The organism is Actinomadura oligospora ATCC 43269 (assembly GCF_000518265.1).
Taxonomy (GTDB): domain Bacteria; phylum Actinomycetota; class Actinomycetes; order Streptosporangiales; family Streptosporangiaceae; genus Spirillospora; species Spirillospora oligospora.
In genome coordinates this window covers 1-112552 of the sequence record NZ_JADG01000007.1, presented here as the reverse complement: position 1 = coordinate 112552, position 112552 = coordinate 1, and the positions used below count along the sequence as shown (strand labels likewise).

Annotated in this window: 107 protein-coding genes, 1 pseudogene and 1 riboswitch (1 of these 109 cut by a window edge); of the genes and pseudogenes, 60 read left to right on the top strand and 48 right to left on the bottom strand. The window is 72.1% G+C overall.

The window, feature by feature from the left end; all coding sequences use genetic code 11:
• The 4 genes from P696_RS0109860 to P696_RS0109845 form a co-directional block, all read left to right on the top strand.
• Nucleotides 1-503, top strand: the 3' portion of a protein-coding gene (locus tag P696_RS0109860) for a helix-turn-helix domain-containing protein (RefSeq protein ID WP_026412224.1). The gene continues 343 nt to the left of window position 1, outside the view; only the last 503 of its 846 coding nucleotides appear in the window; the start codon falls outside the window, past its left edge; the stop codon is at nucleotides 501-503.
• A 106-nt stretch (nucleotides 504-609) separates the two neighbouring features.
• Nucleotides 610-822, top strand: coding sequence for a DUF397 domain-containing protein (locus tag P696_RS0109855; RefSeq protein ID WP_026412223.1), 213 nt, complete (start codon nucleotides 610-612; stop codon nucleotides 820-822).
• On the top strand, nucleotides 819-1079 hold the full coding sequence (locus tag P696_RS0109850) for a hypothetical protein (RefSeq protein ID WP_026412222.1): 261 nt from the start codon (nucleotides 819-821) through the stop codon (nucleotides 1077-1079). Before P696_RS0109855 ends, P696_RS0109850 begins: the two co-directional genes overlap by 4 nt.
• A gap of 132 nt (nucleotides 1080-1211) precedes the next feature.
• Nucleotides 1212-1808 carry a cadmium resistance transporter gene (locus P696_RS0109845; RefSeq protein WP_211245684.1) on the top strand — a complete coding sequence of 199 codons (597 nt, stop codon included), beginning with the start codon at nucleotides 1212-1214 and terminating at the stop codon, nucleotides 1806-1808.
• 4 nt (nucleotides 1809-1812) lie between these two features.
• On the opposite strand, the gene P696_RS0109840 is transcribed toward P696_RS0109845, so the two are convergent.
• Nucleotides 1813-2190, bottom strand: coding sequence for an ArsR/SmtB family transcription factor (locus P696_RS0109840; protein ID WP_026412220.1), 378 nt, complete (start codon nucleotides 2188-2190; stop codon nucleotides 1813-1815).
• Between the two features lie 94 nt (nucleotides 2191-2284).
• On the opposite strand from P696_RS0109840, the gene P696_RS0109835 reads away from it, so the two are divergent.
• A complete protein-coding gene (locus P696_RS0109835; RefSeq protein WP_026412219.1) occupies nucleotides 2285-4267 on the top strand; it encodes a heavy metal translocating P-type ATPase in 1983 nt (660 codons plus the stop codon).
• Here P696_RS0109835 and P696_RS0109830 read toward each other — a convergent pair.
• Together P696_RS0109830 and P696_RS44385 are read right to left on the bottom strand one after the other, a co-directional pair.
• Entirely contained in the window at nucleotides 4253-5476 is a 1224-nt protein-coding gene (locus tag P696_RS0109830) for a glycosyltransferase (RefSeq protein ID WP_026412218.1), read from the bottom strand. The genes P696_RS0109835 and P696_RS0109830 overlap by 15 nt on opposite strands.
• A gap of 15 nt (nucleotides 5477-5491) precedes the next feature.
• On the bottom strand, nucleotides 5492-7180 hold the full coding sequence (locus tag P696_RS44385) for an MFS transporter (protein ID WP_051467223.1): 1689 nt from the start codon (nucleotides 7178-7180) through the stop codon (nucleotides 5492-5494).
• Nucleotides 7181-7397: 217 nt separating this feature from the next.
• On the opposite strand from P696_RS44385, the gene P696_RS44380 reads away from it, so the two are divergent.
• The 9 genes from P696_RS44380 (at nucleotide 7398) to P696_RS0109785 (ending at nucleotide 22287) form a co-directional block, all read left to right on the top strand.
• Nucleotides 7398-13823 carry a type I polyketide synthase gene (locus P696_RS44380; protein ID WP_084337169.1) on the top strand — a complete coding sequence of 2142 codons (6426 nt, stop codon included), beginning with the start codon at nucleotides 7398-7400 and terminating at the stop codon, nucleotides 13821-13823.
• 22 nt (nucleotides 13824-13845) lie between these two features.
• Complete coding sequence (gene ccrA / locus P696_RS0109815) at nucleotides 13846-15162, top strand: crotonyl-CoA carboxylase/reductase (RefSeq protein WP_026412217.1); 1317 nt, start codon at nucleotides 13846-13848, stop codon at nucleotides 15160-15162.
• 102 nt (nucleotides 15163-15264) lie between these two features.
• The gene (locus P696_RS0109810; RefSeq protein ID WP_026412216.1) at nucleotides 15265-15771 is read left to right on the top strand and encodes a nuclear transport factor 2 family protein; all 507 of its coding nucleotides are present in this window, start codon (nucleotides 15265-15267) and stop codon (nucleotides 15769-15771) included.
• A gap of 127 nt (nucleotides 15772-15898) precedes the next feature.
• On the top strand, nucleotides 15899-16756 hold the full coding sequence (locus P696_RS0109805; protein WP_026412215.1) for an alpha/beta fold hydrolase: 858 nt from the start codon (nucleotides 15899-15901) through the stop codon (nucleotides 16754-16756).
• A 145-nt stretch (nucleotides 16757-16901) separates the two neighbouring features.
• Nucleotides 16902-17756, top strand: a complete 855-nt coding sequence (locus tag P696_RS0109800) for an alpha/beta fold hydrolase (RefSeq protein ID WP_245627590.1) — start codon at nucleotides 16902-16904, stop codon at nucleotides 17754-17756.
• Between the two features lie 207 nt (nucleotides 17757-17963).
• On the top strand, nucleotides 17964-18932 hold the full coding sequence (locus P696_RS0109795; protein ID WP_026412213.1) for a zinc-binding dehydrogenase: 969 nt from the start codon (nucleotides 17964-17966) through the stop codon (nucleotides 18930-18932).
• Between the two features lie 302 nt (nucleotides 18933-19234).
• Nucleotides 19235-20491, top strand: a complete 1257-nt coding sequence (locus P696_RS0109790; protein ID WP_026412212.1) for a thioester domain-containing protein — start codon at nucleotides 19235-19237, stop codon at nucleotides 20489-20491.
• A 226-nt stretch (nucleotides 20492-20717) separates the two neighbouring features.
• Nucleotides 20718-21014, top strand: a complete 297-nt coding sequence (locus P696_RS59235; protein ID WP_425394137.1) for a DUF7507 domain-containing protein — start codon at nucleotides 20718-20720, stop codon at nucleotides 21012-21014.
• 232 nt (nucleotides 21015-21246) lie between these two features.
• Nucleotides 21247-22287 carry a dipeptidase gene (locus P696_RS0109785; RefSeq protein WP_026412211.1) on the top strand — a complete coding sequence of 347 codons (1041 nt, stop codon included), beginning with the start codon at nucleotides 21247-21249 and terminating at the stop codon, nucleotides 22285-22287.
• Between the two features lie 20 nt (nucleotides 22288-22307).
• Here the strand turns inward: P696_RS0109785 and P696_RS0109780 are convergent, their stop codons facing one another.
• On the bottom strand, nucleotides 22308-23171 hold the full coding sequence (locus P696_RS0109780; protein ID WP_064743984.1) for an SDR family oxidoreductase: 864 nt from the start codon (nucleotides 23169-23171) through the stop codon (nucleotides 22308-22310).
• Here P696_RS0109780 and P696_RS44375 point away from each other — a divergent pair.
• Nucleotides 23113-24195 (top strand): AraC family transcriptional regulator, encoded by a 1083-nt coding sequence (locus P696_RS44375; protein WP_064743982.1) that lies wholly within the window; start codon nucleotides 23113-23115, stop codon nucleotides 24193-24195. The two genes, P696_RS0109780 and P696_RS44375, sit on opposite strands and share 59 nt — an antisense overlap.
• Here P696_RS44375 and P696_RS54140 read toward each other — a convergent pair.
• Genes P696_RS54140 through P696_RS0109765 form a run of 4 tightly spaced genes read right to left on the bottom strand, consistent with a single transcriptional unit; the run spans nucleotide 24141 to nucleotide 25544 of the window.
• Complete coding sequence (locus tag P696_RS54140) at nucleotides 24141-24323, bottom strand: DUF397 domain-containing protein (RefSeq protein WP_026412209.1); 183 nt, start codon at nucleotides 24321-24323, stop codon at nucleotides 24141-24143. The two genes, P696_RS44375 and P696_RS54140, sit on opposite strands and share 55 nt — an antisense overlap.
• A 25-nt stretch (nucleotides 24324-24348) precedes the next feature.
• A complete protein-coding gene (locus P696_RS54135; RefSeq protein WP_211245682.1) occupies nucleotides 24349-24531 on the bottom strand; it encodes a DUF397 domain-containing protein in 183 nt (60 codons plus the stop codon).
• A gap of 24 nt (nucleotides 24532-24555) precedes the next feature.
• Nucleotides 24556-24738, bottom strand: coding sequence for a DUF397 domain-containing protein (locus tag P696_RS54130; RefSeq protein WP_084337161.1), 183 nt, complete (start codon nucleotides 24736-24738; stop codon nucleotides 24556-24558).
• On the bottom strand, nucleotides 24735-25544 hold the full coding sequence (locus P696_RS0109765; protein WP_026412208.1) for a helix-turn-helix domain-containing protein: 810 nt from the start codon (nucleotides 25542-25544) through the stop codon (nucleotides 24735-24737). The genes P696_RS54130 and P696_RS0109765 overlap by 4 nt, the downstream gene beginning before the upstream one ends.
• A 124-nt stretch (nucleotides 25545-25668) precedes the next feature.
• Between P696_RS0109765 and P696_RS44370 the strand changes: the two genes are divergently transcribed.
• Complete coding sequence (locus P696_RS44370) at nucleotides 25669-26091, top strand: ATP-binding protein (protein WP_170026386.1); 423 nt, start codon at nucleotides 25669-25671, stop codon at nucleotides 26089-26091.
• Between the two features lie 184 nt (nucleotides 26092-26275).
• Nucleotides 26276-27217, top strand: a complete 942-nt coding sequence (locus P696_RS0109750) for an SDR family NAD(P)-dependent oxidoreductase (RefSeq protein WP_026412207.1) — start codon at nucleotides 26276-26278, stop codon at nucleotides 27215-27217.
• Nucleotides 27218-27233: 16 nt separating this feature from the next.
• On the opposite strand, the gene P696_RS0109745 is transcribed toward P696_RS0109750, so the two are convergent.
• A complete protein-coding gene (locus P696_RS0109745; protein WP_026412206.1) occupies nucleotides 27234-27776 on the bottom strand; it encodes a TetR family transcriptional regulator in 543 nt (180 codons plus the stop codon).
• Between the two features lie 82 nt (nucleotides 27777-27858).
• Between P696_RS0109745 and P696_RS44365 the strand changes: the two genes are divergently transcribed.
• From P696_RS44365 to P696_RS0109725, 4 genes are all read left to right on the top strand, one after another.
• Complete coding sequence (locus P696_RS44365) at nucleotides 27859-28185, top strand: hypothetical protein (RefSeq protein ID WP_026412205.1); 327 nt, start codon at nucleotides 27859-27861, stop codon at nucleotides 28183-28185.
• 45 nt (nucleotides 28186-28230) lie between these two features.
• The gene (locus tag P696_RS0109735) at nucleotides 28231-28842 is read left to right on the top strand and encodes a hypothetical protein (RefSeq protein WP_026412204.1); all 612 of its coding nucleotides are present in this window, start codon (nucleotides 28231-28233) and stop codon (nucleotides 28840-28842) included.
• A 153-nt stretch (nucleotides 28843-28995) separates the two neighbouring features.
• The gene (locus P696_RS44360; protein WP_051467218.1) at nucleotides 28996-29604 is read left to right on the top strand and encodes an SGNH/GDSL hydrolase family protein; all 609 of its coding nucleotides are present in this window, start codon (nucleotides 28996-28998) and stop codon (nucleotides 29602-29604) included.
• Between the two features lie 306 nt (nucleotides 29605-29910).
• Entirely contained in the window at nucleotides 29911-30990 is a 1080-nt protein-coding gene (locus P696_RS0109725) for a glycoside hydrolase family 113 protein (RefSeq protein ID WP_084337155.1), read from the top strand.
• Here the strand turns inward: P696_RS0109725 and P696_RS0109720 are convergent.
• A complete protein-coding gene (locus P696_RS0109720) occupies nucleotides 30974-31393 on the bottom strand; it encodes a MarR family winged helix-turn-helix transcriptional regulator (protein ID WP_026412202.1) in 420 nt (139 codons plus the stop codon). The genes P696_RS0109725 and P696_RS0109720 overlap by 17 nt on opposite strands.
• 71 nt (nucleotides 31394-31464) lie before the next feature.
• On the opposite strand from P696_RS0109720, the gene P696_RS44355 reads away from it, so the two are divergent.
• Nucleotides 31465-32838: a DHA2 family efflux MFS transporter permease subunit gene (locus tag P696_RS44355; protein ID WP_211245681.1), complete on the top strand. Its 1374-nt coding sequence runs from the start codon at nucleotides 31465-31467 to the stop codon at nucleotides 32836-32838.
• 185 nt (nucleotides 32839-33023) lie between these two features.
• Nucleotides 33024-33494: a GNAT family N-acetyltransferase gene (locus tag P696_RS0109710; protein WP_026412201.1), complete on the top strand. Its 471-nt coding sequence runs from the start codon at nucleotides 33024-33026 to the stop codon at nucleotides 33492-33494.
• A 70-nt stretch (nucleotides 33495-33564) separates the two neighbouring features.
• Here P696_RS0109710 and P696_RS0109705 read toward each other — a convergent pair whose 3' ends face one another.
• Nucleotides 33565-34209, bottom strand: coding sequence for a hypothetical protein (locus tag P696_RS0109705; protein WP_026412200.1), 645 nt, complete (start codon nucleotides 34207-34209; stop codon nucleotides 33565-33567).
• Between the two features lie 595 nt (nucleotides 34210-34804).
• Here P696_RS0109705 and P696_RS54120 point away from each other — a divergent pair.
• Complete coding sequence (locus tag P696_RS54120; protein WP_084337153.1) at nucleotides 34805-35464, top strand: helix-turn-helix domain-containing protein; 660 nt, start codon at nucleotides 34805-34807, stop codon at nucleotides 35462-35464.
• 31 nt (nucleotides 35465-35495) lie between these two features.
• On the opposite strand, the gene qcrB is transcribed toward P696_RS54120, so the two are convergent.
• Nucleotides 35496-37208: a cytochrome bc1 complex cytochrome b subunit gene (gene qcrB, locus P696_RS44350; RefSeq protein ID WP_245627589.1), complete on the bottom strand. Its 1713-nt coding sequence runs from the start codon at nucleotides 37206-37208 to the stop codon at nucleotides 35496-35498.
• A gap of 283 nt (nucleotides 37209-37491) precedes the next feature.
• Between qcrB and P696_RS0109690 the strand changes: the two genes are divergently transcribed.
• Nucleotides 37492-38778: a PucR-like N-terminal domain-containing protein gene (locus tag P696_RS0109690; protein WP_026412198.1), complete on the top strand. Its 1287-nt coding sequence runs from the start codon at nucleotides 37492-37494 to the stop codon at nucleotides 38776-38778.
• Nucleotides 38779-38877: 99 nt separating this feature from the next.
• On the opposite strand, the gene P696_RS44345 is transcribed toward P696_RS0109690, so the two are convergent.
• The 3 genes from P696_RS44345 to P696_RS0109675 all read right to left on the bottom strand — a co-directional run bounded on the left by P696_RS44345 (nucleotide 38878) and on the right by P696_RS0109675 (nucleotide 42564).
• Entirely contained in the window at nucleotides 38878-40050 is a 1173-nt protein-coding gene (locus P696_RS44345) for a sensor histidine kinase (RefSeq protein ID WP_211245680.1), read from the bottom strand.
• Between the two features lie 22 nt (nucleotides 40051-40072).
• Nucleotides 40073-40753, bottom strand: coding sequence for a response regulator transcription factor (locus P696_RS44340; RefSeq protein WP_051467213.1), 681 nt, complete (start codon nucleotides 40751-40753; stop codon nucleotides 40073-40075).
• A 329-nt stretch (nucleotides 40754-41082) separates the two neighbouring features.
• A complete protein-coding gene (locus tag P696_RS0109675; protein WP_026412197.1) occupies nucleotides 41083-42564 on the bottom strand; it encodes a glutamate-cysteine ligase family protein in 1482 nt (493 codons plus the stop codon).
• A gap of 283 nt (nucleotides 42565-42847) precedes the next feature.
• Here P696_RS0109675 and P696_RS0109670 point away from each other — a divergent pair, with 283 nt between their 5' ends.
• Entirely contained in the window at nucleotides 42848-44218 is a 1371-nt protein-coding gene (locus P696_RS0109670) for a sensor histidine kinase (RefSeq protein ID WP_026412196.1), read from the top strand.
• Between the two features lie 214 nt (nucleotides 44219-44432).
• Here the strand turns inward: P696_RS0109670 and P696_RS0109665 are convergent, their stop codons facing one another.
• Entirely contained in the window at nucleotides 44433-44981 is a 549-nt protein-coding gene (locus P696_RS0109665; RefSeq protein ID WP_026412195.1) for a YceI family protein, read from the bottom strand.
• A 254-nt stretch (nucleotides 44982-45235) separates the two neighbouring features.
• On the opposite strand from P696_RS0109665, the gene P696_RS0109660 reads away from it, so the two are divergent.
• From P696_RS0109660 to P696_RS52210, 3 genes are all read left to right on the top strand, one after another.
• Nucleotides 45236-45856: a TetR/AcrR family transcriptional regulator gene (locus tag P696_RS0109660; RefSeq protein WP_026412194.1), complete on the top strand. Its 621-nt coding sequence runs from the start codon at nucleotides 45236-45238 to the stop codon at nucleotides 45854-45856.
• A 161-nt stretch (nucleotides 45857-46017) separates the two neighbouring features.
• A complete protein-coding gene (locus tag P696_RS52215; RefSeq protein WP_084337149.1) occupies nucleotides 46018-48153 on the top strand; it encodes a WD40 repeat domain-containing serine/threonine protein kinase in 2136 nt (711 codons plus the stop codon).
• A 31-nt stretch (nucleotides 48154-48184) separates the two neighbouring features.
• A complete protein-coding gene (locus tag P696_RS52210; protein ID WP_051467209.1) occupies nucleotides 48185-50317 on the top strand; it encodes a WD40 repeat domain-containing serine/threonine protein kinase in 2133 nt (710 codons plus the stop codon).
• On the opposite strand, the gene P696_RS0109645 is transcribed toward P696_RS52210, so the two are convergent.
• The 4 genes from P696_RS0109645 to P696_RS0109630 all read right to left on the bottom strand — a co-directional run bounded on the left by P696_RS0109645 (nucleotide 50318) and on the right by P696_RS0109630 (nucleotide 51920).
• Nucleotides 50318-50860, bottom strand: a complete 543-nt coding sequence (locus P696_RS0109645; RefSeq protein ID WP_026412193.1) for a dihydrofolate reductase family protein — start codon at nucleotides 50858-50860, stop codon at nucleotides 50318-50320. It lies immediately after the preceding gene.
• A gap of 95 nt (nucleotides 50861-50955) precedes the next feature.
• Nucleotides 50956-51189: a hypothetical protein gene (locus P696_RS0109640; RefSeq protein WP_157429603.1), complete on the bottom strand. Its 234-nt coding sequence runs from the start codon at nucleotides 51187-51189 to the stop codon at nucleotides 50956-50958.
• Nucleotides 51190-51342: 153 nt separating this feature from the next.
• A complete protein-coding gene (locus P696_RS0109635) occupies nucleotides 51343-51594 on the bottom strand; it encodes a hypothetical protein (protein WP_157429602.1) in 252 nt (83 codons plus the stop codon).
• Nucleotides 51595-51740: 146 nt separating this feature from the next.
• Complete coding sequence (locus P696_RS0109630) at nucleotides 51741-51920, bottom strand: hypothetical protein (protein WP_157429601.1); 180 nt, start codon at nucleotides 51918-51920, stop codon at nucleotides 51741-51743.
• 282 nt (nucleotides 51921-52202) lie between these two features.
• Here P696_RS0109630 and P696_RS52205 point away from each other — a divergent pair, with 282 nt between their 5' ends.
• The 5 genes from P696_RS52205 to P696_RS0109605 all read left to right on the top strand — a co-directional run bounded on the left by P696_RS52205 (nucleotide 52203) and on the right by P696_RS0109605 (nucleotide 55547).
• Nucleotides 52203-53081: a DUF5753 domain-containing protein gene (locus tag P696_RS52205; protein WP_157429600.1), complete on the top strand. Its 879-nt coding sequence runs from the start codon at nucleotides 52203-52205 to the stop codon at nucleotides 53079-53081.
• Entirely contained in the window at nucleotides 53078-53257 is a 180-nt protein-coding gene (locus tag P696_RS54115; protein WP_026412189.1) for a DUF397 domain-containing protein, read from the top strand. Before P696_RS52205 ends, P696_RS54115 begins: the two co-directional genes overlap by 4 nt.
• On the top strand, nucleotides 53223-53462 hold the full coding sequence (locus P696_RS0109615; RefSeq protein ID WP_342669008.1) for a DUF397 domain-containing protein: 240 nt from the start codon (nucleotides 53223-53225) through the stop codon (nucleotides 53460-53462). Before P696_RS54115 ends, P696_RS0109615 begins: the two co-directional genes overlap by 35 nt.
• Before the next feature lie 96 nt (nucleotides 53463-53558).
• Nucleotides 53559-54809 carry an NsdA family TPR-like regulatory protein gene (locus P696_RS44320; protein ID WP_211245678.1) on the top strand — a complete coding sequence of 417 codons (1251 nt, stop codon included), beginning with the start codon at nucleotides 53559-53561 and terminating at the stop codon, nucleotides 54807-54809.
• Between the two features lie 78 nt (nucleotides 54810-54887).
• Entirely contained in the window at nucleotides 54888-55547 is a 660-nt protein-coding gene (locus P696_RS0109605) for a YdcF family protein (protein WP_026412187.1), read from the top strand.
• 37 nt (nucleotides 55548-55584) lie between these two features.
• On the opposite strand, the gene P696_RS0109600 is transcribed toward P696_RS0109605, so the two are convergent.
• Complete coding sequence (locus P696_RS0109600; RefSeq protein ID WP_026412186.1) at nucleotides 55585-56775, bottom strand: lipid-transfer protein; 1191 nt, start codon at nucleotides 56773-56775, stop codon at nucleotides 55585-55587.
• A 114-nt stretch (nucleotides 56776-56889) separates the two neighbouring features.
• Between P696_RS0109600 and P696_RS0109595 the strand changes: the two genes are divergently transcribed.
• Genes P696_RS0109595 through P696_RS0109580 form a run of 4 tightly spaced genes read left to right on the top strand, consistent with a single transcriptional unit; the run spans nucleotide 56890 to nucleotide 61178 of the window.
• Nucleotides 56890-58485 (top strand): acyl-CoA synthetase, encoded by a 1596-nt coding sequence (locus P696_RS0109595; RefSeq protein WP_026412185.1) that lies wholly within the window; start codon nucleotides 56890-56892, stop codon nucleotides 58483-58485.
• An 11-nt stretch (nucleotides 58486-58496) separates the two neighbouring features.
• Complete coding sequence (locus P696_RS0109590; protein ID WP_026412184.1) at nucleotides 58497-59336, top strand: MaoC/PaaZ C-terminal domain-containing protein; 840 nt, start codon at nucleotides 58497-58499, stop codon at nucleotides 59334-59336.
• A gap of 49 nt (nucleotides 59337-59385) precedes the next feature.
• On the top strand, nucleotides 59386-60252 hold the full coding sequence (locus tag P696_RS0109585; RefSeq protein WP_026412183.1) for a hypothetical protein: 867 nt from the start codon (nucleotides 59386-59388) through the stop codon (nucleotides 60250-60252).
• A gap of 56 nt (nucleotides 60253-60308) precedes the next feature.
• A complete protein-coding gene (locus P696_RS0109580) occupies nucleotides 60309-61178 on the top strand; it encodes a hypothetical protein (protein ID WP_026412182.1) in 870 nt (289 codons plus the stop codon).
• Nucleotides 61179-61379: 201 nt separating this feature from the next.
• On the opposite strand, the gene sigE is transcribed toward P696_RS0109580, so the two are convergent.
• The gene (sigE, locus tag P696_RS44315; RefSeq protein WP_245627588.1) at nucleotides 61380-61955 is read right to left on the bottom strand and encodes an RNA polymerase sigma factor SigE; all 576 of its coding nucleotides are present in this window, start codon (nucleotides 61953-61955) and stop codon (nucleotides 61380-61382) included.
• A 309-nt stretch (nucleotides 61956-62264) separates the two neighbouring features.
• Between sigE and P696_RS0109570 the strand changes: the two genes are divergently transcribed.
• Entirely contained in the window at nucleotides 62265-63851 is a 1587-nt protein-coding gene (locus tag P696_RS0109570; protein ID WP_026412181.1) for an acyl-CoA synthetase, read from the top strand.
• Here P696_RS0109570 and P696_RS0109565 read toward each other — a convergent pair.
• Nucleotides 63809-64948 carry a glycosyltransferase gene (locus P696_RS0109565; protein ID WP_026412180.1) on the bottom strand — a complete coding sequence of 380 codons (1140 nt, stop codon included), beginning with the start codon at nucleotides 64946-64948 and terminating at the stop codon, nucleotides 63809-63811. The genes P696_RS0109570 and P696_RS0109565 overlap by 43 nt on opposite strands.
• Before the next feature lie 123 nt (nucleotides 64949-65071).
• Here P696_RS0109565 and P696_RS44310 point away from each other — a divergent pair, with 123 nt between their 5' ends.
• The 3 genes from P696_RS44310 to P696_RS52200 are packed head-to-tail and all read left to right on the top strand — an operon-like array spanning nucleotide 65072 to nucleotide 68695.
• Nucleotides 65072-65953 carry a PIG-L deacetylase family protein gene (locus P696_RS44310; RefSeq protein WP_084337143.1) on the top strand — a complete coding sequence of 294 codons (882 nt, stop codon included), beginning with the start codon at nucleotides 65072-65074 and terminating at the stop codon, nucleotides 65951-65953.
• Nucleotides 65950-66993: a lysylphosphatidylglycerol synthase domain-containing protein gene (locus P696_RS0109555; protein WP_026412179.1), complete on the top strand. Its 1044-nt coding sequence runs from the start codon at nucleotides 65950-65952 to the stop codon at nucleotides 66991-66993. Before P696_RS44310 ends, P696_RS0109555 begins: the two co-directional genes overlap by 4 nt.
• 25 nt (nucleotides 66994-67018) lie before the next feature.
• The gene (locus P696_RS52200; protein WP_084337141.1) at nucleotides 67019-68695 is read left to right on the top strand and encodes a protein kinase domain-containing protein; all 1677 of its coding nucleotides are present in this window, start codon (nucleotides 67019-67021) and stop codon (nucleotides 68693-68695) included.
• 57 nt (nucleotides 68696-68752) lie between these two features.
• Here the strand turns inward: P696_RS52200 and rho are convergent, their stop codons facing one another.
• Both rho and P696_RS0109540 read right to left on the bottom strand, forming a co-directional pair.
• Complete coding sequence (gene rho, locus P696_RS44300; protein ID WP_157429599.1) at nucleotides 68753-70036, bottom strand: transcription termination factor Rho; 1284 nt, start codon at nucleotides 70034-70036, stop codon at nucleotides 68753-68755.
• 279 nt (nucleotides 70037-70315) lie between these two features.
• Entirely contained in the window at nucleotides 70316-71146 is an 831-nt protein-coding gene (locus P696_RS0109540; RefSeq protein WP_026412178.1) for a hypothetical protein, read from the bottom strand.
• Nucleotides 71147-71297: 151 nt separating this feature from the next.
• On the opposite strand from P696_RS0109540, the gene P696_RS0109535 reads away from it, so the two are divergent.
• On the top strand, nucleotides 71298-72068 hold the full coding sequence (locus P696_RS0109535; RefSeq protein ID WP_026412177.1) for an enoyl-CoA hydratase/isomerase family protein: 771 nt from the start codon (nucleotides 71298-71300) through the stop codon (nucleotides 72066-72068).
• Between the two features lie 173 nt (nucleotides 72069-72241).
• On the opposite strand, the gene P696_RS0109530 is transcribed toward P696_RS0109535, so the two are convergent.
• Entirely contained in the window at nucleotides 72242-73102 is an 861-nt protein-coding gene (locus P696_RS0109530) for a hypothetical protein (protein WP_026412176.1), read from the bottom strand.
• A gap of 200 nt (nucleotides 73103-73302) precedes the next feature.
• Between P696_RS0109530 and P696_RS0109520 the strand changes: the two genes are divergently transcribed.
• Complete coding sequence (locus tag P696_RS0109520) at nucleotides 73303-73905, top strand: DUF4232 domain-containing protein (RefSeq protein ID WP_170026384.1); 603 nt, start codon at nucleotides 73303-73305, stop codon at nucleotides 73903-73905.
• A 27-nt stretch (nucleotides 73906-73932) separates the two neighbouring features.
• Here P696_RS0109520 and P696_RS0109515 read toward each other — a convergent pair whose 3' ends face one another.
• Both P696_RS0109515 and P696_RS0109510 read right to left on the bottom strand, forming a co-directional pair.
• Complete coding sequence (locus P696_RS0109515) at nucleotides 73933-74577, bottom strand: LuxR C-terminal-related transcriptional regulator (protein ID WP_026412174.1); 645 nt, start codon at nucleotides 74575-74577, stop codon at nucleotides 73933-73935.
• Nucleotides 74578-74588: 11 nt separating this feature from the next.
• The gene (locus P696_RS0109510) at nucleotides 74589-75872 is read right to left on the bottom strand and encodes a sensor histidine kinase (protein ID WP_245627587.1); all 1284 of its coding nucleotides are present in this window, start codon (nucleotides 75870-75872) and stop codon (nucleotides 74589-74591) included.
• Between the two features lie 191 nt (nucleotides 75873-76063).
• Here P696_RS0109510 and P696_RS0109505 point away from each other — a divergent pair, with 191 nt between their 5' ends.
• Nucleotides 76064-78274, top strand: a complete 2211-nt coding sequence (locus tag P696_RS0109505; RefSeq protein ID WP_026412172.1) for an MMPL family transporter — start codon at nucleotides 76064-76066, stop codon at nucleotides 78272-78274.
• Between the two features lie 80 nt (nucleotides 78275-78354).
• On the opposite strand, the gene P696_RS0109500 is transcribed toward P696_RS0109505, so the two are convergent.
• Complete coding sequence (locus tag P696_RS0109500; protein WP_026412171.1) at nucleotides 78355-79200, bottom strand: polysaccharide deacetylase family protein; 846 nt, start codon at nucleotides 79198-79200, stop codon at nucleotides 78355-78357.
• 109 nt (nucleotides 79201-79309) lie between these two features.
• Here P696_RS0109500 and P696_RS0109495 point away from each other — a divergent pair, with 109 nt between their 5' ends.
• A complete protein-coding gene (locus P696_RS0109495; protein ID WP_245627586.1) occupies nucleotides 79310-80062 on the top strand; it encodes an ABC transporter permease in 753 nt (250 codons plus the stop codon).
• Between the two features lie 33 nt (nucleotides 80063-80095).
• On the opposite strand, the gene P696_RS0109490 is transcribed toward P696_RS0109495, so the two are convergent.
• From P696_RS0109490 to P696_RS0109480, 3 genes are read right to left on the bottom strand one after another with little or no spacing between them, the layout of a single operon-like run.
• The gene (locus P696_RS0109490) at nucleotides 80096-80500 is read right to left on the bottom strand and encodes a RidA family protein (protein WP_026412169.1); all 405 of its coding nucleotides are present in this window, start codon (nucleotides 80498-80500) and stop codon (nucleotides 80096-80098) included.
• Entirely contained in the window at nucleotides 80497-81297 is an 801-nt protein-coding gene (locus tag P696_RS44295) for an IclR family transcriptional regulator (RefSeq protein ID WP_064743980.1), read from the bottom strand. Before P696_RS44295 ends, P696_RS0109490 begins: the two co-directional genes overlap by 4 nt.
• Nucleotides 81294-82268 (bottom strand): sugar kinase, encoded by a 975-nt coding sequence (locus tag P696_RS0109480; RefSeq protein ID WP_064743978.1) that lies wholly within the window; start codon nucleotides 82266-82268, stop codon nucleotides 81294-81296. The genes P696_RS44295 and P696_RS0109480 overlap by 4 nt, the downstream gene beginning before the upstream one ends.
• A 132-nt stretch (nucleotides 82269-82400) precedes the next feature.
• On the opposite strand from P696_RS0109480, the gene P696_RS0109475 reads away from it, so the two are divergent.
• From P696_RS0109475 to P696_RS0109465, 3 genes are read left to right on the top strand one after another with little or no spacing between them, the layout of a single operon-like run.
• Nucleotides 82401-83681: an alanine racemase gene (locus P696_RS0109475; protein ID WP_211245677.1), complete on the top strand. Its 1281-nt coding sequence runs from the start codon at nucleotides 82401-82403 to the stop codon at nucleotides 83679-83681.
• Nucleotide 83682: 1 nt separating this feature from the next.
• Nucleotides 83683-85287 carry an N-acyl-D-amino-acid deacylase family protein gene (locus P696_RS0109470; protein ID WP_026412166.1) on the top strand — a complete coding sequence of 535 codons (1605 nt, stop codon included), beginning with the start codon at nucleotides 83683-83685 and terminating at the stop codon, nucleotides 85285-85287.
• Between the two features lie 14 nt (nucleotides 85288-85301).
• Entirely contained in the window at nucleotides 85302-86714 is a 1413-nt protein-coding gene (locus P696_RS0109465; protein ID WP_026412165.1) for a GntP family permease, read from the top strand.
• A gap of 68 nt (nucleotides 86715-86782) precedes the next feature.
• On the opposite strand, the pseudogene P696_RS58700 reads toward P696_RS0109465, so the two are convergent.
• Both P696_RS58700 and P696_RS0109455 read right to left on the bottom strand, forming a co-directional pair.
• A pseudogene (locus tag P696_RS58700) lies at nucleotides 86783-87298 on the bottom strand (serine hydrolase domain-containing protein); the annotation flags it as partial.
• 91 nt (nucleotides 87299-87389) lie between these two features.
• Entirely contained in the window at nucleotides 87390-88190 is an 801-nt protein-coding gene (locus tag P696_RS0109455; protein WP_026412163.1) for a VOC family protein, read from the bottom strand.
• Nucleotides 88191-88542: 352 nt separating this feature from the next.
• Between P696_RS0109455 and P696_RS0109450 the strand changes: the two genes are divergently transcribed.
• Nucleotides 88543-89568: a hypothetical protein gene (locus P696_RS0109450; protein ID WP_026412162.1), complete on the top strand. Its 1026-nt coding sequence runs from the start codon at nucleotides 88543-88545 to the stop codon at nucleotides 89566-89568.
• Nucleotides 89569-89616: 48 nt separating this feature from the next.
• On the opposite strand, the gene P696_RS44290 is transcribed toward P696_RS0109450, so the two are convergent.
• The 4 genes from P696_RS44290 to P696_RS0109430 form a co-directional block, all read right to left on the bottom strand.
• Nucleotides 89617-90000 carry a LuxR C-terminal-related transcriptional regulator gene (locus P696_RS44290; protein ID WP_342669007.1) on the bottom strand — a complete coding sequence of 128 codons (384 nt, stop codon included), beginning with the start codon at nucleotides 89998-90000 and terminating at the stop codon, nucleotides 89617-89619.
• A 46-nt stretch (nucleotides 90001-90046) separates the two neighbouring features.
• Nucleotides 90047-91651, bottom strand: coding sequence for an AMP-binding protein (locus P696_RS0109440; protein ID WP_026412161.1), 1605 nt, complete (start codon nucleotides 91649-91651; stop codon nucleotides 90047-90049).
• 2 nt (nucleotides 91652-91653) lie between these two features.
• Nucleotides 91654-93336, bottom strand: a complete 1683-nt coding sequence (locus P696_RS0109435; protein ID WP_051467204.1) for an AMP-binding protein — start codon at nucleotides 93334-93336, stop codon at nucleotides 91654-91656.
• A 150-nt stretch (nucleotides 93337-93486) separates the two neighbouring features.
• Nucleotides 93487-94368, bottom strand: coding sequence for a LysR family transcriptional regulator (locus tag P696_RS0109430; RefSeq protein ID WP_034484054.1), 882 nt, complete (start codon nucleotides 94366-94368; stop codon nucleotides 93487-93489).
• An 89-nt stretch (nucleotides 94369-94457) separates the two neighbouring features.
• Here P696_RS0109430 and P696_RS44285 point away from each other — a divergent pair, with 89 nt between their 5' ends.
• Nucleotides 94458-95636, top strand: a complete 1179-nt coding sequence (locus P696_RS44285) for an MFS transporter (RefSeq protein WP_084337129.1) — start codon at nucleotides 94458-94460, stop codon at nucleotides 95634-95636.
• 130 nt (nucleotides 95637-95766) lie between these two features.
• Here P696_RS44285 and P696_RS0109420 read toward each other — a convergent pair whose 3' ends face one another.
• From P696_RS0109420 to P696_RS0109395, 6 genes are all read right to left on the bottom strand, one after another.
• Nucleotides 95767-96978 (bottom strand): RNA polymerase sigma factor, encoded by a 1212-nt coding sequence (locus tag P696_RS0109420; protein WP_026412158.1) that lies wholly within the window; start codon nucleotides 96976-96978, stop codon nucleotides 95767-95769.
• On the bottom strand, nucleotides 96975-97337 hold the full coding sequence (locus P696_RS0109415) for a YciI family protein (RefSeq protein WP_026412157.1): 363 nt from the start codon (nucleotides 97335-97337) through the stop codon (nucleotides 96975-96977). The genes P696_RS0109420 and P696_RS0109415 overlap by 4 nt, the downstream gene beginning before the upstream one ends.
• Nucleotides 97338-97385: 48 nt before the next feature.
• Complete coding sequence (locus P696_RS0109410; protein WP_026412156.1) at nucleotides 97386-98129, bottom strand: SDR family NAD(P)-dependent oxidoreductase; 744 nt, start codon at nucleotides 98127-98129, stop codon at nucleotides 97386-97388.
• Between the two features lie 131 nt (nucleotides 98130-98260).
• Nucleotides 98261-98752, bottom strand: a complete 492-nt coding sequence (locus tag P696_RS0109405; RefSeq protein WP_026412155.1) for a group II truncated hemoglobin — start codon at nucleotides 98750-98752, stop codon at nucleotides 98261-98263.
• An 88-nt stretch (nucleotides 98753-98840) separates the two neighbouring features.
• On the bottom strand, nucleotides 98841-99416 hold the full coding sequence (locus P696_RS0109400) for a copper resistance CopC family protein (protein WP_064743976.1): 576 nt from the start codon (nucleotides 99414-99416) through the stop codon (nucleotides 98841-98843).
• Nucleotides 99417-99534: 118 nt separating this feature from the next.
• Complete coding sequence (locus P696_RS0109395; RefSeq protein ID WP_051467199.1) at nucleotides 99535-100251, bottom strand: hypothetical protein; 717 nt, start codon at nucleotides 100249-100251, stop codon at nucleotides 99535-99537.
• 160 nt (nucleotides 100252-100411) lie between these two features.
• Nucleotides 100412-100615: riboswitch (cobalamin riboswitch) on the top strand.
• A 168-nt stretch (nucleotides 100616-100783) separates the two neighbouring features.
• On the opposite strand from P696_RS0109395, the gene P696_RS0109390 reads away from it, so the two are divergent.
• The 5 genes from P696_RS0109390 (at nucleotide 100784) to P696_RS55740 (ending at nucleotide 106095) form a co-directional block, all read left to right on the top strand.
• The gene (locus tag P696_RS0109390; protein ID WP_026412152.1) at nucleotides 100784-103078 is read left to right on the top strand and encodes a ribonucleoside-diphosphate reductase subunit alpha; all 2295 of its coding nucleotides are present in this window, start codon (nucleotides 100784-100786) and stop codon (nucleotides 103076-103078) included.
• A 5-nt stretch (nucleotides 103079-103083) separates the two neighbouring features.
• Complete coding sequence (locus tag P696_RS0109385) at nucleotides 103084-104103, top strand: ribonucleotide-diphosphate reductase subunit beta (RefSeq protein WP_245627585.1); 1020 nt, start codon at nucleotides 103084-103086, stop codon at nucleotides 104101-104103.
• 116 nt (nucleotides 104104-104219) lie between these two features.
• Nucleotides 104220-105380: a mannose-6-phosphate isomerase, class I gene (manA, locus tag P696_RS0109380; protein ID WP_026412150.1), complete on the top strand. Its 1161-nt coding sequence runs from the start codon at nucleotides 104220-104222 to the stop codon at nucleotides 105378-105380.
• 39 nt (nucleotides 105381-105419) lie between these two features.
• Nucleotides 105420-105833, top strand: a complete 414-nt coding sequence (locus tag P696_RS0109375) for an acyl-CoA thioesterase (protein ID WP_026412149.1) — start codon at nucleotides 105420-105422, stop codon at nucleotides 105831-105833.
• Between the two features lie 85 nt (nucleotides 105834-105918).
• Entirely contained in the window at nucleotides 105919-106095 is a 177-nt protein-coding gene (locus P696_RS55740) for a hypothetical protein (protein ID WP_157429597.1), read from the top strand.
• 35 nt (nucleotides 106096-106130) lie between these two features.
• Here the strand turns inward: P696_RS55740 and P696_RS0109365 are convergent, their stop codons facing one another.
• Together P696_RS0109365 and P696_RS0109360 are read right to left on the bottom strand one after the other, a co-directional pair.
• Nucleotides 106131-107561, bottom strand: coding sequence for an amino acid permease (locus P696_RS0109365; protein WP_026412148.1), 1431 nt, complete (start codon nucleotides 107559-107561; stop codon nucleotides 106131-106133).
• 150 nt (nucleotides 107562-107711) lie between these two features.
• A complete protein-coding gene (locus tag P696_RS0109360) occupies nucleotides 107712-108299 on the bottom strand; it encodes a hypothetical protein (protein ID WP_157429596.1) in 588 nt (195 codons plus the stop codon).
• 468 nt (nucleotides 108300-108767) lie between these two features.
• On the opposite strand from P696_RS0109360, the gene P696_RS44280 reads away from it, so the two are divergent.
• Complete coding sequence (locus P696_RS44280) at nucleotides 108768-109787, top strand: hypothetical protein (RefSeq protein WP_051467197.1); 1020 nt, start codon at nucleotides 108768-108770, stop codon at nucleotides 109785-109787.
• A 15-nt stretch (nucleotides 109788-109802) separates the two neighbouring features.
• On the opposite strand, the gene P696_RS0109350 is transcribed toward P696_RS44280, so the two are convergent.
• Nucleotides 109803-110429: an NAD(P)-dependent oxidoreductase gene (locus P696_RS0109350; protein ID WP_026412146.1), complete on the bottom strand. Its 627-nt coding sequence runs from the start codon at nucleotides 110427-110429 to the stop codon at nucleotides 109803-109805.
• Between the two features lie 34 nt (nucleotides 110430-110463).
• Complete coding sequence (locus P696_RS44275; RefSeq protein WP_034484048.1) at nucleotides 110464-110949, bottom strand: SgcJ/EcaC family oxidoreductase; 486 nt, start codon at nucleotides 110947-110949, stop codon at nucleotides 110464-110466.
• 164 nt (nucleotides 110950-111113) lie between these two features.
• Here P696_RS44275 and P696_RS0109340 point away from each other — a divergent pair, with 164 nt between their 5' ends.
• The 3 genes from P696_RS0109340 to P696_RS54105 all read left to right on the top strand — a co-directional run.
• A complete protein-coding gene (locus P696_RS0109340; protein ID WP_034484045.1) occupies nucleotides 111114-111560 on the top strand; it encodes a hypothetical protein in 447 nt (148 codons plus the stop codon).
• Entirely contained in the window at nucleotides 111550-112086 is a 537-nt protein-coding gene (locus tag P696_RS44270; RefSeq protein ID WP_245627584.1) for a DUF3995 domain-containing protein, read from the top strand. The genes P696_RS0109340 and P696_RS44270 overlap by 11 nt, the downstream gene beginning before the upstream one ends.
• Nucleotides 112087-112265: 179 nt before the next feature.
• Nucleotides 112266-112552, top strand: a 287-nt coding sequence (locus P696_RS54105; protein WP_157429595.1) for an IS5 family transposase, incomplete at its 3' end; no start/stop codon positions are given.

Sequence of the window (112552 nt, the reverse complement as noted above, 5' to 3'; positions counted from 1 at the left end):
TTCACATCTACGAGCCGGGGGTGGTTCCTGGCCTGTTCCAGACCAGGGACTATGCGACGGCTCGCATGGGGCGGTTCAACGAGTTCCACGGGTTCCCCGGTGACCTCGCGGACGCGGTCGAGGCCCGCATGGAGAGGCAACGCGTCGTCCGGTCAGGGAAGCGGAGGTTCGCCGTCGTCCTGGAGGAATCGGCGTTGTGGTCCCGGATCGGTTCGCGCGAGATGCTGCGGGAGCAGCTTGATCACTTGCGCCTCGTTGCCACGTGGCCGCAGGTCTCGCTGGGAATCATCCCCCGGGACCGGGAACGCCGCATCTGGTCGGTGCCCGACTTCTGGATCTTCGACGGGCGGCGCGTGATCACCGAGACGCCCACCGCCGAACTGAACATCACCGCGCCCGGGGAGGTCGAGGTCTATCGACGCGTCTTCGCCGAACTCTCCACCATGGCCCTCGTCGGGGCGGGCGCTGAGCGGCTGATCTCGGAGACGTACGCGCAGCTCTGAACCCGGTCGAGCATCATCGAGCATCTTTGTGGAGCCTCCTTGAGGCGGCGACCTAGCGTCCTTGGCGTGAGCCACCACAGTCCGAGGTGACGCTCTGGGAGGAACCATGGGTGAAATGTGGGGCGGCGTGTCCTGGCGCAAGTCCAGCCACAGTCCCGACTGGGACGACTGTGTGGAGATGGCCGCCACGGCGGGCGTGGTCGGGGTCCGTGACTCCAAGGACCCCGGCGGCCCGGTCCTGGCGTTCTCGCGGCGCGAGACGGCCGAACTGCTGAACCGCGTTCGTGCCGAGACGGACACGTCCGGGGGTGTGGCATGACCAACCTGTGGCGCTGCCACTCCTGGCGGGGACCGGCGGATTCGGTCCCGGGTGACATCGAACCGGTGGAGGACTGGAACAGCCCTGAGGGAGCGGTGGAGTTCCTGCGCCGACACCTGTCGGCGCAGGGCCACTACTCCAAGGACGCGCTCGTCAACGCCCTGACCGAGCTTCGCCTGGGCAGACCGGTGAGGCTGTGGCGTGACCTCGGCAACGGGGACGCCCTTCATCTGGAAGTGGTGCCGGATACCGCCTGACCACTCGTCACTGGGCCCCGTCGTGTCCGCGCGACGGGGCCCGGTTGTCCTCGTGGGGGCGGCTGGGGCTCTGTGTGCGCGGAGCCTTTTTGGGGGCTTGGCGGCGGGGTGGGGCCGGTAGGTTCGCGGGTTGTGGGTGGGATTGCGGGGAGTGTGGCGTCGGCGGTTGGGTTGTTCGCTGGGACGAACGTCGACGACATCATCGTTTTGACGGTGTTGTTCTTGTCGGCGCGGGCGAGCGGGAGTCCTCGGGTCTGGGAGATCTGGGGTGGGCAGTATGCGGGGTTCGTCCTGCTGGTGTTGGGTTCGGTGGTTGCCGCGTTGGGGTTGGCGGTCGTGCCGGACGCTTGGGTGGGGCTGCTTGGCGTCGTGCCCCTGGGGTTGGGCGTTAAGGGGCTGGTGGCGGCCGTTCGGGCCCGTGGGGACGGGTCGCCTGTCGTGGCGTCCGGGCTGGTGGCGGTTGCGGGGGTGACCGTTGCTAATGGGGCCGACAACGTTTCCGTTTACACGCCGGTTTTTCGGGCGGTGGGGACGGCGTCCACGGTCGTGATGGTCTGCGTGTTCCTTGTCGGCGTGGCCGTGTGGTGCCTGGCCGGGTCGCTTCTCGGGGCGCACAAGAAGGTGATCGAGGTCGTCGGACGGCATGGGCACTGGCTGGTGCCGACGGTGTTCGTCGTCATCGGCGGGCTGATCGTGGCCGAGTCGGGAGTGCTCGGACGGATCGTCTGAGGGGTCAGCCCGCTGGCTCGGGCTCGGCGGGTGGGGTGTCGGTGATGCCCAGGCGGAGGTGTTCCACGTGGTAGAGGGCCTGGTCCAGGAGGGTGGCCACGTGGTCGTCGTACAGGGCGTACATGATGTGGCGGCCCTGGCGGGTGCCGGTAACCAGGCCGAGGTTGCGCAGTAGGCGGAGCTGGTGGGAGCAGGCGGACTGCTCCATGCCGACCTCGGCGGCCAGCTCGGTCGCGGGGAGCGGGCCCTCGCGGAGGCGGGCCAGGATCAGCAGGCGGGACGGGGTGGCCAGCGCCTGAAGGGTGCCCGCCACGTGCGCGGCGCTCGCCGGGGTGAGCGGGGTGCGCGGCACCTCCTCCGGGCTTTCGGCTCCGTGACCCATGGCGCCATCCTATGCGCGGGACAACACATGAATTCATGTTCAAGTGTTCATGGTAAGGTGACCGGAGTTCCGCTTGTGCAAGGAGTTTTCGCCGATGTCCTCCACGCTCACCCGTACGGCGCCGCCCGGCGTCGCCCGTGAGGCCGCTCCCCGGCGGCGCACGCGGATTCTGGCGTTGCCCGAGGCGCGGTGGGCCGGGCTGGCGCTGGTGCTGTTCGCGGCGGCCCTGCCGCTGTACCTGGTCGGAGCGCCTGCCTGGGTCTGGGGGCCGCTGTTCGCGGGGGTCTATGTCACCGGCGGGTGGGAGCCCGGGTGGGAGGGCCTCAAGGCGCTTCGTGAGCGGAGCCTGGACGTCGATCTGCTGATGGTCGTCGCGGCCCTCGGGGCGGCGGCGATTGGGCAGGTGCTGGACGGGGCGCTGCTGATCGTCATTTTTGCCACGTCCGGGGCATTGGAGGCCGTGGCCACGGCGCGGACCGCCGACTCGGTGCGGGGGTTGCTGGATCTGGCGCCCGCCACGGCGACCCGGCTCGGCGACGACGGCGGCGAGGAGGTCGTGGCCACCGAGCGGCTGCGGGTCGGGGACGTCCTGCTGGTGCGGCCCGGCGAGCGCTTCGGCGCGGACGGGCGGGTGACCGAGGGCGCCAGCGACGTCGACCAGGCCACGATCACCGGGGAGCCGCTGCCGGTCGCGAAGGCCACTGGGGACGAGGTGTTCGCCGGGACGCTCAACGGCACGGGCGCGCTGCGCGTCGTGGTCGAGCGCGATCCGTCCGACTCGGTGATCGCGCGGATCGTCGCGATGGTCGAGGAGGCGTCCGAGACCAAGGCCCCGACGCAGCTGTTCGTGGAGAGGATCGAGCAGCGGTACAGCCTGGGGATGGTCGCCGCGACGCTCGCCCTGTTCGTGGTGCCGCCGGCCTTCGGGGACGACCTGCGGTCCGCGCTGCTGCGCGCGATGACGTTCATGATCGTCGCGTCGCCGTGCGCGGTGGTGCTGGCGACGATGCCGCCGCTGCTGTCGGCGATCGCGAACGCCGGACGGCATGGTGTCCTGGTGAAGTCGGCCGTGGTGATGGAGCGGCTCGGGCAGGTCGACCGGGTCGCGCTGGACAAGACCGGCACGCTGACCGAGGGCGTTCCGCACGTGACCGATGTGCGGCCGTTGGCGGGGCTGAGCGAGGACGAGCTGCTGGCGCTGGCGGCGGCGGCCGAGTATTCGAGCGAGCACCCGATCGCGCGGGCGGTCGTCGGCGCGGCAAGGGCCCGTGACCTGGTACTTCCGCCGGTTTCCGACTTCGTCTCGACGCCGGGCGTCGGTGTCGCGGCCGTGGTGGACGGACGTCCCGTGGCGGTCGGGAGCCCCGCGCGGCTCGCGGACGCCGATCAGGTCGGGAGCCCCGCGCGGCTCGCGCACGCCGATCACGTCGCCGAGCTGGAGGAAAAGGGACGGACGGCCGTGGTCGTCGAGGTGGACGGCGTGCCCGCAGGGGTGCTCGGCATCGCCGATCGGCTGCGTCCCGAGGCGTCCGGGGCGGTCGCGGCGCTGGGCGAGCTGACCGGTGCCGCGCCGGTTCTGCTCACCGGGGACAACCCGCGCGCCGCCGCCCATCTGGCGCGCGAGGCGGGCATCACCGACGTGCGAGCCGGGCTGCTGCCGCAGGACAAGGCGGACGCGGTCACCGACCTCCAGAGTGCCGGGCACAAGGTGCTGCTGGTCGGCGACGGCGTCAACGACGCTCCGGCCCTGGCCACCGCGCACACCGGCATCGCCATGGGACGTGCCGGGTCCGACCTCGCCCTGGACACCGCCGACGCCGTCATCGTCCGCGACGAGCTCGACACCGTCCCGGCCGTCGTGGCGCTGTCGCGGCGGGCCCGGAGGCTGGTCGTCCAGAACCTGGTCATCGCGACCGTCTTCATCACCGGCCTGGTCATCTGGGACCTGGCCGGGAACCTGCCGCTGCCCCTCGGCGTCGCCGGGCACGAGGGCTCGACCGTGATCGTCGGGCTCAACGGCCTGCGCCTGCTCACCGGGGCAGCGTGGCGTCGCGCGATGCGGCTACAGGCGGTCTAGGAGTTCGACGGCCCGGTCGACGCCGTTCTCGGCGCGGAGGCGTGCGCCCAGGTCGGCGGCGCGGGCGCGGATCGCCTCGCCGGACGTCGCCGTGCGGATCGCGGCGGCCAGTTTCGGGGCGGTCAGAGTGCGGAAGGGAACGGCGGCGGGCCCCGCGCCCAGGGCGGTCACGCGGTCGGCCCAGTAAGGCTGGTCGCCGAAGAACGGGGTGATCACGGACGGGACGCCGGCGCGCAGCCCGGCGGCCGTCGTGCCCGCTCCGCCGTGGTGGACGACCGCCGCCATCCGGGGGAAGAGCCACGTGTGCGGGACGTCCCGGACGGCCAGGACGTCGTCGTCCGAGGTCGCCGGGTCACCTTGGACGACGCCGCGCACGCCCGCCAGCCGGAGAGCCGTCCGGACGGTCAGGTCGGTCAGCGTCGCGTCCTTCGGGACCATGCTGCCGAAGCCGACGTAGACGGGCGGCGGGCCGCCCGCGAGGAAGGACGCCAGCTCGTCCGGCGGGGTGAAGGACGGCTCGTCCAGCGTCCAGTAGCCCGTGAGGTGGACGTGTCCCGGCCAGTCGGCGGGACGCCGCACCACGTGTTCGCTGAAGCAGGCCAGGACGAGCGGCTCGTCGCGGGGCGCGCCACGGAGGGGGAGCGGCGGGAGGCCGAGGGACTCGCGCCGCCACGGGTTGAGGAACGGGCGGGAGAGCTGCCAGGCGATCTGGTCGACGGCGGCGAAGCTCGCGCGATTGCCGGGGCCGCCGAGCGAGCGCGGGACGAACGGGTGCGGGAACGCGCGGGTCGGATGGCTCGGCTGGAAGTGGATCAGGGCCCACGGGACGTCCAGGTGCTCGCCGATGTGGCGGGGGAGCAGGCCGAGCGTGGGGCCGAGGAGGAGGTCCGCGTCCTTGGATCCGGCGAGGCACTCGTCCAGGAGACGGCGCGCGGCGGGGCCGAGGATGCGCCGGAATCCGGTCAGGAAGCGGACGGGGTTCCGGCCGCCCGCGAGGAGTTCCTGGCCCGCGTCCGAGGTGAGGATCTCGGCCGGGTCGACCGTCAGGGGCGCGAGGTCGAGCCCGGCGGACTGCGCGAGGGGCGCGTAGCGGGCGCTGGCCACGAGGCGGACGCGGTCGCCGCGCGCGGCCAGGGCGCGGCCGAGCGCGACGCACGGCTGGACGTCCCCGCGCGACCCGGCCGCGAAGATCACGACGGTCCGGCTCATCGGCACCCCTCCGGTCTACCAGGCGTCGTCGCGCAGGATGCGGTGCGGCCCGGTCGCTTCGCTGTCCTCGGGATCGTACGGGCGGTACCAGCCCTCGGGGGGAGGGGGGAAGCCGCGGCGGACGTTCTCGTCCAGGTAGGAGGCCAGTCCGTAGCGTCCGCGCCGGTCACCGTGGGGGACACCGATCTCGTAGCCGTTGTAGGACGGCGAGCGGCGCGTCTCCGGGACCGCCCTGCGCCGCCGTTCGCGCCGGCCGCCACCGGACGCGACCAGCACGTCCTCCTGGACGGGCGCGGACGCGCGCGAGGGTGAGGCGGACGCCGTCTCCTTCAGCTCGTGTTTGCGCGGCAGCGTCGTCGCGCTGATCAGGCCGCCGACCGCGACGAGCGCCGCGCCCAGCAGCAGCCCGGACGAGATGCCGTGGCGGAAGCGCTCCATCGCCGCCGCCGACGCCTGCCCGGGGAGGTCGTGCACGAGGACGCCGACGACCGCGATGCCGAACGCGCCGGACGCCTCGCGGATCACGTTGAGGATGCCGCTGGCGACGCCGGTCCGGGTGTCCGGGATGGCCTTGAGGACGTACATCGCGAGCGGCATGACCAGCGCGGATCCGGCCCCGACGGTCAGGACGCCCGGCAGCAGGTCGGTGTAGCCGTCACCCCGGCGGATGAGCGAGAACCAGGACATCCCGAGCGCCATCAGGCCCATGCCGGTGCCGATCGCGATGCGCGGTCCGACGCGTCCGGCGAGCCAGAACGCGACCGGGGTCAGCGCCATGATCACGAACGCGGCGGGCAGCAGGACCAGCGACGACCGGACGGCGGAGAAGCCGAGGTAGTCCTGCATGAAGGTGGCCGAGTAGAACAGCACGGCCGTGAAGCCCATGCCCTGCAGCATCTGGGACAGCAGCCCGCCGACGAACACCCGGTTCCGGAAGAAGCCGAGGTGGATCATCGGGTCGGGGGCCCACCGCTCGACCGTGACGAAGCAGGTGAGGGCGATGAGCGCGAGCGCGAACACGCCCAGTACGGGACGGGCCGTCCAGCCGTCCCGCTGGACGGCCTCCAGCCCGTAGACCAGCGCGAACAGCATCGTCGCGGAGATCAGCACGCCCGGCATGTCCACCCGGGCGTCGGCGTTCTCGGCCTTGGACGTCAGCACCACCGCGCCGAGCGCGATCACCAGCACGCCCGGGACGATGTTGACGAGGAAGATCCAGCTCCATGACCAGTAGGTGACGATGGACGCGCCGATCGGACCGCCGAGGGCGGTCGCCGCGCCGCCCGCCGCGACCCAGACGATCGTGCCGAGGGACCGCTGCTTGTCGGTGCGCCCGACCGTGACCATGACGAGCGTCGCGGGGAGCGCGAGCGCGGCGCCCGCGCCCTGGAGCACGCGCGCGAGGATGAGGATCCCCGCGTCGGGGGCGAACCCGCAGGCCGCGGACGCCACGGTGAAGATCGTCATGCCGGTGGTGAAGCCGACGCGGCAGCCGTAGATGTCGGTGATCCGGCCCCCGGCGACCATCAGGCACGAGAACATCAGCATGTAGCCGGTGGTGACCCACTCCCCGGCGGAACCGGACATCCCGAGGTCCCGGCGGATCGTCGGGATCGCCTGGATGACCACCGTGTTGTCCATGGTGGTCATGAAGGCGCTGACGGCGACGACCAGCAGTGCCCACCGGTATCGTCCTCGGGTCACGTCCCTCGCCGCTTCCCCCTGTTGAGCGTGAGTGGTGATGCCGCCCAACTATCCCATCAGGCCACATCCCTTGCCAGTGGGGGTCTTGTCATCGGCGTGACAAGTGGCCCATGAGAAAAGTGGCCTGTGTGCGCATCGTGAGACGGTCAAAGTAGGACATCGTGGACCTCCTTCCGTGCCGCACGAACGATCCCGCGTTATTGGGGGAACCCCGCAGATGCACTCCCGTGAGGGGATCGGTGAGGACGCGATCCGCCGGTACCTGGTCGAGCAGATCGCGCGCCGGTCCCGCGTCGAGCCCTCCGAGGTGGATCCGGACCGTCCGCTGGAGGAGTTCGGGCTCGCCTCCCGCGACGCGGTCGCGGTCGCGGGGGAACTGGAGCAACTTCTCGGCCGCGCGCTGCCCGCGACGCTCGTCTGGGAGCACCCCACGATCAACCGGCTGTCCGCCGCGCTCGCCGGACGCGACGAGACGCCCGCTCCCGCCCCGGTCGCGGAGGTCCGCGCGGACGAGCCGATCGCGGTGGTCGGCGTCGGGCTGCGGATGCCGGGCGGCGACCGGGACCTGACCGGCGCGGACGACTTCTGGCGGTTCCTCCTCGGGCGCGGGGACGCCGTCCGCGAGGTCCCGGACGGCCGCTGGGACGCGTTCGACGACGGATCGCCCGAGGTCGGCGACCTGCTCGCGCGGACGACCCGGCTCGGCGGCTTCCTCTCCGACATCGCCGGGTTCGACGCGGAGTTCTTCGGGATCTCGCCGCGCGAGGCCGCCGTCATGGACCCGCAGCAGCGGCTCGTCCTGGAGGTCGCCTGGGAGGCGTTCGAGCACGCGGGCCTCGCGCCCGCCGCGCTGCGCGGCACCCGGACGGGCGTGTTCGTCGGCGTCTCCGCGCCCGAGTACGCGGCGTTCACGGCGTCCGACCTGGCCGCGCTGGAGCCGTTCACGGCGACCGGCGCGGCGCTCAGCGTGATCGCCGGACGCCTGTCGTACCTGCTGGACCTGCGCGGGCCGTCCATGATCGTGGACACGGCGTGCTCGTCCTCGCTGGTCAGCGCGCACCTGGCCGTCCAGGCGCTGCGCAGCGGCGAGGCGGACGTGGCGCTCGCGTCCGGCGTGAACGTGCTGCTGTCGCCGACCGTGACGATGACGTTCGACCTCGCGGGCGGGACGGCGTCCGACGGGCACTGCAAGGCGTTCGACGCGAGCGCGGACGGCATGGTCCGGGCGGAGGGCTGCGGCGCGGTCGTCCTGAAGCGGCTCTCCGACGCCGAGCGGGACGGCGACCGGGTGCTCGCGGTCATCCGCGGCTCGGGCGTGAACTCCGACGGACGCTCGAACGGCCTGGTCGCGCCGAACTCCGAGGCGCAGAAGGCGCTGCTCCGGGACGTGTACGCCGCCGCCGGGATCGACACGCGCGAGGTCGACTACGTCGAGGCGCACGGCACGGGGACCTTCCTCGGCGACCCGATCGAGGCGAAGGCGCTCGGCGAGGTGCTGGGCGCGGGACGCGACGCGGACGCGCCGCTGCTGCTCGGCTCGGTCAAGTCCAACCTCGGGCACATGGAGGCGGCGGCGGGCGCCGCGGGGCTGGTCAAGGCCGTCCTCGCGCTGCACCACGGCGTGATCCCGCCGTCCAACCACTACAAGGAGCCGAACCCGCACATCCCGTTCGACGACCTGCGGCTCGCGGTCGTGGGCGAGGAGACGCCGTGGCCGAGGCGCGGCCACGCGCGCCGGGCGGGTGTCTCGGGGTTCGGGTTCGGCGGGACGAACGCGCACGTCGTCCTGGAGGAGGCCCCGGCCGCCGAGGTCGTGCGCGAGGACGTTCCGGTTCGCCTATATCCGCTTTCCGACACGTCCGAGGACCGGATCCGCGCGTACGCGTCCGAGCTCCTCACGTGGCTGGACGGACGCGAGGTCCCCGACGCCGACCTCGCGCGGACGCTGCGTCGGCGCGACGGCCGTGGCCGAGTTCGCGCCGTCGTCGCCGCACGCGACCGCGCCGGGCTGGTCGACGGCCTGAAAGCGCTGGTCGAAGGGCGTCCGCATCCCGGGTTGGTCAGCGGGACGGCGGTCGGCGTTCCGGGACGTCCGGTCTGGGTGTTCTCCGGGTACGGCGCGCAGCGGACGGGCATGGCGCAGCGGCTCCTGGAGGAGGAGCCCGCGTTCGCCGAGGCCATCGACGACCTGGACGCGCTGTTCGCCGACGAGGGCGGCCCCGAGCTGTGGGCCGTCCTGGAGGAGGGCGAGCCCATCGAGGGCGGCCCGGCCGTCACGATGCCGCTGCTGTTCGCGATCCAGATCGGGCTCGCGCGCATGTGGACGGCGTACGGCGTCACGCCCGGCGCGGTCGTCGGGCACTCGATGGGCGAGGTCGCCGCGGCCGTCGTCGCCGGGAAGCTGTCCCTCGCGGACGGCGTCAAGGTCATCTGCCGCCGCTCGCGGCTGCTGGACCGGCTGGTCGGCGGCGGTGCGATGGCGGTGCTCGGCGCTTCCGCCGCCGAGGTCGCCCGCCTCGCGGACGGCTTGGACGAGGTGTACGCGGCCGTCCACTCCTCGCCGACGCAGACGGTCGTCACCGGCGACGCCGAGCAGGTCGCGACGGTCGTCGCGCGCGCCGAGGCCGAGGGCCGCCTCGCACGGATGATCAAGGCCGAGGGCGCGGGCCACTCACCGCAGGTCGACCCGCTCCTGCCCGACCTGCGCGAGGCCCTCGCCGAGGTCGGCGCGAAGCCCGGGACCCCGTTCGCCGACGACGTCCGCCTCTACACGACCGCGCTGGACGACCCGCGCGCCGACGTCCCGATGGACGCCGGGTACTGGGCGCAGAACCTTCGCAATCCGGTCCGTCTCACCGACGCGATCGCGGCTGCCGCCGACGACGGATTCCGGACGTTCATCGAGGTCAACGCGCACCCGATCCTCGCGCACCCCGTCGGCGAGACCCTCGACGGAGTCGGCGCGTTCGTCACCCACACGCTGAAGCGCGCGCCCAAGGGCCAGGAGACCGACGACACCCTGACCTTCCACGCGCAGCTCGCCGGGCTCGCCGCGCGCGGGCACCGGATCGCCGCGCCCGCCGACGGCACGGTCACCGACGTGCCGTCCGCGCCCTGGCGGCACGAGCGGCACTGGATCGACACGTCCCGGACGCGCCGCCGTGGCGCGGGCCGCGACGAGCATCCGCTGCTCGGCGCGCACGTCGAACTCCCCGGCGAGGACCGGCACGCCTGGCGCGCCGACGTCGGCACCGCCGCCCAGCCGTGGATCACTCCGACGCGCGGCCTGGACGTCCTGCCGCCCGCCGCGTTCGCGGAGATGGCGCTCGCCGCGGGCGCCGAGGCGCTCGGCGTCGAGTCCGTGCGTGTCAACAGCCTGTGGATAGAGAAGCCGCTCGCGCTGGACGCGTCCACGACGGTCACGACCACCTTCAGCGAGGACGACCAGCGCGTCGAGATCCACGCGCTGACTCCGGCGGGCACCTGGACCCGCCTGGCCGGCGCCGACGTCGGCGAGGACCACCGGGCGCCCGCGTCCCCGCCGGGCGGCCCGGCGACCGAGATCGCGGCGGCCGAACGCGGCAGCCGCCACTACCGCCTGCACCCCGAGGTCTTCGAACGCGCTCTCGGCGTCCTCTACGCCGAGGCCGACGGTGACGCGCTGGTCGAGACGATCGGCAGCCTGCGCGTCTACGGGCCGACGCACCGCGGCGGACACGTCCGCGCCACGTTCGACGGCACCCACGGTGACCTGCGGATTCTCGGTCCGGACGGTCAGGTGCTCGTCGAGGCCACAGGCATCACCCTGCGCCGCGCCGAGCGCGCCGACCTACCCGTGCCGCTCTCCGCCAAGCTCGCCGAGGTCGTCTGGGACGCGTCCGAAACCCCCGAAGCGACCCTGCCCGAAGCGACGTGGCTCCTGCTCGCCGACGACACCGACCCCTTCGCCACCTCCGTCACAGACGAACTACACCGCCGCGGCCACACCGTCACCCGCAGCCCGATCGGTTCGACGCCGTCCGCTGACGTGCAGGGTGTTGTGTTGGTGGCGGGTGAACTGGCGGACGAGGAGCTCGCGCTGGCCGTCGCGCGGACGTCCGTCGCGATGCCGGACGGCGCGCGCCTGTTCGTCGCGACGCGCGACGCACTGCCCGTCCTGCCGGGTGAGTCCGGAAATCTCCGGCAGGCGCACGTCCGCGCGATCACGCGCGTGCTCGCGTTCGAGCGGACCGTCCAGCGCGCCACCCTCGTGGACGCCGCACGCCCCGAAGACCTGGTCGCCGAACTCCTCGCCGACACCCCGTCCCGCGAAACCGCCTACCGAAACGGCACCCGCCACACCGCCCGCCTCGCCCAGGCCGTCCTGCCGGAGATCGACAGGCGGCGGCGGGTTGTGCGGCGTGGGGGTGCGTACATCGTCACGGGCGGCTACGGCGGGATCGGGCTGGCCACGGCTCGGTTGCTGGCTGAGCGGGGGGCCGCGCGGATCGTGTTGTCGGGACGGTCTGGGCCGTCCGCTGACGCTGAGAAGGCGATCGCGCGGATGCGTGAGGACGGCGTGGACGTCGGGGTCGTCCTCGGGGACATCGCCGAGCCGGGTGTCGCCGGACGGCTGGTCGAGGCCGCGCGCGAAGGCGGGGCGACGCTGCGCGGCGTCGTGCACGGCGCGGGCGCGATCGACGACCGGATGATCGCCGACCTCGGCCCGGACGACCTGCGTCGCGTGTGGGCGGCGAAGGTGGAGGGCGCGCGGGCGCTGTCCGAGGCGACCTGGGACGCGGGCCTCGACTGGCTCGTCCTGCACTCGTCGGCCGCCGCGCTGCTCGGGTCGCCCGGCCAGGGCGCGTACGCCGCCGCGAACGCCGCGCTGGACGCGCTCGCCGCGCACCGCCGCGCGCACGGACGCGCCGCCACGACGATCAACTGGGGCACCTGGTCGCGGGTTGGCGGGGCCGCCGACCTCAAGGTCGCGGTCATCGAGCCGATCACGCCGGAGGAGGGCGCGGAGGCCCTGGAGGCGCTGCTCGCCGCCGACGTGACCGCCGCCGGTGTGCTGCGGTTCGACCCGTCCGCCGCCGTGGGCCTGTTCCCCGAGATCACGAACATGCCGTTCTTCGCCGCGCTCACCGAGGCCGCGCGGACCGAGCAGCCGGACTCGGGCGACTGGCCCGGCATCGAGGCCGTCCGGGCGCTCGACCCGGCCGAGGCCCGCGCGCGCATCGCCGCGCAGGTCAGGTGGCGGATCGCATCGGTGCTGGGCTTCGCGCCCGACCGGCTCGACCCGTCCGTCCCGCTCACCGACCTCGGGCTGGACTCGCTGGTCGCCGTCCGGATCAAGAGCGGCGTCGAGCACGACCTCGGACTGACCGTCCCCGCGTCGGTGCTGCTCAAGGGCGCGTCGGTGGACGTGTTCGAGGAGTGGGCCGCCGAGGAGCTCGGCCTCGCGCACGCTCAGGCGCCGCCCGCCGTGACCGCCGTGTCGAACGCCGAGTCCGGGTACGTGATGGCGCGCGACGCCGCCGAGCGCCTGGCCGTCCGGTTCTTCGAGGACGTCCTCGGCCTCGACCGCGTCTCGGTCGTCGCCGACTTCTACGCCGACCTCGGCGGCACGGACGAGAAGGCCGACGAGGTCGTCGCCCTCCTGCTGAGGGAACTGGGTGGCGAGGCCACGCGGGGCGAGCTGTTCGCGACGCCGACCGCCGAGCACGTCGCGGAGTACATCCGGGCCGCGGACGAGGAGGCCGCGCGGCAGATCGTCCGGCCGCTGAAGCCGTCCGGGGACCGGCGTCCGATCTTCATCGCGCACCCCGCGGGCGGCACGACCGCCTGCTACCGGCAGCTCGTCGACCTGCTCGGCGACGACCAGCCGGTGTACGGGCTCGAACGGTTCGACGACGCGCCCCCGGTCGGGGAGCGCGCCGCCCGCTACGTGCGGCACCTGGTGGAGGCCCAGCCGGAAGGCGCGTTCCGGCTGGCCGGATGGTCGTTCGGCGGCGTCCTCGCCTACGAGACCGCGCGGCAGCTGCGCGAGGCCGGACGGGACGTCGAGTTCGTCGCGCTGTTCGACGCGGGCCTGCCGCTCCCGGTCGAGGACGAGTCCGACACCCTCGCCCGCCGCTTCGTCGCGTTCACCGACTACGTGAACGAGACCTACGGCCTGGAGGTCGCGCTCACCTTCGACGAACTGTCCGGGCTGTCCGAGGAGCAGCAGTTCGCGCTGGTCATGGAGCGCGCGGCGCCGCTCGCGGAGATGATCCCCCCGGCCGCGCTGCACCACCAGCTCACCTCGCACCAGGACACCCGGTCCCTGGAGGCGTACGAGCCCCGGCCCTACGACGGCCGTGTCATCCTCTACTACGCGCCCGAGGAGACCCCCTGGGCCGTGAAGGACGCCCGGTACGTCCTGGACGGGACGAACGGGTTCGGCCCGCTCTGCCCGGCCCTGGAGAAGGTCGTGATCCCCGGGGTGCACCACCTGAACCTGCTCGACCCGCCCGGCGTGGAGATCCTCGCAGCCCACCTGGACGGCCAACTCGCCGCCACAGCCGCTTCCGGAGCCGACGCAGACGGCGCGACGTCCGACCCCACGGCCGCACCGGAAGGCGCGGCGAGCGGCCCGGCGGCCCTGTCCCCGGCTCACTGACCCCCCGCGGAGGAATCCCCCCATGTCCGAACTGCTCGAAGCCGTCCGGTCCGGCGCGTCCGGCCGGGAGCTGGCCGAGATCGACCTGCCCGCGCGCTACCGGGCCGCGTTCACCCGCAAGGACGAGGTGGGCATCTTCGAAGGGCAGAGGGACAAGGACGTCCGGCGGTCGATGCACGTCGGCGAGGTCGAGATGCCGGAGATCGCGCCGGACGAGTGCGTCGTCGCGGTGATGTCGGCGGCGATCAACTTCAACACCGTCTGGTCGGCGATCTTCGAGCCGGTGCCGACGTTCGCGTTCCTGGAGAAGTTCGGGCGGCAGGGCTGGTACGGCGCGCGGCACGACCTGCCGTACCACGTGCTCGGCTCGGACGGCGCGGGCGTCGTGGTCCGCACGGGCGCGGGCGTGAAGCACTGGAAGGTCGGCGACCGGGTGGTCATCTCCCCGTCCTACGTGGACGAGGAGGACCACGGCTCCTACGACGACGGCATGATGTCCGAGACCCAGCTGGCCTGGGGGTTCGAGACCAACTTCGGCTCGCTCGGCGACTTCTGCGTCGTCAAGGCGAACCAGCTCATCACGAAGCCCGCCCACCTGACCTGGGAGGAGGCGGGCTCGAACACGCTGTGCGCCGCGACCGCGTACCGCATGCTCGTCGGGACGCACGGCGCCCGGATGAAGCAGGGCGACGTCGTCCTGGTGTGGGGCGCGACGGGCGGGCTCGGCTCGTTCGCCACGCAGCTCGTCCTGAACGGCGGCGGGATCCCGGTCGCGGTCGTGTCGTCCCAGGAGAAGGCCGAGATCGTCCGCGCGCAGGGCTGCGAGCACGTCATCGACCGCACCGATCTCGACCTCGGCGAGGGCGGGCTGCGGAACCCGAAGGCGGGCCGGATCCTCGGCGAGGCCATCCGCGGGCTGGTCGGCGAGGACCCGGGCATCGTCTTCGAGTACCTCGGCCGCGAGACGTTCGGCGCGTCGGTCTACGTCGCCAAGCGCGGCGGGAAGATCGTCACGTGCGGCTCGTCCACGGGGTACAGGCACGAGTACGACAACCGGTTCCTGTGGATGCGGCTGAAGAGCATCATCGGCTCGCACGGCTTCAACTACCACGAGGCCGTGCAGGTCAACCGGCTGTTCGGGCTCGGCATGATCCACCCGACCCTGTCCCGGACCTACGCCCTTTCCGACGCGGGCGAGGCCACCCGGGCCGTCCAGACCAACCAGCACATCGGCAAGGTCGCCGTCCTGTGCGGCGCGACCGCCGAGGGCCAGGGCGTCGACGACCCGGCCCTGCGCGAGCGCATCGGCGAGGAGAGGTTCCACCTCTTCCGCCGCTGATCGCCGATTCTTCCGCCGCCCGCGGGGCCCCGGTCGATCACTTGACGCCTTCGTCCTGCTACGTTCGGTGACGAAAGATCGTCGCCCGGACGGAGACAGGGCATGGCGCTACAAGACCTGACCGCGGAGGCCCGGCTCACCGCCCTGGCCGACCGCGCCGAGATCGTCACGCTCCTGGACCGCTACGCGCGCGCCCTGGACGACCGCGGCTTCGACCTCCCGGCCCTCGCCGCCCTGTTCACCCCGGACGCGACGGTCGGCCGCCCCGCGGACAGGGACGAGCACACCGGACTGACCGACATCTCCCAGTTCCTGACGGAGACGATGGCCACGTTCGGGACAACCCAGCACATCTACGCGAACCACCTCATCAGCGTCGACGGTGACAAGGCGTCCTTCCGCCTGAACTCCAACGGGACGTTCGTCCTGCTCGACACCGAGCAGGTCTACGTGGCCGGTTCGGTCATCACCGGAACCGCCGTCCGCACGCCCTACGGCTGGCGCCTGAAGTCCCTGACCCTCACCCCGGCCTGGGACACCCTCGCCATGTCCCCGTCCGAAGAGCCCGACGTCGAGGAGGAGGGCGAGGGCGAGGACGACGACGGCTGAACCGGGCCGGGCGCGATCCTCCCCTCCGGGGATGTCGAGAAGGCGGCGGCGGCTCCGACCAACGGGGGAAGGGCCCGCCAGGGTCTGGTGACGGAACCGGCGAGTTCCGCGAACCGTTGGAGGCGACATGACCGCGACCGCACTTGAAACGCCCGAAGTGGACCTCGTGTACGACGTGCAGGGTCCGCTTCCGACGGCGGACGGACGCCCGCCGTTGTTCGTGATCGGTCAGCCGATGACCGACGAGGGTTTCCGCGCGTTCGCCTCGCACTTCGGCGACCGCACCGTGGTCACCCACGACCCGCGCAGCCCGGGCCGAAGCGCCCGCAGGGACGGCCGCACCGCCGCCGACCCCGAGACCCTGGCGTGGGACGTTCACACGATCATCGAGGCGCTGGGGGCGGGGCCGGTCGAGATGTTCGCGGGCAGCGGTGGCGCCGTGGCGGCGCTCGCCCTGGTCAGGTCCTTCCCGGACGATGTGACGACCCTGGTGGTGCACGAGCCGCCGCTGATCTCCGTCCTGCCGGACGCGGACGCCGCCGGACGCGCCCGGGCCGCCGTCAAGGAGGCTTTCGAGGGCGGGGGCTTCATCGCCGGACTGGCCGCCTTCACCGCCATGGCGTCCTGGCAGGGCGAGTTCGATGACGCCTACTTCGCCCAGCCCGCCGCCGACCCGGCCGCGTTCGGCATGCCGTCCGGGGACGACGGCGTCCGCGATGGCCTTCTGTCGGACGCGGCCTGGCCGGTCACCGGCTACGCGCCCGACTTCCAGGCCCTGATCGCCGCTCCCACCCGCATGGTGATCGGCGTGGGAGAGGAGGCCGGCGACGCCCTCACCGGGCGCTCCGCGCGGGCGACGGCCGCTCTGCTCGGCCAGGAGGTCATGGTCTTCCCCCGCTACCGCGGTGGCTTCGCCGGGCCGGGGACCGGCGACTCCGGGGAGCCGGAGGAGTTCGCCGCCAAGCTCCGCGAGGTCCTGAACTGACCCCTGAACCAGCCGGACCCGAGAAATCGTCCTGAGGGATGTCGAGACGGCGGCGGCGGCTCCGACTAACGGTCGAAGGGCCGCCAGAGCCCGGCGCCGGAACCGACGAGTTCCCGAATTCGCAGGAGTCGAAATGAGCATGACCATGAGCACCCTTGAAACGCCCGAAGCGGACCTCGTTTACGACGTCCAGGGTCCGCTTCCGACGGCGGACGGACGCCCGCCGTTGTTCATGATCGGTCAGCCCATGACCGCCGACGGTTTCCGCGCGCTCGCCTCGCACTTCGGCGACCGCACCGTGGTCACCTACGACCCGCGCGGCCTGGGGCGCAGCGTCCGCAAGGACGGCAGCACCGTCAACGACCCCGAGATCCAGGCCCGCGACGTCCACGCGATCATCGAGGCGCTCGGCGCGGGCCCGGTCGAGATGTTCGCCAGCAGCGGCGGCGCGGTGACCGCGCTCGCCCTGGTCGCCGCCCACCCGGGCGACGTGACGACCCTGGTGGCGCACGAGCCGCCGCTCACCACCGTCGTCCCGGACGCCGATGCCGCCGAACGCGCCCGGATCGCCGTCCGGGAGGCCTACGAGGCCAAGGGCTTCTTCGCCGGGATGGCCGCGTTCATCGCGATGACCTCCTGGCAGGGCGAGTTCACCGACGCCTACTTCGCCCAGCCCGCCGCCGACCCCGCCGCGTTCGGCATGCCGTCCGGGGACGACGGCACCCGCAGCGATCCGCTGCTGTCCGACGCGTCCCGGCCGATCACCGGCTACGAGCCCGACGTCCAGGCGCTGACCGGCGCCTCCACCCGCGTCGTGATCGCCGTGGGCGAGGAGACCGGGGACGCCCTCACCGGCCGCACCGCCCGCGCGACGGCCGCCCTGCTCGGCCAGGAGGCCACCGTCTTCCCCAGCCACCACGGCGGCTTCGCCGGACCCGAGACCGGCTACCCCGGAAAGCCCGAGGAGTTCGCCGCCAAGCTCCGCGAAGTCCTGGCCTGACGCCACCCCCACCACCGGGTACCGGGTTCCACCCCCTGGAAACCGGTACCCGCACACGGCGTCACCCCCGCGCCCACGCCACCCCGCCGCCGCTCGCACCTGACCGCCCTCGGAGACGCGGGGTGGACGGTCCGGGGGTGTTGTTGGGGGTTGACCTCGAGGTTGGTTGAGGTTGCAGGGTGGGGGGATCGAGCGAAGGAGTTGGGTATGCGGGTTGCGCGGGTGACGCGGTTCGGTGGGCCGGACGTGCTGGTCACGGGGGAGGCTCCGGATCCTGTTGTCGGGCCTGGCCAGGTGGTGGTGGACGTCGCGGTCGCGGGGATCACGTATGTCGAGACGCAGATCAGGCGAGGGGTGGATCGCTGGCACGCGCGGCCGTCGCTGCCCTACGTGCCGGGTGGCCTGGTCGCCGGGCGGGTGAGCGAGGTCGGGGACGGGGTGGACCCGTCGTGGGTCGGACGCCGTGTCCTCGCGTCCACCGGCCAGACCGGCGGGTTCGCCGAGCGCGCGTTGGCGCAGGTGGACGCGCTGTCTCCCGTCCCGGACGATCTGGACCTGGCGGACGCCGTCGCGTTGAGCAGCGACGGCCGCACCGCGCTCGGCCTGGTCGAGACGGCCGGGCTCCGGCCCGATGACGTGGTGCTGGTGGAGGCGGCGGCCGGAGGCGTCGGGACGTTGCTGGTGCAGTTGGCGCTCGCGGCGGGAGCGCGCGTGATCGGCGCCGCGCGAGGCGAGCGCAAGCTGGAGCTGATCCGCGAACTGGGCGCGGAGGCCGTCGACTACTCCGAACCCGGCTGGACGAAGCAGGTGCTCGAAGCGACCGGCGGCGTCGGCCCGACCCTGGTCTTCGACGGCGTCGGCGGCGGGATCGGACGAGCGTCCTTCGAGGTCACGGCGCGCGGAGGGCGGTTCTCCATCCACGGCGGGGCGAGCGGGGACGCCACGTCCGTCGACCCGGCCGAAGCGGACGCGCGCGGCGTGACGGTGATCGGCCTCGACCAGCTCCGCGGCTTCGGCGCCGACCTGGACCGGTGGGCGCGCGAAATGACGGAGAAGGCCGCCGCCGGGACGGTTCGTCCGGTGATCGGGCAGACCTTCCCGCTCGACCGCGCGGCCGACGCCCACGCCGCCATCGAGAACCGGACGGCGCTCGGCAAGACCCTGCTGCTCCTCTGATCCTCTGATCCGCCCCGAGGCGCTCGGAAGGCAAAATTCCGTCCGGTCATCGTTAATCGTCTGGTCGTGGTGCTCGTCCCTCTGTTGCGTGCATGTCATGATCGCCGCAACCCCCCGAATGATCGACTGAATCGAATGGGGGATGGATGCGCATGAATGGTCATTTGCGCCGTTCAGGAAGTGTAATCGGAGCGGCGCTGATGTGTCTCTCCTTGTGCGTTTCGCCGGCGTCGGCGGGAATCGGCCGGGACAGGATCCCGGCCGTTCCCCGCGCGGATCTCCCGGCCACGGCGGACGACGGCGTGAGCGCTCGCGCGGACCTGCCGCCCTCGGCGGAGTTCAGCATCGTCACACCGGGACCGGGCACCGAGCTCTCGGGCTTCGTCGCTCCCGAGTCGGTCGACCCGCTGCACGGCTACCCGTCCCTCGGGTACGACCCGTCCGCCCTCCGCCGCAGGGACATCGCGCGCGCGGGCATCATGCGGGGCGCCAGGACGGACGGCACCCTGGTGCGCGCCTACTGCTTCGACCTCGACCACCCGGCCCGAGGCCGGATGGCGTACCGGTTCGGCTCGTGGGGCGAGGCGCCCGCGCGCAACCTCGGCTACATCACGCGCGTGATCCACGAGTACTACCCGAACACGTCCCAGCCCGCCGGGCTCAGCGAGAGCGAGAAGGCCGCGGCCGTCCAGGCGGCGATCTGGTTCTTCTCCAACAGGTACGTCCTCGCCGACACCGACCCGCTGTTCCCCGCGACGTCCGGCATCGTCGGCCAGACGCTCAGGAAGGGGCCGCTGCAGGAGCCGGAGCGGCCGTCGCTGACGATCAGCGGCCCGGACGACGTCCGCGCCGGGGCCGTGTCGGGCCCGTTCACCGTCGGCGGCACCGCGGAGAGGGCGGCCATCACCGCCACCGGCGGCGAGATGTTCGAGGACGCCGCGGCCACGCGCCCGATCGCGAGCGGGACCGAGCTGGCGAACGGCGCGTCCTTCTACGTCAGGTCCGCCGAGCCCGGTGAGCTGAGGCTGTCGGCGAAGGGGAGCATCGTCCACCCGGTCGGCCAGGCCGCGGTGTACGTGCGGGAGACGTCGAGGCGCATGGGCTTCCCGAAGCGGGGGCAGAAGATCATCCTCGCCGAGGAGGTCCCGGTGATCGTGATCATCGAGAAGGTGATCGTGGTCGGTGAGGTTCCGCCGCCGCCGGTGCACAGGCCGTCGATCACGGTGGAGAAGTGGGTGCGTCCGGGCACCTACAGCCACGTCGGGCAGCGGCTGCACTTCAAGCTCAAGGTGACCAACAACGGTGACGTCGCGCTGAACAACGTGCGCGTCGCCGATCACATGCGCGGCCTCTCGCACGTGCGGTGCGAGCGGACGACGCTGGCGGCGGGGCAGTCGATGTACTGCACCGCGACGTACCGCGTCCACAGGAAGGACCTGCGGCACCAGTTCGTGAGGAACTGCGCCGTCGCGCATGCGCGGACTCTGGAGTCGGGGATGTTCGTGACGTCGCAGCGCGCGTGCGCGCAGGCGTTCGGACACGTTCCCGTGACCGGCTAGGCCCGACGTCCGGGGAGGGTGCCCGGGTTCATCGCCACAGATGAACCCGGGCACCCTCTTTTCTTTTTGCCGTTCGCGGCGGCTCGGCACTCATTTCGGTGAATGGCTAGGTGTATCCCGCTTTGGCGGATTCGGCGCGCAAAGATCTGCGCAGCGGGCCTTAATGATCGTGCCCGCGTGATCGTGACCCGGGAGCGCGCGAGGAATAACGGTCGCACCGAAGAAGATGATCCACAGATCGATGGGGGCGATGGGTGTGCGCGGATTCTCGCGCCGTTCGGGGTGCGCCCGCACACCTATCACCGTCCGGGCCAGACGCTGCCTGTCGGAGGTGCGGTGCCCACGGACGTCTCTGTGGCCGGGGCAGTCGATGATCTGCACGGCGACGTACCGCGTCACCAGGGAGGACCTGTGGAAACGGTCCGTGAAGAACTGTGCCGTCGCTTACGGGCGGACCCTGAATACGGGCGACACGCGACGTCCCGACGCGCGTGCGCGCGGGCCTACGGACACGTCCCCGTGACCGGCTAGGCACGACGTCCACCGAGGGTGCCCGGGTTCATCGGCTCAGATGACCCGGGCGCCCTTCCTTCCGCGCCCACTTAGAGGATCTTCGAAGCAAGGGACGTCCCTCCGAAGTCTTCGCCGGCTCTTCGGTCTCGCGGACGATGCGCGCCCGCTCGCCGAGGTGCTGGGCTGATGCCGGGCCGGACCGTGCTCGTAGGCTGGCCCCTCTGGCGCAGAAGGGAACACAGATGTCCGCTGAGCTTCATCGTCGGGCCGTCGTCGCCGACACCCACAACGACCTGCTGATGGCCGTGGTCGCCCGCCCGCGCGCGCGGTGGGCGCAGTTCTTCCGGGAGCGCTGGCTGCCGCAGCTGCGCGACGGAGGCGTGGACCTGCAGGTTCTCCCGGTCTTCATCGACGATCAGTTCCGTCCCGAGGGGTCGCTGCGCGAGACCCTCCGGATGGTCGAGGCCGCGCACGTGCTCGCCGAGGGCAACGCCGACGAGGTGAGCCTGTGCCGGGACGGGGACGAGATCGACCAGGCCCTCGCGGACGGGAAGGTCGCCCTGGTGCTGGCCCTGGAGAGCGCCCCCGGCGTCGACGCGAACGTCGAGCTGTTCTCCACCCTGCACCGGCTGGGCCTGCGGGTGGCCTCGATCGCGCACTGGGGCCGCACCCCGCTCGCCGACGGCAGCGGCGAGGACGCCACCGGCAGCAGCCTGACGGCCGCCGGGGTCGAGGCCGTGGCCGAGCTGGAGCGGCTGGGCGTGATCTTCGACGTCTCCCACCTGGGGGCGTCCGGCGTCGGCCACGTCCTGGAGCTCGCCACCCGTCCGGTCATGGCCACGCACTCCTCGGCCCGCGCCCTGCGCGACCACCACCGCAACCTCACCGACGACCAGCTCCGGGGCGTCGCCGCGACCGGCGGCGTGGTGTGCGTCAACTTCGTCGCGGGCTTCCTCAGCGACGACCCCGGCGGCTACACGGTCGACCGCATCGTCGACCACATCGAGCACGTGGCGTCCGTCGCGGGCATCGACCACGTCGGCCTCGGCCCCGACTTCATCCGCGAGGTGAACCACGAACTCACCCCGCCCTGCTGCGAGGGCCTGAGCCCCCTGGCCGGTTTCGACGTCAACGCCGTCGTCCCCGGCCTGGACGGCCCGCGCGGCCTGCCCCTGGTCACCGAGGCCCTCGTCCGCCGCGGCCACTCCGAGCCCGACATCCTGAAGATCCTCGGCGAGAACGTCCACCGCCTCTTCCAGAAGGAACTCGGCCGTCCGGCCTGATCGGACGGGCCTTCCGGGCGTCACCGCCACAGGGCGGCGTTCTCCTCGGCGTAGGACTTCAGGGTGCGGGCCGGACGGCCGGTGACCCGTTCGACCGTGTCGGTCACGACGGTGTTGCCGCCGTCGCGGATCAGCTGGAACAGGCCCTGCTGCCAGGTGATCAGCCCTTCGTCCAGTCCGGCCTGCCGCATGCCGTCGCCGAACTGGTCGGGTGTCAGGGGGATGTAGCGCAGGTCCCGTCCGGCGGCCTCGCCCACGGTCTGCACGACCTGCTGGAGGGTGAGGGCCTCGGGGCCGGTGACGGTGTGGATCGTTCCGGCGTGCCCGTCCTCGGTGAGCGCGGTGGCGGCGACCTCCGCGATGTCGCGTGTGTCCACGAAGCCCACCCCGGCGTCGTCGGCGGGGAGTGCGAGCACGCCGTCCTCGCGGAGGGAGGTCGCGAAGGCCTCGCCGAAGTTCTGCTGGAACCAGTTCGGACGCAGGATGGTCCACTCCTTGCCCGAGGCGCGGACGTCCTCCTCCCAGGTGGTCATCGGGATCGTGCCGGGCAGCCGGTCGACGCCCAGGACCGACAGCAGGACGACCCTGCGCAGGCCGGGCGCGGCGTCCACCAGGTCGCGGACGAGACGGGGCTCGTCCGGCCTGGTGTACGGGCCGACCACGTACAGGGCGTCCACGCCGTCGAGCGCCGGAGCCCAGGTGGAGCGGTCGGCCCAGTCGAAGCGCACGGGCTCGACACCGGGGACGGCCCGCCCGGGAGCGCGGCTCGCCGCACGGGCCGGGACACCGCGCGCCACCAGCGCGTCCACCACGGCACTGCCGGTCTTGCCCGTCGCTCCCAGCACCAGAACGGCGCGGACGGGCCGGACCCGCGCGGCCCGCACCGACGTACGCGCTCCCTGGGGCCTGCGCTTCTCGGCGGTCGTCGGCGCAACCTTCCACGTCGTCCTCCACGGCGCCTGCTGGCTGCTGACCGAGGGGGCGGACCCGCTCGAACTGGGCCCGGGCGACGTGGTGTTCCTGCGCGAGGGCGGCGCGCACGCCCTCGCCGACACTCCGGAAACGCCGCTGACCGACTTCCGTCCCGAACGCGCGGACCCCGACTCGCCGATCGGGCACGTCCGCGTCGAGGGCCCCGGGGCGCACGCGGTCCTGCTCTGCGGCGCGTACCAGCTCGACCGGACCCGTCCGCATCCGCTGATGAAGGACCTGCCCGAGCTCCTGCACCTGCCCGCGAGAGGCGGCGCGGAACTCGGTCACCTCGTGGGCCTGCTCGCCGCGGAACTCGACCGCGACCGTCCGGGCCGCGACGGCATCGTCCCGTCCCTGGTCGACGCGATGCTGCTCTACGTCCTGCGCACCTGGGCGGCGGACGGGCGCGCCGACGCCCCCGGATGGGCCCGCGCGCTCGCCGACAGCGCGGTCGGCCAGGCCCTCCGCGACATCCACGCCCGTCCGTCCGTCCCGTGGACGGTGGAGCAACTCGCCGCGCGCGCCGGACTGTCCCGCTCGGTCTTCGCCCAACGATTCACCGCCCTCGTCGGCGAACCGCCGGTCTCCTACCTGACCTGGTGGCGCATGACCAGCGCGGGCCGCATGCTCCGCGAATCGGACGCCCCCCTCAGAACCGTCGCCGAACAGGTCGGCTACACCTCCGAGTTCGCCTTCGCCAAAGCCTTCAAACGCGCCTACGGCAAACCCCCCGGCACCTACCGCCGAACCCCCACCACCACCCCAACCCGTCCCACGACGAACGCCGGGAGCCCATCGCTCTCTTCAGCGATTGATCCCGGCGCGGCATCGTCCGCGAGTTCAGCCCGACCGCGCGGCAACGCGATCGGGCTGGACGTAGGTCAACCCCGCGTCCGCCGAACGACCTCCATCAGACGCCGCAGTTCGCCGCGCTGAAGGCTGAGGTGCCCGCCCTCGGGGTTCTTGCTGTCGCGGACGCCGACGGACCCGCCGAGGTGGGCCAGTTCGACGCAGCTTCCTCCGGCACCGCTCTCGCTGTGGCTGCTCTTGCGCCAGACGGTCATGGGTTCTCCGGGCACGGAGGGACGCCTACTGCGAGCCTCGGATGGCTGAGGTCAGCTGGTGGAGGTCGGCGCGGGTGAGGTTGAGGTGTCCTGCGCGTGGGGCTTTGCTGTCGCGGACGCCCACGGACGTGCCGAGGTCAGCCAGTTCGATGCAGGCGCCGCCTTGGCCGGCGTCGTCGCTGCGAGTGCTCTTTCGCCAGATGGTCACCGTGCCTCCAGACACCCGTCGCTGTTACCGCCTTGAGCCTCGAACGGTTTGGGTCAGCTGGTGGAGGTCGGTTCGGGTGAGAGTGAGGTGTCCTGCGCGTGGGGCTTTGCTGTCGCGGACGCCCACGGACGTGCCGAGATTGGCGAGTTCGACGCAGGTTCCGCCAGCGCCGCTCTCGCTGTGGCTGCTCTTTCTCCAGAGGGTCACGTGTCCTCCCGCCGCTCGATGAGCCACTCGCGGGACTGGTCCTGGCTCCAGGCCCGCGTCGCGAGTCGATCAAAGCGTAGCCGAGCGCGGTTTGCCGATTCTTGACCGTCGATGATCCGGCCCACGTCCAGCACGGTCCCCGCGAACGCGACGGTCCGGTGGTCGGGGAGCTCGAACCACCAGAAGGAGCCGTCCGCTCCAAGGGGCGTGTTCGAGGGGAGGATGCGCACAGAGACGTTCCGCCAGGTGGACACGGTCAGGAGGTGGTCGATCTGCTTGCGCATCGTCGAGTTGTCGCACATCGGGCGCACTGCCACCTCGTCCAGGAGTAGCCAGATCTGAGGGTCGCCCCTGAGGATCGCGGCCTGGTGGTTCATGCGTCGCGCAACGGCCGCCTCGACGTCCGTGATGGTTCCGTCGGCGTAGCCCGCCTCCAGGAAGGCCCAGGCGTATCCCTCGACCTGAAAGGGGAAGGGCACGAGATTGTTCGCGAAGATCTTGTGCTCGATCGCGCTCGTCTGGAACGTGTTGAGGCGCTCGCTCCAGTTCGGGTTCTCGCCCGAGACCGCGAAGTAATGCAGGGTTTCGAAGAGTTGTCCGGTGTGCCATGCGGCGTCGAGGGCCTTGCACTGCTTCTCGTCCAGCTGCTTGTCGCCGGTCTCGTACTTGGAAACTTGGCTGATCGAGCAGTCGAGGATCTTGGCCACGTCGTGCTGGCGCAGGTTCATCCAGATGCGCATATGGCGAAGGTGATTGGCCATCAAGGCCCAGAGGGAGAGCCGGGCGTCGGGCGGTGGCTTGACCATGGTGCGCTCCGAGGGGTCCAGATCGGCGCATTTTCTGATCCGAGCAACAACAGTGACAACGGTAGTCGGATGACATCAGGGTGTGATGCAGAGCACTGGAATTCGCGCCATGAGGACGGGTCCGATGATTCCGAAAGCTCCTGTGGAGGACGATCGGGAAAGGTTGGTCGTGTGTCGGTTCGAGGCGGATTTGTCCGCTGCCGGAAAGGCGCGGCGGCGGGTGGGGGAGGTTTTGCGCGGGTGGGGGCACGGTGAGCTTGAGGACGACGCCGCGCTGTGCGTGTCCGAACTGGTCACCAACGCTCTGAACTGCGGCGCGACCGACATTCGCGTTCTTGTTGAGTGGCACACCGATGTGATGGTCGAGGTCGCGGTCTGGGACGACGGGCCTGGGTGTCCCGAGCTTCAGGATCCCGATGAGAGCTGTGAGACCGGGCGCGGGCTCGGGATCGTCCAGGCCCTTTCGGTTTCGTGGGGCAAGCACGGCTCTCCGGACGGCGGCAAGACCGTGTGGGCGCGGTTCGTCTCATCGGACGCCGGCGCGTGATCGCCGCGTTCGATGTCGTCCGCGCTTCGCTTCTGGTCGGGGGCGTCCTGACCGGGGCGTGTGCGGGCGCGGCGCTCGCCTGTCTGCTCTTCCACATGCTCCGGCCGCGTCCGCCGGGACGGCACAGGCCGCGTCCCTGACCGTTTTGACCTGGAGCGCGCTCCAGCTTCTAGCGTTCTGGGGCATGACGTGGGAACAGCAGCACAAGCTCGGTTCGGGGTTCGGCGCGTACAGCACGGCGCGGGACGTCCTCGCCGGGATCGACCTCACTGGAAAATCCGCGCTCGTCACCGGCGGGTACTCCGGGCTCGGGCGGGCGGGCGTCCAGGCGCTCGTGGAGGCGGGGGCGCGGGTCATCGTCCCAGCTCGGAGGGCTGATGTGGCGCGGGAGGCGCTGTGGGAACTGCCGCGGGTGGACGTCCACGAACTCGACCTGGCGGACCTGGAGAGCGTGCGCGGATTTTCCGATCACCTCCTCGAGGACGGCCGGACGCTCGACATCGTCATCACCAACGCCGGGATCATGGCGTGTCCGGAGACGCGGGTCGGGCCGGGCTGGGAGGCGCACTTCGCGACCAACCACCTCGGACACTTCGCGCTGGTCAACCGGCTGCGTCCGGCCTTCACCGACACGACGCGGGTGGTCCCGGTCGCGTCGTCCGGACACTTCCTGTCGGGCATCAGGTGGGACGACCCGCACTTCAACAACGGCTACGACCGATGGCTGGCCTACGCGCAGTCGAAGACCGCGAACGCGCTGTTCGCCGTCCATCTGAACGACGTGGTCGGGGTGCGGGCGTTCGCCGTCCACCCGGGCAGCATCCTCACGCCGTTGCAGCGGCACGTCCCGCGCGAGGAGCAGATCGCGCAGGGATGGATGAGCGAGGACGGCACCCCGGCGGAGGGCTTCAAGACTCCGGAGCAGGGTGCGGCGACCGCGATCTGGGCCGCGACCTCACCACTCCTGGACGGCCTCGGCGGGCTCTACGCGCAGGACTGCGACATCGCCGAGCCCGCGACCAGCGACGACATGCTGGTCGGCGGGGTCAAGCCGTGGGCCGTCGACGCCGATGACGCGGCGCGGCTCTGGGAGGTCTCCGCCGAGCTGACCGGTCTGGGGAGGTAGGCCGCAAGGAGATCGGTCAGGGGAGGTAGGCGGCGAGCAGGTCGTCCACGTACGCGTCGGTGTCCGCGGGGGCGACGCCGACGCGGGCGAGGACGGCCGTCCCCAGGTACGTCGCGTAGACGGCGGTCGCGCGGTGCCCGGCCTGCCCGTCCGCCATCCCCAGCTCGCGGAACGACGCCTCGAGGATCTCCAGCCGCCGCCGCGTGACCCGGCCCGCGACCGCCAGGACGGACGTGTTCGCCTCCCCGGTCAACCGCAGCGCGAGATCGGCGTTGCCGGTGGAGAGGGCCAGGCGGAACAGGGTGCGCATCCGTTCCGCCGGGTCCGGAATGGCCGCGAGGTGGGTCGCGACCCGCTCGGTCTGCTCGCGTTCCCACAGCTCCAGCGCCGCGTCCAGCAGTGCCGACCGGTTGTCGAACAGCCAGTAGAAGCTCGACTTCGACGCCTTGAGCCGCGCCGCGACCGGCTCCACCGCGACCGCGGCGGCCCCGCCCTCGGCCAGCGCCGCGAGCGCCGCGGCGGCCCAGTCGTCCCGGCTGAGGCGGGCGGTCCGTGGCATGTCTCACGCTCCCGTGTTCTGTACGGTGCCGTACAGTCTAGGTTCTGTACGCAACCGTCCAGAACGTTGGGGGACCGCGACCATGGACTGGATCCTGGACCGCCTGCTGCCCGATCCCGATTTCCGCACCCGCTACACCCGCCGGATCGACGGCCCGCCCGAGGCCGCAGGCGCCGACGGCTTCACCGCCTTCTCCGACCCCGGCTGGGCCAAGGCCGCCATGGGCCTCCAGGTCATCCCGTCCAACGGCCGCACCATCCTCGCCGCCGACACCCGCGTCACCGCGACCGACCGCCGAAGCCGCCGCGTCTTCTCCTTCTACTGGTCCCTCATCCGCCTCGGCGGCGCGGGCCTGATCCGCCTCGAGCTCCTCACCGCCCCCGCCCGCCTCGCCGAACGCCGCGCCTGAGGCCCGTCGCGAGCGATGAACCGATCGACGAACACCCGGTCCCGTGTGGGGACCGCCTTTCTCGCCCTGGCGCTGCTGGCCGGTACCGCCTCGGCCTGCGGGACGGCCCGCTACTCGTCCGGCAAGGCGAGCCCGACCGCGTCGAGTCCACGGTGGCCGGACGAGTTCCGCACCGTCCCCGTCCCCTGGAAACTCTTCCCCGCGAACGTGCGGAAGACCTTTCGCAACAGGTCCGACGAATGCCGCTTCAACCCGGGTGAGGGCTACGAGATGTGGAGCTGCCGGTTCAGCGCCGCGGACCGGGGACCCCTTGAGCGGGACGTGCTCTCGGTCGACGTGACGAAGTACGAGCCGCGCCTCGGGGAGAGCGCGACCGACCACGCGGCCGACGTCTTCGAGTCGCTTCACCACGCGTTCGCCGATTTTCCGGTGACCGCCCCGTCCCCGCTCGGCGACCAGGCGATCGACATGCCCGCCGGGGACCCGAAGGGCAAACCGCACGCCATCGACTTCCGCGTGCGCAACCTCATCGTGGAACTCCAGGTCACCGTCCACAGGCGGAACCTCGACCAGTGGGAACTGGCCGCCGAACGCCGCGACCGCACCTGGCGCTACGCGACCGACCTGTCCCACGGCCTCGCCGCACTCCACCCCTGACCGTCCGGTGCGCGACCTTCGCGGGGGCGAGGTCGCGCACCGGGAGGAATACGCTCACGGGACCCGGGCTTGCTACTGCTCGGGGACGAAGTCGCTGGTGAACCGGCCGAGCACCGCGGTCGGGCCAGGGCGACCGATCACAGAGGAGAACGCATGATCCGGCTGTCAGACGGGCCCATGACCTGGGTGGCGACCGGGGACAGCATCACCCAGGCCGTCGAGCACACCCACGGCGCCCGCGGCTGGGTCGAGCACCTTCACGAGCGGATCCGGTGGCAGCTGGAGCGGCTCACCGACGTCGTCGTCAACACCGGTGTCTCCGGGTGGAGCGCGGCCGACGTGCTCGCGGCCCACGACCGCCTCATCGGCCGGTTCGAACCCGACGTCCTGTCGGTGTCGCTCGGCACCAACGACTGCCTCGCCGGAGAGGACGGCCTGCCCGAGTTCCGCGACGCGATGCACCGGATCATCGCCGGTGCGAGCCCGCACACGCAGATCGTCCTGCACACGCCCGTGCTCGTCGGCGTCTCGGGCCGGGACCGGCGCGCGGCGCTTCCCGCGTACTGCCAGGCCGTGCGCGAGATCTCGATGGAAACCGGCGCGCTGCTCGTCGACCACGAGGCCCACTGGCTGGCGCACCACGGCACCGACGACCCGATCCCCTGGCTCGACGACCCCGCCCACCCCAACGCCACCGGCCACCTTCACATGGCCAACCACACCCTGCAAACCCTGGGCCTCGGCAACCTCAACCCCCTATAGACCTCGGCGGTGCGGGAAACCTTGGGTTGGTGAGCCTGACGTCCGCACACCAGGGGCGTCCGTGCTCCAAGGCTTCGGCGGGCGCGTGCTCGAGCACAGGGATCGAGCCGGGAGGCCGCTTGCAGTGTTTGTCCCTGACCGTCCGGCTCGCGACCTTTTGCGGCGTGGGGTCGCGACTTTGGTCGGGGCCGGGCGGCGGGTGGCCGATGCCTTCGGGGCGGTCCTGGCGTGAGGCTTGGCTTGTGTGGGTGGGCCTTGCGGGAGGGGTGCGGGATGGCGGTCGGGCGGCGGGTGGTGGTCGCGGGGGTGGCGGCGGTGGCCGTGGTCGGGGGCGCGGCGGTTGGGCGGCCTAAGGAGACGCGGGCGCGGGGGATTGCGTGGGTGCGGGGCGAGGAGGACGCGCGGCGGGGTGGTCGGGCGGGGCTCGCGCAGCGGGGGGTCAATTACGACACCGTGCGGGAGGTGTGGAAGGCCGCGTTCGTGCGGCGGGAGATTCGGGCGATACGGCGTGACCTGCACTGCAACGCGGTGATCCTGCTGGGGGACGATCTGCGGCGGCTGGAGTTCGCGGCGCGGTGCGCGGCGGACGAGGGGTTGTTCGTGTGGTTCGAGCCGCGGCAGTTCGACAAGGACGCGGCGCGGACGCTGGCGTTCGTCCGGTCGGTGGCGCGGATGGCGGAGCGGCTGCGGCGACGGCATCCGGGTGTGGGGATGTCGATGGGCTGTGAGCTCACCATCTTCATGGACGGTCTCGTCCCTGGGAAAACGTGGGAGGAGCGGGGTGCGAACCTCGGGACTCCGGCGGGCAAGGGGTACAACGAGCGGCTGAACGCCTTTCTCGTGCGCGCGCACGATGCGGTGCGGCCGTTGTTCGGTGGGCAGCTCACGTACACGTCGGGCGTGTGGGAATCGGTGGAGTGGCGCAAGTTCGACGTCGTCGGCGTCGATCTCTACCGGGACGCGTCGAACGAGGCGTCCTATAGGAGAGATGTAAGGGCGCTGCACAGGTTCGGGAAGCCGGTCGTCATTACGGAATTCGGGTGCTGCACGTATCGGGGCGCGGAGAAGCGGGGTGGCGACGGCTTCTCCATCGTGGATTGGACGCAGGATCCGCCCGTGGTTCCGGACGGCTATGTGCGGGACGAGCGCGTTCAGTCGCGGTATCTCGGTGAGCTGCTCGATGTCTTCGAGGACGAAGGCGTGCACGGCGCGTTCGTCTACAACTTCATCAACCCCGACACGCCCTACTCGCCCGACCCGCGGCACGATCTGGACATGGCCGGGTTCTCGCTGGTCAGGGTTGGTGCGGACTACGCGAGGACCGGGAGGTTCGAGGCCAAGGACGCCTTCCGCGTCGTCGCGCGGCGGTTCAGCCCTCGATCCTGAGCAGGACGGCGAGGCGGTCGAGGAGGGCGAGCGTCTCGGGGACGTCCGTGGTGGCGTCGGCGAGGGCGGGTTCGAGCGGCGCGTCGCGGATCTCCCTCGCGCGGGGCGAGACGTCCGCGCTCGGGTGCAGGAGGGTGCGGCGCCGGTCGGACGGGTCGGGCTCGGCGCGGACGGTGCCCGCGTCGCGCAGCCGGGCGACGCAGTTGGAGACCTGGCTCTGGACGAGGCCGGTCCGTTTGGAGATCTCGGTGACCGTCGTGCCCGGATGGTCGCGGACGTCGTCGGCCACGATCAGGACGGTGCTGGTGCTCGTCGGGTGCTCGCCGACGCCCTCGGCCGGGATCGCGGCCTCGGCGATCTTCTGGAGGCGGCGGCCCAGCAGGTACAGCTCCGTGACGTTCACGCCCCAAGATTACATCAGGGTGAGATGTATCTATCTTGATGCATCTCAAAAGATGCATTACGGTCGTCGGCATGACGAAGTGGCGCGGCAACCCCTGGGCCGTCCTGGCGACGCTGTCCCTCGGGTTCTTCATGACCCTGCTCGACATGACGATCGTGAACATCGCGATCCCGGACGTGATGCGCTCGCTGCACACCGGCCTCGACCAGGTCGTCTGGACGGTCGGCGGGTACACGCTCGTGCTCGCCGTCCTGCTGGTGACGGCGGCGCGGCTCGGCGACCTGCGCGGTCAGCGCACGCTGTTCGCGGCGGGCGTCGTCGTGTTCACCCTCGCGAGCGCGGCGTGCGGGCTCGCCCCGGACGCCGGGACGCTGATCGCCGCGCGGGTCGTCCAGGGGATCGGGGCGGCGATGCTCACCCCGCAGACCATGGCGCTGATCATCGCGACCTTCCCGGCGGACCGGCGCGGGACGGCGCTCGGCGTCTGGGGCGCGGTCGCGGGCGTCGCGACGCTGACCGGGCCGACGCTCGGCGGGATGCTGGTCAGCGCGGCGGGCTGGCGCTGGGTGTTCCTCGTGAACGTCCCGGTCGGCGTGCTCGTGCTGGTGATGACCGCGCTGTTCGTCCCGGACGTGCGGACCGGACGCGCGCACCGCCTCGACCTGCCCGGCGTCCTGCTCTCCTCGGCCGCCCTGACCTGCCTCACCTTCGGGCTCATGGAAGGCGACCGGTACGGGTGGGATCTGTGGATCTGGGGGCTCATGGCCGTGGGCGCGCTGCTCGGTGTCCTCTTCCTCCGCCACCAGGCCGGACGCCAGGACCACGAGCCGCTGATCCCTTTCGAGCTCTTTCAGAACCGCGGGTTCGCGCTGATGACGGGCCTGATGGGCGTGATCGGCGCGGCGCTGATCGGGGCCGTCCTGCCGCTCGGGCTCTTCCTCCAGGAGCAGCTCGGCCTCAGCGCCGTCCACGCCGGGCTCGCGCTCGCGCCGTCCCCGCTCGTGTCGCTCCTCGTGTCGCCGCTCGCTGGACGGATGAGCGACCGGGTCGGTGGACGCCGCGTCCTGCTCGCCGGGCTGCTCGCCTTCGCCACCGGGCTGGCCCTCGTGGCCCTGCTGGTCGGCGGCGACGCGCACGCCTGGACGTTCACCGCGCCGCTGATGCTGATGGGCCTCGGCACCGGATGCATGATCGCGCCTCTTTCCGCGGAGGCGATGCGCGGCGTCCCGCCGCGGCTAGCGGGGTCGGCCTCGGGGGTCAGCAACTCCGTCCGGCAACTCGGCTCGGTGCTCGGCACCGCCGCGACCACCGCGCTCATGGCCGTCGGAGGGCCGCTCACCGGCGTCCACCTCGCGCTCGCGCTGCCGATCGTCCTGCTCGCGCTCGCGGCAGGGGCGCTCGCCCTCACCCGCCCCCGCCCAACCACCGCGTCCGCGACCGCGTGAGTCCGTCCGTGCCGTCGGTCGCTCGCCCCGCCCGCCCCCCCCGCGCCGCCCGCGCTGCCCGCGCTCGCGCCGTTCGCGCCGCCCGCGTTCGCGCCGTTCGTGCCATCGGTCGTTCGTGCCGCCCGCGCTCGCGTCGCTCGGGTGAGTCTGTTGGGTTGTCGGCCTATTCGCGTACTTTGCTCGCCATGGAACTGCTGGTGTCCTCCTACGCCGATCCGGTCGCGCGCAAGCTGATCGACGAGCTGCAGCAGGAGTACGTCGTGCGCTACGGCGGCCCGGACGAGACGCCGGTCGACCCGGCCGAGTTCGCCGCGCCCCTCGGGCACTTCGTCCTCGGACGCGTCGACGGCGACCCCGTCGCATGCGGCGGGTGGCGCGCGCACGACGCGTCCGAGCCGGGCTTCCTGGACGGGGACGCCGAGGTCAAACGCATGTACGTCGTGCCGCGCGCCCGCAACCGGGGCCTCGCGCGGGCGCTGCTCGCCGGGCTCGAGGAGGCCGCGCGGACGGCGGGACGCCGGCGCATGGTCCTGGAGACCGGGATCGCGCAGCCGGAGGCGATGGCGCTGTACGCCTCGTCCGGATACGCGGAGATCGAGAAGTTCGGCTTCTACCGCTGCTCCGAGTCGAGCCGCTGCTTCGGCAAGCTCCTCTGAAGGACGCGCCGAGGCGTGGCGTCGGGCGTCCGGCGGGAGCCCGCGCCACGCCGCGCTGCGGCGGCTTGGGCTAGGCCGAGATGTGGCGTCCGGCGACTCGTAGGTGGCGTTGGGGGCGGGCGACCCAGGCCCAGCCGGTCTCCTCGCTCTCCTTGTTGGTCAGGTCGATCTCGAAGAACTCGGTCGGCGGGATCAGCGTCCGGTGCGCGAGGACGAAGCCGCGGTACAGGAACCCGCTCATCACGAATCCCAGGTCGGTGCCGTGCCCGGCGACCAGGTCGCGGAAGGCCGGGGCGTCCAGCATCCGCGCGAGCCGGACGAACCCGTCGCCGTCCAGGCCCTCGCCGTCCCGCAGGACCAGGCCGACCGCGGCGGCGGCGCGCAGCCGGAGCCGCCCGTCCTCCGTCCGCGCCTCGTTGCGCGCGCGAAGCTGACGGTCCAGGTGCTGGACGAGCTCACCGGCGAGCAGACCGCAGTCGGCGTCCGGCGGGGCGGCCAGCACCAGACCGTCGCCGGTGTCGCGCGACGGACAGCAGTCCAGCGGCAGCCCGATCGCGGCGAACGCCGACCGCGCGACGCCGTGGAGGTCGTCCCGCAGGACGCGCCGGACGGCGTCGGAGCGGCGGCCGTAACCGACCACGTCCAGCCCGAAGACCGGGCGCAGCACCGGATGGCCGGGAAGTTCGGCGGGAAGGGGCGATCCGTTCTGTTCCATCGTCATCCTCTTGGCGGGACCGGCGTGAATGCGCCGCCGGAAACGCGCCTCCCGGAAGACCCACTCCGGGAGTAGTCGTCAGCATGGAACGCGACGCCCCGGGACTCGGCCGGAACGAACGCCGTCGGCACGGACGCGAACGAAGTCGAACGGGTTCGCGGCGGAGCCGGGCCATTCGGAGGGGGATGGCGGCGGGCGTGCCAGGCGCTCTGCCGCCACAGCACTGCGCGCCGGCCCGCCCGCCGCCGGGGCCGCCCGGTCAGGAGCGCCCTCGGGAGGAGCGGTTTCGTGTCACCTGACACATCTCCGCCCCACGGTGATTATCGCGCATGGCCGCAAAACGACTGTCCGGTTTACGGTGGTTTATGGCTCATGATCAAATACCGGGCGGGATTTACTCTCCCGAGCGTCCCGAAGCGGAAGAGGATCCATCTACCCGGGTGTGGATTTCTCCCCCTTAGGCATCTCGTTAGAAATGCCGACATGATGCTGATCTCTGAGCCATGATTTCGTGACATCGGGGCGCTCTGACGGCCGCCACCGTCCGACGCCTCCTCGAACGTCCGGTCAGGCACGACCAGCAGGAGGAGCTCACATGCGTGCGAAGGGGGACCACGGCGGCATACCCGAGCCCGCCCGCGCCGAAGGGCGCCACGCCGACGGCGACGACCCGCCCGCCACCCGCCCGCCCGGCGACACCCCGTCCGGCGACACCCCGTCCGGCGACACCTTGGCTGCCGACGGCCCGTCCGCTGGCACCTCGGCTGAGAACGGCCCATCCGCCGATCGTCCGGCCAGTGACCTTCCGTCCACCACAGCTGCGGATCGTTCGGCCGCTGCACGCCCCGCCGGTGACAGGCCGTCGGGGGATCGGCTGACGGCTGGGGTTCGCCTGGTGGCCGAGCGTCTGGCCACCGCGCTCCAGCGCTGGGCGCGCCGGAGCCCGTCCGATCGCGAGGAAACGTCCGGCCCCAAGGGCCCGTCCGAACGCCCGGACCCGTCCGTCGCCCGGACTCCCGACGAGTTCGCCGAACAGCTCCGCCGCCTCAAGCGCTACCGCGGCGCGTCCTACCGCGAGATGGCCAGGCTGAGCGGCGGATCGCCCGTCGTCTCCACGCTCTCCCAGGCCGACAAGGGCGGGAAGCTTCCCAGCGAACGCGTCCTCCGCGCCTACCTCCACGGCTGCCGCCTCGACGAGGACGCCATGATCCCCTGGCTCGAAGCACGGGGCCGCCTCGCCATGGACGACGACTGACCCGGCCCGATGCCCGATGTCCGCTGCCTGATCAGGGTTCGCGGTGTTCGCTGAGCGCCGGGTGGGCCTCCGTGGGCGGGGTGGCGAGGTCGGCCCGGAAGCGCCGGTTCAGCCGGGTGCGGAGACGGCCCCGGAGGGTGCGGGACTCGGGGGGATCGATGCCCTGGTGTTCGTCGCGGCCGACCGGGACGGCCGGAGCCGGGCGGGGTGCGGTGATGGGGGCGAGGCGTTCGGGTGGGAGATGTTCCTCCACCTCGACGTACTCGCCGGAGGGGAGAAGGCGGATGATGCCGGTCTCCAGGCCGTGGGAGACCAGGGCGCGGTCGCGTTGCTGGAGGCCCAGGCAGACGCGGTACGCGATGACGTGGGCGAGGACCGGCCCGAGGATGACGGTGACGCGGAAGAACCAGGTCGTCCAGAAGAGCGGGATGTCGAAGGTCTTCGCGATGACGTCGTTGCCGCCCGCCGCCCACAGGACGCCGTAGAAGACGACCCCGGCGAAGCCGATGCCGGTACGCGGCGGGACGTCGCGGGGACGGTCCAGCAGGTGGTGGATCTCGTGGTCGCCGGTGACCCACCGTTCCAGGAACGGGTAGACGGCGAGGCCGGTGAACAGGACGCCCGGGACGACCAGCGCCGGGACCAGGACGTTCAGCGGGAGCGTGTGGCCCCACGCGGTGATCTCCCACGCGGGCATCATCCGCAGCGAACCCTCCAGCCAGCCCATGTACCAGTCGGGCTGCGAGCCGGCGCTGATCGCGCCCGGGTCGTACGGGCCGAACAGCCAGATCGGGTTGATCTGGAAGAACGTCGCCATCAGCGCGCAGACGCCGAAGACCCACAGGAAGAACGCCGTGGTCTTGGCGACGAAGACCGGGAAGAACGGGTAGCCGTACTGGACCCTGTTGGTCGCGCCCTTGCCCGGGTACTGGGTGTGCGTCTGCCGCCAGGTCAGCACGATCGCGTGCAGCGGGATCAGCGCCAGGAGCAGGCCCGGGATCAGCAGGACGTGGATGACGTACAGCCGCGGGACGATGTCGGTGCCGGGGAACTCGCCGCCGAACAGGAACATCAGCGCGTAGCTGCCGACCACCGGGACCGACAGGATCACGCCCTCCAGGATCCGGAGGCCGGTGCCGGAGAGCAGGTCGTCCGGGAGCGAGTAGCCGAACAGGCCGTTGACCATGACCAGCATGAACAGCACGATCCCGATGAGCCAGTTCAGCTCGCGCGGCTTGCGGAACGCGCCGGTGAAGAAGTTGCGCAGCAGGTGGACGACGATCGCGCCGAGGAAGATCAGCGTCGCCCAGTGGTGGATCTGCCGGACGAGCAGCCCGCCGCGCACCTCGAAGCTGATCCGCAGCGTGGACTCGTACGCCTCGCTCATCCGGACGCCCCGCAGCGGCACGTACGAGCCGTCGTAGTTCACCTCCCGCATGGACGGGACGAAGAACAGCGTCAGGAACACACCGGTCAGGAGGATGACGAGGAAGGAATAGAGGGCTATCTCGCCCAGAAGGAAACTCCAGTGGTCCGGAAAGGCCTTGCGCATCGCGACGCGCAGGAACGGCGTCCCGCCGAAGCGGTCGTCGAGCGCCCGCCCCGCCCCGCGAAGCCGCTCCGGAGCCGCGCCGCGCGTCCGTTCGGGGGCGTGGTCGCGGGGCTCTCGCGATGACTGCGGAGCGTTACCATGTGGTCTCGCCGAGGAGGCTCCGTCCGGCCGTCGGGGGGACGAATCGGTCACGGCTGCCTCCAGAACCGGCGGCCTGCCGGACCGGGGGCGTCAGCGGCCGCCTCTCGGGTTCACCTGGCCCCTTCACTGTCGCACCCACGCGCGGGCCGTTCCAGTGAGGGATTTCGTCCAACCTCGTCAAGGCGGACGGCCGAATCTGGTCGGGTCTCGCCATGGACTGCCAGGGGACCCTTGGTTCTGATCATGATTTTCCCCACACTAGACTCAAAAGTAACCAATTGCCCCGCGTGTAGCGGTAGGGCACACGGAGAGTCACCAGACCGGGGGGAACGGCGTGGCGCAGGACACGGCGGGCGGCGCCGGAACGGCCGGGTACGGACGTCCGTGGACCGACCTGCCCAGGGAACTCGCCGACCACATGCGTCCCAATCTGGACGAGGTCGCCGACGACATGATCGCCGAGATCCAGACCCGGGTCCGCGAGTACGACCGGCCCGGCGACGGCCCCTACTCGGGCACGCTCCGGCTCGCCGTCGAGCGCGTCCTGCACCACTTCGTCGAGCGGGTCGCCGACCCCGCGCACGAGCCGGGCGAGGTCTCCGACTTCTTCCGCGCGATCGGACGCGGCGAGGCGGGCGAGGGACGCAGCCTGGACGCCATGCAGTCGGCGATGCGGGTCGGCGGCATGATCGCCTGGCGGCGGATCGCCGACGGGGCCGCCGCGCTGAACGTCGACCCGCGCACGCTCGGCGCGGTCGGCGAGGCGCTGATGCTCGTCCAGGACGAGCTGGCCGCGGCCGCCGCCGAGGGATACGCGCAGGCCAAGGCCGCCGTCGCGGGCGAGATGCAGCGCCGCCGCCAGCGCCTGCTCGACCTGCTGTTCGCCGACCCGCCCGCCGCGCCGGAGGCGATCGCCGACCTCGCCGCCGCCGCGCACTGGCCGATGCCGCGCACGGTCGCGGCGGTCGCGCTCGGCCGTCCGCCCGCCGGGTCCAACCACCCCGCGTTCCCGCCGGACGTGCTGTCGGACCTGACCCGCCGCACGCCCAGCCTGATCGTCCCGGACCCGGACGGCCCGGGCCGCGCCCGCCTGATCGACCGCGCGCTCGCCGGGACGCTCGCCGTCGTCGGCCCGACCGTCCCGGTCGTCGAGGCCGCCCGCTCGGTGCGGTGGGCGCGCAAGACCCTCGCCCTCGTGGACCGCGGCGTCATCCAGACCGATGGCGGCGTGGTGCGCAGCGTCGAGCACATGTCCACGCTGATCCTCTTCCAGGACGAGGACCTCATCTCGTCCCTGTCCGCGCTCCGCCTCGCGCCGCTCGCGCACCTGCGCGTCAGCCAGCAGGACCGCCTCGCCGAGACGCTCCTCGCGTGGCTCCAGTCTGGCCGCAACGCCAACGAGGTCGCGATGCGGCTGCACGTCCACCCGCAGACCGTCCGCTACCGGCTGCGCCAGCTCGAGGAACTCTTCGGCGACCAGCTCCTCGACCCCGACCAGCGCTTCGACCTGGAGATCGTCCTGCGCGCCCGCGCCCTCCTCGCGGGCGGCGCGGGCGAGCACCTCCTGGACGCCCACGAGGCCGTCGGCGAGACCGGCGAGATCGTCAGCCTCCGCCGCTGACCGGCGAGGTCGTGAGCCTTCGCAGCTGACCGGCGGGATCGTCAGCTTCCGCCGCCGACCGGCGGGATTGTCAGCTTTCGCCGCTGACCGGCGAGGTCGTCAGCTTCCGCCGCTGACGCGCGGGTCCGGGGCGCGGGCGGGGAGGGTCACGCGGATGCGGCAGCCCTCGGGGGTGTCGACCACACCGATGCGCCCGCCGTGCATGTCGACGACCCAGCGCGCGATGGCGAGGCCGAGACCGGTGCCGCCGTCCGGGGTGGCCGCGCCGGACGCGCCGCGTGAGAACCGCTCGAAGACCCGCTCGCGCTGCCCCATCGGAATGCCGGGACCCTCGTCCGAGACCTCCAGGACGAGCGCGCCCGTCCCCACACTCGTCCTCGCGCCCGTCCCCGTGCCCGTCCTCGCGCCCGTCCCCATGCCCGTCCTCGCGCCCGTCCCCGCGTCCGTTCCGTCCTCCGTCCCTCCGGCCTGCCGCGCCGTGATCGTGACCACCCCGCCGGACGGCCCGTGCCGGACGGCGTTGTCCAGCAGGTTCGCGAGCACCTGGTGGAGCCGGTCGCGGTCGGCGACGCAGCTCAGTCCGGGCGCGATGTCGGCCTTGACCGGGGTGTCGGGGAACGCGGAGGTCACCTCGTCCACGAACCCGGCGACGTCGAGTTCGCACAGGTCGAGCGGGACGGCCCCGGCGTCCACCTTGGACAGGTCGAGCAGCTGCCCGACGAGCCGTCCGAGCCGTTCGGTCTGCTCCAGCGCCGATTCGAGCACCTCGGGGCTCGCCGGGGTGACGCCGTCCGCGACGTTCTCCAGGACGGCGTGCAGCGCGCTGATCGGTGTGCGCAGCTCGTGCGACACGTTCGCGACGAACTCCTGCCGCTGCCGGTCGACGGCGGCGAGGTCGGCGGCCATCCGGTTGAACGCGCGGGCGAGCTCGCCCACCTCGTCCCGCGACGTGGACCGGACCCGGCGCGAGTAGTCGCCGCGCGCCATCCCCCGCGCCGCGGCGGTCATCTCGCGCAGCGGCGCGGTCATGCCGTGCGCGATGAGCTGGGTGATGACCAGCGCGATGAGCAGCCCGACCGGGCCCGACTGGCGCGCCCGGAACCCCAGCGGGTACCCCCACAGGACGATCGCGATCGTGATGCAGGCCGTCACCACGACCAGCACGCCCAGCTTGACCTTGATCGACCGCAGCGGGTCCAGCGGCCGGGGCAGCCGCTCCCACGCGCGCTCCGCCGACTCCTGCTTGCGCCGCATCCGCTCCCACACGCTCACCGCGCGCTCCTCCCGGCCGGTCTCACGGCTGGGCCTCCAGGCTGTAGCCGACGCCGTGGACGGTGCGGATCAGGTCGGGGCCGAGCTTCCGCCGCAACGCCTTGACGTGGCCGTCGACGACGCGGGTGCCGGACGCGTCGGCCCAGTCCCAGACGTCCTCGAGCAGGACGGCGCGGGTGAGGACGGCCCCGGGGCTGCGGGCGAGGCAGGCGAGCAGGTCGAACTCGGTCGGGGTGAGGTGCACCTCCGCGCCGTCCCGGCGGACGCGGCGCGAGCGTTCGTCGATCTCCAGAGGCCCGAGCCGGGTGACGGGCTCGGGCGCGGACGACGTGAGCGTCGCGGCGCGTTCGACGCGGCGGAGCAGGGCGCGGATGCGCGCGACCAGCTCGCGCATGCTGAACGGCTTGGTGAGGTAGTCGTCCGCGCCGACGCCGAGCCCGACGAGCTTGTCGGTCTCGTCGTCGCGCGCGGTGAGCATCAGCACGGGGACGGGACGGCCCGCCTGGACGCGGCGGCAGACCTCCAGCCCGTCGAAGCCGGGGAGCATGACGTCCAGCACGATGAGATCGGGCGCGGTCTCGCGCGCCCGCGCGACGGCGGACGGTCCGTCCCCGGCCGTCTCCACCGCGAAGCCCTCGGCGGACAGCCGGTCGGCGACCGCCTTGGCGATGGTTGGTTCGTCCTCGACGACCAGGATGCGCATGCCCCGACCCTAGGAGCGCGGTGCGCGCGCCCCCGGGGCGGGTTGTGCCGATCCTGTGCCGATCCCGTGCCCCCCCCCGCCGCTCGGGGGGCCTGTGCCGATCCGGACCCCGCGTCCTCGGGGGGCCTGCGTCGACCACAGGACCCGCGTCGTCGAGTGGCCCGCGTGGACCGCGGGTCCCGCGTCGGCGAGGGGCGCGTCGACCACGAGTCCCGCGTCGTTGAGGGCCCCGCGTCGACACACAGGTCCCGCGTCCTCGGAGGACGCGTCGACCGTACGGGTCCCGCGTCGTCGGGGGACCCGTGTCGGTCAGGTGGGCGGTGCCGCGGTCACGGGCCGATCGGCCAGGTGTGCACGGGTTCGTTGGTGTTCATGTGGCCGACGTACGAGCGGACCATCTCGCGCAGGGCGTCGGGACGGCGCGGCCCGACGCGGTCCTCGATGGCCTCGACGGTCGCGATCTGCCAGTCCGCTCCGGTGCGTCCGGCGAGGCAGCGGCCCTCGATGATGCCGAGGAGCCGGTCCCGGCGGGACGGTTCGACGCCCCAGCGGTCCAGGCCCTCGTGGGCGAGCGGGAGCAGGCGGCGCAGCACCAGCTCGGCCGCGGGGACCTCGCCGAGGCCGGGCCAGTACAGGCGCGCGTCGATGCCGTCCCGGGCCGCGCGGAGCAGGTTCTCGCGCGCGGTCGCGAACGACATCCGGGACCAGACCGGGCGTTCCTCCTCGGCGAGGACGCGCAGCAGTCCGTAGTAGAACGCGCCGTTGGCGACGGTGTCGGCGACGGTCGGGCCGGCGGGCAGCACGCGGTTCTCCACGCGCAGGTGGGGACGGCCGTCCACGACGGCGTAGATCGGCCGGTTCCAGCGGTAGATGGTGCCGTTGTGCAGGGCGAGTTCGGGCAGCTCGGGGATGCCGCCGCCGTCGAGCACGGCCTCGGGGTCCTCCTCCTCGCAGATCGGGAGCAGCGCGGGGAAGAACCGGGTGTTCTCCTCGAACAGGTCGAAGACCGAGGTGATCCAGCGTTCGCCGAACCACACCCGCGGCCGGACGCCCTGCGCCTTCAGCTCGTCCGGGCGGGTGTCGGTGGACTGCTCGAACAGGGGGATCCGGGTCTCCCGCCAGAGCCGGTGGCCGAACAGGAACGGCGCGTTCGCCGCGAGCGCGACCTGCGGCCCGGCGATGGCCTGCGCGGCGTTCCAGTGCGCGCCGAACCGGTCGGGGCTGACCTGGATGTGGAACTGGACGCTGGTGCAGGCGGCCTCCGCGGTGATGGTGCCGGTGTGCATGCGCAGCGGCTCCGGGCCGTCGATGGCGATCCGGATCTCCTCGCCGCGCGCCGCGAAGATCTCGTCGTTGAGCAGCTTGTACCGGTTGTTGGCCGACAGCGTCTCCTCGCCGATGTCGGCGCGGCGCAACGTCGGCAGGATGCCGATCGTCACCAGCTCCGCGCCGACCTCGCCCGCGCACGCGTCGGCATGGCTCAGATGGTCGCGGACCTCCTGCTCCAGCTCGTGGGTGTTGTCCCCCCCGAGCTCCCGTGGCGGGATGTTGATCTCCAGGTTGAACTGGCCGAGCTCGGTGTCCCACGCCGGATCGGCGATGGCCTTGAGCACGTCGGCGTTGCGCATCAGCGGATCGCCGGCGGCGTCGATCAGGTTGAGCTCGATCTCCAGTCCGATGTGCGGACGCTCGAAGTCGAACTGCGACTCGCCCAGCATGCGGGCGAGCACGTCGAGGTCGCGCCGCACCTTCTCCCGGTACCTGCGCCGGTCCATACCGCTGATGGTCGCGGCGGAAACGTCTCGTCCCATGTCCTCGCCTTCTGCCGCGGATATGGTCTTCTGAGGCGAAATGTCCAGATCCGGCCGGGCAAAACCCGGACCCGGGTTACGGGCGCGCCGATAATCACGCTCCGCACGGTCACCGCGCGCCGACGTGCTGTGTTGAGGATGGGGCGCGCGACACCCGCGCGCTTCGCCGGGACGCCGGCGACGCCTGCGCGGCGGGACGGCGGGGGACGGGGACGGGACGGCGGGGTACGGCATGGCGCGTCGTGCGCCATGCCACGCTGTGGGAAAGGTGAGGGGGAACACCATGCGGTTGCGGCCTCGGTCGATCAGGACGCGGGACACCCTGGTCGCCGCGGTGCTGGCGGCCGTGGTCTTCGGCGCCGTCGCGATCGGGGCGGACTTCGGGATCCGGGGCACGACGCGCGCCGCGCTCGTCCAGGACACCGCGCAGTCCGCCCGCCGGACGAGCGCCGCGATCCGCGACGGCTCGCTCGCCTCGCCCATCCCGGACGACACCGGCGGACGCGTCCTGATCCAGGTCGTCGGTCCCGGCGGCAACGTGCTCGACGCCACACCGGCCGCCTCGCGGTACGCCCGGCTCTCCGGCTACCGGCCGCCGCGCGACGAACGCGTCCGCGACTTCATGCAGTGCGACGGCCACGGCCCCGCCCGGCACTGCCAGGTCGTCGAGGCGATCCGCGTCACCACCGCGCCGGACTCGGTCGTCGTGTACGCCACGACGCCGATGCCGCCGCTGCTGGTGAACGGCGCGCTGGAGGCGCTCTTCGCCGTCGCCGTCCTCGCCCTGTCGGCGCTGGTGGCCTGGGTGACCTGGCGGGTCGTCGGCCGGACGCTGCGTCCGGTCGCGCAGATCCGGGCGCAGCTCGCCGAGATCAGCGGCAGCGACCTGTCCCGTCGGGTGCCGCAGCCGCCCGGCGAGGACGAGATCGCCGAGCTCGCCGCGACCGCCAACCGGACCCTGGACCGGCTGGAGAGCGCCGTGGACCGGCAGCGCCAGTTCGCCTCGGACGCCTCGCACGAGCTGCGCACGCCCATCGCGGGCCTGCGCGCCAACCTCGAGGACGCCGCGATGCACCCCGAGGACACCGACCTCAAGGCCGTGGTCGAGTCGGCGCTGCGCGACACCGACCGGCTTGAGCACATCGTCACCGACCTGCTGCTCCTCGCGCGGATCGGCACGGGCGACGCGGCCCGCGAGGCCGTCGACCTGGGCGACCTGGCCCGCCGCGAGATCGCCCGCCGCGAGGGCGTCCCCCGTCCCGCGGGCGCGCCCCGACTGGTCGCCGACCTCGCCCCGGACGTGCGGGTCCGCGGCGTCCGCATGCAGTTCGTCCGGCTGCTCGGCAACCTGCTGGACAACGCCGAGCGCTACGCGGACGGCTCGGTCGCCGTCGCGGTCAGCTCGTCCGGCGGGTTCGCGGTGCTGACCGTCCAGGACGACGGCGCCGGGATCCCGGAGGCCGACCGCGAGCGCGTCTTCGAACGCTTCACCCGCCTGGACAGCGCCCGCAGCCGCCATGCGGGCGGAACCGGCCTGGGCCTCGCGATCGCCCGCGAGATCGCCCGGTCCCACGGCGGCACCCTGGCCATCGAGGACTCCGTCCGAGGCGCCCGCCTCGTCCTCAACCTCCCCCTGACCCCCGAGAACACCTGAAGGCCCGAAGGCGAACCTTCGGGCCTTTCAGAGGACCAGCACAAGCGCAACCCGAGCTGCCGAACGACGAGCGCAACCCGCGGCGAGTGCGTTACCAACCGCGCGGGACGAGGCCGAAGGCGAGTCCCGTGCGGTTGATCGCGAAGCGATGCCGCACTCGCACGAGCTTCCGGGCCGCGCCCGAGCCGCTAGGCGAGGGCGTGGAGCCGGAGGCTCAAGACTGCACAGCCTGGATCTCCAGGGTGATGTCGACCTTGTCGCCGAGGAGGGCCTTGTCGCCGCCGAGCGGGACGTTGAACTCGATGCCCCAGTCCTTGCGGTTGATCGTGGTGGTGGCGGAGAACCCGGCGCGGGTGCCGCCCCACGGGTCCTGGCCGATGCCGTGGAAGTCGACGTCCAGGGTGACCGACTTGGCGATGCCCTTGATCGTCAGGGTGCCGTCGACCTTGTAGTCGCCGCCCTCGGCGCGGACGCCGGTGGTCGCGAAGGTCATGGTCGGGTGGTTCTCGACGTCCAGCACGTCGGCGGTGCGGACGTGGGCGTCGCGGTCGGCGTTGCGGGTGTCGATCGAGGCGAGCTTGATCTCGGCCGTGGCGGTCGAGGCGGCGACGTCGTCGGCGATCGTGACGGCGCCGGAGAAGTCGGTGAACGAGCCGCGGACCTTGGTCATCAGGTGCCGGATCGCGAAGGTGACCTCGGAGTGCGCCGGGTCGATGTTCCAGGTGCCGGCGGTCAGGCCCAGCTCGGTGGCGGCGAGGGTCATGGCGTTCTCCTACGGGGTATTCTTGAAACTTCAACGAACTGACTCTCCGGAGATTAGTTGAGACTTCAAGCAGTGTCAAGTCCGGCGGCGCCCGATCACCGGACCGCCGGTCCCTGATCTCCGTGTCCGGTCTCGTGGACGGTCGTACCCGGCCTCCGTCACGGCTGTTTCCGACCTCCGTAACGACCTCGCCTGATCTCGGAAACCGGCATACATACCGGACTACCTGTATGTTTCTTCGATAGGCTGCGGCCATGCCGTCACCCGCCCGCACCCGCCGCACGCAGGAGGAACGCACCGCCGCCACCCGCGCGGCGCTGCTCGACGCCACCGTCGCCTGCCTGGTCGAGCACGGCTACCACGGCACCACCACGACCCGCGTCGTCCAGCGCGCCGGGGTCTCGCGCGGGGCGCAGGTGCACCACTTCCCGACCAAGAACGATCTCGTCCTGGCGGCCGTCGAGCACCTGGCCCGCAAGCGCGCCGACCGCTTCCTCGCCGAGGACCTCGAACGCCTCCGCGCCTCGTCCGACCCCCTCGGCGACGCCCTGGACCTGCTCTGGCGCGCCTGCCAGGGCCCGCTCTTCGAGGCGTCCATGGAACTGTGGGTCGCCGCCCGCACCGATTCCGACCTGCGCGAACACGTCGCCGAGTTCGAACGGCTGATCACCGCGGGCATCCTCGACATCAGCCGCGCCGTCTTCGGCGACCAGGTGGACGACCCGGACGTCCAGGGCAACCTCTACGTCGCCCTCGAGACCCTCCGCGGCCTCTGCCTCCTGAACTTCGTCCACCCGACGACCCCGGAGCGCCAGGAGGCCCGCTGGCTCCGCTCCAAGTCACGCCTCCGCCGCATGGTCGCCCTGGACCACTGAGCGCCCGCCGCCCGCCCCCGTACCGCTGAACCCCCCGCCGCCCCGGCCCCTGGACGGCTGAGCGCCCGCCGCCCAGGACCGTTGAACGCCCGCCGCCGCCCTGGACCGCTGAGCACAAGCCGACGGGGCCGGGGCGCGGGGCGTGGCGCTATCTTCACTCCATGCGCGGTGATCACGGAGAGGTGCTGGCGGGCCGCTACCGGATCCTCGGGCTGATCGGCCGTGGCGGCATGGGGACGGTCTGGCGCGCCCACGACGCCGAGCTCGACCGCGAGGTGGCCGTCAAGGAGCTGCGCCTGCCCGAGGGCGTCGATGACGAGGGCCGCCGCGAGTGGTACGCCCGCACGGCCCGGGAGGCGCGCGCCGCCGCCCGCCTGCACCATCCCGGCATCGTCACCGTGCACGACCGCGTGCTCGACCCGGACGGGCGGCCGTGGATCATCATGGAGCTCGTCCGCGGCCGGTCCCTCGCCGACCTGGTGCGCGCCGAGGGGCCGCTTCCGGCACGCCGGGTGGCCGCGATCGGCGGGCAGATGCTGGACGCGCTGTCCGCCGCGCACGCGCACGGCATCGTGCACCGGGACGTCAAACCGGCGAACGTCCTGCTGTCCGGCGACCGTGCCGTCCTCACCGACTTCGGGATCGCCGCGCTGGCCGGTGACGTCGACGTCACGCGGACCGGGGCGATGCTCGGCACGCCCGGCTACATGGCACCGGAGCAGATCCGCGGCGAACCGGCGACGCCCGCCTCCGACCTGTGGTCGCTCGGCGCGACGCTGTACGCCGTGGTGGAGGGCAGGCCGCCGTTCGGCGGGGCCACGCCCGGCGCGATCTACGTGTCGGTGGTCACGGAGGAGCCGCCCGCGCCGGTGCTGGCCGGGCCGCTGACGTCCGTCATCGCCGGGCTGCTCGCCAAGGACCCCTCCACGCGCAGCGCCCCGGCGTCCGTGGCCGCCGCCCTGAGCGTCATCGCCGACGGCGGCGAGCCCGCGTCCTCACCAGCATCCGGCCCGTCCTCGCGAGCGCCTGACCAGCCCGCGCCAGCATCCGGCCCGTCCGCGCCAGCGCCCGGCCCGTCCTCATCAGCGCTCGGCTCGTCCTCGCGAGCGCCTGGCCCGCCTGCGCCAGCGCCCGGCCAGCCCGCGCCGGAGTTCCCGACCGTCCGCCCCACCACCCCTTACAGCCCCACCCCGGACGCCTTCGCGTCGCCGGGCGAGCCGTCCGGACGACTCCGCCGCCGTGCGCCGCTCCTGCGTGGGGCCGCCGCCGCGGGCGCGGTGGCGCTCGTGGCGGGCGGCATCACCGTCGCGCTGACCCTGCGCGGCTCCGGCGACACGCCGGCACCTGGGCGACAGCCGACCAAGGCGGCGACGACGGCCACGGCGAAGGACCTGATCCTCGCCTCGCAGGGCGTCCTCGACCTGACCTACCTTCCGGACAGCCGTGAGCTGATCTCGGTGAGCATCAGCGCGCCGAGCCGCCTGTGGGACGTCACCACCGGCCGCGTCCTCGCCAACCTGGACGACATCGTGCACGGTTCGGGCGAGTTCGCCGCAGCCTCCCCCGACGGACGCACCGTCGCCATGGACAAGGACGGCTCAGTCAGCCTCTGGGACGCGCGCACCCAGCGAGTCACCCGCACGTTCCCCCTCCCCGGCGGCGACAAGTCGGGCATCCCGTCCACGGCCTCGTTCAGCCCCGAAGGCGACACCCTCGCCATCGGGACGTATTCCAGCGACAAGGGCCCGCACAAGATCGTGCTGTGGAACGTCGCCCAGAACTACGTCGAGGGGACGTTCGACAACGGCGGCACGACCGGCGTCTCGCACGTCGTCTACAGCCCGGACGGCACCCAGCTCGCCACGGCCGACCTCACCCGCGTCAGGCTGTGGGACCTGACCGCCGGAAGCAGCGGACGCCTTCTCGGCACCGTCGGCGACGAGGACGGCGTGGTAGCGGACATCAAGTTCAGCCCGGACGGAACCCAGCTGGCCGTCAACACCACCAGCTCGGGCATCCGCCTGTGGAACGTCAAGACCCGGACGCTGACCAGCGCCGTCAACGGCGGCGGCGAGGACGACTCCAACCAGATGGCGTTCAGCCCCGACGGCACGCTCCTGGCCGGACGCGACGCCGGAGACCACAACGTCGTCGACCTGTGGGACACCAAGACCGGCAACCTCGTCCGCAGGCTGAAGGGCCACACCAAGGAGGTGCGCGCGGTGGCGTACGCCCCGGACGGCTCGTCCGTGGCGGCGGCCAGCACCGACGGAACCGTCCGCGTCTGGCGCGTGTGACGCCCGTCGCCCGGTTCGCTATGTTCACCCCATGCGCGGCGAATCCGGAGAGGTGCTGGCGGGCCGCTACCGGATCCTCGGGCTGATCGGCCGCGGCGGCATGGGCAGCGTGTGGCGCGCCTACGACACCGAGCTCGACCGCGAGGTGGCCGTCAAGGAACTGCGGCTGTCGGACTCCGTCGACGACGCCGAACGGCGGCACTGGTACGCCCGCGCCGAGCGTGAGGCGCGGGCCGCCGCCCGGCTGCGCCACCCCGGCATCGTGGCGCTCCACGACCGCGTGACCGGCGACGACGGCCGTCCGTGGCTGGTGATGGAGCTGGTCGCGGGACGGTCGCTGGACGCCGTGATCCGCGACGACGGTCCGCTGCCGCCCGCGCGGGTCGCCGCGATCGGCGCGCAGATGCTCGACGCGCTGTCCGCCGCGCACGCTCAGGGCATCGTGCACCGGGACGTCAAACCGGCGAACGTGCTGCTCGACGGCGACCGCGCGATCCTCACCGACTTCGGCATCGCCGCGCTGGACGGCGACGCCACGCTGACGAAGTCCGGCGTCCTGCTGGGCACGCCCGCGTACATGGCCCCGGAACAGGTCCGCGGCCATTCGGCCACCGCCGCCTCGGACCTGTGGTCCCTGGGCGCGACCCTGTACGCCGCCGTGGAGGGCCGTCCCCCGTTCGAGGGCCCCACGCACGGCGCCATCTTCGTCGCCATAGCCACCGAACCCCCACCCCACCCCGCAAACGCCGGACCACTCACCGAGGCGATCACCTCCCTCCTCCACAAGGCACCGGAAGCCCGTCCCACCGCCGAATCCGTCCGCCCCCTCTTCGCACCACCCCCACCACCCGCGCCGAGCACGCCTGCGTCGTCCGCGCCGAGCGCGCCCCCACCGCCCGCGCCGAGCACGCCTACGTCGTCCGTACCGAGCGCGCCTGCGTCGTCCGCGCCCTCACCCTCCGCGCCGAGCGCGCTCGCGCCGAGCGTGTCCGTGTCCCCCGCCGGGACGAACTCAGACGCCGTCCACCTGAACACTCCGCGCGCGTCAGCAGCGCCGACCTCGCCCGCTTCCCCGCCTCCGGGCCCTCACCGCGAGACGCTGATCGACCCTCGTGAGCCCCGGGATCGGCGCGGACGGATCGTGGGCATCGCGGCCGGGGCCGCGCTGGTTCTGGCGGTGGGCGGCGCGTTCGCTGTCCACGGACTCACTTCGGGCGGATCGCCGTCGCACGCGTCGTCGTCCCCGACCCCCACGGCCCTGCCGTCCGACGGCGTCCTCAACACCGACTCCGACGCCGTCTGGGGCGTGGCGTTCAGCCCGGACGGGAAGACCCTGGCCAGCGCCGACGGCGACGACGCCCTCCGCCTCTGGGACACCCGCACCGGGGCGCAGACCGCGACCCTCAAGCCGAAGAGCGGCAACCCCGACAAGTCCCGTCACGTGGTGGTGTTCAGCCCCGACGGCAGGACGCTGGCCACCGAGAACTCCGACAGACACGAGATCGAGCTCTGGGACCTCGCCACCCGCAGCGTCACCGCCACCTTCCCCGATCCGGACGGCGCGTCCGCCACGTCTGCCGTGTTCAGCCCGGACGGCAGCACCCTCGCCGTCGGCGTCTTCACGTTCGGCAACGGCGCGGCGATCGTCTCCCACGTGCGCGTCTGGGACGTCACGACCCGCCGGCTCCTCTTCAGCACCCCCGACGCGGGCGATTTCGTGGAACCGGCCTTCAGCCCCGACGGCCGGACGCTCGCGTACGGCGGACGCTCCGGCATCCGCCTCTGGGACGTCGCCCGGCGGCAACCGACCGGCAGCATCGGAACCCACGGCAGTATCAAGAGCCTCGCCTTCAGTCCCGACGGCAACGCCATCGCCACGACCAGCGCCAAGAACCGCGCCAGCATCTGGGACCTGCCCGCCGGCAGACTCCACCGGGACCTCCCCGGGGGCGTCGCCGGCAAGGTCGCCTACAGCAGCGACGGCCGCTACCTGGCCACCTCCGCCGAGCAAGGCGACTCGACGGTCCAGCTCTGGGACCCGAGCACAGGCAAGGCCGTCCGCACCTTCGGCACCGGCACCGGCGTCTCCGTCGCGATCAGCCCTGACACCAAACTGCTCGCCGGCGGCAACACCCGAGGCGAAATCCACCTCTGGCGCCTCTGATCAGGGGCGCGCCGCGAAGACGTGGGCGACGGCCCCGCCACTGAAGGCGGTGGTGCTGATCGGCGTGATGTCGAGGCGCGCGGGGAAGATCCGCTCGCCCGAGCCCAGGACAACGGGGTGGACGATAAGGCGGTACTCGTCGATCAGGCCGGTCGCGACCAGTGACCGAGCGAATCGTGCCCCGCCGTGCGCGAGCAGGTACCCATCCGGGCCGTCCTTCTTGAGCCGCGTGATGGCCTCGGCCAGGTCTCCGGCGACGATCGTCGTCTCGTCCCAGTCGGCGGACGTGAGCGAGCCGGAGAACACGACCTTGGGGATCTCGTTCATCGGCTTGGCGAACGGCCCGGAGTCACCAGGCCAGTAAGAGGCCATCACCGCATAGGTGGCAGCGCCCATAAGGTGCGCCCCCGCGTTGCTCACGGTCTCGACACTCCACCTCAGAGCGTCATCCGAGCCTCCCGCAGCAATCCAGTCGCCACTCCCGTCAGCCGGTGCGACAAACCCGTCGAGCGAGACCGACATCTTGAGAACCAGAGAAGCCATAAGCCGCTTCCTTCCAGACAGGTGACCCGAGCCGCTCAGGCTCGTGGCAGATCAGACCACCACCCCCGCGAAATCTCATCGCCCTGTGACGCGGCTCAGATGTAGGTGTCACCGAACTCGCCCATGCCCTCGCGGAACTCCGGCGAACGCACCCGATCTGCGACGTCCAGAAGATCCTGAACGCCGGACACCTCGATCCAGATCCGCCGCCCGCTCACACGTCCCCCGAGGCCGAGCAGAGCGACCCACAGTGACACGCCCATGTACCCCTCCACGCGCTGAGGCCGGACGTCGAGGACCCAGCCCGCCGTCACGGGAGATTCGGCCATCGCCTCACGCGCACGCCAAACGTGGGCTTCCCCGTCCTCACGGCTGTCGGATTCGAGCATCCACCCCAAATCCGGCCCCGAGCCGCCCCGCCGGAGCCAGGTCCTCCGCCTGCGCGGCCACCTCATACCGGAACCCCGCCCAGAGTGTTCGCGTCACGCATCGGCCTCGTCCTTCCCGTCCTCGGGCGCCGGACCCATGCGCCGGATCGCTTCGGCCACGATCTCCAGGTACTCGGTGTGCGCGAGCGCGGTGATGATCCGAATGCGCGCGGGAAAGTATCCGAACGCCGCCAGCCGAGCCGTGAATGCCGCCTTGACTTCCTCCCACGCCGCATCCAGCGCGAGCAGGACCGGAAGCGTCTCCGCGTCCTCCAGGGCGTCCGCCGCGTCAGCAGCAGCGAGCACGGAAATGACCTCTCGCATACGTTGCGATGACCGTCCGTCCGCCCAAGCGACGTCCCACACCCGAGACCACGCCCCGACGACCACGGGCACCAGAACGGCAGGCTCCGCGAAGCGCGTGGTCCGGTTCTTGTACGAGCCCCGAACACTCACCGCACACCGCCGGTGTTCAGCGTCCACGCGATGAGCCGGAGCACAGCGTTCACGTCGGCCACGGGCCCGAGCGACTCACCTTCGGTGTTCCGCGTCGTCCACACGTAGCACCACTCACCGTGCTGGTAGTCGACACGGACCTTGATGGGCGAGACGCCGACGACGGACAGAGCCACGGCGTCCCGCTCACGAACCGCGCTCATCCCAAGGCGCGGGGCTGCGTGCTCCAGGATGTCGAGCGCCTGAGCACGTGGGTGGCGCGGACGCGGCACGGAAGGGCTTGAGGTTTGGGGCTGGGCGGTACGCGCGGCTCGGGCCGCGTGCCGTCCTTCGCGCCGCCATGCGAGGCGCATACGGGACCTCCGATACGGATTGTGTGATCCGAGTTACAGAGTGCATTGGCGTGGGATAGCGTCGCCAGCGTTCCCGGAACCCCGGTCACAGAAGGGGATCGCGAAATGCCGCCCTCGAAGAGGTCTCTTCACCAGCGCAATCAAGCGACAGACCGGCGGAACGCGACAAAACGCGAACTGGAACCGTTGCGGTCCCTGTGGGACCTCATCGCGGTGGAGCTGGACCGGCAGATCTACATGCAGAGCACGAATCAGAGCCGCGTCGCCGAGTTGCTCGACTGTGACCGCTCGCTGGTGACGCGCATTCTGAGCGGTTCTCGCAGGCTGTCCCCGGAGCACGCCGCCAAGTTGGACGAGGCGTGGAATCTGCGCGGACTCCTGCACCACCTGGTCGCACATGCCCTTGGGCAGCCGGAGGACGAGTGGCTGTCCTCGCTGGCCGCATACGAAGCCTCCGCCACGCGCCAGCGGACCTGGGACACGGGCTTCATTCCTGGGGTGTGCCAGACCCCGGACTACGCCCGAGCGGTCCTTGACAACGCCTACCAGGCTGGGCTGATCGTCGACGTGGACGAAGCGCTGACGCGTCGCATGAAGCGGCAGGCGGCTGTGTGGGAGCGACCAGACCCGCCGCTCGTCTCCATCGTCCTGTCATGGACGGTGCTCGCATCCCCGACCAAGGATCTCCGAACCATGCGCGCGCAGCTCGCGCATCTTCTTGAGTTGTCGGAGCGACCGGGCGTCAGCGTCCGAGTCGTGGGACGGCACCATGCCCTGCACCTCGGGCATGACGGAGCCTTCAAGATCCTCACAGTCGGCTCGGATGTGGCATTCGCGGAGGCTCCCGGAATGCTGGGGACCATGGTCCTTGATCCCGCTCGCGTAGAGCGGTACGCGCGTAGGCTCGAACGAATCCACGATCTGGCTTGGCCGGTGGACACCAGCCGCGAAGCGATCTTGAAAGCGATGGAGGACTACGCATGAGCGAATGGCGTAAGGCGAGCCGCTCCGGCTCTGAGGGCGGCGACTGCGTGGAACTTGCCCGCCTGCATCCCGAGGTCGTGGGCGTCCGTGACAGCAAGGACCCCGAGGGCCCCCAGCTCGGCATTACCCCCGCTGCGGCGCGTGGCCTTGCGGAGGCGCTTCGAGCAGGGGAGTGATGACCGCGTACGCGTGATCATTTGGCGTAAGAGCAGTCACTCGGCCCCGTCTGGCGGGGAGTGCGTGGAAGTCGCACGCCTCTCCTTTGGCGCCGTGGGCCTCCGCGACAGCAAGAACCCGACCGGCCCCGCGTTTGCGCTCCCGGAGTCGGCGGCGCGAGACCTGCTGGCCCGAATCAAGGCAGGCGAACACGACCTGGCCTGACCCCCGACGAACGAGCCCCCGGAGATCTCCGGGGGCTCTTTCTGCGTCAGGCGGAGACTTGCTGGGAAGCATGCTCACATCGAGGTGTGTTGCGACATGTCCACCGACAGGATGAAGAAGGCCATCGGAGCGCGCCTGCGGGCGACGCGCGAAGCCCCGCCGTGCTGGTCGCGGGCCGAGTTGGCCCGCCAACTGCGGGCCGCCGCCCACCCGGCCGACCGGCAAGGCATGCCCCGCGTCGCCTCGCTCGCCGACATGATCAAGCAGTGGGAGCGTGGAGACCACGCGCCCGGTCCTCGCTACCGGCCGTTGTACACGCGTGCGACGGGCCGGACGGAGGACGAACTGTTCGGCGGCTCCCGGCAGGACGACCTGGTCCTGCCAGCCGATCTCGCTCTGGACGACGACACCGAAGCGCTCGAACTCGCGCGGCGCATCGCTGCCAGCGACGTGGGGGACGAGACGCTGAGCGGGCTTGAGGCCGCGGTGGACGAACTCGCCATCGCCTACCCCCAGACCCCGCCCGGGGCGCTCCTGGCGCGCACTCGCCGTCATCTGGTCTACGTGACCAGCCTCATGGACGCCCGGGTGACGCTCGCCGAGCGGCGGCGACTCCTCGTCATCGGAGGGTGGCTGTCGCTGCTCGCCGCGACCTGCGACATCGACCTCAACCAAGATCACGCGGCAGCGGCCCGGCTCAGAACGGCCGGACAACTCGCCCGCCACACGGAACACGACGAGATCACGGCGTGGTGCCTAGAGACCAGGGCATGGCAGGCGCTCACGGACGGCGAGCTGGCCGTGGCGGTCGAACTGTCCCAGGGTGCGCAGGAGATCGGGCCGACCGGGAGCTCGGCGTACATCCAGGCCACCGCGCAGGAAGGTCGGGCGTGGGCGCGTCTCGGCGACGGCCGCCGAACACGAGACGCGTTGAGTCGTGTCGAGCGCCTCGTCGCGCCGCTTCCCATGCCTGATCGTCCCGAGCACCACTACCGGTACGACCCGGCCAAGAGCGAGGCGTACATCGCGACCACGCTGCCCTGGTTGGGGGACCCTGCGGCGGAACGCCACGCCCGTCAGGTTCTCGGACGCCTCGAAGGCGCAGACGGCGCGCCCGCTCGTCCCCGCAGGGCCGTTTCGGCGCGCCTCGACCTGGCGCTGGCCCTGCTGACGACCGACCAGCCGGACGAGGCCGTGCACATCGCGCTGGAGGCGGTCACGAGCGGACGGCTCGTCCCGTCCAACCACTGGCGAGCCGCCGAAGTGCTCAGCGCTCTCCATGGATGCGACACCCCCGAAGCCGCCGAACTCAACGAGGCGTTCCGAGAGCTGTGCGGCGTCCGCTAGACGCGCCTTCGGGTGCCTGCTCTTCAGGCGTGGTTCTGTCGTATGACCAGCGTTCGAGATCCCGAGTGAGGAGCCTGGATGGTCGCCGAGGTGTCGCTGCCTGCCGGATACCGCGCGGACGTGGAGGTGTTGTGGGAGTACCACCAAATGGGCCACGTCGTTCGTCCGTGTGATGTCGGGATCGGGCTCGGGAGTCATGATCTCGGGGTGGCGACGTTCGCGGCCGAGTTGTACCGGCGGGGGATGTTTCCGTGGGTTGTGTTCACTGGGGCCAATGCTCCGACGACCGTTGGGCGCTTCCCACGTGGAGAGGCCGTCCACTATCGCGAACATGCCCTCGAGCTCGGGGTTCCTGACGAGGCGATCCTTGTGGAGCCACGCGCAACCAACACTGGCCAGAACATCGAGTACACCCGCAGCTTGCTCGCGGCTCGGGACATCCAGGTCGGGTCCGCCGTTCTGATCTCGCGGCCCTACCAGCAGCGTCGCGCGTACTCGACGGCCAGGAAGCTGTGGCCGGAGTTGGAGATCATCTGCGCGTCCCGCCCGCTCCCTCTCGACGAGTACATCGAGAGCATCGGGGACGTGGATCGCGTCATCAACATGCTGGTGGGGGACACGCAGAGGGTCATGGAGTATCCGAAGCTGGGGTTCGCCATTGCTCAGGACGTGCCGGACGACGTCGAAGCCGCGTTTCGGCGGCTTGTTGGGGCCGGGTTCACCAGCAGGCTCATCTGATGGTCCGGGCCGTTGGGGCGGCCCGGACCGGTGAGGGTTAGTTCGGTTGCTTGTAGAGGGTGACTACTGCGGCGCCGCCTAGGCCGATGTTGTGTTGGAGGGCGGCCTTCGCGTTTTCTACCTGGCGGGCTTCGGCTTTGCCTCGGAGTTGCCAGGTGAGTTCGGCGCACTGGGCGAGGCCGGTGGCGCCGAGGGGGTGGCCCTTGGAGATGAGGCCGCCGGACGGGTTGACGACCCAGCGTCCGCCGTAGGTGTTGTCGCCGTTGTCGACGAGCTTGCCGCCCTCGCCCTCGGCGGCGAGGCCGAGGGCCTCGTAGGTGATGAGCTCGTTGGTGCTGAAGCAGTCGTGCAACTCGATGACCTGGATGTCCGCGGCCGACAGACCCGCCTCGTCGTAGGCGCGGCGGGCCGCGAGCTCGGACATCTCCGCGCCGATGATCGTGATGGCGGACTTGGAGTCGAACGTGGCGCGGGTGTCGGTGACCATGGACTGGCCGACGATCTCGACGGCGCGGTCCCAGAGGTCGTGCTCGTCCACGAAGCGCTCGGACGCGATGACCGCCGCGCCGGAGCCGTCCGAGGTCGGGGAGCACTGGAGCTTGGTCAGCGGGTCGTAGACCATGCGGGCGGCCTTGATGTCGTCCAGCGAGTACTCGTCCTGGAACTGGGCGTACGGGTTGTTCACCGAGTGCTTGTGGTTCTTCCAGCCGATGCGGGCGAACTGGTCGGCGGTGGTGCCGTACTTCTGCATGTGCTCGCGTCCGGCCGCGCCGAACATGTACGGCGCGATGGGCTCGCCACCCCATTCGAACAGGGGGAACAGCTCCTTGAGGTGGTTGAGCATGGGTTGCTCGCGGTCCTCGAAGGTGGAGCCTAGGGAGCCCTTCTGCATCTTCTCGAAACCGAGCGCGAGGGCGCAGTCGACGACGCCGGACCTCACGGCCTGGCGCGCGAGGAACAGCGCGGTCGAGCCGGTTGAGCAGTTGTTGTTCACGTTCACGACCGGGATGCCGGTGATGCCCAGTTCGTAGACGGCGCGCTGGCCGGACGTGGATTCGCCGTACACGTAGCCGACGTACGCCTGCTCGATCAGGTCGTAGGAGATCCCGGCGTCCTCGAGGGCCTTGGTCCCGGACTCGCGCGCCATGTCGGGGTAGTCCCATTCGCGGCTGCCCGGCTTCTCGAACTTGGTCATGCCGACGCCCACGACGAAGGTCCTGTCGGTCACGGTGCCCGCCTCTCCTCAGGATGGCTCGGACGCTAGGGCCTGTCTAAGAAACAGTCAAGCTTGTATGTTTCTACCCGGACCGGTTCGCCGCACCACCACCCGGAGGACGGACGGATGTCTCGCAGCTTCAACCTCGCCGACCTGTTCGAGATCGTCGCGGCGGCGGTGCCGGACAAGACCGCGATCGTGTCCGGCGACCGCAGACTCACGTACCGGGAACTGGACGAACGCGCGAACCGGGTCGCCCACCACCTGGCCGCGAACGGCGTGGGCCCCGGCGACACCGTCTCGCTGCTCTCCTACAACCGGGCCGAGTGGCTGGAGGCGCAGATCGGCGCGTTCAAGCTGCGCGCCGTCCCGGTGAACGTGAACTACCGGTACACCGCGGGCGAGCTGGCGTACGTGGTCGGCGACTCGAACTCCGTCGCGCTGGTCGGCGAGCGGGCGCTGATCGCCCGCCTTGGCGACGCGCGCGGGAAGCTGTCCGACCTGCGGCACGTGATGGTCATCGAGGACGGCTCGGACGACCCCGTCCCGGACGCCGTCGGGTACGAGGACGCGCTCGCCGACGCCTCACCCGCGAACGACTTCGGCGAGCGCTCGCCCGACGACCTCTACCTGCTCTACACGGGCGGGACGACCGGCATGCCCAAGGGCGTGATGTGGCGGCACGAGGACATCTTCATGGCCGCCATGGGAGGCGGGAACGCCATGGGCGACCCCATCCCCACACCCGAGACGCTCGCCACGAAGGTGCTGGACGGCGGCCTGAACACGCTGGTCTGCGCGCCGCTGATGCACGGCGCGGGCATGTGGGTCGCGTGGGCCGGGCTGACCGCCGGGTCCACGGTCGTCCTCTGGACGGGCCGCAGCTTCGACGCGGCGAAGGTGCTGGCCCTCGCCGACGAGGAGCGGATCGTCACGCTGAACGCGGTCGGGGACGTCATGGTCCGGCCGCTGATCGGCGAGCTGGAGGCCCACCCCGGACGGCACGACCTGTCGGCGCTGCTCGTCCTCGCGACCGGCGGCGCGGTGACCTCGCCGGACGTCAAGGCGCGGCTCCAGGAGCTCGTCCCGTCCCTGCTGCTGATCCTGGACGCGTTCGGCGGCTCGGAGACCGGCGCGGCGGGACAGGCGGTCGACCAGTCCGCCGACGGGCACCCGCGGTTCGTGCCGCGCGCGGACGACACCGCCGTCCTGGACCACCTGCTGCGGCCCGTCCCGCCGGGCTCGGGGGAGATCGGCCAGCTCGCGCGGCGCGGTCACATCCCGCTCGGCTACTGGAACGACCCGGCGAAGACGGCCAGGACGTTCGTCACCGACGACGACGGCGTGCGCTGGGCGCTCCAGGGCGACATGGCCCGGATCGACGCCGACGGCGCGGTCGTCCTGCTCGGACGCGGCTCCCTGGTGATCAACACCGGCGGCGAGAAGGTGTTCGTGGAGGAGGTCGAGGCGGCGCTGAAGACGCACCCGGCCGTGTACGACGCGCTGGTCGTCGGCGTCCCGGACGAGCGGCTCGGATCCCGTGTCGCCGCCGTCGTCTCGCTCGTGCCCGGCGCGTCCGCGACGCCGGACGAGCTCGTCGCGCACACCCGCGAGACCCTCGCCGGATTCAAGACGCCCCGCGACCTCAGGATCGTGGACGAGGTGCGCCGCTCACCCGCGGGCAAGGCCGACTACCGCTGGGCCAAGGGTCTCTACCAGTGAGGAATCCCCCTATGACCGAGATGAACAAGGACAACCTGGGCGTCTGGAGCGCGCCGTTCGACTTCGCCGTCGAACGCGACCGGACGATCGCCTACGCCGCCGCGACCAACGACCCGAACGCCCGGTACGTCTCGGGCGAGCTGGCGCCGCCGGTGTTCGCGATCGTCCCGGTGTTCGAGGGCATGATCGACCCGCTGTTCAAGGTCGTCCCGGACAGCCTGATCCCGTTCGTCGTGCACGGCGAACAGGACATGGTGTTCCACCGCCCGATCGAGCCGGGCATGAGGCTGGTGTCGCGGGCGAAGGTCACCGGGTACTCGTCCAAGGGTTCCGGGACGACGGTGTCGCTGAAGCTGGAGACCAGCACGGACGGCGGCGACCTGGTCAACGAGCAGTGGATGGTGTCGTTCTTCCGAGGTTTCCAGGCCGGGGAGACGGTCGGCGAGCAGGCCCCCGCGCACCGCTTCCCCGAGGAGCTGCGCGCCGCCGGGCCGTTCGCCGAGGTCACCCAGCACGTGGACGACGACCAGACGTTCCGCTACTCGAAGGCGTCCGGCGACCTGATGCCGATCCACCTGGACGAGGAGTTCGCGAAGAGCGCGGGCCTGCCCGGGATCATCGCGCACGGCCTGTGCACGATGGCGTTCACGTCCCGCGCGGTGATCGAGTCGGCGGCGGGCGGCGACCCGGCCCGGCTGAAGCGCCTCGCCGTCCGCTTCTCCAAGGTCGTCCTCCCTGGTCAGGACGTCACGACCCGCATCTACGACCGCGGCGACGGCACGTTCGCGTTCGAGACGACGTCCAGCTCCCGCGACATCGTGATCAAGGACGGCCTGGCCGAGATCGCCTGATCGTCCCGCCCGGGGGCGGTCTGTCGGACCGTCCCCCTACGATCACCGCGTGGCGAAGATCGTTGACTATGGCGCGTTCGCGGACCGCCTGAAGGCCGCGCCGTCCCGCTGGGACGTCCTGCGCGAGTTCCACGAGGAGTGGGGCTACGCCGTGAGGCCCGGCTCCCCTCGCTGGGACCGCTGGTCCCCGGACGAGCACGAGGCGTACGTCCGCGCACTGCACGGAAAATCCGAGGACGACGAGTTCGAGGGCGTCGACCTCGCCGTGCCCATCCCCGCCGCGCTGGACGAGTGGTGGGAACTCCCCTTCAACTCGTTCACCCACGACGCCCGCTACTACGAGACGAACCCGGTCTACCCGCCGACCGTGCGTCCCGACCCGTCCGGCTACGGCGTCGCGGGCCCCCTCCAGAACGACTCGGACCTGGTCACCCCGGACGCCGACCACCGCGTCGTGGTGTTCATGGCCGAGAACCAGTACTGCAACGAGTGGGGCTACCTCGCCGCCGAGGCGCACGAGCCCGACCCGCGCGTCCTGGTCAGCGTGGCCGACGACGAGTGGGCGCTCCAGGCCCGGTCGGTCTCGGAGTTCTTCCTCCAGCTGGCGGTCCAGCGGCTGCCCCGCCTGCTCGGCTGGTCGGTGGAGATCGACGACGAAGACGTCGTGGACGGCGACCTGGACGACCTGCTCGCGAGGATTCAGGAGCGGATGCCCGAGCTGGGCTTCGAGCCCTGGGCCGAACTCCAGCAGGACGCGATCGTCTACGGCGGCCCCGACGTCCTGGTCTTCGTCGCCGACGGCGACCTCGGCGGCGTCTCCATCGCGGGCCGCACCCCGCAGGCCGTCCTCGACCAGGCCGGACGCCTCGGCCTCACCCTCAACGAGGAGTACCTCACCGCCCCCGGCGACTACTAGACCGCCCGATCATCCGAGAGGAACGGTTAGCCGGGCCGCCCCTCTACGCTTCCCGCGTGGCGAAGATCGTTGACTATGGGACGTTCGCGGAGCGGCTGAAGGCGGCGCCGGACCGCTGGGACGTGCTGCGCGAGTTCCACGAGGAGTGGGGCTACGAGGTCGAGCCGGGTTCGTCCCGCCGGGACCGATGGTCCGGCGACGAGTACGAGAAGTACCTGCTGGCGCTGGACGGAAAGGCCGACGGGTACAGGGGCGTCGACCTCGCCCTGCCCGTCCCGGCGGCGCTGGACGAGTGGTGGGAGCTGCCGTGCAACTCCTTCACCCACGACTCCCGCCTCTACTGGACGACCGCCCTGTACCCGCCGGCCGTCCGGCCCGAGCAGGCCGGTTGGGAGGTCGTGGCCCCGATCCCGGACGACTCGGATCTGGTCGCCCCGGACGACGACCACCGCGTCGTCGTGTTCATGGTCGACGACGACTGCTGCACCTTCTGGGGTTACCCGGCCGCCGACGCGCACGAGCCCGACCCGCGCGTGCTGGTCAGCGTCAGGAAGGACGAGGGCGAGTTGGCCCTCCAGGCCCGGTCGGTCTCGGAGTTCTTCCTCCAACTCGCCGTCCAGCGGCTGCCGCCCGCGCTCGGCTGGACGGTGCCGATCTCCCAGGAGGACTTCACCAGCTCGGACGAAATGGCCGAACTGGTCGCCAGGATCGAGGCCGGACTGCCGACACTCGGCTTCGAGCCGTGGCGCGAACTCGGTCAGGACGGGACCGTCTACGGCGGCCCGGACGTGCTCGCCCACCTCGCCACGGACCCCCGCCACGGGATCCTCCTTTCGGGCCGCACGTCCCAAGCCCTGCTCGACCTGTCCGCCCGCCTCGGCCTCGAACGCACCGAGGACGGGCTCAGGGTCTCGGAGGAGTACTAGGTCTCAACGGCCTGGAAGGAGCGTCAGACCGCGACGCTCCGGGAGGAGTACCAGGCCGTGACGCTCCGGGAGGTGTGCCGGGCCGTGACGCCCGGCGAACGTCCGGACAAGGATTTGAGCCGTGCGGGACGCTGCTCCGCACGGCTCAAGAACGGGGGCCCAGGACGCGATCACCACGGGGCCGTGATCGCGCGGCGACGGTCACGGCGCGGTGGTCACGCACTCCTGGGACGGGGCCGGGGCGGGCGCGGCCGGGCGGCGGTGCTCCAGGGCGACGCGCAGCTGGGCGCGGCCCCGGTGGATGCGGCTGCGGACGGTGCCGAGCTTGACCCCGAGCGAGGCCGCGATCTCCTCGTAGGTGAGGCCCTCGATGTCGCACAGCACCACGGCCGCCCGGTACTCGGGGGCGAGCGAGTCGAGCGCGGCCTGGATGTCGGCGTCCAGGTGCCGCTCGTCGTAGGCCTGCGCGGGAGAGATCTCGCGGCCCTCGAGACGCTCGTCGGCGTCCTCGGCGAGGGCGTCGAAGCGGATGCGCTGCTTGCGGCGCGCCCGGTCGAGGAAGAGGTTGGTGGTGATGCGGTGGAGCCAGCCCTCGAACGTGCCGGGCGTGTAGGACGACAGGGACCGGAACACCCGGACGAACACGTCCTGGGTGAGGTCCTCGGCGTCGTGCCTGTTCCCGGTCAGGCGGTACGCCAGCCGGAACACCCTCGTGGAGTGCTGGTCGACGATCTCCTCCCATGTCGGAGGCGTCCACGCCACTGCGCCTGCGCTCACCGGTACCCCCGTCTGATACGTAATCGTTACGGCACAGCATGCCCGGCCCCGGATAAGAGCGGTGTAAGAACGCGGAGCCCCTTGCGGACGGGGCTTTGCGATCTCCGGCCGGGCGCCGCCGCCGCGGCCCGCGAACACCCTTCCCACCTGGGCGTTTGCCCTTCCGGCCAGAGGTGGTCCGTCCGCTCGGTCAGAGTTCCCTTTGTGACCCATCTCATTGGACGGGGCGTCCACAGGTATTGAGCGGGCGCCGGGTCGCGGGCAATCATCGGGGCACCCGGTACACCCCCACCCCGAGGACGTGTGGCCATGGCGCGGAGCTACAACCTGGCGGATCTCCTGGAAATCCTGGCCGAGGCGGGCCCGGACAGACCGGCGCTCGTGGCCGGTGACCAGCGCAGGACGTACGCGGAACTGAACGAACGCGCCAGCCGGGTGGGTCACCACCTCGACGCGGCCGGGGTCCGGCCGGGCGAGCACGTCGCGATCCTCGCCTACAACCGGGCCGAGTGGATCGAGACGATGCTCGGCGTCTTCAAGATCCGCGCGGTGCCGATCCCGGTGAACTACCGCTACGTGGCCGCCGAGCTGCGCCACGTGCTGTCCGACTCCGACTCGGTCGCGCTGGTCGGCGAGCGGTCCCTGCTGGCGAAGGTGCAGGACATCCGCGCCGACCTGCCGAAGCTGCGGCACGTGGTCGTCCTGGAGGACGGCTCGGACGCCGAGATCCCCGGCGCGGTCGAGTTCGAGAAGGCCCTCGGCGAGGTCTCGGGCGACGACGACTTCCCCGAGCGGTCGAGCGACGACCGGTACGTCATGTACACGGGCGGGACGACCGGCTACCCCAAGGGCGTCGAGTGGCGGTCCGAGGACATCTTCTTCGGCGCGCTCGGCGGCGGGAACGTCCTCGGCGACCCCGTGACCAGCCCGGAGGCGCTCGCCGCGAACGCCGAGCAGCCCGCGATGGCGGTGCTCGACTGCGCGCCCGTCATGCACGGCGCGGGCCAGTGGGTGGCGTTCATGGGCCTGTTCAGCGGGGCCAAGGTCGTCCTCTACACCGACCACGGGTTCGACCCGGCGAAGGCGCTGCGGCTGCTCGCCGAGGAGGGCGCGAACGTCCTGATGATCGTCGGGGACGTGATGGCGCGTCCGGTCGCCAGGGAGCTGGCGTCCGGCGACCACGACATGTCGTCGCTGTTCGCGATCGCGTCCGGCGGCGCGCCGCTCACCGAGGGCGCCAAGGACGAGCTGAAGGTCCACCTGCCGAACGTGGTGTTCCTCGACAACTACGGCGCGTCCGAGACCGGCGCGTGCGGGCCGTCCGTCGGCGGCAAGGAGGGCACGGCCCGGTTCATGATGAAGCCGGGGATCACCGTCCTGGACGACGACCTCGAGCCCGTCCGGCCCGGTGAGATCGGCAAGCTCGCGCGGTCCGGGAACATCCCGCTCGGCTACTACAACGACCCGAAGAAGACCGCGTCGACGTTCTTCACCGACGCGGACGGCGTGCGCTGGTCGGTGCCCGGCGACTTCGCCCAGCTGGAGGAGGACGGCACGATCGTCCTGCTCGGACGCGGCTCGCTGATGATCAACACGGGCGGCGAGAAGGTGTACCCCGAGGAGGTCGAGGTCGCCCTCAAGGACCACCCGGACGTCTACGACGTCGTCGTGGTCGGCCTGCCCGACGAGCGGTTCGGGCAGCGCGTCGCCGCCGTGGTCGCGCCGCGCCCGGGGACGTCCCCGACGCTGGAGGACCTGGTCGAGCACTGCCGCGAGCGGCTCGCCGGGTACAAGCTGCCGCGCGAGCTGAAGGTCGTGGACGAGGTCCGGCGGACGGCCGTCGGCAAGTCCGACTACAAGTGGGCGAAGTCGGTCTTCGCCGACGCCGCGTCGTAGCAGGAGTCGAACGCCGCGAGGACGGCGGGCCACGAGCACCGGACGGGTGAGGTGGCGCGGTTGTGCGCCGCGATCCGGCCCCGCAGGACGGGGTCGGACGCGAGCCGCGCCAGCGCCGCCGCCAGTTCGCGCGGCGTCCCGCCGAGCAGTCCCTCGCGCCCGGACGTGACGAAGTCGGCGACGCCGCCGCCCGCGCGTCCCACCACCGGCACGCCCGCGAGCCGCGCCTCCAGCGCCGCGAGCCCGAACGACTCGCGGGACGCCGGGGCGAGGAACACGTCCGCGCCCGCCAGGACCGTCCGGACCTCGGACCGGTCGAGCCGTCCGGTGAGCCGCACCCAGCCGCTCATCCCGTGCCGCCGCAGGTACCGCTCCATGCGCGGACGCGCCGGGCCGTCCCCGACGACCGTCGCGCGCAGCGGCGCCGTCGCCGACGCCTCGCGCAGCACGCGCAGCAGGTTCACCGGCTCCTTGCGCGGGGCGAGCCGTCCGACCGCGACGACGTGCGGGATCCCGTCCTCGGCGTCCGGTTCCGGGGGAGCCTCGGCGTTCCACTGGGAGAGGTCGATGCCGTTCGACACCACGTGGACCGACAGCCGTCCGTCCACGACCGCGCGGATCGGACGCGCCGCCGCCTCGCTCACCGTCGTCATCACCAGCCCGCTGCCGTGCCTGCGCGCCCAGACCGGGACGAGCGTCCGGTAGACGGCCCGGCTGACCGGCCCCCACATGCTGTGGACGGTCAGCACCACGGGAAGCCCCGTCATCCCCAGGCTGTGGACGGCGCGCCACGCGAACGGCGAGACCGCCCCAGCGTGCACGTGGACGACGTCCGGTTTGAGGCTCTCCAGCAGCGGCGCGAGCGACCGTCCGACCGGCAGCTCCCAGGGCAGCGGCGCGACCAGCCGCACCACCCGGAACGGGAGCTCGTCCGATCCGACGCCCGGTCCGCCGTCCGTCCCGTCCGGCTCGGGCGTGGCGGTGGCGACGGTGACGTCGTGGCCCGCCGCGCTCTGCGCCCGGGCCAGCTCGTCGACCTGCACCTCGATGCCCCCGAGCCGGGGCGGGAAACAGTCGCTGACATGGAGTATCCGCACCCCATGACGGTGCGTGCGGGGCCCGCGCGGCACCCGCGCCGACACGCCCCACCGCGTGGGGGATGGGCGAGCCTTGACCCGGAGCGGGGCCCCTCTTCACACGTCCCGGGAATCTAATAGCGCGTGCGACGAACCTGTGTCTTCTTCCATGCCCATCCGGACGACGAGGCGCTGCTGACGGCGGGCACGATGGCCCGCCTGGCGGCCGAGGGACACCGTGTCGTCCTCGTCGTCGCCACGGCCGGGGAACGCGGCCTCACGGACGGTCCCGCGCGCACGGCCATGCGGGACTCCGAGCGCCGGGCGCGGCTGGGTTCCGTCCGGACGGCGGAGTTGCACGCTTCGGCGCGTGCGCTGGGATGCCACCGGGTCGTTCTGCTTGGTTATGAGGATTCGGGGTTGGACGGGGACGCACCCGGTGGCTTCGCACGCGCGCATGTGGACGTCGCCGCGGGCGAACTCGCCGAGTTACTTCGCCAAGAGGCCGCCGACCTGCTGGTTGTGTATGACCCGGCGGGTGGGTACGGACACCCCGACCACGTCCAGGTGCACCGGGTGGGGACGGAGGCGGCGAGAATGGCCGGGACGCCCGTCGTCCTTGAGGCGACCGTCGACCGCGATCTGCTGCTGCGCGTCCTGCGTGGGCTGGCGCGGCTGCGGCTGCTGCCGCGCTCGGTGGACGTCGCGTCCTTCGAGCGCGCCTACGCGTCCGCCGCCGAGATCACGCACCGCGTCCCGGTGCGCCGGTTCACCTCCGCGAAGCGCTTCTCGATGGCGGCGCACGCGACCCAGACCACCGGCGGCGACACCGTCCGGACGCTCGCCGCCCTGCTGTGGCTGCCCCGGCCGCTGTTCCGCCGCGCGTTCGGCACCGAGTGGTACGTCCGCCGCGACCTGCCGCCGGGCCCCGTCCTCCGGCATCCGCTGGACGCCTGGCCCGAGCCTGCGCCCGACCCCGACAACGACTCCGGCCCGGCGGACTCCGCGCTTGCGGCGGAGCGTTGAGCCGCCCCGCGCGCGCCCTCCTGTCCCTGCTGTCGCTCGCGGGCGCGATCGGACTCCTGGCCGCGCTCCCGTACCTGGTCGGCGTGGACTGGACGGAGATCGGCCGTGAGCTGGGACGGCTCTCCCTCTGGGAACTCGCCGCGCTCACCCTGCTGTGGCTCGCCGGGCTCTGGGCCTACACGTTCGTGTTCACCGCGTCCCTGCCGGGTCTCGCGCACTGGCAGGCGCTCCTGATGAACGCGGTCGGCAGCGCGGTCAGCAACCTCCTGCCGTTCGGCGGCGCGGCCGGGCTCGCGGTCACCTTCGCGATGGCCCGGGGCTGGGGTCACCGCAACGCCTCGATCACGGTGTCCGCGCTGGTCACCGGCGTGTGGAACGTGCTGGCCCGGCTGCTGCTGCCCGCGGTCGGGATCGTCGCGCTGCTCGTCGCGGGCGAGCTGCCCGACCGCCGGACGGCCGCCATGGCGGTCCTCGCCGCGGCCGTCATCCTCGGCATCCTCGCGATCCTCGTCCTCGCGCTGGGGTCGCCGAGGACCGCGCGCGCCGTGGACGTGCGGCTCCGCGCGCTCGCCCGCCGCCTTCCCGGACGCGCCGGACGCTGGCTGCTCAAGGGCGACGGCGCGCTGTTGTCCGTCCGGGACAAGACCGTGGACGTGCTGCGCACCGGCTGGCGCGGCCTGACCTACGGCATGCTCGCCTACCTGCTGCTCCAGGCCGCGCTGCTGTACGCGTGTCTGGTCGCGGTCGGCGCGCACGTGCAGGTCGCCGAGGCGGTCGCGGTGTTCGCAATCAACCGGATGCTCACCACGGCCGTCGTCACGCCGAGCGGTGCCGGGATCAGCGAGACCGGCACGGCCGCCTTGCTGGTGTCGTTCGGCGTGCCCGCCGGGCCCGCCGCCGCAGCGACGATCCTGTACTCCTTCTACACCTTCGCGGTGGAGATCCCGGCGGGCGGCATCGGCTGGCTGACCTGGCTGTTCGTCCGCCGGACGCCGTCCGGCACGCCACTTGAGACATATCGCGTACTGGCTCGCAAATGACTCATCGTGAGAGAATCGTTACTCGATGTGGAACATGGCGAGAGGGCTTACGACCGATAACCACCTCATGGGGGGAGAAGGGTTGATACCGCTCGCACGCCGGTATCGCCTGCTCTCGGAGGCGGGACGCGGCGGCATGGGAACGGTCTGGCGCGCGCACGACGAGCTGCTGGACCGGGACGTCGCCGTCAAGGAGGTCCGCCTGCCGGAGCGGCTCACCACCGGCGAGCGCAGGCTCGCGTGCCGGCGGATGGTCGAGGAGGCGCGGGCCACCGCCGCGCTCCGGCACCCGGGCGTCGTCCAGATCTTCGACATCGTCATGGAGGACGGCCGTCCCTGGATCATCATGGAGTTCATCCGGGCGCGGTCGATGCACCAGGTCCTCGCGCAGGACGGCCCGCTCCCGGCGGCGCGCGCCGCCGAGGTCGGCCTGGCGCTGCTGTCGGTGCTGCGCGCCGCGCACGCCGAGGGCATCCTGCACCGCGACGTCAAGCCGTCCAACGTGCTGCTCTGCGAGGACGGGCGGGTTCTGCTCAGCGACTTCGGGCTGGCCGTCCACACCGACGCCGGGGTGCGCGGACGCGGGGACGACACGCTCGTCGCCGGGATCGAGGGGTCGCCCGCCTACCTGTCGCCCGAGCGGGTCCGGGGGCGTCCGAGCGTCGTCGCGTCCGACCTGTGGTCGCTCGGCGCGACCCTGTACGCGGCGGTCGAGGGCCGCTCGCCGTTCCTGCGCAGCCACGCCCTCGCGTCGATGGTCGCGGTGCTGCTCGGGGAGTACGAGCCGCCGCGCTCCGCGTGGGCGCTCGGCCCCGTGGTCGCGGGCCTGCTCCGCGAGGACCCGGCCGAACGCCTGAGCGCCGAGGCCGTCGAACGCCTCCTCCACGAAGCCCTGCGCGCGTCCGCCCCCGGCACGTCCGAGACACCCGAGATGACCGAGGCGCCTGGGGTGACCGACGAGTCCCGCGCGGCCGACGAGGTCGTGACGTCCGGCGCGGCGAGCATGTCCGGCGAGGTCGCGCCGCCCGGCGAGGGGGACGTGACGGCGGAGAGCGGCCTGGACGAACCGGGCGCGAAGATCGACGCCGACGGGACGGTCCGGATCGCGAACCGGCGCGCGACCGGGCGGATGCCCGCGTCGAAGCGGCCGAGGTTCGGGGCGCTGCTCGGCCTCGGGGCCGCGCTGGCCGGGGTCGCGGCGCTGGGCGCGTGGTCGGCCCGCTGGACCTCGGTGAGCAAGAGCGCGTCGTCGGTGGTGCAGCCCTTCCCGGGCGTGTCGGACGAGACGACCGTCTTCCACGCGGACGGCGCGTTCAGCGTGGAGGTCCCGTCGGACTGGCGCAGCCACCACATCGCCAACGGCGTGGCCTGGGCCGATCCGTCGGACGGCGAGGGCATGACCATCGTCCGTGCCCCCGGGGCCGCGCTGGCCGGCCTGCGCGCGGACGAGCGGCGCGCGACCGCGAACGGCGTCTACCCCGGATACCACCGCCTGAGGCTGGAGTCCGCGCCGGACCTGGCGCCGGGCGCGGCGGAGTGGGAGTTCACCTGGGACCGGGAGGGCGGATCGCACGCCCTGCGCAGCCGGGTCGCCGGGTACGAGTTCTTCTTCTACGCCCACGCCTCGCGCTGGACGCCCGGAGCGCGCCTCTACGACCGGATCCTGCGGTCGTTCGACCCGGAACCCTCCACCGGGGAGTGAACGCGGGTCAGCGGGCCGTGCTCGGAAGGCGGGCCGTGATCGGAGGGCGGGCCGTGATCAGAGGGCCTGCTGCATGCGGAGCAGGAACTCGGCGTTGGAGGTCGTCCCCTTCATCCGCTCCAGGAGCAGCTCGATCGCCTGCTGCTTGTCCATGCCGGACATCGCGCGGCGGAGCTTCCAGTTCAGCTCCAGCTCCTCGGGGGACATGAGCAGGTCCTCGCGGCGGGTGCTGGACGCCTCGACGTCGACGGCCGGGAAGACGCGGCGGTCGGCCAGGCTCCGGTCGAGCTTGAGCTCCATGTTGCCGGTGCCCTTGAACTCCTCGAAGAACACCTCGTCCATGCGCGAGCCGGTCTCGACCAGCGCGGTGGCGAGGATCGTGAGCGACCCGCCGTTCTCGATGTTGCGGGCCGCGCCGAAGAACTTCTTCGGCGGGTACAGCGCGTGCGTCGCGACGCCGCCGGCGAGGATCCGGCTGCTGGACGGGGCCGCCAGGTTGTAGACCCGGCCGAGCCGGGTGATCGAGTCGAGCAGCATGACCACGTCGTGGCCCTGCTCGACCAGGCGCTTGGCCCGCTCGACGGCGAGCTCGGCGAGGGCGATGTGCTCCTCGGCGGGCCGGTCGAAGGTGGAGTGCACGACCTCGCCGCCGACCGTCCGCTGGAAGTCGGTGACCTCCTCGGGCCGCTCGTCGATCAGGACGATCATGAGGTGGCACTCGGGGTTGTTGGCCCCGATCGCGTTCGCCAGCGCCTTGAGGATCATCGTCTTGCCGACCTTGGGCGGCGAGACGATCAGGCCGCGTTGGCCCTTGCCGATCGGCGACACCAGGTCGATGACCCGGGTCGACATGGCGCCGGTGTCCAGGCGCAGTCGTTCGTCGGGGAACAGGGGGGTCAGGGTGTTGAACTTCGGCCGGTCCGCGGCGGCCTCGGGAGCGAGCCCGTTGACCGACTCGACGGAGGCGAGCGCCGCGTACTTCTCCCGGCTGGACCGGGGCGGACGGGCCGTGCCGACGACGATGTCGCCGGGGCGCAGGTGCGCGTCCCGGACCTGCGCCTGGGTGAGGTGCACGTCGTCCGGGCCGGGCAGGTAGCCGGAGGTCCGGACGAACGCCCGGTTGTCCAGGATGGACAGGATGCCGTGGAACGGCACGACGGGGAGGGCCTGCGCGGCCTCCGCGCCGCCGGACGCGGCCTGCTGGGCGGCGTCCTCGGCGTCCTCGGCGGCGTCGGGGGTGTGGACGGTGGTGCGGGCCGCGGTGGTGCGGGCCCGGGAGCGGCGACGCCGGTCGGCCTGTGCGGGCACGCTGGCGTGTTCTGCCGTGGTGGTAGTGGTCATGCGGGTCCCTTCAGACGGCCGCCCCTCGGGCGGCGCGTGATCGAGAGGAACGAGTGAGGGAAGATGCTCGGCCTGCCCTGGCAGGCGGAAAAGGTCGGCTCCCTGGAAGGCTGCGGGCGGCGGGTGGCCGCGCGGGCTGTCACCGGGCGCTCAGAGGCCCGGGCGGGGAACGTACGCGCCCCCCGGCCCCGATCACGCTGGACGCGGATCCGAGGCGCCTTCTGACCGGAGACGCTGATTTGACAGTACAGCACATTCCGCGTCCTGTGCATTCCCGGCCTACCGGCGCCGGGGTGGCTTGCTGGACGACCGCGTCTTGCTGGGCGCGCTGCGGGAGGGCGCGGGCGTGTACGCGGGCGGCGTGTACTTCGGCGGTGTGGACCCGGGCCGGGGACGCCGGTTGACCGGCGGCGACGACCCGTACCGGGAGCCCGGCGGGGCCGACCGCCCGTAGCGCGGCCCGGCGGGCCAGGACAGGTAGCGGCGTCCGCCCGTCCGCCGGGGCGTGCCGGATCCGCACTGCTCGTCGGTGAAGCCGACGCCGCGGACGGTCGCGCGGGTGTCGGCGTCGACCTCGGCGGGCCGGGTGAGGTCGACGGTCGCGCCGTCCGCCGGGAGGGAACTCGGGAGCGTGAGCGTCAGTGCCGAGCCGGTCATCGCGGCCGTCGCGCCCGGCACCGGGACCTGGCGGCGGTTTCCGCTGGTCACCGTCCACTTTCCGTCGGACTGCACAGCCTGCACGCGCGTGGTGTTCGCGCCCTGCCGGTACAGCGTCTCGAAGGCCGTGCCGCTCGCCGGGGACGACCCGCTCACCGACATCACGACGGACGCGCCGCTCGGCGTCCGCTTCCAGGACACACTCGTCATGTCGGCGTAGCCGGGCCGCGTGGGGGCGCGGCGTCCGGCGCGCGGCCTGACGACCGTCCGGACGTCGCCGGTCGGGTCGGAGCAGTTCACCCCGTCCTGGAACGTGCCCGTGGCGAACATGCCCGCGGGGTGGTCGTCACGGGGCCTGGAATCGCCGCCGCAGGCGGTGAGGGCGGCGGCGCAGACGGCGGCGCCCGCGCCGATCATGATCCCGCGGTGTGCTCGGACGTGCCCGTCCCTCATCTGGCGGCCTCCTTCGAAGGGAATGGGGGTTCGATGTCAGCGGGCCGCATGAGGTTCCCACGCGCCACCGACAGCCCGCCGTCCGGGGCGGCGTCGGGGCGGGGCGGCGGCTTCCGTACGATGGCGTCGCGGACGGGCGGAAGGGGTGCGCATGGGCGTTGAGGGACGGCTGACGAGCGCCGTCGCGGACGGCGTGGGCACGATCACGATCGACCGTCCCGCCAAGCGGAACGCGATGTCGGCGGACATGTGGCGCGAGCTGCCCCTGCTGCTGGACGGCCTGGCCGCCGACCCGTCCGTCCGGGCGGTCGTGCTGACCGGGGCGGGCGGCGACTTCTGCGCGGGCGCGGACATCTCGGAGCTCACCGACATCAACCGCCCGGACAAGGGCCACCTGTCGGTGCGGGCGGAGGAGGCGCTGGCGGCGTTCCCGAAGCCGACCGTGGCCGCGATCGAGGGCTTCTGCGTGGGCGGCGGATGCCAGCTCGCGGCGGCCTGCGACCTGCGGTTCGCCGCCGGGGACGCCCGGTTCGGGATCACCCCGGCCAAGCTCGGCATCGTCTACCCGGTCTCGGCGACCACGCGCCTGGTCCGGCTCGTCGGGGCGTCCGCGGCCAAGTACCTGCTCTACTCGGCCGACCTCGTGGACGCCGCGCACGCGCTGCGGATCGGGCTGCTGGACGAGGTCGTCCCGCCCGGCACGGTCCACGAGCGCGTCGCCGCCTTCACCGCCACGCTCACCACGCGCTCGCTGCTCACCCAGTGCGCGACCAAGGAGATCGTGGACGCGCTCGCCGCCGACCGCCCGGTCGACGACCTCGTCCAGTCGTGGCTCGACGAGGTGGCGAACGGCGCCGACGTCACCGAGGGCGTCGCCGCCTTCCTGGAACGCCGCCCACCCCACTTCACCTGGACGACCTGACCCGCCCTCCTTCAAGGGCGGCAGCGTCCGCCGCGTCCAGAAGGTGGTCGCGGCGGTCGCTTGCAGAGAGTGGTTGCGGTGGTCGCGTTCAAAGGCGGTCGCGGCGCAGAGGGCGGTCGCGTCCAGAAGGCGGTCGCGGTCGGCGCGTTCAGAGGGCGGTCGTAGCGGTCGCTTCAGAGGGCGGTTGTGGCGGTGGCGTCGCAGAGGCGGCCGGGTGGGAGGCGGCGCAGGCGCTGGGTCCACGCGGACGGGTCGGCGAGTGGATCGGTGCCGGCGACGCGCAGTTCGGCCAGTGGCAGCACGCCGCAGAGCAGGGCGTCCGCCGTCCGGACGAGCACCAGCGGCCCGACCTGCGCGCCGCCCGGCGACACGTCCCGGAGGGCCGCGAGCAGCCGCCGGGCCGCCGCGACGTCCCCGCCGTCCGCCGCCCGCTCCGGGTCGAGCGTCGAACCCGGGCCGGTCCCAGACGAGAGGGCCGCGCGCAGGACGCGGAGCAGGTCGATGAAGTCGCGTTCGAGCGCGCGCGGGCTGCGTCCGGACAGGTAGTGCCGGACGATCCCGTCGCGCTCGTCGGTCAGCTCGACGCGCATCCCGAACCGTGTGACGAACCGCTCGTACGCGGGCGCGAGGGCGGCGGAGTCGCCGGAGAGCGCGCCCGCGACGGTGTCCACCGGGTCCGCGCCGAGCGAGGCGGCGACGGCCTGGTCGAGCCGGGCGACCAGGTGGCGGCGCAGCGCGGCGACCTCGGGCGCGAGCGACTCGTCCACCCGGCGGGCCAGGGCGCGGACGGCGTCGTCCAGGTCGGCGGCCGTGCCGGTCGTGCGCAGCTGTTCGAGGGCGAGCGAGTCCAGGCGTTCGCCGTGGTCGGCGCGCAGCCGCGCGACCTCGTCCCCGGCGCGCCCGAGCGCGGCGACCCGGGCGCGGAGCTCGGCGATCTCGGGCTCGGCCGCGGTCCTGCGGCGCTCGAACGCCAGGTACAGCTCGCGCCCGGCGATGGCCAGGCAGAGCAGGGACAGGACCACCGTGATCGTCATGACGCGCTCCCACGGGCCGTGTTGCGGAGGACGGTAATCGACCGTCCGCGTCCTGAACACCCCGGACGCCGCGGGCCCTCGGGGGACGCGGGAGGCGGTTGTGGCGTGGGACGGCCCCTGGCAGGGTGTTCGGCATGAAGCCACATGGCGTGCGCCGCCGTCCTCGTTTCCGTACGAGCGTCACGCTGGCCGGGGGAGCCGTGGCTGTGGCCGTGGCCCTCGCCGGATGCGGTCACACCAAGGCGGGCAGCACGACGTCCGGGACGTCGAAGGTGACGAGTTCGCCGGAGGCTTCGCCCGGCGGAACGGGGACGCCGGGCGCGAAGGGCGGCCCCGGAACCGTCCCGCCCCACGTGAAGCCCGGGGCGCGGGGCGGAAGCGCCGCGCGGTGCACGTCCGCGCAGCTCGAGGCGGGCTGGCGGCGGCAGCCGGGAGGCAAGGGCGGAGAGGTCCTCGCGACGGTGATCCTCACCAACAGGTCGGCGAAGCCGTGCACGCTGGCCGCCGGGTGGGCGACCTTCGGCAAGGGCGCGTCCGGCCGCTTCGAGGAGCTGCGGACCACCCGCGCCGGGAAGCCCGACACGGGGACGATCACGCTGAAGCCGGGCACCTCGGCGTTCGAGGGCGTGCGGTACGAGGCGTCGAAGGGCTGCCCGTCCGTCGGCGGCTTCGGCGTCCGGGCGGGCGACGGCTGGAGCGGCGTGCGCGTGCCCGGTCAGCGCGGCCCGATCACGCTCTGCCCGGACTCCTTCACCGCCGGGACGATCCAGCTGGCCATGACCCCGGTGGACTTCCGCAAGTAGCCGCCCGCCCCGACGGCCGCCCGCGGGTCAGCTGTTGAGGTAGGCGAGGACGGCCAGGACGCGGCGGTTGTCGTCGTCGGAGACGGCGAGGTCGAGCTTGGCGAAGATGTTGGCGGTGTGCTTGGTGACGGCGCGCTCGGTGACGACGAGCTGCTGGGCGATCGCCGCGTTCGAGCGGCCCTGCGCCATCAGCTCCATCACCTCGCGCTCGCGCGGGGTGAGCCGGGCGAGCGGCGAGTCGTCCCGGCCGCGCGCGACGAGCCGGGCGACGACCTCCGGGTCCATCGCGGTGCCGCCCCCGGCGACGCGGCGGACGGCGTCGACGAACTGCCCGGCGTCGAACACCCGGTCCTTGAGGAGGTAGCCGATGCCGCCCGAGCCGTCCGCGAGGAGCTCGCGGGCGTAGAGCTGCTCGACGTACTGCGACAGCACCAGGACGGGCAGCCCCGGCACCTGGCGGCGGGCCTCCAGCGCGGCCTGCAGGCCCTCGTCGGTGAAGGTCGGCGGCAGGCGCACGTCGACCACCGCCACGTCCGGACGGTGGTCGAGGAGGGCCTTGAGCAGGGACGGCCCGTTGTCCACGGCCGCCGCGATCTCGAAGTCGTGGGCCTGGAGGAGGCTGACCAGCCCCTCGCGCAGCAGGGCCAGGTCCTCGGCGAGCACGACGCGCAACGGTGTCTCCGTCAGGAAGAGAGGAGCTCGCAGGGCAGCTCCAGGGTGACGATGGTCGGGCCGCCCGGGGGAGAGCTGAGGGCGAGCACCCCGTCGAATGTACCGATCCGCCGCTCGATTCCGCGAAGTCCGGTGCCTCCGTCGAGGGACGCGCCGCCCTGCCCGTCGTCGGTGACCGAGATCCGCAGCATTCCGGCCTCGTGCCGGACGTCCACCCAGACGCGCCGGGCGCCGGAGTGCTTGGCGACGTTGGTGAGGATCTCCGAGACCGCGAAGTAGGCGGCGGACTCGACCGGCGCGTCGGGACGTCCGGGCAGGTCGACGGCCACCTCGACGGGCAGCGGGTGGTCCAGCGCGAGCGCCTTGACCGCGTCGCCGACGCCCCGGTCGGCGAGCACCGGCGGGTGGATGCCGCGGACGAGGTCGCGCAGCTCGCGCAGGGCCTTGGCGGACGACTCGCGGGTCTCGGCGAGCAGGATCCGGGCGCGCTCGGGGTCCCGGTCCAGCAGGTGCTCGATCGCGCCGAGGCTCATGCCCATCGCGACCAGCCGGGCCTGCGCGCCGTCATGCAGGTCGCGCTCGATGCGGCGCAGCTCGCGGGCCGAGGCGTCGACGGCGTCCGCGCGGGTCTCGGAGAGGTGCTGGACGCGCAGCGCCAGCCGGGACTTCTCGGTCGGGCCGAGCAGCGACTGCGTCCAGCGGCCGTAGGCGTCCATCAGGCGCGGGCCGAAGTACAGCCCGGTCAGCGCGTACGCGGTGCCGAGCCCGGCGATCAGCCCGGCGTTGACGGGGTGGTCGGAGAAGCTGCCCTGGAGCGGGACGAAGGTGTACCACTCGTTCCCGCCGTGCTCCTTGATGATCCGGCCGACGAACGCCGCCAGGACCCAGCCGTAGACGCCGTACAGGAACAGCAGGAAGGACAGGGACGCGGTGAACGCCGCGACGATCGGGTCGAGCAGCAGGAACGCCATGTCACGCCAGGTCGCCGGGTCCTGGATGATCGCGCTGAACCGCTGCATCGGGCTGCCCTCGGGGACGGGCAGGTAGGGCCGGTCGACCCTGCGGCCCGTCCAGCCGGACACCAGGCCGCGGTGGGTGTCCAGCAGGCTGCGCAGCATCATCACCGCGGGCGGCACCAGGAAGATGCCGATCCCGGCTCCGACCAGCGAGAACGCGACCATCACCGCGACGGAGGCGAACAGCAGCGGGAACGACAGCAGCCACAGCCGCAGGCCGCGCCAGGGCACGGCCGTGTACCTGCCGATGCCACTCTTCAGAACAACGTCGCCGCTCACCGGATCCTCCATCGCCTCGTGCCTTCCGCTCTCTATTCTCCGGCGGTCGACCGCAGGGCACAGTGTGCTGGAATCCCCAACCGGGGGGTGTAGCTGACTACACCACAGGTGGGTTGTTAGCCGCATTCCCCGGCAAAGTGCCAGCTCATAGCGTTTGTGGTGTCACCCCCCACCTAAGCGCAGGGACCACCATGAAGAGGAACGTCGCGGAGCGGCTGGGCCACTGGAGCGCCCACCACCGCACCATCGCCATCGTCGGATGGCTCGCTTTCGTCGTGCTGGCCTCGGTGCTGGGCGGGATGTCCGGCACCGAGAAGCTGAAGAACTACGAGCAGGGCGTCGGGTCGTCGGCCCGCGCCGAGAAGATCCTCGCCGACGCCCGGGTCGAGGACCGGGACACCGAGATGGTGTTGCTGCACTCCGACGACAGTGGCGCGCTGACCAAGGCCGTCGCGGACGTCCGGGCCCGGGTGCAGGCGTCCGGGCAGATCACCGGGCTGAAGCCGACCCTCACCGGCAAGGACCCGCGTGACCGCCTGGTCGTGTTCGAGGTCGCGGGCGACCCGAAGAAGTCCGACGAGCACATCCAGCCGATCCTCGACGCGACGGAGGCCGCGAAGCGCGCCAACCCGGACGTGCAGATCGGGGAGTTCGGCGGTGCGAGCGCCGGGAAGTGGTTCGGCAACGCGATCGGCAAGGACTTCCAGCGCGCCGAGATCACCGCGCTGCCGCTCGCGCTCGGCATCCTGCTGGTCGCGTTCGGGGCCCTGCTCGCCGCGTTGCTGCCGGTCGTGCTGGCGTTCACCGCGTTCCTCGCCTCGCTCGGCCTGGTGGCCGCGATCAGCCACGTCGTGCACGTGGACGACTCGACCAACTCGGTGATGCTGCTCATGGGCCTCGCCGTCGGCGTCGACTACTGCCTCTTCTACCTGCAGCGCGAGCGGCAGGAGCGGTCGCTCGGCCGGGACCGCGAGACCGCGCTGCGGATCGCCGCCGCCACGTCCGGACGGTCCGTGCTGGTGTCCGGCCTGACCGTCATGGTGGCGATGGCCGGGATGTTCATCACCGGGATGGGCATCTTCGAGGGCTTCGCGCTCGGCACGATCCTGGTCGTCTGCGCCGCGATGCTCGGCTCGGTGACCGTCCTGCCCGCGCTGCTGTCCCTGCTCGGCGACAAGATCGAGTTCGGCCGCGTCCCCTTCCTCAACCGGTCCCGGCGGCGCGGCAGGCGCGGCGAGCGCGGCCACCGCGGCCAGAGTGCCGCCGGTGGCGGTCGGGTCGTCGGCGCGATGCTGCGTCCCGTCCTCGCCAAGCCCGGCATCGCCGCCGTCCTCGCGACCGCCGTCCTGCTCGTCCTGGCCGCGCCCGCGCTCGGGCTGAAGACGCAGAAGCTCGACCTGAACCAGCAGATGCCGCAGGACGAGCCGATCGTGCAGACCTACACGGCCATCAACAAGGCGTTCCCCGGCAGCCCCGGTCCGGCGGTCGTGGTCGTCAAGGCCGACGACGTCAACGCCGCGCCGGTGAAGGCGGCGATCGCGTCCCTGAGGAAGGAGGCGCTCGCGACCGGTGAGATGAACAACCCGATCACCGTCCGGACGCACGGCGCGAACGTCGCGCAGATCGAGGTCCCGCTCGCCGGGGACGGAACCGACAAGACCTCCCAGCACGCTCTGAAGACGCTGCGCGAGCAGGTCGTCCCGCAGACGGTCGGAAAGGTCGGCCAGGCCGAGATCAGCGGGCGCCTGGCGTTCTCCGACGACTTCAACGGACGGCTCAACGGCAGCATCCTGCCGGTGTTCCTGTTCGTCATGGGCGTGACGTTCCTGCTGATGCTGGTGTTCTTCCGCTCGCCGGTGATCGCCGCGACCGCGATCGTGCTGAACCTGCTGTCGGTCGGCGCGGCCTACGGCGTCATGGTGGCGGTCTTCCAGCACGGCTGGGGCGCCTCGCTGGTCGCCACGCAGCCGGTCGGCGCGCTGGAGTCCTGGATCCCGCTGTTCGTCTTCGTCGTCCTGTTCGGCCTGTCGATGGACTACCACGTGTTCGTGGTCTCCCGGGTCCGCGAGGCGCACGACCAGGGCCTGCCCACCACCCGCGCGGTCTCGGACGGCGTCCGCGCCACCGCGGGCGTCGTGACCAGCGCCGCCATCATCATGATCGCCACGTTCGGGATCTTCGGGACGCTGTCCATGCAGGACTTCAAGCAGCTCGGCGTGGGCCTGTCGGTCGCCGTCCTGATCGACGCGACGATCGTCCGCGTGATCCTGCTGCCCGCCGTCATGGCGCTGCTCGGCCGCGCCAACTGGTGGGTGCCGCGCTGGCTCGGCTGGCTCCCGCAGGTCTCGCACGGCGAGCCGGAGACCCCGGCGCGGCCCGCGCCCCCGGTCCTGACCCGCTGACCCTTCGGAAGTGCGAAGCCCCCGCGCCACGGTTCCGTGGCGCGGGGGCTTCGTTTCTCCGCGTCAGAGTGTGACGAGGTTCAGAGTGTGACGAAGTTCAGGCCGCGCTTCTTCAGCTTGGGGATGACGGCGCGGAGCGCGGCGACCGTCTGCGAGCGGTCGCCGCCGCCGTCGTGGCAGAGCAGGACGTTGCCCGCCTTGGCCGACAGCATCGTCCTGCGGATGTGGCCGACGCCCGGACGCGACCAGTCGGTCGGGTCGACGGCCCAGTCGACCGGCAGCATGCCGTGCTCGGCGATGAGCTCCAGGCTCGCCTTGGACCACGCGCCGCCGGGCGCGCGGAACAGGGTGGGGACGACGCCCGTGACGTCCGCGACGCGGTGGAACGGCTCGATGACCTCCTTGCGGAGGCGCTTGCCGTGGACGTGGTCGAACGGGATCGGGTGCGTCTGGGTGTGGTTGCAGATCTGGTGCCCGGCCTCGACGACCCGGCGGGTCAGCTTCGGGAACTCCACGATCTGCTCGCCGATCTGGAAGAACGTCGCGTGCACCTTGAACTCGGCGAGCACGTCGAGGACCTGCGGCGTCCACGTCGGGTGCGGGCCGTCGTCGATGGTCAGCGCGATCGAGTTCGGCGGCGCGGGCGGGCTGACGTCCTTGAAGAGGTCCCGGATGGGGGCCTTGACGAGGGTCAGGCGCTGCTGCGACCAGGACGCCGGACGCGGCGTGGGCACCGGTTTCGGCTTCGGGGTCGGCGTAGGCTTCAGCTGCTGTGCCGGATGCCCGGCGTTCGCCGACTGCTGTGCGCGCGCGGCGTGCGCCTGACCGTGCAGCGCGTCGTCGGCCCCTAGTACGGCGAGCCCGGCGACGCCCAGCAGTGTGAGCGCGGTTCGCCTGGTCGGTCCGCTCGTCCCCGTATCCGCCACATGTCCACGTTAGCGGGGTCTCTGGACCGCGAGGTGCCGGAATAAGGTCACAATACGTTGAAATGAAATCCCAAGCCGCTCCATGACCGGAACGCCCTCAGTCGGGCCCTTGCTCGCGCTGGTCCTCGGCGCGCTCACCGTCGTCGCCGTCGCGCTCGTCCGGATGGGCGGGCTCGGCCTCTCTCGCGACGTCGCGACCGCCGCGATCCGCGCGGTCGTTCAGCTCTCGGCCGTGTCGCTCCTCATCGCGGGTGTGCTGCGCAGCGGGGCGCTGACCGGGTGTTTCATCGCCGCGATGGTGACCGTCGCGGCCTTCACGGCGGCACGCCGCGTTCGCGGACGCGGCGTGAGCACGCTTCGGGAGGCGGCGCGGTCGGCGGGGTGGACGGCGTTCGCCATCGTGTCCGGTGTCGTCCCCGCGCTGGTGACGCTGCTGGCGACCGGGCTCGTTCCGGCGCGTCCGATCGCCGTGCTGCCGATCGCGGGAATCCTGGTCGGCGGCGCGATGACGGCGACCGCGCTCACCGGACGCCGCGCCCTGGACGACCTGTGGCAGCGGCGCGGCGAGTACGAGGGCGGCCTCGCGCTCGGGCTGCTCCGGCGGGACGCGGCGCTGGAGGTGTGCCGTCCGGCGGCGGCGCTGGCGCTCGTCCCGGCGATCGACCAGACCCGGACGGTCGGCCTGGTGACGCTGCCGGGCGCGTTCGTCGGCGTCCTGCTGGGCGGCGCGGACCCGGTCCAGGCGGGCGCCGCCCAGCTGCTCGTGCTCATCGCGCTGCTGGCCGTCGAGTCCGCGTCCGCCCTGCTCACCCTGGAGCTGGTCGCCCGCGGACACTTCGGCGAGGGGCGCATGCCCGGTTAGGCCGGGGAGGGCGCGACGGTGAAGGGCGCGTGCTCAGAGCACGACGGCGAGGGCGTCGATCTCGACGAGCATGTCGGGCAGCGGGAGCTCGACGAAGACGGTCGTGCGGCAGGGCAGCGGGACGTCGGCCGAGTACTTCGCGACGAACTCGGCGTACGCCTCGTTCATCGCGGCGAAGTGGTCGCGGGTGGTGAGGTAGACGCGGAACATCATGACGTCCCCGACGGACGCGCCGCCCGCCTCCAGGATCGCGCGGATGTTCTCCAGGGTGCGGGTGGTCTGCGCCTTCACGTCCCCCACGTGCACGAACTCCCCGGTCCGCGGGTCCTGCGAGCCCTGCCCGGAGACCTGGAGCATCGGCCCCTTGCGGACGCCCTGCGAGAACACCGGCATGGGCGTGGGAGCGCCGTCGGTGCGGACCTCGATCTTGGCGGTCATACGTTCTGGGTTCCCTTCGTTTCGGAGCGATTCGCTACTTCGGGGCGGGTTTCCGGACGGTGGCCGAAGTCGGCGGAGATGGCCCGGGTCGCCTCGAGCAGGTCCGGCAGCAGGTCGGTGACGCGCTCGGGCGCGACGGGCGCGAGGTCGGGGACCGAGATGGACGCCGCCGCGACGACGCGTCCGGACGCGTCCCGGACCGGGGCCGCGACGCAGTGGATGAACGTCTCGTGCTCGGCGTCGTCCACGGCGTGGCCGCGCGCGGCGACCCGGTCGAGTTCGGCGAGCAGCGCGTCCGGGCCGGTCAGGGTGTTGGGCGTGAACGGGGTGTACTCGATGGCGGCGGCGACCGCGCGGCGGCGCGTTTCGGGCAGGTCGGCGAGCAGGACCTTCGCGATCGCGGTGGCGTGCAGCGGCATCGGCAGGCCGACCCGCGAGTACATCCGGACGGCGTGCCGCGAGTCGTACTTGTCCAGGTAGACGACCTCGCCGCCCTCGTACACGCCGAGGTGGACGGTCTGCCCGGTGCGGTCGTTCAGCCGCGCCAGGTGCGGGGCCGCGACGCGCCGGACGCCGCGCTGGTCGAGCGCCGCCGCCGACAGCTCGAACAGCCTGGAGCCGAGGTGGAAGCGGTGGTCGTCGTCGCGGTGCACGAACCGGTCGTCCTCCAGGACGCGCAGCAGCCGCAGCACGGTCGTCTTGTGGACGCCGAGTTCGGCCGCGAGGTCGTCCAGGGAGCGCGGGCCGTCCGCGAGGCCGCGCAGCAGCGCGAGGCCGCGGGCGAGGCTCTGACTCATGGGGTCCCCCGAGTGATGGTGGTGGCCGCCCACTCCGCCGGGGTCGCGGTGAGCAGCGCGGCGATCCGGTCGGGCGGGGGCGGCGGTCCGTGGTCGCCGGGCACGACCAGCGCGCCCGCGGCGGCCAGGTGGCCGAGCCGCAGCCGTCCGCGCGGATCGAGCCCGCGCAGCGTACCGGCCAGGAACCCGGCCGCGAAGGCGTCCCCGGCCCCGACCGGCTCCACCACCTCCACCCGCAACGCCCGTTCCGTGACCGGCGCTTCGCGGGTGATGGCGGTGGCCTGGTGACGGCCGTCCTTGAGGACGATCGTGTCCGGGCCGGGGAGGAGGACGCGGAGCTTCGCGGGGTCGGCGGTGCCGAGGACGGCCTCGGCCTCGTCCGCGCCGAGCAGGACGATGTCGGCCGCGTTCAGGAGCGGACGCAGCGTCGCGGCGGGGTCGGTGTGCGGCGGCCAGAGCGCGGGCCGGAAATTCAGGTCGAAGCTGGTCAGACGGCCCGGGACGCGTCGTCGCAGCAGTGCGGCGACGAGCGCGTGCGCGCCGCCCGAGAGCGCGGGCGTGATGCCCGACAGATGGACGAGCGGCGCGTCGCGCAACACCGGGACGTCCAGGAGCCCAGGCGAGAGCGCGGACCCTGCCGAGCCTTCGCGGTAGTAGTGCAGGACGCTGCCGGACGGCCCGGTCTCCTTGACGTACAGGCCGGTCGGACGGCGCGGGTCGATCTCGACGGCGGACGTGTCCACACCGGACGCGGTCAGTTCGGCGAGGACGCGACGTCCGAAACCGTCGTCTCCGACGCGTCCGACCCAGGCGGACGGGACGCCGAGCGCCGCCAGCCCGCGCGCCACGTTCGCCTCCGCGCCGCCGATCGCGTGCCGGAAGGTCTCGACGTGTTCCAGCGGTCCGGGACGGTCCGGCAGGAGCGCGGCCATGGTCTCGCCCACACACGCCACCGGCGACTGCCGCTTCATGTTTCCGCTGCTCCCGGATGTCGACGGTTCGGCGATCAGCGTTGACCCGCTCGTGATCGCGATGCTACAACCGGCAGAACGCATAGTGCAATGCACGTTGCAAGTAGCGCAACAGTAAAGGTGGGAGCGGAGATGATCGACGGCGACGCGGTGGCGGCCCTGCGAGACGAACGGCTCGACTGGCGGTTCCAGGCCGTCCCGGCGATCGCGCACGGACGGACCGTGGCCGAGTACCTGGCGACCGGGCCCGTCCTCGGCGACCTCGGTACGCCGCTGCTGACGCTCGACGCCGCCGCGCTCGGCCACAACCTCGCGCTGATGGCCGGATACGCCGACAAGGCGGGCGTCGAACTGGCCCCGCACGGCAAGACGACGATGGCTCCGCAGCTCTGGAAGGCGCAGCTCGACGCCGGGGCCTGGGGCATCACGCTCGCGAACCTCCCGCAACTGCGTGTCGCGCGCGCGTTCGGCGTGAAGCGGTTGCTGCTGGCGAACGCGCTCATCGACCCGGCCGGGCTCGCCTGGATCGCCGCCGAACTCGACCGCGACCCGGAGTTCGAGTTCCTGTCGTGGGCCGACTCGGTGCGGACGGTCGAGCTGATGGACGCCGCGCTGCGCGACGCCGGAGCGTCCCGTCCGGTGGACGTCTGCGTCGAGCTCGGCGGACCCGGCGGACGAACCGGCGCGCGCACGCTCGGCGAGGCGGAGGCCGTCGCCGCGGCGATCCGGTCCGCGCCGACACTGCGGCTCGTGGGCGTCGGCGGGTACGAGGGCGTGCTCGCGCACGACGCGTCCGACACCGCGCTGTCCGCCGTGGACGACTACCTGCGCCGCTTCGCCGAACTCTTCGGACGCCTGCCCTTCGAGGTGGACGCGCCGATCGCGACGGCGGGCGGCAGCGCCTACTTCGACCAGGTCGTGGACGTGCTGGGCGGCCTGCCGTCCGCGCGCGTGATCCTCCGCTCCGGCGCGTACCTGATCCACGACGACGTCTTCTACCGGGGCATCTCGCCGTTCGCGCGCGCCGAGAGCGCCGAGGGCGCCGAGAGCGAGCGGGTCGGGGGCGAGCGGTTCCGCTCGGCGATGCACGGCTGGGGACGCGTCGTCTCCCGGCCCGAACGCCACCTCGCGCTCGTCGACGCGGGCAAGCGCGACGTGCCGTTCGACGAGGGCATGCCGGTGCCCCAGCTCGTCCGGGGACGCGGTGCCGCCCCCGTCGCGAACGCGCACGTCAGCGCCCTCGCCGACCAGCACGCGTTCCTCCGCGACGCGGACGTCGAGGTCGGCGACGTCGTCCGGCTCGGGCTGTCGCACCCGTGCACGGCGATGGACAAATGGCAGCTCATCCCGGTCATCTCGTCCGCCGACGACGAGGACCCGGCCGTGGTCGACTTCGTCCGGACCTGGTTCTGACGTGTCCTCCCTGCTCTTCCGGGACGCGACGGTCGTCGACGGCACCGGAGCCGCGGCGTACCGCGCGAACGTCCGCGTGGCCGAAGGGCGCATCGCCGAAATCACCACGAAGCCGTCGTCCGCGTCGCACGTCGTCGACGCGGACGGGCTCGTCCTCGCGCCCGGCTTCATCGACATGCACGCCCACTCCGACCTCGCGCTGCTCGCCGCGCCGGGCCACCTCGCGAAGGTGGCCCAGGGAGTGACCTGCGAGGTCATCGGCCAGGACGGCCTGTCCTACGCGCCGGTCTCGGACGCGACGCTGGCGTCCGTCCGGCAGACCATCGCGGGCTGGAACGGCGACCCGGACGGCTTCGACTGGGACTGGCGCACGGTCGGCGAGTACCTCGACCGGCTGGACGACGGCATCGCCGTGAACGCCGCCTACCTCGTCCCGCAGGGCAGCGTCCGGATGCTCGCCATGGGCTGGGACGCGCGCGAGCCGACCCGCGCCGAACTCGACCGGCAGCGCGACCTCGTCGCGACCGGGATGCGCGAGGGCGCGGTCGGCATGTCCAGCGGCCTGACCTACGTGCCCGGGATGTACGCCTCCGACGCCGAACTCGTCGCGTTGTGCCAGGTCGTCGCGGGCCTCGGTGGTTACTACTCGCCGCACCACCGCTCGTACGGCGCGGGCGCGCTGGACGCGTACGCCGCAATGGTCGAGGTGTCGCGGCGCTCCGGCTGCCCGCTGCACCTCGCCCACGCCACGATGAACTTCGCCGTGAACGAGGGCCGCGCGGGGGAACTGCTCGCCCTGCTGGACCAGGCCCTCGCGGACGGCTGCGACATCACCCTCGACACCTATCCCTACCTGCCCGGATCCACCACGCTCGCCGCCCTGCTCCCCAGCCGCGCGGCCGAGGGCGGGCCCGCCGCCGCCCTCGCCCGCCTGGCCGACCCCGCGTCCGCGTCCGCGATCCGGCGGGTCATGGAAGTGGACGGATCGGACGGCTGTCACGGCGTCCCCGTCGAGTGGGACACCGTCGAGATCTCCGGATCACGCGTCCCCGGCACGGTCGGACGCACCGTCGCCGCCCTCGCCGCGTCCTCCGGACGGCCGCCGTTCGAGGTGTTCCGCGAACTCCTGGCCGCCGACGACCTCGGCACGACGATCCTGCAGCACGTCGGGCACGAGGAGAACGTCCGCGCGATCATGCGGCACCCCGCGCACACCGGCGGCAGCGACGGCCTCCTCCCGCTGACCCCCGGCGCGAAACCGCACCCCCGCGCGTACGGCACGTTCCCCCGGTACCTCGCCCGCTACGTCCGTGACCTGGGCGTCCTCACCCTGGAGGAGTGCGTCGCGCACCTGACCGGACGTCCCGCGCGACGGCTCCGGCTGCGCGGGCGTGGCCTCGTCCGTGCCGGGTACCACGCCGACCTCGTCCTGTTCGATCCCGCCACCGTGCGGGACACCGCCACCTTCGAGGCACCCCGGACCGTCCCCGAAGGCATCACGCACGTGCTGGTCAACGGCGTCCCCGTCCTCGCGGGCGGCCGCCCGACCGGCGCACTCCCCGGCCACGCCCTGCGACGCGGACGGGACACCACGCCCACCCCCTGAGAGGCACACCCCCCATGGTCCACTGGCTCCGTCACGAGACGGGCGGCCTGCTCCTGCTGTGCGCGCTGGCCATCGCCCTGCTGCTCGTGCTCATCATCAAGGTCAGACTCGAACCGTTCATCTCCCTGCTGGTGTCCGGCCTCGCCCTCGCGCTCGCCGCCGGACTCCCCGTCTCCCAGATCGTCGGGACGCCGCTCAGCTCCAAGACCTCCCTCCTGGAGACCGGCTTCGGCGGCATCCTCGGTCACATCGCCCCGATCATCGGCCTGGGGACGATCCTCGGCGCGATCCTGGAGGCGTCCGGCGGAGCCGACGTCCTCACCCGGAAACTCCTGAGCGTCTTCGGCGAGAAACGCGCCCCGCTCGTCATGGGCCTGGTCGGCCTCATCTTCGGCGTGCCGGTCTTCTTCGACATCGGCATCTTCGTGCTGGCGCCGCTCGTCTACATCACCGCCCGGCGCGGCGCGCGTTCGCTCGTCCTGTACGCGATGCCGATGCTGGCGGGCCTGTCGATGACGCACGCGTTCCTGCCGCCGCACCCGGGCCCGGTCGCCGCGTCCGGACTGCTGGGCGTGTCCCTCGGCTGGCTGATCATCATGGGCCTGACCTGCGGAATCCCCGCGTTCCTCGTCGCGGGCGTCGCTTGGGGGACGTGGATCGGCAAGCGCGTCATGGCGACCGTCCCCGAGGACTACACGGTCGGCGAGGAGGCCCGGGAGGAGGACCGCGAGGACGGTGAGGAGGACGGGCGGCGGCCCGAGCCGTCGCTGGCCCTGGTCGCCCTGATCATCATCGTCCCGCTCGTCCTGATCCTGCTCGCGACCTTCGGCGACGTCTGGTGGAAGGGCAGCGGGATCCTCCCCCTGCTCACCTTCCTCGGCACCCCCGCCGTGGCCCTGACCATCGCCGTCCTCCTGGCCAGCCACCTGCTGGGCGTCCGGCGCGGCATCCCGGCCAAGGAGCTCTCCGACCTGGCCACCCGCTCCCTCCGCCCGGTCGGCATGATCCTCCTGGTGGTCGGCGGCGGCGCGTTCTTCGGCGCGGTCATCTCGGCCACCGGCGTGGGCAAGGCCCTGGCGTCCACGATGTCGGACGCCGGGCTCCCCATCATCGTCCTCGCCTACCTGATCAGCTGCGGGCTGCGCCTGGCCCAGGGCTCCGCGACGGTCGCCATCGTCACCACCGGCGGCATCGTCGGCCCCCTCCTGCACGGCGAGCACCACTCCCAGGCCCACCTGGCCCTGATCGCCGTCGCCATCTCCGCGGGCTCGATCATCGCCTCGCACGTCAACGACGGCGGCTTCTGGATCGTGTCGCGCTACTTCAACCTCTCCGTCCGCGACACCCTCAGGACCTGGACCGTCCTCGAAACCATCCTGTCCGTCGTCGGCTTCGCCATGGCCGCCACCCTCAGCACCTTCATCTGACCCCCACCCCCGACGACGCGGCGAGCCCCCGCTCCGCCGCGTCGTCGCACGTCAGGGACGCTACCGGGTCAGGTGCGCGGTGTCTGGGCGCCGGACGGTGAGCAGATGGCGTGGTCGATGAGCCGTTGCCTGGGCTCGCCCGTCGCGGACGACTGGCTGTCTGTGGACTCCGAGGTGATGACGCTGGTGCGGCCGTCGGCGGTGACGGCGTTACCAGTGATGAATCCGGGTGTCCCGCCCGTATGGGACCACACGGTGCCGCAGCTCAGACGCATGCTCGCCATCTCCTTCTCGACGTCGTGGGGATGGTCGTACAACCCGCTGGTGTGTTGCAGGAGATTCCTGATGGTGATCTTGTTGCCCTCGTTTCCGTTGCCCTGCACCAGGCCCGGCAGCCACCGCTCGACGGAGTCCTTCAGGGAAAGGCGCCCCTCCGCCTCCAGCTGCAGGACCACCGCCGCCGCGAAGGTCTTGGTGTTGCTGCCGATCCGGAAGTAGCCGTTGAGCGGGACCTTGGCGTCCCGTCCGAGAACCGCGGTCCCGCTTCGCGCGGCATACTCCTTCCGCGGTGTCACCACCCGCGCCTGGACGCCATTCGGGTCTCCCCCACCACGGCTCCGAAAAGGGCACCCGTGTGGTCGAAAAACGGGTCCATCTTATTCGTCGGCGTGCGCGCTACGTCGGGAACTCGCCTTTGGCGGCGGACGGGTCGATGATGCCGAACGCCTCGCCCTGTGGGGCGGTGACGACCGCCATCCGGCCGACGGGTGAATCCGTCGGTGGCATGAGGGTCGTCCCGCCGAGCTCGTTCACCCGCGCGGCTCCGGTGTCGACGTCGTCGAACTGGAACCAGGTCAGCCAGTGGCTGGGCATCGGGTCGCCGGGCATCAGGGTGTCGTCGTTCATGCCGCCCACGGACTCGCCGCCCCCGGGCGGGGTGAACGTCGCGTACCTCATGGTCGTCCCGTCGCCGACGTCGGTGTAGGTGAAGCCGAAGACGTCGGCGTAGAACTTCTTGGCGGCCTCGAGCTGCCGGGTGTGCAGCTCGTTCCAGCAGTAGGAGCCGTGCTCGTTGTACACCCCGGCGCCCTTGTGCGCGCGGGCCTGCCAGATGCCGAACACCCCGCCGGTGACGTCCGCGGCGACGGTCATCCGCCCGACGTCGAGCACGTCGAACGGGGGCATCACCACCTGCCCCTCGGCCGCGGTCACCTTCCTGGCGATCGCGTCGACGTCATCGGCGGCGAAGTAGGTCGTCCACACCGAGAGCATCCCCGGCTGCGGCTTCGGCCCGATCCCCGCGGCGGCCTGGCCGTCCTTCATCCCCATGAGGTACCCGCCGGACGCCTCTTCGCCGCCCGTGATCTCCCAGCCGAACAGCGCGGCGTAGAACCCGCTGGCCGCGACCGGGTCGTCCACCTGGCAGTCCACCCAGCACGGGGTCCCCTGCGGCCAGGGATCGTTGCGTACAGGCATCGCTTTCTCCGTTCTGTGCATCCGGTCACCCGGCCATCGGCCGCCCCTCGGGCGACGACCACATCACATGAAGTGATCGTATCGTTACCAAAAGTGAACTTGCGAGATGCACCCCCCCGAACCGGAGAACGGGCCCCTGCGGGTGGACCCACGACAGGGGTGGTCGGGGTGGCTCCTTCACCCGGCACGTGATCGCCGCGGACGATCACGTGGACCGGATCCGGCGGTTCCACACGGCGGAGCAGGCCGCAGGTGTCCGCTCTTGGCCTGAGCCTTGGTCGTCGACAAGCTCCCGCGAGCTGCCGAGGCGCGGTACCAAGGGTTGAGAAGCCTTCGCGGGGAGGAGCGGGACATGGTGGCGATGGAGCTCGCGGTCGCCCTGACCGCGATCGGTGTCAAGGCGGTCGTCACGGACTGGATCCGGGGCGGGGCCTGGAGCAGGGCGGACTGGGCGCTGGTCGCCACCCAGGTGGTGGACGCCGTCGTCGCGGCCCCGGCCCGGTCCGACCTCGCGCTCCAGCGGGTGGAGCGCGGGGTCCAGCGGGTGGAGCGGCGGCTGGACGTCCTCGGACGGAAGATCGACGCGCTGCCGGCGCGCGACCAGGCACGGCGGTTCGACGTGCACATGGCGGCGGGACGCCGGTACATGCGGGACCTGCCCGATGAGTGGCGCGACGACCCGGACCGGTACCGGCTCGTCGAGCACGCGCAGCACGAGTTCGTGCGGGCCTTCGCGATCGCGGAGACCCTGGGGGATCCGTCGTTGCAGGCGCTGGCGGAGGTCGCGATCGCGGGCAGCTGGCTCTGGGTGCCGTCCCTTCAGGACGTGCAGAAGGCCGTCGGGGCCGCCAGGTCGGTCCTGGAGCAGGAGCTGCTCTTCGGCGCCACGCGGCCCCTGGACGACTACGCGAACGTCATCAGGCTCTGCAAGGTCTACGGGGAGCGTCCGAAGAACACGCGCGTCCCCGGGCCGCCGACGCCCGGCGCACGGCTGGCCGTGCAGGCGAAGTACAACAGATGGGTCGGGTGCGGCGACCTCGAAGTCCTCGTCGCCCGTCCGAAGCCGGTCGACGCTCGAAGGCCGATCTCGGGGGCGCGGGCCCCCGACGGAGGATGGATGCTGGTGCCCGCTTCCCCCACCGGCGCGACACCAACGCCTTCCGTGAACGTCACGGTTCGCAACCGGCGCGCCGAATGGGTCTCGGTGTCCATGACGGCGGCGGCCGTCCTCGTCCAGCTCCCCCTGCGGAACGAGCTGCCGGACACGAACAGGATCCCGCCGGGAGGCACGGCCGCCCTCACCTTGGACGCACCGGTTCAGCCGCCCCCGGCCACGGGCCCGACGCCCACGATCGGATTCGTCCTCCCCCAGTCCTGAAGCCTCGCCCCCCACCGCCCGAACCGGGCGGCGGCGTGGTCACCGTCGTCAGGGGAGGAGGCCCTGGCGGCGGGCGGTGGAGACGGCTTCGGTCCGGGTGTGGCTGTCGAGTTTGCGCATGGCGGAGCGGAGGTAGCTCTTCACGGTCTCGGGGAGGAGGCCGAGGCGTCCGGCGGCCTCGGCGTTGGTGCAGCCGAGGGCGACCTGGGCGAGGACGTCGAGTTCGCGGGGGGAGAGTTTCGGGCTCTGCGGACGGCGGGGCGGGGGCCCGCCCGCGGCGGCGAGGCGGCGGGACGCGTCGCGGAGGCGGTCGCGGACCTCGTGGTCCGCGACCCGCTCGGCGAGTTCCAGCAGTTCGGCGTGGACGGCCCGGACCTCCTCCCAGCCCGGGTGGGAGGACAGGACGGCGGTGCGGGCCTCCTGCTCGTTCATGCACGTCAGCATGCCCCGAACGGCGGCGAACGCCAACCGGGGAAGGTCAGGGGAGGCCCAGGATGTCCACCGCCTCGGCGCGCATCTGGACCTTGCGGACCTTCCCGGTCACCGTCATCGGGAAGTCGTCCACGACGTGGACGTACCGGGGGATCTTGTAGTGGGCGAGGCGGCCCGCGCAGTACTCGCGCAGGGATTCGGGGGTGAGGACCGGGGCCTCGGGGCGCAGCCGCACCCAGGCCATCAGCTCCTCGCCGTACTTCTCGTCCGGGACGCCGATGACCTGCGCCTCGAGGATGTCGGGGTGGGTGAAGAGGAACTCCTCCACCTCGCGCGGGTAGATGTTCTCGCCGCCCCGGATGACCATGTCCTTGATCCGGCCGGTGATGGTGACGTAGCCGTCGTCGTCCATCGCGGCGAGGTCGCCGGTGCGCATCCAGCGGGCGGCGTCGATCACCTGGGCGGTCTGCTCGAGCTGGTCCCAGTAGCCGAGCATGACCGAGTAGCCGCGGGTGCACAGCTCGCCGTGGACGCCGCGCGGCACCGCCGCGCCGGTCTCCGGGTCGACGACCTTGACCTCCAGGTGCGGGTGGACGGTCCCGACCGTCCCGACGCGGCGTTCGAGGGAGTCGCTCACGCGGGTCTGCGTGGACACCGGGGAGGTCTCGGTCATGCCGTAGCAGATCGTCACCTCGCCCATCCCCATCCGGTCGATGACCTGCTTCATCACCTCGACCGGGCAGGGCGAGCCCGCCATGATCCCGGTGCGCAGCGAGGACAGGTCGTGCGCGGCGAAGGACGGGTCGTTCAGCTCGGCGATGAACATCGTCGGGACGCCGTACAGGGACGTGCAGCGCTCGGCGGAGACGGCCGCGAGGGTCTTCGCGGGGTCGAAGGCGGGCGCGGGGATGACGATGCACGCGCCGTGCGAGGTCGCCGCGAGGTTGCCCATCACCATGCCGAAGCAGTGGTAGAAGGGCACCGGCACGCAGATCCGGTCCTCCTCGTCGTAGCCGCAGATCTCGCCGACGAAGAAGCCGTTGTTCAGGATGTTGTGGTGCGAGAGGGTCGCGCCCTTGGGGAAGCCGGTCGTCCCGCTCGTGTACTGGATGTTGATCGGGTCGTCCGCGGAGAGGGTGACCTCGGGAAGCTCGCCGTCCCGCCCGGACTCGAGGAGGGCGGCCCAGGAGTCGCGGCCGAGGAGCAGGACGTCCCGCAGGTCGGGGCAGTTCGGACGGGCCTGCTCGATCATCCCCGCGTAGTCGGACGTCTTGAACGACGGGGCCGCGACCAGCGTGCGGATCCCGGCCTGCTTCAGGACGAACTCCAGCTCGTGCGTCCGGTAGGCGGGGTTGATGTTCACCAGGATCGCGCCGAGCCTCGCCGTCGCGTACTGGACGAACACCCACTCGGCGACGTTCGGCGCCCAGATCCCGACCCGGTCGCCCATGCGGACGCCGAGCGCGGCCAGGCCGCGCGCGACGACGTCCACCTCGTCGTCGAGCTGCGCGTACGTCCAACGGCGGCCGGTCTCGCACTCGACGAGCGCCTCCCGGTCGGGGAAGGACGCGACGGTCCGCTCGAGGTTCGCGCCGATCGTGTCGCCGAGCAGCGGCAGCGCGGACGTTCCGGACGCGTAGGAGAGGGCCATGGTCACTTGCCGTTCTCGCGGAACTCGCCCGCCGGGCGGGCCTCGGGCTCGGGGTGCTTGCCGAGCTCGGCCGTCCGCAGCTCGACGCGGCGGATCTTGCCGGAGATCGTCTTCGGCAGCTCCGCGGTGAACTCCAGCAGCCGCACCCGCTTGTACGGGGACAGCCGCGCCGCGCAGTGCTCGAAGATCGACTGCGCGGTCGCGTCCGTCGGCTCGAAACCGGCGGCGAGCGTCACGTACGCCTTCGGGACGGCCAGGCGCACCGGGTCCGGGGACGGCACGACCGCCGCCTCGGCGACCGCGTCGTGCTCGATCAGCACGCTCTCCAGCTCGAACGGGGAGATCTTGTAGTCGGACGCCTTGAACACGTCGTCGGCGCGTCCGACGTAGGTGATGTAACCGTCCTCGTCGCGGGCGCCGATGTCGCCGGTGTGGTAGACGCCGTCGCGCATCGCCTCGGCGGTGCGCTCCTCGTCGCCGTGGTACCCGGCGGTCAGGCCGAGCGGACGTTCGGCCAGGTCGAGGCAGATCTCGCCCTCGTCGCCGCGCTCCCCGGTGACCGGGTCGACCAGCACGACCTCGTAACCGGGCACGGGACGTCCCATCGAGCCCGGCTTCACCGGCTGGCCGGGCGTGTTCGCGATCTGGACGGTGGTCTCGGTCTGCCCGAAGCCGTCCCGGATCGTGATGCCCCAGGCGTCCCGGACCCGGTCGATGACCTCGGGGTTCAGGGGCTCGCCCGCCGCGACGACCTCGCGCGGCGGGTTCCGGAGCGCGCCGAGGTCGGACTGGATCAGCATCCGCCACACGGTCGGCGGCGCGCAGAACGAGGTGACGCCGCACCGGTCGATCGCGTCGAGCAGCCTGCCCGCGTCGAAGCGCGTGTAGTTGAAGATGAAGACGGTCGCCTCGGCGTTCCACGGCGCGAAGATGTTGCTCCACGCGTGCTTGGCCCATCCGGGCGAGGAGATGTTCAGGTGGACGTCGCCGGGCTGGAGGCCGATCCAGTACATCGTGGACAGGTGGCCGACCGGGTAGGACGCGTGCGTGTGCTCGACGAGCTTCGGCTTCGCGGTCGTCCCGGACGTGAAGTACAGCAGCAGCGTGTCGTCGGCGCAGGTCGTCCCGTACGGGGTGAAGTGCGGGTCGGCGTCGTAGGCGTCGGTGTAGCGCAGCCAGCCGTCGACGGGCTCGCCGACCGCGATCCGCGTGTACGCGCCGGGCACGTCCGCGAACTTCGCGGCGCTCGCGGACGAGGCGACGACGTGCTTGGCGTGCCCGCGCTCGATGCGGTCGTGCAGGTCGTCCGGGCCGAGGAGCGGCGTGCAGGGGATCATCACCGCGCCGAGCTTCATCGTCGCGAGGACGGTCTCCCACAGCTCGACCTGGTTGCCGAGCATGACGACGACGCGGTCGCCGCGCCGCACGCCCGCGCCCCGCAGCCAGTTCGCGACGCGCGCGGACCGCTCGGCCATCTCCGCGAAGGAGTACCTGGCCTCCGAGCCGTCCTCCTCCACGATCCACAGCGCGGTGCGGTCGTTCTCGTCCGCGATGTGGTCGAACCAGTCCAGCGCCCAGTTGAAGCCGGTCAGCACCGGCCAGCGGAACTTCTCCCGCGCCGCCTGGTAGTCCTCGCGATGGGCCAGCAAGAAATCACGCGCCGCCCGGAACTCGACCGCCTGCATCGAAGGATCCCCTCCTCGTCTCACCAGGATCGTTTCCAGTCTGTGTGACGCGCGCCACCCCCGAACGGGGGTAGTCGTGCGCTGGACGGATCCTTCGCCGCCGGGAAAGGCCGAGGTGAGGGCGGCGGACGGGGTCAGAGGCGGGCGGGGTCAGAGGCGGGTGGTGACGAGGTCGGCGAAGGCGCGGAGGGCGGGGGTGGGGTCGCCGCGGCGCCGGACCAGGCCGAGGACGGAGTCGGGGAGGCCGTCGACCGGGACGTAGGCGATGTCGGAGCGGGCGAACGACCGGCCGGTCGGGACGCAGAACATCAGGCCGCCGCGTCCGGCGGCGATGGTGATCAGGGCCTCCTGGAAGCTGGACACCGACGGGCCGCGCGGGATGGGACGGCCGTCCGGGGTGGACGTCGGCGACATGAGCTCGCGCCAGTACGCGGGAGCGGGGCCGGTGACGTCCAGGAGGGGGACGTTCGCGAGGTCCTCGGCGTGCAGGCGGCCCCGGCGCGCGGCCGGGTGGCGGGTGGAGAGCGCGACGGCCTGCTGCTCCTTGGCGAAGGACGGTCCGACGACCAGGTCCGGCTCGGTGACCGGGAGCAGGGTGACGATCGTCTCGACCTCGCCGCGGCGGAGCGCGCCGAACGGGTCGGTCATCGGGACCTCGGCGAAGGTGACCGTGAGCTCGGGGTTGCGGGCCTCCAGGATCCCGGCGGCCTCGACGACGCCCTCGCGGGCCGTCCCGGTGAGGAAGCCGACGCGGAGCTCGCCGGTGATGCCGCGGGCGGCGGCGCGGGCGTTGTCCATGGCCGCGTGCAGGGCCTGGTAGGCGGGACGCAGCTCGGACAGGAGGCGCTCGCCGAGCGGGGTCGGCCGGACGCTGCGGCTCGTCCGGTCGAACAGGCGTCCGCCGACCTGCCGTTCCATCGACCGGACGAGCTGGCTGACCCGGCCCTGCGAGAGTCCGAGCCGGTCGCCGGTCCGGCCGAAGTGCAGTTCCTCGCCGAGCACGAGCACGCACTCCAGTTCACGAAGCTCCACCCCGCCCCCTTCTGGCCGATCAGTCGAGTTAATCCAAGGATGCGCGGATCGTCGTTGTTCCGGCCGCCGTCCGGCCGGAGCCTGGAACCATGATCGCCAAAGCTCCGCTGGTGGTGGCGACGGGCACGTTCACGATCGTCACCACCGAGATGCTCCCGGTCGGCCTGCTGTCCCCGATGGCCGATGACCTGCGGGTTCCCGAGGGGACGGCCGGGCTCGCGGTGACGCTGCCCGGCATGGTCGCCGCCGTCGCCGCGCTCGCCGTCGCCATCGGCGCGGGACGGCTCGACCGGCGCGTCTTGCTGTGCTCGCTGGCCGGGCTGGTCGCGGCGGCGAACGCGGTCTCGGCGGTCGCGCCGTCGCTGGGCGTGCTGCTCGGCGCGCGGGTCCTGGTGGGCGTCGCGATCGGCGGGTTCTGGGCGGTCGCGGCGGGGATCGCGCCCCGGCTCGTCGAGGAGAGCCGGGTCGGGACGGCCACGGCGGTGATCTTCGGCGGGGTCGCGGTCGCGTCGGTCGTGGGCGTCCCGGCGGGCGCGCTGGTCGCGCAGGTCGCGGGGTGGCGGGCCTCGTTCGGGGTGATGGCCGTGCTGCCCCTCGTGGTCCTCGTCCTGATGGCGGTGTCGCTGCCGCCGCTGCCCGCGACGACGCCCTTCCGGCTCTCCGACCTGCCGGGCGTGCTGCGGCTGCCCACGGTCCGGCTGGGGCTGGCTCTGACGATCCTGATGGTCGTCGGCCACTTCGCCGCCTACACCTACGTCCGGCCGGTGCTGGAGGAGGTGGGCGGGGTGCGGTCGGCGCTGATCGGGCCGATGCTGCTCGCCTACGGGCTGGCCGGGATCGCGGGCAACTTCCTCGCCGGGCGGACGGCCGTCCGGAACCCGCGTCTGACGCTGCTCGCCCAGGCGGTCGCGATCGCGCTGGTCACGGCCGTCCTGGCGGCGACGTCCCTTCCGGCGGTGCTGCCGCTGCTGGTCTGGGGCGTCGCGTACGGCGGTGTCTCGGTCTCGCTGCAGACGCTGCTGTTCTCCGAGCGGGACGTGCCGCCGGAGGCCGCCTCGTCGCTGATGTCGTCCTCCTTCAACGGGTCGATCGCGCTCGGCGCGCTGGTCGGAGGGCGGATCACGGACGGTCCGGGCCTCACCCCGCTCCTCTGCACGGCCGCCGTCCTCACCGCGCTGGCCGCGCTCCTCGCCCTCGCGTCGTCCGCTGCCTCCCGGCGCTCACGCCCGTCCGCCGACCCACTGCCCGCCGAGACCGCCACGCGCTGAGGCTGGCCACGCGTTCAGGACGCCACGCGCTGAGACCGCTGCCCGGCGAGACCGCCACGCGCTGAGGCTGACCACGCGCCGAGGCCGCCACGCGTTCAGGACGCCGTGCGCTGGGGCCGCTGTCCGCAGGTCAGGTGCGGAGGCGGTCGGCGCGGCGGGTGAGGTGGCGGTGTTCGGGGGCGCTGGACGTGCGGCGGGCGGCGGCGCGGTAGGTCTCGGCGGCCTCGGCCGTCCGGCCCTGGAGTTCGAGCAGGTGGGCGCGGGCGGCGAGCAGGCGGTGGTGGTCCTTGAGGCGTTTGTCCCGCTCGAGGGCGTCCAGGAGGGCGAGGGCCTCGTCCGGGCCCTGGATCTCCGCGACCGCGACGGCCCGGTTCAGGGACACCATCGGGTTGTCCGGATCGGCGAGCGCGAGCAGGTCGTAGAGGGCGAGGATCTGCGCCCAGTCGGTCGCGTCCGGGGATTCGGCCTCGTCGTGGACGGCGGCGATCGCGGCCTGGAGCTGGTACGGGCCGACGTCGCCGCGCGGGAGGGTGCGGCTGACCAGGTCGACGCCCTCGGCGATGAGATCCCCGTCCCAGAGCGCGCGGTCCTGCTCGTCCAGCGGGACGAGTTCCCCGGACGGGCTCGTGCGCGCGCGACGGCGGGCGTCGGTGAGCAGCATCAGCGCGAGCAGACCGGCCGTCTCGGTGTCGTCCGGGACGAGCCCGTGGAGCATCCGGGCCAGCCGGATCGCCTCCGACGACAGTCCGGGCGCGGTGAGGTCCGGGCCGCCGGACGAGGTGTACCCCTCGCTGAAGATCAGGTACAGGACGTGCCGGACCTCGGCCAGCCGCGCGGCGCGCTCGGCGTCCGGCGGCATCCCGGACGCCTTCAGCGATTGCTTCGCCCGGCTGATCCGCTGCGCCATCGTCGCCTCGGGCACCAGGAACGCGGCGGCGATCTGCGCCGTCGTGAGGCCGCCGACCGCGCGCAGCGTCAGCGCGACGCGGCTCGGCTGCGACAGCGACGGGTGGCAGCACATGAACAGCAGGAGCAGCGAGTCGTCCCGGTCGAGCACGGGGTCCGGCGCGGGCTCAGGCTCGGCGGCGGCCCGGGCGTCCTCGCGGCGGCGGCGCGCCTCGTCGCTGCGGATCTCGTCCACCAGGCGGCGGGACGCGACGGTCAGCAGCCACCCGCCCGGATTGTCCGGGACGCCCTCCTCCGGCCATTTCAGCGCGGCCGACAGCAGCGCCTCCTGGACGGCGTCCTCGCACGCGTCGAACATCCCGTGTTTGCGCACGAGCGCGCCGAGGACCCGCGGCGCGCACTCGCGCAGCAGGTCCTCGACGTCGCGTCCGCTCATGGGACCTCGGGAGCCTCGTGCGGGACGGGCCAGAGCTCGATCGGCTCCCGGTCGGCCAGCGGCATCTCGGCGACGATCTCCTGGGCCCGCTCGGCGCTCTCGACGTCCAGCAGGTAGAGGCTGCCGATGTACTCCTTGGTCTCCAGGTACGGCCCGTCGGTCACGACGGGCGCGCCGTTCTCGCGGCGGACGAGGCGCGCGCTCGTCTCGTCCCCGAGCCCGTACGCGCCGACCAGCTCACCGGTCGCCTTGTACTTGGCGTTGAACGCGTTCTGCCTGTCGACCACGTCGGCGAACACCTCGGGCGGGATCGCGTCCCACTTCTCCTGGTTGCCGTAGATCAGCGCGAGGTACTTCACGGCGGATGCCCCTCCTCGTTCGGGACATCCATTCTCCCTGGTCGCGGGTCAGGCGGAGAACCCGCCGTCCACGCTGATCGTGGTGCCGGTCACGTACGCGCCGCCCGGACCGGCCAGGTGGACGACCGTCGCGGCGATCTCGTCCGGCGCGGCGTACCGGTTCAGCGCCGTGAACCCCGCGAAGGTCGGGGCGTTCTCGCCGTCCGCCGGGTTCAGGTCGGTGTCGGTCGGGCCGGGGTGGACGACGTTGACGGTGATCCCGCGCGGGCCGAGGTCGCGCGCGAGGCCCTTGGTCATGCCGGTCAGCGCCGTCTTGCTCATCGCGTAGAGCGAGAAGCCGGGGAACGGCGTGTGCTCGGCCACGTTGCTGCCGACGCTGACGATCCGCCCGCCGTCCGCCATGTGCCGGACGGCGGCCTGCGCCGCGACGAACGGCGCCCGGATGTTCAGCGCGATCGTCTGCTCCAGCTGGTCCGCGCCGATCTGGTCGACGGGCGCGACGATGAACGCCGCGGCGTTGTTGACCAGGATGTCGAACCGCCCGAACGTCTCGGCGGTCTCGTCCACGGCCGCGACGACGGCGGCGGCGTCCGCGCCGTCGGCCCTGATCGCCAGGGCCCGGCGGCCGGTCTGCTTGATCTTCTCGACGACCTTCCCGGCCGCCTCGTCGTTGCTCTGGTAGGTGAACGCCACGTCGGCCCCGGCCTCCGCGAGACGCACGGCGACCGCCGCGCCGATGCCCCGGCTTCCGCCCGTGACCAGCGCGACCTTGTTCTCGATCTCGTTGCTCATGTGTTCGAGTCTGTGCCGCGCGGGGCCCCCTCGCTGGCGGAAAACCGACGCCTCATCGACCGTTCAACGACAGAGACCGAGACAGGCCGAGCGGGACGCGTCGCCGGGGCGGACGCGTCCCGCACGCCGCCTCAGGACGGGATGTACGGCGGCGCGACGCCCCAGCCCCAGTGCGGCACGGGGGCTTCGAGGGGCGGGGTCGCGTCCGGCTGCGAGTTGGTGAGCGCGATCCGGGTGCCCCACTCGATGTAGCCCGCGAACGCGGCGCGGAACTCGGGGTCGTCCGGCAGGCCGACCTCGTCGGCGGCGTCCATCAGCAGGCTCACCCAGCGGCGGCGCTGCGGCTCGGTGATCGCCTTGCCGAGGTGCTGGCGGACCATGTGGTGGTATCCGCCGCGCTCCTCGCTGTACCGCTCCGGGCCGCCGAACACCTCGGCGAGCCACATCGCCACGTACCTCGGGTGGTCCTTGTCCATGTGCGCGAACAGCGGGCCGATCAGGTCGTCCTTGAGCACGTGCCCGTAGAAGACCTCGGTGAGCCGCTGGAACGCCTCCTCGCCGCCCGCCCACGCGAACAGCGTCGGGACGGCGTCGGACTCGTGTCCGCCTTGTTCCTCGTTCATGATGATCACTCTGGCAGCGCCAGGGGATGTAATCAAGTAATCATTTCGGGAGGATGGCCGGATCCGGCCACCCTCCCGGGACGATCCGTCAGCTCGTGCGGGAGCGGCGCGTCCAGGCGACGACGCCGCCGATCGCCGCGAGGACGACCGCGCCGAGCCCGATCCACAACCAGCCCGCGCTTCCGCCGCCGTCCGACGACGAGGAGGACTCCGACGGAGCCGCGGACACAGGCGCGGACGCCGCCGAGGACGCCGACGCCGACGGGGAGGTGGACGGCGAGCCCTTCACGGTGAACGTGAACTCGCCCGTCACCGGATGGCCGTCGTCGGAGACGGCGCGCCAGCCGACCGTGTAGACGCCGTCGGACAGCGGTCCCTTGACGTCCTCGGTGACGACGTTGTCCACGGCGCGCGCGGAACCCGCCTCGTGCCGTCCGCCGGACGCGTCCGTGAGGATGATCTTCGGGTGCCCGACCGGCTCCGAGTACGTGAGGGTGATCTTCGACGGGGACGCGACCGTCGCGCCCGACGCCGGATCGGACTTCTTCAGCGCGGTGTGCGCGGACGCGGACGGGACGAACCCGGCGAGCGAGACGCCCGCCAGCGCCGCCACGACACCGATCCGCCGCGCGCGCACCAGAGGCGCGTGAACCTTGGAAGACATAGGGGAACTCCGTTCAGGCAGGAGAACCGGACGGGCTGAAACCACGTCCGGTAGCGATCCGGAAACCGCGCGCGGGTGACCCGGCGCGCGGCGACGACCGGCCCGTCCGGAAGGCGGATCAGGCGGTCGTGAAGCCGAGAGAACGGAGAACCGGCGGCCCGCGCCGCACGACCTGATGTCGCAGAGCGCGCCTAAGTGCCGCAGCAGGCGCAAAGCCCGAAACGACCACACCGCGCACCGGAGGCGGCGCGACGACCTCGGACGCGGCGGCCAGCAGCGCCAGCAACACCCGGACGGGCCGGTCCGCGAACGAGGCGATCCGGCGGGCCAGCGTCCACGCGGCGCGTTCGCCGCGCCACAGCCACCAGCCCGACACGAGACCCGCCACGACATGCGCGAACGTCATCGCCGCGCCCGGCCCGTGCGACGCGACGACCACCGCCATGTGGTGGCCGTCGTGCATGGACGAGATCCCACCCACAGTCCCGCCCACACTCCCGCCCACGGGGTGCGAAACGGGCGCGCAGGACCCGCACGCGCTCGCGTACAGCGTGTGCAGGGCGAACTGCCCGCCGACGAGCCCGCCCGCGATCGTCGGCAGCGACCGCTCGTGGCCGGTCAGCGCGTAGGTGACCGCGAGCACCCCGGCGAAACCGGTCAGCGCCGCCCAGGCCGGGACGGCCGTCGAGGCCGCCAGGGCATGGCCGAGCGTCGCCAGCGCGACGCACACGGTGGAGAACACCAGGGCGCGCGCGAGGCGGAGGTTCGGCCGGTGGATCGAGGTCGCGGACGGGCCCGGCGAGGCCGCGGACCGGCGGGGCAGGGCGGCGGTCATGTCGCCCCCAATGGTGCCATCCCCGCGCCGCGCCGCCCACCTGGCCCCCCGGATAGGTGTTCGAACACGCCCAACATGTTGGGGTTGCAAAGTGCGTCGCCTCAAGATGTAGGGTCAAGTCCCGTGCTGGTTCGCCCGCACCGCCGCTCCGCGCCGCCACGCGTCGAGCGGTGGTGCGGGCGTCGCAAGAGGGAACCCGGTGGAAATCCGGGACTGCCCCGCAGCGGTGAGCGGGAACGACCGCCGTCATGAGCACTGGATCCGCCGAGCGCGGACCGGGAAGCGACGGTCAGTAGGCCAGGCGACGCGAGAGGCGTCGGCCGTGCCCGCGAGTCCGAAGACCTGCCCGCACGACGGATCGTCCGAGAGCCTCGCGGGAGGCCGGAGGACGAGCGCGCGAGCCTGCCCGGACGTCACGGGGCGCCGCCCGCGGACCCGGCCCGAGCCGGGGCCCGGCGGCCGACGACCGGGGCCGGTGACGCGCGCTCGCCCCGGCCGCCCCCGCGAGGGTGATGCGAGGGGAAGAGGGCACATGACGCAGCAGCTGGACGCGCCGGTGGAGACCGCGCGGGGTGTGCTTGAGGCCGAGGTCGGACGGGCCTGCGCGGGCCTCGCGGACGCCGAACCGGGACGGGTCCTCGCGGCGGTCCGCGGCACGGACGCGGCCACGGACGTCGCCGGGCTGCGGGAACAGGCGATCGGCGAGGCCGCCGCGCTGGTCGCGGTCGAGCCCGCGTACTCCAGGGTCGCCGCGCGCCTGCTGAACGCGCACATCGCCGAGGAGGCCGCGTCCCAGGGCGTCCGCACGTTCGCCGAGTCGGCCGCCGCCGCGCACCGCGAGGGCCTGATGGCCGACGCGCCCGCCGCGTTCGTCGCCGCCAACGCGGACGCGCTGAACGCGCTGGTGGACGAGTCCGCCGACGACCGGTTCGAGTACTTCGGCCTGCGCACCGTCTACGACCGCTACCTGTGGCGGCACCCGAGGACCCGGCGCGTCCTGGAACGGCCGCAGTTCTTCCTGATGCGCGTCGCGGTCGGGCTCGCCGAGACGGTCGACGACGTCCGGGAGCTGTACGGGCTGCTGTCGACGCTGTCGTACCTGCCGTCCTCGCCGACGCTGTTCAACAGCGCCGCCCGCCGGTCGCAGCTGTCGTCCTGCTTCCTGCTGGACGCGCCGCGCGACGAGCTGGAGTCGATCTACGAGCGGTACGCGCAGGTCGCGCGGCTCAGCAAGTACGCGGGCGGCATCGGCGTCTCGTGGACGCGGGTCCGGTCGCGCGGCTCGCTCATCCAGGGCACCAACGGCCTGTCGAACGGGATCGTCCCGTGGCTGCGGACGCTCGACTCGTCGGTCGCGGCGGTCAACCAGGGCGGACGCCGCAAGGGCGCGGCCTGCGTGTACCTGGAGCCGTGGCACGCCGACGTCGAGGAGTTCCTGGAGCTGCGCGACAACACCGGCGAGGACGCCCGCCGCACGCACAACCTGAACCTCGCCAACTGGATCCCGGACGAGTTCATGCGCCGCGTCGAGCGCGACGAGGACTGGTCGCTGTTCGACCCCAAGGTCACCCCCGAGCTGACCGACCTCTACGGCGACGACTTCGACCGCGCCTACCGCGCCGCCGAGGCCGCGGGGAAGGCCGTCCGGACGATCTCCGCGCGCCGCCTCTACGGCCGCATGATGCGGACCCTCGCCGAGACCGGCAACGGCTGGATGACCTTCAAGGACATCTCCAACCGCGCCTGCAACCAGACGGCGGAGAAGGGCAACGTCGTCCACCTGTCCAACCTGTGCACCGAGATCCTCGAGGTGACCAGCGACGGCGAGACCGCCGTCTGCAACCTCGGCTCGATCAACCTCGGCGCGCACGTCCTCCCCGGCGGGACGGTCGACTGGGAGCGCCTCCGCGCGACCGTCCGCACCGCCGTCCGCTTCCTGGACCGGACGATCGACCGCGGCTTCTACCCGACCGGCGAGGCCGAGAAGGCGAACAAGAAGTGGCGTCCCATGGGCCTCGGCGTCATGGGCCTCGCGGACGTGTTCTTCAAGCTCCGCCTCCCCTTCGACTCGGACGAGGCCAGGACGCTCTCCACCCGCATCGCCGAGGAGATCTCCCTCGCCGCGTACGGCGCGTCCGCCGACCTGGCCGAGGCGCACGGCCCGCACCCGGCCTACGACCAGACCCGCACCGCGCGCGGCCAGCTGCACATCGACCACTTCCCGGACGCCGCGATCACCCGTCCGGACGCCTGGGACGCCCTCCGCGCCCGCGTCGCCCGCACCGGCCTGCGCAACTCGCTGCTCATCGCCGTCGCCCCGACCGCGACCATCGCGTCCATCGCGGGCTGCTACGAGTGCATCGAGCCGCAGGTGTCCAACCTGTTCAAGCGCGAGACGCTGTCCGGCGAGTTCCTGCAGATCAACCAGTACCTCGTCCGGGACCTGAAGGCCGAGGGCCTGTGGCTGCCCGAGGTCCGCGAGGCGATCAAGCGCGCGAACGGCAGCGTCCAGGGCCTCGCCGACCTCCCGGACGACGTCCGCGTCCTCTACCGGACGGCCTGGGAGCTGCCGCAGAAGGCGCTGATCGACCTCGCCGCCGCCCGGACGCCGTTCATCGACCAGTCCCAGTCGCTGAACCTGTTCATGGAGACCCCGACCATCGGGAAGCTCTCCTCGATGTACGCCTACGCCTGGCGCAGCGGCGTCAAGACCACCTACTACCTGCGCAGCCGTCCCGCGACGCGCATCGCGCAGACCACCGTCTCGGCGACCGAAGCGGTCATCTGCTCGCTCGAGAACCCCGAGACCTGCGAAGCCTGCCAGTAAGCGGCGTGGAAGAACCGGAGACCAAGGAAATGCTGCTCGACCCCGGCATGGACCTCACCCTGCGGCCCATGCGCTATCCCGACTTCTACGAGCGCTACCGCGCCGCCATCCGCAACACCTGGACGGTCGAGGAGGTGGACCTCGCGTCCGACCTCGCCGACCTGGCCCGCCTCACGCCCGAGGAACTGCACCTGGTCAACCGCCTGGTCGCGTTCTTCGCGACGGGCGACTCGATCGTCGCCAACAACCTCGTGCTCAACCTCTACAAGCACGTGAACGCGCCGGAGGCCCGCCTCTACCTGTCCCGGCAGCTGTTCGAGGAGGCCGTCCACGTCCAGTTCTACCTGACCCTGCTGGACACCTACCTGCCCGACCACGACGAGCGCGTCAAGGCGTTCGCCGCGATCGAGCACATCCCGTCCATCCGGGCCAAGGCCGAGTTCTGCTTCCGCTGGATCGACTCGATCGGCAAGCTGGACGAGCTCACCACCCGCGACGACCGCCGCGCGTTCCTGCTCAACCTCATCTGCTTCGCCGCCTGCATCGAGGGCCTGTTCTTCTACGGCGCGTTCGCCTACGTCTACTGGCTGCGCTCCCGCGGCCTGCTGAACGGCCTCGCGTCCGGGACGAACTGGGTCTTCCGCGACGAGTCCATGCACATGGAGTTCGCGTTCTCCGTCGTGGACACCGTCCGCGCCGAGGAGCCGGACCTCTTCGACGCCGACCTCACCGCCTCGGTCACCCGCATGATCGAGGAGGCCGTCGAGGCCGAACTCGCCTTCGCCCGCGACCTCTGCGGCGACGGCATGCCCGGCATGAGCGCCGACGACATGCGCCGCTACCTGGAGTACGTCGCCGACCAGCGCCTCACCCGCCTCGGCCTCCCCGCCCGCTACGGCACGGCCAACCCCTTCGCGTTCATGGAGCTCCAGGACGTCCAGGAGCTCTCCAACTTCTTCGAACGCCGGGTTTCCGCCTACCAGATCGGGGTCGAGGGCTCCGTCGCCTTCGACGAGTCCTTCTAGCCCCACCCGGGCGGGCCCTGACGGGTCCCTCGCCGTCTCCTTCCCGGGCCCGGAACGGCGGTCCGAGTATGCGGAGAGGGACGCCGTGCGGTATCCCATACGGGATGGAAACTGCCGTGACGACGTCTGCCGCGCTCGTGCGGCTCGACTGCACCGTCCGCTGCTATGCCTGGGGCTCGCGGACGGTGCTGGCCGAGCTGCTCGGACGCGTGCCCGGGGACGAGCCCCAGGCCGAGCTGTGGGTCGGGGCGCATCCGGACGCCCCGGCGCGGCTGCGCGGGGACGGGCGGACGCTGCCCCAGTACATCGCGGGGGACGTCCACGCGGCGCTGGGGCCGGACGCGGGGGAGCGGCTGCCGTTCCTCCTCAAGGTGCTCGCGGTCGAGCACCCGCTGTCGCTTCAGGTGCATCCGGACGAGCGGCAGGCGCGGGAGGGGTTCGCGCGGGAGAACGCCGCCGGGCTCGCCCCGGACGCCCCTGATCGCAATTACCGGGACGACTCGGCCAAGCCCGAGATGGTGTGCGCCCTGACGACGTTCGACGCGCTGTGCGGGCTCCGGGAGCCGCGGGAGGCCGCCGGGCTGGTCGGGGCGCTGGGCGTCCCGGAGCTGGACGAGGTCGTCGCGGCCCTCGCGGCGGGGGACGCCAAGCGGGCCGTCGAGATGCTGCTCACCTGGCCGTCCGGGCTGAGGGGCGCGCTGGTCGAGGACGTCCGGAAGGCGTGCGCGGGGCTCGACGGCGAGCCCTACCGGGTGGTCGAGCTGCTCGCGGAGCTGCACCCGGACGACACCGGGCCGGTCACCTCGCTGCTGATGAACCTCGTCCGGCTGGAGCCGGGCGAGGCGCTGAACGTGCCGCCGCGCACGCTGCACGCCTACCTGCGCGGGACGGCCGTGGAGATCCTCGCCAGCTCGGACAACGTGCTCCGAGGCGGCCTGACGCCCAAGCACGTGGACGTCGCCGAGGTGCTGGCCGTCGCCGATTTCGGGGCGTTCGACCCGGTTCCGCGGAAGGCCGTGCCCGCGCCGAACGGCGAGGGCGTGTTCCCGTCCCCGGCGGCGGCGTTCCGGCTCACGCGGTGCGTGCCGGGGGCGGAGAAGATCGTCCTGGACCGGCCGGGCCCGAGCGCGCTCCTGTGCCTGGACGGTCAGGTCACCGTCACCCGGGACGGCCGCGCCGAGGAGCTGCGGCGCGGTGAGGCGCTGTTCGTCCCCTTCCGGGGCGGGCCGGTCGCGCTGACCGGCGAGGGAGAGGTGTTCCGCGCCACACTCGCCTGACCTGGGAGGCGAGTGGTCCGCTCACTAGGCTCGGCGGGCATGAGCAGCGATTACCCCTATTGGGAGACCGTCCCCACCCGGTGGAACGACAACGACGTGTACGGGCACGTCAACAACGTCGTCCACTACATGCTCATGGACACCGTGATCAACCAGTGGATGATCAGGACGGCCGGGTTCGACCCCCTGGGCGGCGACGCGATCGCGATGTGCGTCGAGTCGCACTGCGTGTACAAGGCCGAGGTGTCCTTCCCCGACACGATCCGGATGGGGCTGCGGGTCGGCAAGCTCGGCCGGTCCAGCGTCCGCTGGGAGATCGGGATGTTCCGGTCGGACGGGACGCTGGTCGCCGAGGGCCACTTCGTCCACGTGTTCGTCGGCCGGGAGAACCGCCGCCCGCAGGAGATCGCGGGTTCGATCCGGTCGGAGATGGAGAAGCTGACGGTCGCGTGAACGCGTCCCGGGGACGCCGTCCGGCAGGTGATCACTTTCTGATTCTTCGAGTTTTCCCTGACCCTCCGCCAGGTAGGTCCGGATCATGACTCAGTACCGCGTGGTGTACGGACCGGCGGAGCAGCCGGTCACCGAGACGGTCGAGGCCGACGAGATCGTGGAGGAGGGCGGCATCGTCACGTTCTTCAAGGACGACGACGCCGTCCTGCGCGTCCAGAAGGCGCACATCCACAACCTGCCGGACCTCCCGATCGAGACCTGACGACCGGGAGGCCCGAGGGAGGCCCGACGGCGTTCTCAGCCCTTCGCCGTCTCGGTTTTGTTGAGGTGGGAGCGGCGGCGTCCGTAGGCGAAGTACACGACGCATCCGAGGACGAACCAGACCGCGAACCGCACCCACGTCTGCCACGCCAGGAAGGTGATCAGCCAGATCGAGAAGCAGATCCCGACCAGCGGCACGAACGGCATCAGCGGCGTCCGGAACTGCCGAGGCAGGTCGGGACGCTTGTAGCGGAGCACGATCACCGCCGCGCAGACCACGATGAACGCCAGCAGGATGCCGATGTTGGTGAGCTCGGCGGCCTCCGCGATCGGGAAGAACCCGGCGATCAGCGCCGATCCGGCGCCGAGGATCCAGGTGATCCGCGTCGGGACGTGCCGGGTCGGGTGGGTGCGCGCGAACCAGCCGGGGAGCAGGCCGTCCCGGCTCATCGCGAACCAGACCCGGGTCGCGCCCATCATGAAGGTGAACAGCACGGTCAGGATGCCGACGATCGCGCCGACCGCGATGACGAGCCCGAGCCCGTTCATCCCGACGCTCTTGAACGCCGAGGAGAACGCGGCGGTCGGGTTGATCTCGGTGTAGGGGACCATCCCGGTCAGCACCAGGCAGGCCAGGACGTACAGCACCATCGAGATCGCCAGCGAGATGAGGATCGCCATCGGCATGTGCTTCCGCGAGTCCTTCGACTCCTCCGCCGCGGTGCTCATGGCGTCGTAGCCGAACACGGCGAAGAAGACGGTCGCGGCCCCGGTGAACGCCCCGCCCCATCCGAACGGGAAGAACGGCGAGTAGTTGCCCGCGTGGATCTTGAAGACCCCCACCACGATGACCAGCAGGACGATGGCGACCTTCAGGTAGACCAGCGCCGACTCGAAGCGCGCCGCGCTCTTCATGCCGAGGTTCAGCACGTAGGCGATGAGCAGGCAGAGCAGCGCCGCGAACAGGTTGATCTTGTAACTGTGCTCGGGGACGCCGTGCGGTTCGGTGCCGGGCGCGCCCGCCATCCAGTTCGGCAGGTGGACGTGCAGGAAGCCGAGCAGGTCGTTGAAGTAGCCGGATATCCCGATCGCGACGACCGCGACGATCGCGGTGTACTCGAGCAGCAGGTCCCAGCCGATGGCCCAGCCGGTGAACTCGCCGAGCACCGCGTACCCGTAGGTGTAGGCCGATCCGGCGCGCGGGATCAGCCCGGCGAACTCGGCGTAGGAGAACGCGGCGGCGGCGCTCGCGACGCCCGCCACCAGGAACGAGATCAGGACGGCCGGTCCGGCGGTCTCGTGCGCGACCGCCCCGGCGAGGGAGAAGATCCCGGCCCCGATGATGCCGCCGATGCCGATGGCCGTGAGCTGCCAGAGGCCGAGCGTCCGGGTGAGCGCGGTCTCCGCGCCGCCCTCCTCGATCTGGTCGATGGGTTTGCGTCGCGTCAGGTCGCCGAACAGTGTCATGCCGTGCCTTCCTCCGCGGTGTCCCCCGACTGGAAAGGTCACCGAGATCGTCACATATCGCTATCCGCAGCGGAAGATCCCCAATAACGGGCGGTTAACCCCACCTCACCCGTTCTGATCGTCCGACGGGCCGACGCGGCCCCCGGCTTTTCACTCGCCGGGCAGGTAGAGCAGCGCGTGGACGGCCCGTTGCTGCACGCCAGCGTCCCATTGGGCCGCCGCCGAAGCCACGAGCCCGTCCAGTTCGGCGAGGCGGTCCGCCCGTCCCGTCCGGCGCTCGGCGTCCCACGCGCCGACCCACCGGGCGTGCGCCGCCTGCAGATCGATCAGCCGGACGGCCGTCGTCTCGCAGAACGTCCGGACGCCGTGCCGCCGCATCACGCCCCACGCGGACGCGGGGGACGAGACGAGCGGGCCCGCCCAGCGTTCGGCCAGGTCCGTGAGGTCGAGGCGGCCCACCCGCTCGTCCAGTTCGCTCCAGAGGCGGGAGCGGTCGCCGTGCTCCAGCAGCCTGGTCAGCAGCGTCTCCGCCCGCTCCAGGTTGGCGGCCTTGGCCTGGAACACCCCGGCCACGCCGCGCCGCGTCCGCGCCGCCCCCGACCGGGCGGCGTGGACGGCCTCACCGAGCTGGACGGCGTACATGCCCTCCAGCGACAGGCGCCGGGAGAGGCGGTCCCAGGCCTCGACGGGCCCCCGCTCCGCATAAGATCGGAGAATTGCATTTCCCTGGAACCCCATTCAGAACACCACCCGATTGCCCTGGGGAACATGGCCGCCCCCATTCTGGGATGGCGACTCCGGTGACTCCACACAGCCTTTGGCCAAAATATCCACACAAGGCTGGATCTCCTGAAGGGCCTGGCCGACACTGACGTTGTGTCAGAATGTCGGGCAAATGACCTGCTGCGCGCCGCGCGAACGGCCCTCGGCTACTCACAGCATGAGTTCGCCGAGCGACTCGGCGCGTTCATGCGTGAGAATCTCAAGGTCAACGTCGCTCCCAGTGGTAATCTCGTCGGCCTCTGGGAAAGGGGTGAAGTCCGTCCGAGCCGGAAATATCGGCAGGGCCTGAGCGCGTTCACCGGCCTGTCCGAATCGGATCTGGGATTTCCGGAGCTACCCTTTAGTGGCCCGTTGGCATCGTCGGACATCACGGCGTCCCCCGTGGGGGAGGATTCCCGCGATGAGGATGAGGCGGGTGAGAAGGTGCTCCGGCGAGAACTGCTGATGCTGGGCGGCGTGACGCTGGCCGGAGGGCTCGTCGGCTCGTCCGCCGACCCCGTGACCGGCCCGATCGAGGCGGTGCTGGTCTCCGCCCCCGAGCAGGTCGCGTCGCCGGGCGTCCCGTCCCTGCGGCGGGCGCTCGACCAGGCGTGGCGGGCGTACACCGACTGCCGCTACGCCGAGGCGGCGCGGGGTCTTCCCCGGCTGATCAGCGCGGCCTCGGCGGGACGCGACGACACCGCCGGCCAGGAGCGCGCCCGGTACTCGGCGCTGCTCGCGCAGGCGTACATCCTGTCGTGCGAGCTCGCGGTGAAGCGGAACGAGAACACCCTGGCCTGGGTGTCCGGAGACCGGGCGCTCCAGGCCGCGCGGGCGAGCGGCGTCCCGTCCGTCGTGGCCGCCTCGTCCCTCGCCGTCGGCATGTCCATGCGCCGGGTCGGACGCTGCGACTCGGCGGTCCGGCTGCTCACCGGCACCGCGAGCGACCTGGTGCAGCACACCCGGCCCTCGCCCGAGACGCTCGCCGACTACGGGTCGCTGCTGTGCGCGGCGTCCTACGCGGCGGCGCAGGGCGGACGCGACGGCGTCGCCCTCGACCTGCTGGACGAGGCGGAGCGGGCGGCCGTCCGTCTCGGCGGGACGTCCGCGCGGACCGCCGGGCACCGCTCGTTCACCCAGACCAACGTGCACGTGTACCGGATCAGCGTGTGCACCGCGCTCGGCGACACCGCCGCCGCCCTGGACGCCGCCGACCGGGTCCGTCCGCACCGCCTCGGGTCGGCCGAGCGGAGGCAGCGGTTCGTGATCGACAAGGCGCGGGCGCTCGTCCGGCACGGGCGGACCGCGGACGCGTTCGTCCTGCTGGGGGCGGCTGAGGCGACCGCTCCGGAGGAGTACCGGAGGCCGTCCGTCCGGGCGCTGGTGGGCAACATCATCCAGGCGCCGGGCCCGAAACCGCCGGGCCTGTACGAGATGGCCGCCCGCATCGGCGCACCCCGCTAGGACGAGACGGCGACGCTAGGACGAGACGGCGACCGGCTGGGCGAACGTGAGCGGATCGTCCAGGTGGTCGACGATGAAGGCGGCCAGGTCGGCGCGGGACGTCCGGTTCCCGACGCGCTCGGTCGCGCCGATCGAGACGCGCGGCGTCCCCGAGCCCGGACGGTCGTTCAGGCCGGTCGGGCGGACGGCCGTCCACACCAGCCCGGACGCGGCGAGCTGCGACTCCATCCGCTCCATGTCCTCGTACGCGTGCCGCATGAGGCGGGACAGGGCGCGGGCGGCGAGGCGGGTGCCGGGCCCGGCGTCCGCCGGGACGGCCAGCCCGGCGGACGAGATCACCACAAGCCGGGCACCCTTGGGGAGGGCCGTGATGATCGCGGCGGTGCCCGCCGAGTAGAGGTCGGTGGGCCCGCGCCCGGTCGTTCCGAGCGCGGAGATGACGGTGTCGTGGCCGGTCAGGGCCTCGCGGAGGGCGTCGGGGTCGGTGACGTCCGCCGCCCGGACGGTCAGCCGCGCATGCTCGATGCCGAGCGCTTCGGGACGGCGTGCGACAGCGGTGACGGAGTGCCCGGCGGCGAGCGCGCGCTCCACGACGAGGCGTCCGGTGCGTCCGGTGGCGGCGACGACGGCAACGGAAGGCATGGGGGGATCCTCGGTTCCTGTCTGTCAGGCCAGGTCAGGCGGCGTGGGCGGCGGCGGGCGCGGCAGGGGCGGGGGCGGCGGGCCTGCTGGCGGGCTGGAACTTGAAGGAGATGGCCTCCATCAGCGGCTTGCGCTTGGTGTTCTGGAACGCCGCGATCCGCCACGCGCCGTCCGCCTCGCGCACGAACGTGTAGGTCTGGATCTTGTCGAGCCTGGAGGGCGCGTCGCCCTTGTGGGTCGCGCCGCGCGTGATGACCAGGGCGCTGTCGGGGCTGGTCAGGCGGATGCTCTGGGTCTCGGACGCGAGCTTGGTGCCCTTCACGAAGGTGTCGAACAGGACCTGGTGGGCTCCGCCGATCTCCTCGGCGCCCTGGTAGAGGGTGCCGACGTAGGTGATGTAGGTGGCGTCGTAGGTGAACTCGGCGCCGTAGGCGGTGCCGTCGCCCGCGTTCCAGGCGGCGGTGAGGCGGTCGAGGACGGAGACGATGGCAGCGATGTCGGCGGCGGTGGTGGTGTTCATTCCAGGCTCCTCTGCTCTGCTGCAGTAACTTCTCTTGCGAAGTCTCTGCGTTGAGGAAGACATTAGGTCGGGCGGCGGCACGTGTCAACCCTCGTCCGCGCGGGGGATGTGGATCACCCGCGCGGGGGAGGGCCCTCGCGTCCGCGATCTCTAGCGTCGGAGGCATGGCTGCACCGGATCGGCAACGACGCTGGCCCGCGTTCGCGCTGGCCGCCGTGTTCCTGGCGTACGCCGTTGGCAAGGCGGCTTTCGCCATGCAGGCCCGCCTCGGCTTCCCCGGCGGACCACCCGTGTCGGACGCCGAGACCCGCGACTACTTCCTGAATCCCGCCCTGGCCCAGTGGTTCGCGACCGCCACCGGCGTCCTCGCCGCCGTCCTGACCCTCGCCACGGTCACGGCGACCGGACGACGCGTCCCGCGCCCGCTCATGCTGCTCGTCCTCGCCGGAATGGCGGTGGCCGTCCTCGGCGGTGGCGGGATCATGGCGCTGGACGCGTTCATCGGCCTCGGCGTCGGCTGGAACGCGTACTACGGCGTCCTCGGAATCGCGATGGTCGCCCTGTTCGCGGAAACGACCCGCTCGTACCTCAAGGTGACCCGTGCCGTCTGACCGCACCCGCTTCGGCGCCTACGGCGCAGCGGCCTGCGCCGTCGCCTACGGCTCTATGAAGCTCGCCCAGGCCCTCGGCGCGAACGCGCTCGCCGACAAGGACCCGCTACGTCCCGACCTGCGAGAACGCCTCCTCGCCCGCGACCCGATGTTCGTCGCGAGCCACTGGATCCTCGCCACGGCGGCGGTCATCGGCGTCCTGACGGCCCTGGCCACCGTCCGCCCATGGAACGTCCCCCGCCGCCCGCTCATCGTCCTCACGTGGACGATCGGCCTCTTCATGATCGTCCGGGCCATCGGCGTCCTCGGCTTCGGCTTCGTCGGCGACACCCTCGTCCTCACCGGCGTCACCCCACCCGACCCCGAGTACGCGGACCTCTCACGCCACCTGGCCCGCTGGGACCTGGCCCTCTGGTCCCCGTTCTTCCTCACCTGGGGAACCTGCTGGACCCTGGCCGCCCGCCACACCACCAGAACAAGACGAGCCCCTGGCCGCACCCCGCAACCAGAGGCCCATCAACCCTGACCAGAAACCCAGTCAGCTCCTCAACTCCCGAACGGCCACCACCAGCGAACGCCACTCCCGCCCGTTCAGTGCCAGCCGAGCCCCGGGGGCCTTCGAATCGCGCACCCCAACTCGCGCCCCTAGGGCGTGTCCGTTGGATCTTGGGGTTTGGCTGAGGTTGATCTGGGTGTCGGGGTGTGATGGCGGGTGTGATTCGTCGTCATGAGTTGACTGATGCCGCGTGGGTGCGGATTGAGCCGCTTCTGCCTGGTCATCCTCGCCAGGGTGGCCGGTGGGTCGATCATCGGACGGTGTTGAACGGGATCTTGTGGAAGTTGGCGACCGGGGCGCCGTGGCGGGACCTGCCCGAGCGGTATGGCAACTGGAAGACGGTGTATGAGCGGTATCGGCGGTGGGCTGCTGACGGGACCTTCGACTCCCTGCTGGAGCATGTTCAGGTTCATGACGACTCGGTCGGCCGGATCGA

Bases quoted from the DNA above. Each gene is read 5' to 3' on its own strand.
- P696_RS0109440 (WP_026412161.1), bottom strand. From the start codon at position 91,651: ATGGCCCTCTCCTACGCGTCCGGAACGTCCGCGCTGCCGCTGCTCGGC.
- rho (WP_157429599.1), bottom strand. From the start codon at position 70,036: ATGACCACTACCACCACGGCAGAACACGCCAGCGTGCCCGCACAGGCC.
- P696_RS0109765 (WP_026412208.1), bottom strand. From the start codon at position 25,544: ATGGTCAAGCCACCGCCCGACGCCCGGCTCTCCCTCTGGGCCTTGATG.
- P696_RS0109405 (WP_026412155.1), bottom strand. From the start codon at position 98,752: ATGAACGAGGAACAAGGCGGACACGAGTCCGACGCCGTCCCGACGCTG.
- P696_RS0109835 (WP_026412219.1), top strand. From the start codon at position 2,285: ATGTCCTCCACGCTCACCCGTACGGCGCCGCCCGGCGTCGCCCGTGAG.
- P696_RS0109665 (WP_026412195.1), bottom strand. From the start codon at position 44,981: ATGACCCTCGCCGCCACCGAGCTGGGCCTGACCGCCGGCACCTGGAAC.
- P696_RS0109810 (WP_026412216.1), top strand. From the start codon at position 15,265: ATGGCGCTACAAGACCTGACCGCGGAGGCCCGGCTCACCGCCCTGGCC.
- P696_RS52215 (WP_084337149.1), top strand. From the start codon at position 46,018: ATGCGCGGTGATCACGGAGAGGTGCTGGCGGGCCGCTACCGGATCCTC.
- P696_RS0109465 (WP_026412165.1), top strand. From the start codon at position 85,302: ATGGTCCACTGGCTCCGTCACGAGACGGGCGGCCTGCTCCTGCTGTGC.
- P696_RS44360 (WP_051467218.1), top strand. From the start codon at position 28,996: ATGATCCGGCTGTCAGACGGGCCCATGACCTGGGTGGCGACCGGGGAC.
- P696_RS44285 (WP_084337129.1), top strand. From the start codon at position 94,458: ATGATCGCCAAAGCTCCGCTGGTGGTGGCGACGGGCACGTTCACGATC.
- P696_RS0109590 (WP_026412184.1), top strand. From the start codon at position 58,497: ATGACCGAGATGAACAAGGACAACCTGGGCGTCTGGAGCGCGCCGTTC.
- P696_RS0109540 (WP_026412178.1), bottom strand. From the start codon at position 71,146: ATGAGGGACGGGCACGTCCGAGCACACCGCGGGATCATGATCGGCGCG.
- P696_RS0109490 (WP_026412169.1), bottom strand. From the start codon at position 80,500: ATGACCGCCAAGATCGAGGTCCGCACCGACGGCGCTCCCACGCCCATG.
- P696_RS0109785 (WP_026412211.1), top strand. From the start codon at position 21,247: ATGTCCGCTGAGCTTCATCGTCGGGCCGTCGTCGCCGACACCCACAAC.
- P696_RS0109435 (WP_051467204.1), bottom strand. From the start codon at position 93,336: ATGCAGGCGGTCGAGTTCCGGGCGGCGCGTGATTTCTTGCTGGCCCAT.
- P696_RS59235 (WP_425394137.1), top strand. From the start codon at position 20,718: ATGATCCACAGATCGATGGGGGCGATGGGTGTGCGCGGATTCTCGCGC.
- P696_RS44340 (WP_051467213.1), bottom strand. From the start codon at position 40,753: ATGCGCATCCTGGTCGTCGAGGACGAACCAACCATCGCCAAGGCGGTC.
- P696_RS0109390 (WP_026412152.1), top strand. From the start codon at position 100,784: ATGACGCAGCAGCTGGACGCGCCGGTGGAGACCGCGCGGGGTGTGCTT.
- P696_RS0109410 (WP_026412156.1), bottom strand. From the start codon at position 98,129: ATGAGCAACGAGATCGAGAACAAGGTCGCGCTGGTCACGGGCGGAAGC.
- P696_RS0109340 (WP_034484045.1), top strand. From the start codon at position 111,114: ATGGCTGCACCGGATCGGCAACGACGCTGGCCCGCGTTCGCGCTGGCC.
- ccrA (WP_026412217.1), top strand. From the start codon at position 13,846: ATGTCCGAACTGCTCGAAGCCGTCCGGTCCGGCGCGTCCGGCCGGGAG.
- P696_RS0109420 (WP_026412158.1), bottom strand. From the start codon at position 96,978: ATGAGCGGACGCGACGTCGAGGACCTGCTGCGCGAGTGCGCGCCGCGG.
- P696_RS52200 (WP_084337141.1), top strand. From the start codon at position 67,019: ATGTGGAACATGGCGAGAGGGCTTACGACCGATAACCACCTCATGGGG.
- P696_RS0109530 (WP_026412176.1), bottom strand. From the start codon at position 73,102: ATGACGATCACGGTGGTCCTGTCCCTGCTCTGCCTGGCCATCGCCGGG.
- P696_RS0109350 (WP_026412146.1), bottom strand. From the start codon at position 110,429: ATGCCTTCCGTTGCCGTCGTCGCCGCCACCGGACGCACCGGACGCCTC.
- P696_RS54115 (WP_026412189.1), top strand. From the start codon at position 53,078: ATGAGCGAATGGCGTAAGGCGAGCCGCTCCGGCTCTGAGGGCGGCGAC.
- P696_RS0109855 (WP_026412223.1), top strand. From the start codon at position 610: ATGGGTGAAATGTGGGGCGGCGTGTCCTGGCGCAAGTCCAGCCACAGT.
- P696_RS0109710 (WP_026412201.1), top strand. From the start codon at position 33,024: ATGGAACTGCTGGTGTCCTCCTACGCCGATCCGGTCGCGCGCAAGCTG.
- P696_RS0109605 (WP_026412187.1), top strand. From the start codon at position 54,888: ATGGTCGCCGAGGTGTCGCTGCCTGCCGGATACCGCGCGGACGTGGAG.
- P696_RS0109675 (WP_026412197.1), bottom strand. From the start codon at position 42,564: ATGGGACGAGACGTTTCCGCCGCGACCATCAGCGGTATGGACCGGCGC.
- P696_RS0109395 (WP_051467199.1), bottom strand. From the start codon at position 100,251: ATGACCGCCGCCCTGCCCCGCCGGTCCGCGGCCTCGCCGGGCCCGTCC.
- P696_RS0109840 (WP_026412220.1), bottom strand. From the start codon at position 2,190: ATGGGTCACGGAGCCGAAAGCCCGGAGGAGGTGCCGCGCACCCCGCTC.
- P696_RS0109830 (WP_026412218.1), bottom strand. From the start codon at position 5,476: ATGAGCCGGACCGTCGTGATCTTCGCGGCCGGGTCGCGCGGGGACGTC.
- P696_RS0109400 (WP_064743976.1), bottom strand. From the start codon at position 99,416: ATGTCTTCCAAGGTTCACGCGCCTCTGGTGCGCGCGCGGCGGATCGGT.
- P696_RS52205 (WP_157429600.1), top strand. From the start codon at position 52,203: ATGCCGCCCTCGAAGAGGTCTCTTCACCAGCGCAATCAAGCGACAGAC.
- P696_RS0109705 (WP_026412200.1), bottom strand. From the start codon at position 34,209: ATGGAACAGAACGGATCGCCCCTTCCCGCCGAACTTCCCGGCCATCCG.
- P696_RS44370 (WP_170026386.1), top strand. From the start codon at position 25,669: ATGATTCCGAAAGCTCCTGTGGAGGACGATCGGGAAAGGTTGGTCGTG.
- P696_RS54120 (WP_084337153.1), top strand. From the start codon at position 34,805: ATGCGTGCGAAGGGGGACCACGGCGGCATACCCGAGCCCGCCCGCGCC.
- P696_RS44290 (WP_342669007.1), bottom strand. From the start codon at position 90,000: ATGAACGAGCAGGAGGCCCGCACCGCCGTCCTGTCCTCCCACCCGGGC.
- P696_RS0109535 (WP_026412177.1), top strand. From the start codon at position 71,298: ATGGGCGTTGAGGGACGGCTGACGAGCGCCGTCGCGGACGGCGTGGGC.
- P696_RS0109365 (WP_026412148.1), bottom strand. From the start codon at position 107,561: ATGACACTGTTCGGCGACCTGACGCGACGCAAACCCATCGACCAGATC.
- P696_RS54140 (WP_026412209.1), bottom strand. From the start codon at position 24,323: ATGACCGTCTGGCGCAAGAGCAGCCACAGCGAGAGCGGTGCCGGAGGA.
- P696_RS0109750 (WP_026412207.1), top strand. From the start codon at position 26,276: ATGACGTGGGAACAGCAGCACAAGCTCGGTTCGGGGTTCGGCGCGTAC.
- P696_RS52210 (WP_051467209.1), top strand. From the start codon at position 48,185: ATGCGCGGCGAATCCGGAGAGGTGCTGGCGGGCCGCTACCGGATCCTC.
- P696_RS44320 (WP_211245678.1), top strand. From the start codon at position 53,559: ATGTCCACCGACAGGATGAAGAAGGCCATCGGAGCGCGCCTGCGGGCG.
- P696_RS0109850 (WP_026412222.1), top strand. From the start codon at position 819: ATGACCAACCTGTGGCGCTGCCACTCCTGGCGGGGACCGGCGGATTCG.
- P696_RS0109640 (WP_157429603.1), bottom strand. From the start codon at position 51,189: ATGGCCGAATCTCCCGTGACGGCGGGCTGGGTCCTCGACGTCCGGCCT.
- P696_RS0109805 (WP_026412215.1), top strand. From the start codon at position 15,899: ATGACCGCGACCGCACTTGAAACGCCCGAAGTGGACCTCGTGTACGAC.
- P696_RS0109745 (WP_026412206.1), bottom strand. From the start codon at position 27,776: ATGCCACGGACCGCCCGCCTCAGCCGGGACGACTGGGCCGCCGCGGCG.
- P696_RS0109375 (WP_026412149.1), top strand. From the start codon at position 105,420: ATGAGCAGCGATTACCCCTATTGGGAGACCGTCCCCACCCGGTGGAAC.
- P696_RS0109450 (WP_026412162.1), top strand. From the start codon at position 88,543: ATGGTGGCGATGGAGCTCGCGGTCGCCCTGACCGCGATCGGTGTCAAG.
- P696_RS55740 (WP_157429597.1), top strand. From the start codon at position 105,919: ATGACTCAGTACCGCGTGGTGTACGGACCGGCGGAGCAGCCGGTCACC.
- P696_RS0109455 (WP_026412163.1), bottom strand. From the start codon at position 88,190: ATGCCTGTACGCAACGATCCCTGGCCGCAGGGGACCCCGTGCTGGGTG.
- P696_RS0109645 (WP_026412193.1), bottom strand. From the start codon at position 50,860: ATGGCTTCTCTGGTTCTCAAGATGTCGGTCTCGCTCGACGGGTTTGTC.
- P696_RS0109670 (WP_026412196.1), top strand. From the start codon at position 42,848: ATGCGGTTGCGGCCTCGGTCGATCAGGACGCGGGACACCCTGGTCGCC.
- P696_RS0109475 (WP_211245677.1), top strand. From the start codon at position 82,401: ATGATCGACGGCGACGCGGTGGCGGCCCTGCGAGACGAACGGCTCGAC.
- P696_RS0109795 (WP_026412213.1), top strand. From the start codon at position 17,964: ATGCGGGTTGCGCGGGTGACGCGGTTCGGTGGGCCGGACGTGCTGGTC.
- P696_RS0109360 (WP_157429596.1), bottom strand. From the start codon at position 108,299: ATGGGGTTCCAGGGAAATGCAATTCTCCGATCTTATGCGGAGCGGGGG.
- P696_RS44380 (WP_084337169.1), top strand. From the start codon at position 7,398: ATGCACTCCCGTGAGGGGATCGGTGAGGACGCGATCCGCCGGTACCTG.
- P696_RS44365 (WP_026412205.1), top strand. From the start codon at position 27,859: ATGGACTGGATCCTGGACCGCCTGCTGCCCGATCCCGATTTCCGCACC.
- P696_RS0109480 (WP_064743978.1), bottom strand. From the start codon at position 82,268: ATGAAGCGGCAGTCGCCGGTGGCGTGTGTGGGCGAGACCATGGCCGCG.
- P696_RS44295 (WP_064743980.1), bottom strand. From the start codon at position 81,297: ATGAGTCAGAGCCTCGCCCGCGGCCTCGCGCTGCTGCGCGGCCTCGCG.
- P696_RS0109660 (WP_026412194.1), top strand. From the start codon at position 45,236: ATGCCGTCACCCGCCCGCACCCGCCGCACGCAGGAGGAACGCACCGCC.
- P696_RS0109800 (WP_245627590.1), top strand. From the start codon at position 16,902: ATGAGCACCCTTGAAACGCCCGAAGCGGACCTCGTTTACGACGTCCAG.
- P696_RS0109505 (WP_026412172.1), top strand. From the start codon at position 76,064: ATGAAGAGGAACGTCGCGGAGCGGCTGGGCCACTGGAGCGCCCACCAC.
- P696_RS44275 (WP_034484048.1), bottom strand. From the start codon at position 110,949: ATGAACACCACCACCGCCGCCGACATCGCTGCCATCGTCTCCGTCCTC.
- P696_RS0109595 (WP_026412185.1), top strand. From the start codon at position 56,890: ATGTCTCGCAGCTTCAACCTCGCCGACCTGTTCGAGATCGTCGCGGCG.
- P696_RS44355 (WP_211245681.1), top strand. From the start codon at position 31,465: ATGACGAAGTGGCGCGGCAACCCCTGGGCCGTCCTGGCGACGCTGTCC.
- P696_RS0109570 (WP_026412181.1), top strand. From the start codon at position 62,265: ATGGCGCGGAGCTACAACCTGGCGGATCTCCTGGAAATCCTGGCCGAG.